The organism is Neoalteromonas arenosi, from assembly GCF_030362855.1.
Taxonomy (GTDB): domain Bacteria; phylum Pseudomonadota; class Gammaproteobacteria; order Enterobacterales; family Alteromonadaceae; genus Alteromonas_E; species Alteromonas_E arenosi.
Map to the genome: position 1 here is coordinate 127,284 of NZ_JAUCBP010000001.1, position 115,343 is coordinate 242,626.

Sequence of the window (115,343 nt, forward strand, 5' to 3'; positions counted from 1 at the left end):
CAATGGTTGAACAAAGGGAAAAGCATGTAGGGCTAAACCTATTAAAAATAATAGGCAGGCTCGTTTGGTAATTGCGAAATAGTTGAAATCTGGCGTGCCAATTTTCGGTCGCAGTGAACAAGCCATAGATGAACCAACGGCAAATAAGAAAAATGGAAAAACCCAATCTGTCGGTGTTATACCATGCCAGTCGGCATGCAGCAGTGGCCAATAGACATGCCCCCACGAGCCGGGATTGTTAACCAGTAGCATCAGTGCCAGCGCCAAACCACGAAATATATCAATGCTGTCTACGCGTCCTAAAGATGGGTTGCTCATGCGCTTTGCCGGTGTAGTTGGGTTAAAAATTCATGATGCCTGATGGCTTGCAGATTCAGGTTACTGGCACCATTTCGAATTGACTGCAATAGAGCTGCATTAGTGTCTTTGTCAATATGTAGATCAAGCTTGGGATAGTGCTGCATGCCATACAGTACATAGCGATAGTTCTCGTCAGTAAATGTGGTTGAATAACCACCCGCCAAATCCATAAATTCACAGACCTTGGCGCGCCATATCTCGAGCTTATCGGCCAATCCTGGCTGGGCCTCTACAGAACGCTGAGCAGCTTGCCAAAAAGCGGTATCGTCTCTGTCGGTTAAACAATAGTGCAGAACAATAAACTGCTTGAGATCTTCATAAATCCCGGCCATTTTTTCATTGTAACTGGCACGCATAACTGCAGGATTCGATTGCCCCGAATAGTGGGTGGCAAACAACCGAGCGCCGAGATTGATCAGGTGTAAACCGGTAGATTCCAAAGGTTCAATAAAGCCTGCTGAGAGCCCAATGGCTAAACAATTACCAATCCAACTGCGTTTTAGTCGCCCAACGCGCATGGCTAGATGTAATGCTTTTTTGTGCTCTTTGGGATGCCCTAAATGGGCCAAAAGTTCTTGCTCCGCTTGCTCCGGACTTATCTGGTCTGAGTCATAGACATAACCATTACCACGTCGATTGGCTAAATCAATCTGCCAAGCCCAGCCGTGATCGAGTGCAGTAGCGGTAGTGTATGTGCGCGGGGTTTCTCCACTCGCGTAATCACATTGAATAGCAACAGCACGATCACAAGGCAGCTCACGCTTGAAAGAAATCCAGTTATCGTCATCCAGCGCATTGATAAGTAAGCCCTTAAACCCGCTACAGTCAATGTAAAAGTCAGCGTTCTTGCGCCCCTTATCAGTAACAATGGCTGTGATTGTTTCCCCTTCAGCCTCAACATTTTGCACAGTCTCAACCGAGTGACTAACGCCGCGCTCAATCGCTTTTCGTTTTAAATATTCACCTAATAGCACAGCATCAATGTGATAGGCATAAGGTAAATACCCTTGATAGTCTCGATGCTGAGAGGTCTTCGCTGCAGCCCCACGCTCGGCCAATAGTGCACTGAGAGAAACGCCTTGATCATAGCGTTCTCTTTGATAATGCTTTCCTGCTAGCCACTCTGACGCAATATCGTATTGTCCAGCGGCTTGCTGTTGTTCAAAGGGGTGAAAATACTGATGTATTCCCTGAGCAGTGGGCATCATCCAGTTGTTGAACATGATCCCCAACTTTAATGTCGCGTTGGTTTCTCGCATTAGTTCGCGCTCATCTAAACCTAACGCTGCAAATAAGAAGCGTATACTATGCACCGTCGCTTCCCCCACACCAATTGGACCTTGATGAGGTGATTCAATTAAAGAAATCGCTATTTTTTGTCCCGATTTATTAAAATACTGCTGTAAGTACAGGGCAGTTATCCAACCGGCGCTACCGCCACCAACAATTAACAGGGATGAAGGAGGTTGACTCATATTAAATTCTCTGCAGTCCGTATTCGTGGACTTTTTCAATTAGTTCTCGATGGGGCATTAATACCTTGTTCAAGCTCGCCAAATGGGCTTGCATAATGCTGCGTTGTTGCCCGCTCAATTGCCCGTCGCTGTTATCAACATTTGTATTCAGTAATGGTCTAACATCCATGCCTAATAACACGTAAAGATGATTGGCTAGATTGAAAACACCCGGACGTAAATCGATTTGTGATGGCAACTGCGTATGCCATTTAGTCAGCATCTGGATTAGCTGCGGCGACCAAGTATTCATGTCACGGTGCGCGCGCCAAAAATCGCTATCATCGCGTTGTGACAGGCAGTAATGCAGCTTGATAAAATCAAACACACCTTCCCAAACACTGCATAATTGCTGGTTGAATCGCCTTTGTAATTGACCTGAACTAAGCGACAGGGTTAATGAGGTTGAGTCGGCTTCGCTTAACATTTGCGCTAATAGTTGTGCGGTTTTGTCGAACATTAACAAACCGGTTGCTTCCAGTGGCTCAACAAAGCCTTGTGACATTCCAATTGCGACACAATTGTTGCGCCAAAACTGCGCATAATGACCACTGCGCATGGGGATCTTACGCGGCTCAGTAAGCAGGTTATTCTGGTCTTCTAGACCTATATAATGGGCTAACGTTTCGCGAGCATCTGCTTCGGTCATGTGTTGCGAAGAATAAACGATTCCAACACCACGGCGTTCTACCAAGCCGATGTCCCAAATCCAACCAGCGCGATGGGCAGTAGCCAGTGTCGCGCACGCAATGGTTTTTTTAATACTGGAATACGCTACTTGGGTCGCTATCGCGGTATCGGTGAAAATTTCATCCGCTTTACTGATAAATTCGGTTTCCAGGCACTGTCCCAGCAGCAGTGAACGGCCCCCCGAGCAGTCGATAAATAACTCAGCCTCGATGCGTTGACCGTTTTCAGTCAGCAAATACGCAATACCACCCGCGTTATTTTTAACGCCTTTGGCTATTTCTAGTTGCTGATAGTCAACGCCGAGTCTTTGCGTGGCATTCTCTGCGAGTAGCTCGCTAAATTTTGCCGCGTCAAAGTGGTAGGCGTAGTTACAAACCCCATGGAATTCGGCTTGAATAAACTTTTTCGGCGCCAATCCAGCTTGAACGAGATGTGACTGCACGGAAAACGTGTCGGCAAAATTCGCTGCTTTAAAACCGTGATTAATCCAATCACAGAGTGCTTCCTCAGATTCTATTTGCGGGTAGTCGAAGATGTGCTGATAAACATGCTGGGCTCCATCGCTTTGCGGTGGCTGCCAGCCGATAAAATCAATACTTTGCTTGAATGTCGCGGAGCAGCGTTTGATCAATTCAGATTCAGAAATACCAAAATAGTGAAGGCTATCGCGGATCGATGGCACGGTTCCTTCACCAACGCCAACAGTCGGTATATTAGGTGATTCGATTAAGGTTATTGAATAAGGCTTGGCGGTCGATGCGGCGAACTTTTCATCCAATGCGCGTGCTAAGTGATTCGCAGTTAACCATCCGGCAGTGCCCCCTCCGACAATAACTATTCGTTGCTGAGATGACGCTGCGCTGCACATAGTGGGTCAGTTAGAGCTCTCGTCTATGGAGCGCTAACCGTGAGTCCTAACGATCAAGCGGTTAATCTGCTTGAGTGATTGCTGTATTGCATATATCAATGCCAGTGCGCCGTTGTCGCGTAATTTGACTAGCACATCTGGGGCCAGCGTATTGAGCTTTTGTTGGTTGATCACGTAAATACCGTCAAAACTGATTTCTTCGCTACCGGTTTTGATATTAATTGCCTGTGCGTGGAGCAGCTCATAGTGCTCAAGTAAATTCATCAGCTGCATTGTTTGGCCAGCCATCTCGGTGTGAGATTTGAGTAGCTTGATTTGCTGCTCTAGGAACTGACTTTTGTTGCCTTCGGCATCAAACAGCGCTTCACCTGATTCAACACCGACACGAGCAGGGTCGTCAATTATACAAATCTCGAGTTGTTGCGTTTGTGCGTTTTCGCGCAACGCAAAAGGATACAATCGCAGCGCACGCGGCACATAAATCGCATCATACTGTTCACGACCGCAATACAAGTTGGTTTCTGGCTTTAAACCTTGGATAGCACACAGTGTAAATGCGCCCGTTTCAGAGTTCTTCACTACCACCAACGGAAACTCTAGTGCTGCGTCGAATATTTCATCCGTCATAATTGGAATTAAGTGTTGCTCAGCGGCGTGATTAAACTGACGATCGAGAGAAACTTTGTAGTCTTTATGCTCGTTTTCGTTGAGCGTATGAAGGGCATGAGCCATGTGGATTATCCTTTGTCGGCGAGTTGCCGTGTTGAGCTTTTACAAAAATGACATCCTAACGTATTCTGCAGTAAAAAATGAACTGATTAGCTATGTTGGGCTAGGAAAGCACCCAACATAACTAACCAGTTAAACGGCAGGTTTAGAACCTGACTAACACACCCGCAGTAATTCGTCGTGCCATTTCATATTCATACAATGGGAAGCCTCGGGCAAAACCACTGTAGTTGGTCTGGAAGTTGTTGTTACCTTTCTGCACTGAAGATTCTTCCGTTAGATTATTAACCGCAAAGCGCACATCGATGTTATCGGTAACACTGTAAATTGCGGTTAAATCCAAGCTGCCAAAGTCGTCATGCAATCGGTTACCATAAGCACCACTCTCACGCAGCATGTACTCGCTTCGCCAGTTGTAAGAAACGCGAACTTGGAAGTCATCAGTTTCGTAGTAACCCGATACGTTATACGAGTGGCGTGAACTGTCGCTCAACACCGAGTTAGCGTCTGTAAAGGTATCTTCGTCAGCTTTGGTATCAGTGTAGGTATAGTTGAAAATAGTACCGAATCCATTTCCAAAGTCTTGTTGATACTGAAGTTCAACACCTTCTATTTCAGCGGCTTTACCATTGTCTTTCTCTTGCACTGTCCACTCAGTTTCGTCTGGGCGCAAAACGCCCTGGAACTGAATTTCGTCTTGGCTTGCGGTGTATTCATTGATTGTCACGAAATTCTTCACATCTTTCTTAAACAAAGTTGCTGACAACAGTGAATCATCGTTGAAGTACCACTCTAGCCCTAGGTCGAACTGGTTAGAAACGAATGGTGCAAGACCAACGTTACCAATGATCCAGAACTGGTTGTTGGGCGTGTCATCATTAGCGCCAACAGGGCTCGGGTTAACATACATATCATCATACTGTGGACGGGCCATCACACGTGCGGCGGAGAAGCGCAAGAGTAAGTCATCCTGAAGATCCATAGTCATGTTAAAACTGGGTAGTAGTTCAGCGTAGTCGGCTTCAGTACTGGTATAAACATCGTCAAGATAGTAATTAGATGTAGCGTCTGTGGTCACATAGCGCACACCAAAGTTACCGCGAATGCCGTCAGTCGAGTAGTTCGCCATCGCGTAAATCGCGAAGTTGTCTTCCTCGATACCACTGTACGTACCCAAGTCTTCCGTTTGACCTACGATACTTGCCTTCGCCCATGCTTTTAGTGCCTCGGCATCAAATTGTTGAATCTGATAATTACCCGCCCCCACATCATAGGTGCCTAGAGAGAGGCCGCTGGTAGAAATACGATTATCAAAGCCATCTGCTTGATCAAAGAAAAACTGACGACTCGTCGTCTCGTGCTTCGAGAACTTGACGCCGGTTTTGATGCTTTCAACTGGACCGTAGTCTACGTTAAATAGCACATCAAACTGTGCATAGGTTTCATCGTCGGTCTTCGGCGTTTTGTTAAACGCAGCACCTTGTCCCATTACCAAGGAACCTGGGTCGTAGCTTGCGATATCCAAGTTCGGTAAGCTCCAGGTTTGATTGCCATTGGTGAAATCATAAGTTCCATTTACAATCGGAGTACCACCAGTTCCATCGTCTACAACCATTTCAAAGTCTGTTCCACCCGTTGAGCTTGTATCACCCACCTGAATAGTTAAATCGTAATCGTCAGTTGAATAATTAAGGGTTAAATCGATCACATCAGACTTCATCGACGCTTCGCGTGGACGCGCTTGATAGAATGCAACGTTTAGTGGGCCCGCAGCTTGTGTACCGATCGTCGGCGCTGTGCCGTTACCACCAATCCAAGCCGTGGTCTCGCCAGCACCCCATGATGTGTCTGCTTGAGTCAGCCAAAGCGCATAGTTGGTGTTATTCGCATCCATTTCCATATCAATAACGTTAAGTACCAATTCGAGAGAATCCGTAGGCTGATATTGGAATGTTGCATTTAATGACTGGCGGTCACGGTCTTGAGTAAATCCAACGGGGCCTGCCCCCCACTCCCAGAACGCTTCGTTACCCTGACGCTGTAAAGAGCGCTGCTGCTTTACGGCTGATACTAGAAAGCCAAAGTTCTCGTCTTCATTTTTCCAGCTGTACAAGCCAGAAAGCTGTGGGTCAGTTTCACCGGAATCACTCTGATATTGACCTTCCACTGAACCATAAAAAGTCCCAGTATCCAGATCAAGCGGCTTGCGTGTTTTGACCACAACAGTACCACCAACACCGCCTTCCGCAAGGTCAGCCTGCGAGCTTTTGTAAACTTCTAACTTACCCACTAATTCTGACGGTAAAAGCTCATAGTTAAACGAACGCTTAGCGGGCTCTAAGACAAACCAACCAGTTGATGCTACGTTTTGACCGTTCAGTGTTGTCAATGTGAGGTCAAGTCCAGCCCCGCGAATAGATACGCCAGCGCCTTCACCAAACTGTCTTTGAATAGTAACGCCTGGAATACGTTGAAGTGATTCAGCAACATTTTGATCCGGAAACTTACCAATATCTTCGGCATTAATAGCATCTAGAATGCCATCCGCGTAGCGTTTGTTGTTTAAGTTTTCTTTGTTACTTGCGCGAATACCGGTTACGGCAATGCGTTCAATATTGTCTGCAGCGTCGCCTGATTGCGCGAGTGCATGGCCCGATGTAAACGCAGCACCGCCGAGTGCAGTGCTAAGCAGTGCAGTTTTAATGCACATCGCTAGCCGGTTGGTTTTTGCTGTTTTCATTTCAAAGTCCTATATCCAAGTCGATGAGCGACAACGTTGTCATTTAAGTTTCAAAAATAAGCGTTTTAGTCATTCATTGAAGAAAATCAAAATGACAACGCTGTCGTTGAAATAAACATACTATAGGATTTTTATGATCGCAATCAAAAAATTACAATTAGTTAACAAGTTTTTCGATAAATTGCCTAATGACTAGGCAGTCAGATAACTTTTAGCCAATGAAAACAGTAGGTTAATTGAAACTGATAAATTCTCAAAAATACTCTAAAACAAATTGATTGCGTAAAATTAGCGCACGGATTTTGAGATTTTTACACGCTGACAAAACCGCGACTTAGGAAATTGACAACGTTATCTTTACGCAAGGTAGGGAGTTTTAGGCTTTACGTGACGATAGAGCTTAATAGGTGGAATGAAAAAGTCGAGTAGACTCGCCCGACTTATTCTTCCATTTGACTATCAGGGGGTAACTGTTGTCTGGCTTTTTTGATTAAGTCTGCGTTTTTTGTTCGTTCCATGGGTTTAACACCATTGTGCATGGCTGCCTTCGCAAGTATGTGCGCAGTTACCGGTGCGGTAATGACCAAAAATAATGTGATTAATAATTCGTTAATACTTAAGAAATCGCGGACATACGCCATATAAATCATAGACGCCACTAAAATACTGCCGAGTCCCACAGTTGTTGCTTTGGTCGGCGCGTGTAAGCGCGTGTAGAGATCTTGTAGCCGACTTAGGCCAATAGAGCCGATCAGAACAAAAACTCCCCCTATGATCAGTAGCACGGAAATAATGACTTCAGTTGCAAAACTCATGTTAATTTTCTCTCCATTCGCTACTCAATGATATCGCCGCGCAGTAAGTACTTAGCAAAGGCCACACTGCTTACAAACCCCAACATCGCAATCAACAAAGCCGCCTCAAAATAAAGGCCCGTGCGATTGTACATGCCGTACAACAAAATTAGAGCAATGCTATTAATGTACATAGTATCCAGGGCTAGAATACGGTCAACGATATGCGGCCCAGTTAACAAACGCCACAAGTTCAGCATTAAGGCAGTACACAACATAATGCCAACAATAATAATTGAGATATCTAACATTCGAACATCTCCTTAACTCTGCGCTCGTAGCGTTGCTTAATAAGGTCAATTAACTCCTGTTCATTGTCAGGCATATTGAGCACGTGAACATAGAGCCATTTCTTATCACTCGAAACTTCAGAACTCACAGTTCCCGGTGTCATCGTTACCGTGCTCGCCAAGACCGTAATCGGAAAGGTGTCGCGTAAATCGAGCGGGACAGCAATAAAACCTGGTTTGATATTGCGCATAGGCCCCATCACCAATAATGCGACTTCGATATTAGCGACAAAAACGTCTTTCAAAACCAATAGTACGTATTTAGCAGCTTTTATCGGCCTGCGCACATGAGGCTGTGGTACACGCAGGGGCTGACATAAGAGCGGAATAACAATACCCAAAACAGTGCCAAGAATAATGTGACCCAAGCTCATGGTAGAATTAATCATCAGCCAAATGATCAGCAACATAAAGCTGTGTAATGGCATAGGTAAAATTCGTGTGAGCATAATTAATTCACCCCATCACTAAGCTTCATAAGATCTAACAATGCATCGATATCGTGCAGTTGGTTCGCGGCCTCAGTCGTATACTCAACCGCAAACGCGCCGAATATCACCATTGCGAAGGACGCTAGTAGTAGCAACACAACACCACTCACTTGCCACGCCGACACCATGCTGGATTCGTCAGGATCTGCGTTCGGTGGATACCGCCAGAACAATGTTGTACCTGCGCGTGAAAGTGCAACTATAGTTAGCAAGCTAGAAATCAATATTGCCGACCAAACCCAAGCTTTCTCAACCCCCAAAGTTACCGATTGCATGATCACCAGCTTGCCCAAGAAACCCGAGAATGGTGGTAAGCCTGCAACCGATAATGCCGTAATAAAGAACAACGCCCCCAATAAAGCCGGTTGGCTGACTTTACGCGCTATAACGAAACGATCCAAGGCCTTGCCACGCTGTTGTCCCAGCATATCAGCGATTAAAAATAGTGCGGCGGTAATCAAGGTACTGTGAACTAAATAAAGCAAACCCGCGGCTGTTGCTTCTGGCGTACGTAATGCAAAAGCGATTAGCAAGGTACCTACTGAAACAACGACTAAATTACCCGCTAGAGTCCGCAGACTGGGACTCGCTAGCACGCCAATCGTACCCACCACCACGCTTAACATAGCGAGTGGCCATATCCACGGTGCAATCATGTTGGCCAATTCCCCGGCCTGATCGCCAAAAATAACGGTATAAACGCGATAGATACAGTAAACACCGACCTTGGTCATTATCGCAAACAGTGCAGCTACTGGAGCAGTTGCCGCAGCGTACGTCCGAGGTAACCAAAAGTGTAAAGGCAACATGGCTGATTTAAGACCAAAAACGATCAGCAATAATGAGCCACCCGCTTGCGCAATTAGAGTTTGCCCCTCGGTTAACTCAGTAATGCGCTGAGACATATGCGCAATATTCAGCGTACCGGTTGTACCATAGATAGTTCCAAGCGCGATCAAGAATAGGCTTGAACCGATCAAATTCAGAATGACGTAATGAATATTAGCCGCAGTGCGCTGTTTGCCACCGCCGTGAATGACCAGGGCATAAGAAGAAATCAGCAGTACTTCGAAGAAAACAAACATATTGAAAAGATCATTGGTAAGAAACGCGCCATAGATCCCTAACAATTGAAATTGAATCAAAGGGTGGAAATACCGTCCTTCGCGATCGACACCGGAAAACGAATACAAGGTGATGCCTAAGGCTAGTAAGCTGGTTAAGCACAGCAACATTGCCGACAGCAAGTCCGCATACAGAATAATGCCGAATGGTGGTTGCCAGTCACCCACGGCATACATCATCGGGCCAGTAGTCATCACTGAGCATATCAACCATACACTGCAGGCAAACTGCAAAGTTATTAAACACAGTGATGCGGTTCGACGCGCAGCATAGCGCTCAGCCCCAACAAACGGCGGCAGTAACATAAACAAGCCGCCCAGAAGTGGAATTACCAGTGGCAAGATGGGTAAATGTATACTCATTTCTTGCCTCGCGTAATATCGATAAGTTTCTTAGTATCTGGAGGCTCACGCCCGTCTACCAAGTCATTGCCCAAATCCGCACGCCCACGCATAGCCAATATCACCACAAAGGCAATCATGGCAAAACCGATCACGATAGCAGTCAAAACCAGAGCCTGTGGTAGCGGATCGGCATAGTCTTCGGCTAAGCCCAATACCGCAGCACCTGTCATATTCAACCGCCCACTGGAGAACAAGAATAAGTTAACCGCGTACGACAACATAGTTAACCCAACAACAATAGAAAAGGTTCTACCTCTTAGGCACAGAAACACGCCACAAGCGGTAATTATGCCCACACAAACTACGTATAAACTTTCCATTATTCCTCCGCCGTCGGCCGGTGAATCGAGGTTAATTTACCAAGATTCGCAAGAATCAATAAGGTTGCGCCAACAACCGTCAGGTACACACCTAAATCAAAAATCAATGCACTGGCCAGCTCTATTTCACCAATGAACGGAATATCGAAATAATCAAACCATGTGGTCATAAAGGGCCTACCAAAGAACCAGCTACCCACTCCGGTAAAGGTTGCGATCAATACCCCCCAAGCAATGAGTGTTTGATAGTTGATCGTTAAGCGAGGCTTGATCCAATCAACACCATGAGCAATATATTGCTGTATAAGTGCAATACTGGTTATTAAGCCGGCGATAAAACCGCCCCCCGGCATATTGTGTCCACGCAAGAAAATATAGAAAGAGACCAATAGTGCAAGCGGTAGTAGGCTCTGTGAGATCATAACTAGAATGGGTGGATGCTTATCCTCTGACCATGGGATACCTTTCTCATTAGCCGACGTCATAGAGAGGCGAATATCTGCGAGTAACTTAAAAATACCCAATGCAGCAACACCCAATACCAAAATCTCACCTAAAGTATCTAAGCCCCTGAAATCGACCAAAATAACGTTAACCGCATTGGTACCGCCACCGCCAGTTTTACTATTCGCCAGATAAAAGTCAGAAATTGTATCTAACGGCTGAGTCATAAACGCGTAATTAATCGTGGCAACGATACCGCCAATGGCCGCTGCAATGCCTATATCGCGAACCACCCTCGACGGTGAAGACTCTGTTAACGTACTTTTGGGTAAGAAATACAATGCGAGGATTAACAAGATTACCGCCGCCACTTCAACCGCTAACTGGGTGAGCGCGAGGTCAGGTGCAGAGAAGCGCGCAAAGGCAACAGAAACAATCAATCCAACAACTGACAGCGTAATTAGCGCGAGTGCACGTTTGCGATGGAAAATTACCGTAGCTAGAGCGCTAATACACAATATAATCGCGGCCACTGTGTCGACAAAAGAAACCGGTTGTTCCGGCAAATGCGCCTTGGACACACTGAGGTCGATCAGTGGTACCGCCATGATCACCATAGCAAAGGTCAGCAGCGCAGCAACATAACGCTGCAGGGAGCCATTACTGAGGCCTTCATCGATGCGCGTGGCAACGGCAACTATGCCCTGAACCCAGGCTTCAAAAATCAATTTTGCGTCAGCTTCCTCAAACTGCGCCTGGAATCGGAATAAGTGGCTGCGCGCCGCATAGACGACTACCCCACCAACAATGGCGATGATACTCATGATCAATGGCATATTTACGCCGTGCCATATAGCTAAACTGTAGTAAGGCAGTTCACTGCGCAATACTGCACTCGATGCGCTTGCCAAGAAATCACCCACCAGAAATGCCGGGAAAATCCCGACAGCGATACACAGCACAATCAGTATCTCCACCGGCACTTTCATGAAGCGCGGAGGTTCATGTGGTGTTTTGGGTAAGTCTGTGGCCTCGCCATTAAAGAACACGTCGTGAATAAATCGCAGAGAGTATGCCACCGCAAAAATGCCGGCCAAAGTTGCTAAAACAGGTACCATCCAAGATAAGAATCCGAGTGAATCTTGATTGAGTGATTCGGCGAAAAACATCTCTTTTGACAGGAAGCCATTAAACAACGGAACACCAGCCATCGCAGCGGCAGCCACCATCGCTAATGTCGCGGTATGCGGCATAAACTTCCACAAGCCGCTAAGTTGCCGCATATCACGTGTGCCCGTTTCGTGATCAATGATACCCGCAGCCATAAACAGCGAGGCTTTAAACACAGCGTGATTCATTATGTGGAACAATGCCGCCACAGTAGCCAGCTTAGTATCTAAGCCAAGCAGTAATACTATCAGGCCTAAGTGACTTACGGTTGAATATGCCAATAAACCCTTTAAGTCATGCTTAAACAGTGCGGTATAAGCACCCAATACAAGGGTTGCTAAGCCTGCGACCGTAACGATTAGGAACCACATGTCGGTACCATTTAATACCGGAAAAAAGCGCGCCAATAAGAAAATACCAGCTTTTACCATAGTTGCAGAATGCAAGTATGCACTGACTGGCGTAGGCGCGGCCATTGCGTGTGGTAACCAAAAATGGAACGGGAATTGAGCCGACTTAGTAAACGCACCCAGTAGTACCAAAATCAGAGCGATAGGGTACATCGCGTGCTCTCGAATTAAATCGCCACTGGTAAGAATCACTTCTAGATCATAAGAGCCTACGATATCGGCAATAATCAATAAACCGGCCAATAGCGCCAGACCGCCAGCACCGGTGACAGTAAGCGCCATCCGCGCGCCCTTGCGCGACCCACTTTTAGAGCCCCAAAAGCTGATAAGCAAAAATGAGCTAATACTGGTGACTTCCCAAGCCATCCAAAGTTGTAAAACATTGTTAGCTATAACAATCGATAGCATTGCTGTCATAAACAACAGTAAGTATGCAAAGAATCTACCGGCTGCTTCATCTTTTGATAGGTAATAGCGTGCGTAGAAGATGATAAGCAAGCCTATACCTAGAATCAGCAGCGCAAACATTAGGGCCAGTCCATCAAGGCGCATTGATAGCGTCAACCCGATTGCGGGTATCCACTCAAGTGTCTCAATAACGGTGTTGCCGGCTAAAACTGTTGGGACTAAAGAAATGACATAGGCAAAGGAAATTGCGGGAGCGATCATAGTGCAAAGCGTATTGACGTTCCGCCCGTATCGCTCTGTGACAACTGGCACTATGACGCCAATTAACATGATCACGGTAATCCAAAAAAGGCTCATGAATGGGTTTTGCTCCAGTCAAATTTAATCATGGTAGGTAGAGTATCAGTACTTGATCAGGTCTAAGTCAATATATATTGCCAATAAGTTAAGCGTTTATAAATAGATAGACCGCCAAGTGATGCTAAGTTTAAGACTAATTGCAGCGCATTTCTGTTCGTTTTTCTCTATTGGAATTCATCGATATGGGGTGGGTTTGTTGAGCGTAATGGTTGCAATACCGCGGTAGCCCGCAATAGACGCTCTTCCACACTTCCACTTAACAACGTATACGAGATATCCCGGTCGTGTAGCTGCTGCGTTATAAATTGCTGAAACTCTTTACGTTTAACGTCACCACTGCGCTCCCAGGTATCCTCAAAGGGAATATCATCAGCACATAAAAACACCACATCAAAACGGTCTTTGCTTTCGTCAGCGAGTTTATCCAATTCAGGTAACGCGCAACCATAGTAATCAATCGCAAAGTGCCAGGTGGTCAGCGCGTTAGTATCTACGATCAAAAAGTCATTAGCAGCGCCAATAGCCGCATCCTCTTGGCGAATTTGTTCTTCGGCGATATACAGTAACTGCTCTTGAGTGAGCAGACGGTCAACTTGGTTTTCCATCCAATAAGTACGCCCAAACTCAGCGATATATTGCGTGTTGTAGTGTTCAGCAACACGTTCAGCAATGGTGGTTTTACCTGTGCTTGGCGCACCTAAAAATACCACTCGCTTTACTCTGTTCTCTGCCATATAGAGAGTTTTCCCTAGTATTAATTAGCTGCCGTGGTTTGCGTTTTATACTGAAGCAACCAACTTTTGTATCCGAATATACACATAATTAGAAAAGTACAATATAACATCGCGGTCGGATACAATCCTTTCTGTAGATATATGTATATGGCAACAATGTCGACCACAATCCAAAACAACCAATTAAAAATATAGCGCCGTGTGAGCAACCACTGTGCAACTAAGCTCGTGCTAGTAGTGAATGCATCCGGGTAGGCGAAGCTCGCATCCGTATATGTATCCATCATGGCGCCTAGAACGCCAGCAGCAACAATTGCAATTAACGCCCAGCGCACGATCAAAATTGCGGGACCACTTTCGACAATTAACTGTTCCTGTGTACTTTGATGATGGCGCCAATTCCACCAACCGTAGATTTGCAAAAACATATAAACCACGTGCAAACCTGCGTCTGAATATAACTTGGCATGGAAGAATATATAGGTATACAACGTGACTTGGATAAAACCGAAAAACCAACACCATATATTGCGCTTAATCAGCATATATAGGCATAAAAAGCCGCTAAACGAGGCTATGATCTCTAGGGTGCTGGCACCTAAAAAACCGCTGATAAACTCTTGAATCGACATCGCAATATTTAAAGAAGATTTCTAAACACAAGGCTATCTGATTGGACGGGTAGTGCAAGAGGAAGCGTTAAATAAGCGGTTACCGGCGTCGATACGCTGTGCGTGTCGGTACCGGACATAAAAAACCCCGCTCGTTGAGCAGGACTTGGGATGTTTTAGTTAATAAGTACCAAACCCTCCATGGTGCTTGGCACCAGTCTCGACATCCTTGTCGAGCCGTTCAGCGAGGCGGAGCTGTGCTCCTAAAAAAAACTCGCTTCACCCCAGCGGCGGTAACCCGCCACTGGCCAATAGATACAAACAAAAAAGCCTCGGCTTTACCGAGGCTCTTTTGTTTGGAATTAATGGTGCCCAGAGGCGGGATCGAACCACCGACACGCGGATTTTCAATCCGCTGCTCTACCAACTGAGCTATCTGGGCATCAGCATTTCGCTGTGGACGCGTATTAAACGGATTTCGGAGTTACAAGTCAACTGCTTTTTTAGTTGTTTTAAACAATTGCACAAACAATCGCCAGTTTTTCCGTATAACTAGTCTTTTTTCGGCGCTACGTATCCTTCAATCGTCGGTTCAACACCTTCAAACAAAAATGCTTCCATCTTTTCTTCTAAAAATTTGCGCGATTCTGGCTGCATCATGTTGAGTTTATTTTCATTGATCAGCATCGTTTGTTTAGACTGCCACTCAGCCCATGCCTGCTTGGAAATATTATCGAAAATACGCTTACCTAACTCGCCCGGGTACAATTGAAAATCCAACCCTTCAGCTTCTTTTTTTAAGTATGCACAGTTTACTGTTCTGCTCATGATGCCCTCTACAATTTGGCTATATAGTCTGATTATAAATCAGTCTTTAAACTATCTAAAATTCGTTTCGTTGGTGCCGCTAAACCCACATTTACCGGCTGCTGCAAATCGAACCACTGAGTTCCTTCCTCTGCTACGCTATGTTGTGGTAATTCAGGCAATTGCAATAGCACCGGCGTAATATCCAGATGAAAGTGACTGAATGTATGTCGAAATGACATGAGCTCTTGGATTGATTCTGCAGCGTTGGCTTTGTAAGTCGAAGTAATATGCTCATGCAAAGCCTCTGCGTCAGGGAATTCATAAAAACCCCAAAGGCCGCCCCATATGCCGGTCGCAGGGCGCTGTTTTAACAATATGCTGCCACGTACAAAAGGCACCAACATAAAGGTAGCTTTTACTGGCAGTTCTTTTTTCGGTTTCTTGCCCGGTAGCTCAGCTTGTCTACCTTGTGCAAAGGCCAAACAACCGGTTTGAATGGGGCAATGCTCACATGCTGGCTTGCTACGTGTACATAAGGTTGCACCTAAATCCATCATCGCCTGGGTATAATGATTATTGCGCTCTTGTGGCAACACAGAGTCAGCATATTCCCATAATTGGTTGGCGATTTTCTGATTGCCTGGCCAACCGTCTACGGCAAAATAACGCGCCAGTACTCGCTTAACATTGCCATCGAGAATTGCATGCGCCTGCTTCTCTGCAATCGATAGAACTGCTCCTGCAGTTGAGCGGCCGATGCCCGGCAAGGCTATAACTTGCTCAATATCAGTTGGAAACACGCCATCGTGGTCACGGGCAATTACTTGCGCGGCTTTGTGAAGATTGCGCGCCCGCGCGTAGTAACCCAAACCGGTCCACAAGTGTAAAACATCGTCAATCGGGGCTTCAGCTAATTCAATAACCGTCGGAAAGCGCTCCATAAAACGCTCGAAGTAAGGGATTACTGTTGTCACTTGAGTTTGCTGCAACATGATTTCAGAAATCCAAACCCGATAGGCGTTTACATCTTGCTGCCAAGGTAGATCTTTTCTGCCGTGCTGATCAAACCACGCGAGCACTTGTTGGGAAAATGACATTGATGAAATTCAAAAAAACAACATTGTGGAGTATTGCTTTATACTACCAACAAAACAGCGATTAGGTTTAGCGAATGTGGCAAATTGAACAGCCAACCATATTTTTACCCGGAACTTTATGTGATGAAAGAGTCTGGTTGCCATTGTGGCAGAACTGCAATTTCGCGGCCGGATGCCGTCAATACGCACCGCTGCAGTGGGCCAATGATTTAGAGCAGATGCTTTCTTTAACCTTTGATCGCTTAAACAGTGCACCAGAACCGGTGCATTTAGTGGGTTTCTCAATGGGTGGATACGTTGCCGCCCTCGCTGCATTGCAGCATCGAAATATCGCCAAACTCACCTTGGTTGGTTATAACCCCAGGGGGCTCGATGCGACTGAGGAAAAGCAACGCCTAGCAATAATAAAAAGCATCAATAGCGGCGGTTTTAAAAATTTCTCTGATGAGCGGTTGTTACAATTCATTACTCCACAAGAGCTAGAAGACACTAGCGCTGGAGACACAATAAGAGAAATGGCTGCAGACCTTGGCGGCGCGACACTCAAAGCGCATTTTACCGCAACCACACCGCGGCAAGATTTAACTCAGAAGCTCGCAAAGGCTCACTTTCCGATTCACTTTATAGCCGCTGAGCACGATAAGGTTGCACCTTTGCTAGCCATAAAGGAATGTGCAAAACATATCTCAAATGCAAAGGTTACTGCCATCCACAACACTGCTCATATGATGTTGCTCACCACCCCTAACGACTGTGGGAATGCAATTTTCAGCTAGGTGTGGTTATTTTTGCTTCGCTAGATTTGCATTCATCCGCTAACCTAGGATAATGCCGCGCATCTAGATTTAGAGAGCAGATCAATGGGTCAATTTAAAAACCAAGCAGAGGCTGAAGCTGCAGGGGTTTACGTTAGTAAAGTTAAGAGTTACGTAAAGCGTGAAGGACGTTTAACCAAAGGGCAAGCGCGCGCGTTAGAAAAGTGTTGGCCAACGATGGGGTTAACCGTTGATCAAGGTCTGCTCAACTTTAGCGAAGTATTTGGTAACGATAACCCTGTAGTCCTTGAGATTGGTTTTGGCATGGGCAAATCGCTGGTTGAAATGGCAGCCGCGGCTCCAGAGCTTAATTTTATTGGTATTGAAGTACACCGTCCTGGTGTTGGCGCATGCTTAAGCGATGCGGATGCTGCAGAGATCACTAACTTACGCGTATTTGAACACGATGCGGTTGAAGTCTTAGCCGAATGCATTGCTGATAATAGTTTGCACCGGGTACAACTCTATTTCCCTGACCCATGGCATAAAAAACGTCATCACAAGCGTCGCTTAGTACAACCGGAATTTGTTGAAAAACTGCGCTTAAAACTCTCAATTGGTGGCACTTTTCACATGGCTACTGATTGGGAGCCGTATGCTGAACACATGCTTGAAGTTATGCAGGCGAGTAAAAACTTCACCAACACTTCAGCAAGCAATGATTACGTGCCCCGCCCTGACTATCGCCCGATCACCAAATTTGAAACACGTGGTCAAAAGCTCGGTCACGGTGTTTGGGATTTGATCTACAGCCGAGTTAGTTAATGTTAAGCGGTTCGAGCCAATTAGTTTGTCGCAATGAGCACTTGTTTTCCCAAGGTCGCTGGTTAGTTGTTAATCCAACTGAGGCTGAAATTTTTGCGCAGCTTCCCACCGCAAACATATTTGGTGCGCACCAATACTTCGATGTCTATCAACAGTCATTAAATGCCAAGCAGGCGCAAAGTTTCGGTGCGGAATTGACGCTGCCGGCTGACGGCCAAGCATTTGATGGCGTTTTGATCTATTTACCCAAAGCCAAAGCGCATACCGCGATGTTAGTCGCCAATGCGCAAGCAATAGTGCGCGAAGGCGGTACTATCGCCATTGTCGGCAGTAACGATGCTGGGGCAAAAAGCATCGGTAAACAGTTTAAAGCCACATTCCATTCACCACAAAAATACGACGCAGCTCGCCATTGCGCCTTGTGGCTCATGCAGTCTGAACAACAAAAGTCTTTCAATTTCGAAGACTATTTGAAAGTTAGTACTTACTCGCTTGATGATATCGATTGGCAAGTGGCGGGCTTGCCGGGGGTATTTAGCGCCGACGGAATCGATGTTGGTACAGAATTACTGCTGAGGTCGCTACCGCCAATTGGCAACCACAGCGTGCTTGATTTTGCATGCGGTGCAGGTGTGATCGGCAGCTACATATTACGTCGCTTTCCTGAAGCTAGAGTGTCTTTTTCGGATATTAACGCACTGGCCTTGTATGCCTGTGAGAAAACCTTAGCGCTCAACAATCAAGTCGGTACAGTGCGCCCCTCGAATGGCCTGGCCGAATGGCAACAGACCTTTGACAGGGTTGTAACCAATCCACCCTTTCACACCGGTAAATCTACCGACTACAGCATTACTGAAACCTTCATTAAACAAGTTGCTAAACATCTAAATGCCCTTGGTGCATTAGTATTAGTAGCGAATCGCTTTTTGCCTTATCCAGAACTTATCGATAAAAGCCTAAACCGACAACCTGATCTCGCTCGCTCCAATAAGTTCTGCGTTTACCATGCGCTGAAAAAGTAATTTTGTTTTCACTATAGTTGGCTTAACATCTAGGTTCGTATGCAATTGTTAGGCTCTTAGAATGCGCATTGGATTTGTTGTTTCAGAAGTAGAAGACTTGGTAAAAACCGGCGGCCTAGCCGACGTCGGTAAAGCATTACCAATTGCGTTGACTGAAATGGGTCACGATGTGCGAATCGTTATGCCGATGTATCAGGCTATCGCTGATCATCACAGGTTATCTGATGCCTGTGTTTCGCTGAATTTTGCGGTAGAAGAGCGTCAATACCAATTCGCTGTCAAGCAGCTTGAATTGCACGGTGTCACTGTGTACCTGATTGATCATGCTGAATTTTTTCAGCGAGCGGGCCTGTATTCAGATGGTTATGACGCCTATACTGACAACGGCGAACGCTTTGGTTTCCTCGCCAATGCTGCATTACATGCTTTCAGCCACGTTGGTTTTATTCCTGAGGTGATTCACTGTAATGATTGGCATACTGCCTTGCTACCCTTTTTTATCCGCTACAACCCTGACAACAATATTAATCAGGAGTTTGCGGCTACTCGCACAGTATTAACTATTCACAATGCCGCTTTCCAGGGGGTTTTTGAACGCAGTAGTGTCCATATGTTAGCCGGCAATACTGCAATCGAGCACTTTAATCACAGCGAATACGTTAATTTTCTGCAAACCGGCCTACAGTGTTGTGATGGTATTACCTCTGTCAGTCCCAACTACGCAAAAGAGTTACTCACAGACTTGGGCAGCCACGGCTTGTCTCACATATTGCGACGGCGCCAGGATCGCTTGTATGGCGTGCTCAATGGGTGTGATTACAGCCAATGGGATCCGCAAACGGATATCCACATAAAGCACCATTTTAACAGCCAAGATATGTCAGGTAAAAAAGCGTGTAAGATGGCACTACAGCGCTTCGCTAAACTCCCTAAGGCCGCCAAAATCCCCATCATCGGTATGGTATGCCGACTCACTGAACAGAAGGGGTTTGGCTATATCATGCCTATCCTCGAAAGGCTATTACAGCACAATGTTCAGCTGGTTATTGTCGGCACCGGTGATCCTGTTGTGGTAGAACAGCTACGCCACATTAGTGCTCAGTTTGCGAACAAGTTTAGCTTTATTGAAGGCTTTAGTAATGAATATGCACATTGGATTGAAGCCGGCAGCGACTTCTTCTTAATGCCATCGCAATTTGAACCTTGCGGTTTAAATCAGATGTATAGCCTTGCCTATGGAACCTTGCCGATTGTGCGAGGTGTTGGTGGATTAAAAGATACCGTCATCGACTTAGAGCAACAGCCCGAACAGGCGACCGGGTTTGTCTTTTTACCTCCTCAGCCCCAAGCCTTATTGGATTGTATTCGACGCGCCTTGCTAACTTATCACGAAAGTCCCGAAGAACTGGCTAAAATGCAGCAACGCGCAATGCAAACTAAGTTTACTTGGTCGCAAGCGGCCGCTAAATACGCCGAGGTTTACCAACAGATTTTATGAAAACCCACCACACCGTAACTATCCCGCTCTTATTGTCACTGCTTGCACAAACAGCGGCAGTGAGCGCGCAAGAGCCAATGCAGTGCATTGAAAATCCCGAGCGTGAGTTGGCTTGCGAGCACTTAATCATCAAGAAAACCGCCCCCAATATATTACGCGATACGCCGTTAGAAACGCCGACTGTGTGTATTTGCGTCGCTGATTTTATGCCTGATGAAAATGCTACTGAAATGCCCGAAGAAGCAGAGCAATGGTTGAGTAATTGGGGGCTAACTAAGCAAGACCTAATCGCTCTATTGCGTTATTAAACTGCACTGGATTGACAGTATTAGTTGGCGAACGAGATTCTGCTTGCTAAAGTGAGTAAATAACAAGCAAAACGGCACTTAAGGGTTCCACTGCGAATGGCAGATCACTCAAACCGTCTTTCAATAAAATTTTTGTTCATCGCCTTGGTCATGTTCATTGCTGCTATTGCTGTGGGAAGTGCTGTCGTAGTGAAGGCATATAGCGAACAACGCCATCACCGAGCCGAGCAAGTTCAGCAGATCCGCAATTTCGCCAGTATGTTAGCCAATCATGTTGTACTGATTGAACAGCGCTACCGAAACGACGTGAGGGGTTGGCCCGATGACGTATTAGCGTTCTTGGAAGAAGTACCCTCTGTGCTCAACGTTCACATATATATGAATCCAGCAGCCGTTGGTGAAGGGCCACTCGACAACGACAATATTAAAGCGACGTATGATCGCATAGGCCAACCACAAATCCCCAAGCGGACCCCCGGAGATTTAGCACGCCTGATTCAACCGCGCGAATATGCTGATGGCATGGAGTATATGCACCCCATTATTGGACCAACAGGTGAAATTGGCATTCTGTTTATTCGCGTCAGCGGCGAAACTTACGACAATTTTATTAGTGAGAGCTTTATGCGCTCCTTGGTACTCGGCGTTGTCATTTTACTCATCGCCGGAATTCTGGCTTGGCGATTTGAACGAATTATCACAGGGCCAATTGGGCAACTGATTCATTTCATGCGCCAAGTAGCCCGTACCGGGGAATACAGCTCGCAAATCAATGCCAATGGTACTGCTGATTCAGCTGAATTAAGTGATGCGCTCAATACTCTTCTCAAACGCATGGCTGGTTACGTAGAGCGCAACCATCTCATGGAACAGGAGTACCAGTCTCTGAATGCTGGGCTGGAAGAAATGGTGAGCCAACGTACAACCGCACTGAAAGAAGCAAACCAGGAACTCATTCAGACATTAGAAAAGCTGCATCAATTCCAGCGACAAATTGTTCAAAATGAAAAAATGGCCTCGCTTGGTGACATGGTTGCTGGTGTGGCACACGAAGTAAATACGCCTATTGGTCTGGGCGTGACTGCCTCCACTATGATGTTGGATCGCTTAAAAACACTGAAGACCGATTTTGAGACAAAAAACCTCAAGGCCAGTGCGATGCAGAAGTTCATCAATGAAGGTGAGGAAAACCTCAATATTATCTACCGCAACCTAAATCGAGCAGCTGAATTAATTTCGAGTTTCAAACAAGTTGCGGTTGACCAGTCGAGCGAGAATAGTCGTGTATTTGTGCTGGCTCAATTGATAGATGAAATATTGTTGTCTTTGCGTCCACGCTTGAAAAAGCTTAAACATCACGTAGTGGTCGAATGCGAACCTGACTTATGCATCGAAACCAAAGCAGGCCCTATCAACCAAATCTTAATCAACCTGATTATGAATTCAATATTACATGGCTTTGACGATATTGAAGAAGGTGAGATAGTCATCAATGCTACGATTTCCGGCAAGCGTAACTTGCACATCGTTTACACAGACAATGGTAAGGGGATCCCCGATGAGTTACGCAAGCGAATATTCGATCCATTCGTGACAACTAAGCGTGGACAAGGAGGGTCTGGGCTCGGGATGCATCTGGTTTATAATTTGGTTACTCAGGCACTTAATGGCTCAATTACTGTGGAAAGTGCAACCAACGAAGGGGTGAAGTTTGATATAATCTTCCCGGTCAAAGTTAAAGAGGCTGATAAGGTGCTCAACAGCCCCTATGAATAACTTGAAAAAAAACGATTAAGCCTTACTCTTTGGTGAGGATAAAAAAATTAAACCTGTCTGGTAAAGAAAAAATGCAAACGCCGAATATTTTAATAGTTGAAGATGAAGTGGTAACAAGAACCACACTTAAAAGCCTTTTTGAGGCCGAAGGTTATAATGTATTTGAAGCAGAGAACGGCGACCAAATGCATGATTTCTTTACCAACCACCCGATTAATCTTGTGATCATGGACATCAATCTGCCTGGTAAGAATGGTTTGATTTTGGCCCGTGAAGTGCGCAATCGCAAAAATGTTGGTCTGATATTCTTAACCGGAAGAGACAATGACGTAGATCGCATTTTAGGTCTGGAAATTGGCGCTGATGACTACTTAACCAAGCCTTTCAACCCTCGTGAATTAACGATCAGAGCACGTAACTTGTTGTCTCGGACTACAACTGCTTCTGACGATGACGATCTGCCAAGTCGCGTGAGTTTTAACGGTTGGACTTTAGACGGTGACAGCCGCTCCTTAGTTTCACCTAGTGGTAAAGAATTCCGCCTACCGCGCAGCGAATTCCGCGCGTTGCACCTATTTTTGAGTAATCCGGGTAAAATCTTAACGCGTGAACAATTGATCATGGAAATGACAGGCCGTGAACTTCGCCCTAATGACCGCACGGTAGACGTTACTATTCGTCGTATCCGCAAACACTTCGAGTCTGATCCAGGTGAAGTCGAGTTGATCGTAACGATCCACGGAGAAGGTTATCGCTTCTGCGGTAGTGTTGACGCCTAGCTAAACAATCCAAGCATGTGGCGGATTAGTTACCCGCCACATTCATCTGCTCAATTAACACTGAACCTGAAACAACGGCACCGCGTTGCTCCTGCTGCGAGCCAATCGCTACAATATTGGCAAACATATCCCGCAACGAACCCGCAATGGTGATTTCGTGAACTGGGTATTGAATTTCTCCATTCTCGACCCAAAAACCGGCGGCACCGCGCGAATAATCACCATTGACAATATTTACGCCTTGTCCCATTAACTCAGTTACCAACAGACCCGTACCCATCTCTTTGAGTAACGCTTGATCACTTTGTCCAGTATTACCTACCAACCAGTTGTGAATCCCGCCGGCGTGACCATTGCTCACCATACCCAACTTTCGTGCCGAATAACTGGTGAGCAAATAATCTTGCAGTACACCTTGGGTGACAATATCGGCATCAACTGTCGCTACGCCTTCATGATCAAATGGAGAGCTTGCTAGTCCAGCTGGTATGTGAGGCCGCTCTTGAATGCTTAGCCAATCTGGGAAGAGTTGTTTACCTTTACTATCTAATAAAAAGCTCGACTGGCGATATAAGCTACCTCCGCTGATTGCACTCACAAAGTGGCCAAACAAGCTACTAGCAATATCGCGATGAAAAATTACCGGTACTGAGGCTGTATCTATTTTACGGGCTCCAAGCCGAGCCACAGTTAGGCGTGCTGCCTCTTGACCGACCTTAACGGTAGAGTCTAGCCGCTCTGCCTTGCGGTCAACAGTATAGCTATAATCGCGCTGCATATCGTCGCCTTGCTCACCAATAACCACACAGCTCAAACTGTAACGGCTACTGGGGTAACCCGCTAACAAACCATGCGTATTACCATATACCCGCAGACCTAAGTTGGCGTTATATGATGCACCATCTGAATTAGTGATCCGAGGGTCAAAATCGCGAGCAGACTGCTCCGTTTCAAGCGCCATAGCCAGAGCTTTATCGGTATCTAATGTTTCGGGGTGATACAAGTCACAGTCAGGTATATCGTCAGCCATCAACGCTTTGTCTGCCAACCCTGTGCAAGGGTCTTCACTGGTATAGCGGGCAATGTCAACGGCCTTTTCTACCGCTAACTCAAGCGCAGAATGGCTCAAATCGGCTGTGGAGGCGCTCCCTTTGCACTGACCGACATAAACGGAGATCCCCAAACCACCATCGTTGGTGAACTCAACATTCTCTACTTCACCAAGACGTGCGGATACAGCAATACCTTCGACACGAGACATACTAGCTTCCGCATGACTCGCCCCTTTTTTAGTAGCCAATTGCAAGACTTCAGCAACCTTACCTTTGATTTCTTCGAGTTGTTGATTTATATCCATTTTAACTTTCACTACCCACTGGAGTTTCACCACGTTACAATCTTCATAAGTGTATCACTAAAGACAAGCAAATGACCGTCTCTAACTCAGATTCTGAAGATAACTGGTTTGAAGCTCAGCACGACTTCGAAGCGGAAGAAAAAAGCAAAACACAACTCAAACGCGAAGCTGAAGAAAAGCAAAAGTTGGCCACTCAGTTAGTTGAAATGAGTGAAGCCAACTTGACTAAAATGCCATTGGACGACGAATTGCTTGACGCAGTTTTGGTTGCGCGAAAAATCAACCGCAAGAAAGATGGCTACCGCCGTCAACTTCAATTTCTCGGCAAGCTGATGCGCAGCAGAGACACCACTCCCATTGAGCAAGCCATAATGTTGCTCACCAACCAACATCGTATGGCTAATGCGCACTTTCATTACTTAGAGACGCTTCGCGATAACATTATTACCGCCGGTGACTCGGCAATTGAAGAAGTGTTGAGTGAACACCCTCAGTTAGAGAGACAAAAGCTGCGTCAGCTGCAACGCAAAATAAACAAAGAACAACAACAGAACAAACCACCTGCAGGTGCTCGTGAATTGTTTAAGTATTTGAAAGCGTCTATAGAAGAGTAATTATTATGCTAAAAAAGCTCGCACTCATCGCTGTACTCGGTACCTTACTTTCGGCCTGTAATGGTAGTTCTGGTGAAAATGGCGAATCGCCATTTGATGGTGGCTCTGCGCCTGTTGCACCGGTCACAGCTTTACAGTTAAGCGTTCTTGATGCCAATTGCGATGAGGTTTCCAGCAATAGTTTTACTACTGAACAAACAGCTTGTCTTGAAGCCCTTTTGACACGTAATGGTGCAGCCGTAAGTAATGAAATAATAACCTTCAGTAGCGGCATAGGTAGCTTAGATGTCGCATCAAAATTAACGGGCAGTGATGGCATTGCTCGGGTTTTTCTTAGCTCAGACGGTCAATCTGTCGGTGCAGCGACAATTAACGCCAGTTTCGATAGTGTCCAAGCTCAAGCGGCAATTGAGTTTCTATCAGTAGATGGTCAAAACGGCACTTCAACCACCATAGCGCTCCAGATGCTTAACCAAAATGGTGAGCCTACCCAGCGCTTTCGCGCCAATCAGCAAGTCAGGCTTCGAGCAGTACTTACGGATGCCACAAATACCCCCATTGCGAATGAAATATTGAGCTTTAGTGCATCACGCGGTTTGTTACCCATTACCGACGCACTGACCAACAGCTCCGGCATTGCAGAAGTTGTACTCAATGGTGATGAAAGCAATATTGGCGCTGCCATTGCCACTGTAACATTACTGGGTGATGACACCGGAACTTTGGTAGATACCATCAACTACGAAATTCAATCGGTTGACGCAGTTGAAGAAGACGTGGTCCGTATCGGATATTTTGATAGCACCAACTTTCTAGAAGGGGTCATCGGCGTAAATGGAATTGCCAGTGATGCTGACGTTACCATCAGTGCTGGGGCCACTTTAGGTCTACAAGTTGGTTTGGCAGACAGCAATGATCAGCCAATTGTAGGAAGCACACCAATCAGCTTTACCTCTTCTTGCGTGCTTGAACAACGAGCGACTATAGACGCGAGTGTATCAACGGTGAACGGTCGCGCGTCATCCACGTATGAAGATATAAACTGCGCAGGCGGCAGTGGCAATGACGACATAATTAGCGCGACGGTGATTGTAAATAACTCACCCATCACAATTTCACGCACCATTGAATTATTGCCAGAAAGCATCGGCTCAATCCAATTCCTATCGGCAAGCCCGAACTCAATTGTGCTACAAGGAACTGGAGGGCAAGGCAGCGCTTCGGTCTCAACAGTTACTTTCCAAGTCAACGGTGAATTAGGTAACCCACTGGCTCAGCAAGCGGTTAATTTTGTCATGAGTACCAATGTTGGAGGCCTAACCTTATCGCCTTTAGAGGGTTTAACTAACTCAGAAGGACAAGTAAGTACACGTGTAACTGCTGGCAATGTACCTACGGCTGTGCGCGTATTGGCTTCAGTTGTAGGTAATGATAACCAAGTAATTAGTACGCAATCGGATCTTCTCACCGTCAACACAGGTTTACCCGACCAAAACAGTTTCTCGTTGTCGACTAGTAACCCAAATCCTGAAGCTGCGGGCATCAATGGTCAACAGGTCAATGTTACCGCGTATTTAGCCGACTCGTTTAACAATCCAGTTCCTGACGGCACTGCTGTCGCATTTACGACTGAAGGCGGGCAAATTGAGCCCAGTTGTACTACAACCAATGGCAATTGCACGGTGCAATGGACTAGTGCCGATCCACGTGTTGAAGACCACCGAATTACGATTCTCGCCACCGCCATAGGGCATGAAACTCTATTCGACAGCAATGGTAACAACGTCTTTGACGACAGTGATGGTGACGCATTGGATCTAGGTGAAGACAGTGGTTTCAACATTGTCTCATCGACGACAACCGGGTTCTCGGATATCTCCGAAGCTTGGCGCGATGACAACGAGAACGACGTTTTCGATGTTGCTGAGACGTTCTTAGATTTTGACGGCTCAGGTGACTTTACAAGCGCCAACGGTTTATTTGATGGGCCGCAATGCCAAGCTGGCAACTGTGGAGCATCGGGGCTGCACGTACGCAGAGCTATTGTAATGGTAATGGCCTCATCAAATGCGATTATGCGATTTTTTAACGGCGTTGATGAACTCACCAATAACCAGGGTGGAGCCGCAACTGGCCCTGTCCTATCGATACCTCGAGGTGAAAGCGTATCGCTGCAGTTACTGATATCAGATACGGCGGATCAAACCCTGCCAAGTGACACGAATGTGCAAATCACAGCCTCAGCTGGCACTCTTACGGGTGAAACCGCATTCAGTGTTAGTAAGAATAATCGCGCAGGCGGAGCCACGTTGAATGTAGTGCTGACCAACAGCTTAACCAACGATCAAGATCCTATTGATGCGACTGTCACGGCAACAGTGACAACGCCAAGTGGTGTCGTCACTACGTTGACGATGATAGTGAGTTTAGACTAACTTACGTTGGTATCTTGCCCGAACGCCAATTCTTTTAGGTATCGGGCTTGCACAGCACCACCGAATCAAGTTGGCTATAATTTGGTCATTTTTGTAGCGTCTGCGCGCACTAATCAATATACTCATACTTTGGGATTCATTTGAAAAGGACTTTACCGTGAAGCCACTGCTCATGATTTTCTGCGTATTTGTTTGTTCGCCGCTATTAGCTATCAACGAGCACTCAGATAGCTTTGAAATAACGGACAACGCTACTGTATTGATATCCGATGCTAAACAGTATTTAGACGAGAACTGTGACGTCAGCTTTGTCAACAGAATGTCGGTATTGCACGCAGATTTCACATATTCATCACACACGTACCTGATCGCCGGTGACCATATTTTTTGGGGAGAGTCTAAACGTGATTTAGGCATGGAATATTGGTCATGGGGCTGTGAATCAGTGGCAGAGAAGCTGTTTGAGCAAGCGAGATATCACGCGGTTATTTCGGCACATGAAGAACTGTTGAATTCGGTTGCCAACCTGCCAGCAGACTTATTACCGCCGGGACAAATTAACAGTGAATTGTGCCGCCGTACCACTCGCACTGATTGCCCTTTGTAGGAGTAAGGTGATGCGCAAAATTGTTGCTCTTTTCGTCGGACTGGTGATAAGTGGAACATTATCTGCCAATAACTTAGTCCCGAAACAAGTCAACTCGCTTGAAATACTTGACGCGATGGCTGAACTCAGAGCCAGACCAAATAACAGCGCGCTAGCAATGGCACCCAATGGCGCTTTTGGCACAAGTTGGAATTATGCAACTCCTGAGCAGGCGATTGAAGCAGCTTCAAGTAATTGCCAGAAGCATGCTAACAATGCGAAATGCGAAGTTGTTTTTGTCAATAATACGGTTGTTAATTCAGATTCTATTTATGAAAGTGCATTACGTGCAGATTTAAACTCGCAATTAATTCAGGTTCATCCAGTAATACCTGCCAATCATTTTCCTGCAGGCATTGCAGGTAAGGCTTACTTGCGTACAGCCTTCCTTGAATACACGCGCTTTCACGGACAAAAAGCTTTCGCGGTAAGTCCAGACGGTAGTTGGGCCTATCAGGCGGAAAAAGCATCGTTAGACGTTGCGAAAGCTCAAGCACTCCAGCAGTGTGTTAGAAATAGTACCGATAAAGCTTGCCGGTTAGTCGATTTAAACCATGTGTCTCAGACTCAGCTCATAGAGATCGATGAGTACAATGGCAAAGTTGCGGCGAAAGTAACAGAAATTCCAAGCATCATCGCTACTTACAATGGGATTCATCAATATCGCCACTTTCTATCCTTACTTGGTTATAAAGCATTAGCCATCGCGCCAGGCCGAGTGAGTGGTTCGCGAGGTGAGCTACACTTTGTTTTTGGGCTCGAAAATGAGCAAGAAGCTAAGAGACAAGCCTTGCAAAAATGTCAAAAATTTACCGCGTCAGAGTGTCAGCTAGTAATGCTCAATGACAGGGTTTTTGGCACCATGATAGCATTGCCGGAAGTCCCGCCTAATGTTAGCCCTTTAGTATCCAGTGAAGTAACACTGGGCGCTGCCCTACAGCGTTTTCAACATCCTGATTTCAAAGCAAAGGGCAATTGGGCAGTCGCAGGTAATGGTTTAAGAAGTATTGGCTATGTTGAAGACTACATTGAAATCGAGCAGGCTACAGCGCGCGCGATTGCAATCTGCGAATCATTTAGTGCAATCCGAGATGAACCCTCAGGGCAGTGCCAATTAGTCATTCTTAACGGTCAAATTGTTCGTTAAATCTGCCAACCTATTACGCTGTTCCACCTACGGTTAATTGATCAATTTTCAAGGTCGGCTGGCCAACACCTACCGGAACACTTTGCCCGTCTTTACCACAGACTCCAACACCATCATCAAGGCTTAAATCATTACCGATCATCGAGATCTTTTGCATTACCTCGGGGCCATTGCCGATTAGTGTGGCGCCTTTGATTGGCGTAGTAATTTTGCCGTTTTCAACGAGATAAGCTTCTGATGTAGAAAACACGAATTTGCCTGAAGTAATATCCACCTGACCACCACCAAAATTCGGCGCATAAATACCTTTGTCGATACTGGCAATAATTTCTTCTGGAGAGTACTCGCCTCCTAGCATATAAGTGTTTGTCATACGCGGCATGGGTAAATGGGCATATGACTCGCGTCGACCATTACCCGTTGCGGCTACCCCCATCAAACGAGCGTTCATCTTATCTTGCATGTAGCCTTTTAAGATACCATCTTCAATCAGCACGTTTTCTTGAGTTGGCGTGCCTTCATCGTCCACACTTAGCGAGCCTCGACGATCTTTTAGCGTACCATTATCAATCACAGTAACGCCCTTAGCGGCAACTTGCTCACCTATACGACCGCTAAAAGTTGAAGCTCCTTTGCGATTAAAGTCACCCTCTAAGCCATGCCCGACAGCTTCATGTAACAAAACACCCGGCCAACCACTGCCTAGAACAACTGGCATTGTGCCCGCTGGCGCTGGTATCGCTTGCAAATTCACTTTTGCCATATGCAAAGCATCGTCAGCTAGCTTCTGATATCGCGGCTGACCATCGTGCATAGCACTAAACATCTGATACGCATATCTGCCACCCATACCAGCCGCTCCGCGCTCGCGCCGGCCATTGTGTTCAAGTAAAACTGAACAATTTAAGCGAATAAGGGGGCGTCGGTCGGTAGAAAAAGTGCCGTCAGTGGCGGTGACCAGCACTTCTTCATAAACCCCCGTTAAACTGACAATGACTTGCTGAACATCCGGTTGTTGCGCACGCACATATTCATCAACGGCACGTAATAACGCGATTTTTTCTTGCTCTTGCATTGAAGTAATCGGATTATCGGCGCTGTAGAGCGGTTCAGTGACTGATTTTTCTGGGTGTTTAATCACTGATGTACCACCATCGGCAGCAATACTGCGCGCGGCTTTACTCGCCTTTAACAGTGCCTCTTGATTAAGTGCATCTGAATATGCGAATCCGGTCTTTTCGCCGCTCACGGCACGCACACCAACACCGCGCTCAATGTTATAGCTACCTTCTTTAATAATCCCATCTTCAAGTACCCAACTCTCATGCTGGCTAGACTGAAAATATAAATCCGCATAGTCATTTTGATGAGCAAGCATCAATCCCATGGCATTTTCGAGATCGTTAATAGTTAATCCTGACTGTTGCAGTAAATTCTGTTCAACTGGATTGCTCAAAGTAGCTCCTGAATTTTTTGTGTTCGCCAACCGGCATTGCACGCCGAATACGAGATAACTTTTGGGTATTGATAGTGCCGGAAATAAATCCCACACCTTGTTCTAAACTGGATATTTTTTCACCCCATGGCGAATAGATGCTCGAATGGCCAAAGGTTTCGCGACCATTTGCATGCACACCACCTTGGTTTGCGCCGACAACGTAACATTGTAATTCGATACTCCGTGCCTGCAACAGAGCATGCCAGTGGGCTTGACCCGTTTTCGCAGTAAATGCACTAGGTAAAACCAGCACATCAATTTGTTCCATGGCCTGAAATAAACCCGGAAAGCGAATATCATAACAGACAGCCATGCCGATGCGACCGAAGGGTGACTCAACAACTGTTACCGTGTCTCCCGGCTCAGTATAGCGAGACTCAAGATAACTTCCGGTTGAATCATCCACACTGACATCAAATAAGTGGATTTTGTCATAACGACCACGTACGTCGCCGTTGCTGTCTAAACAGAAACTTGCCGCTCGAAACCGTTGCCGTGAGTCACTTAAGACCGGAAGCGTGCCTGTAACTAGCCAACACTGATAGGATTTTGCGATGTCTTGAAGGCGCTCTAAAATTCGATTATCAGGCTGCTGGGCAAGCTCCAATTGTGCTTTATCTGAACCGCCAAAAAATGCAAAACACTCGGGTAATACGACCAATTGTCCCGGTTTGGATTGTTCCATCAATGCTTTAACTTGTGCGAAATTGGCATCTACATCAGGCATCGAAACCAATTGAATTGCAGCGACATCAACCATCGAGTTCTCGCGTTTCGACTGACACAGGTTCAGGTACTTTAAACGTTTCTTCTTGTTCCTCGCCTTCACCGGTGTCTTCATCACTAGGAGCAACCCTAGCGGGTAACTCTATTTCAGTACTATCACGGCCAATTTCCTGTACTATTGGTTCATCGAGAGTGCCAGTAACCGCATAGTTAACGTTGGAGATAACCTTCGCTGATGTCAGCATCTGATCCAAAGCCAATGCGGCCAATGCCGTTGGTGGGTTAGCCATAAAATAGACTAATATTGGCAAGTTCCCCGTCACATTTGGCGTAAACGATACGTGGTAATTAAGTTCGTTATTAACTAGATCTGTGTAACCATCAATTGTTATTTCACCAGCACCACCATCAACGACCGTATCACCGGTATAAGCTTTGCCTTGCGCGATTTGAATCGAACCCTTGATATCGTCATAGAAAAAACCTTGAGCGAAAACGTCACGGAAATCTAGACTTAACTTGCGCACCAACGAATTGAGGCTGAACAGTGTAAATATTCGCGAGCCCTTGTCACTTAACTCTGTGATGTAGCCGTCAGTCAACTCCCAATCAACCTCACCCTCAAGTTTATCTAACGAAGCTGTCCATGGCTGGCCTTGCCAAGCCAACTCGAACTCAAAGTTAGCCTCAGAGTCCTTAATCCCGCTTTCGATTTGTGCAGATTGCAGTAGACGCCCAAAGTCATCACTTGTCACTGTCCCCGTAAATCGGGTGGTATTGGTATCCGATGCGCCCGTAGCTCTTAGCTCTCCTTCTGCACTTGAAAAAAGCACTTGGGCAAACTCATAACCATTGTCTGTAGGCATTCCATCGATGCTGACTTCACCGAGATTCAAACGCCCGAACTGACAATCGCCACACCGCAAACGCAGTGGTGGTAGTTGTTCAATCTGCCATTGTTCAGTTGAACTTTGTGCAATATCAAACTCTTCAAACCGGATAAATTGTGCGTTAAGGTCGATACCACGAGTCTGCCACTCGTCATCTATGTAAACTTCTAACTGAGCCTGCTTAGCGGTTAAGTCGATCTTCCAGTCGTTATCGCGTTGTTTAGCTTGAACTCTTGCATTAGTTAATTCGCGCTCGCCCAGATTGAGCTTATCCGCCGCAATAAATACTCTATCGGGCACACCGATAATAGCTACGGAGTTGTCATCAATATTATTGACAATGGCATCAACGAAACTTGCCCAACCATCAACATCGAACTGCTCAACCTCGGCGGCAATACTAAAGCCAAGGCCCATGCTACCTAAAGACTCTTCGCCCAATGCTAAATGCGCGCGCGAGAAAACCAACTCCTTGTGCGGCAATACACCATCAAAGAAAATACCGCTTGTTGAGCTCACATGAAACACTGACGCCGTGCGATCGCCTTGCGCAGAAATTTTTATCGGTCCGATAGTTTGTTCAGCAAATGGTTGGGGGAGGTACGTCTTCACCTCATCTAGGTTGGCATTTCCCATAAGCTCGTAGGTAAAGTCACCATTACCCTCGACTAGCTCGAGGCTAACAGCGATATCCGTAGCTCCGCTAGCGTAGGGCGCTAGGACAGGATAATAAGATTCGACAATTTCGTTCACATCCCAACGTCCCGTAATACCAATGTCAGAACGATACACTTCACCAGAAAGACTAGTTTCATCGTTACCCGATGGTCGTTCTAATTGCCCTCGCATTGAAATTTGCACCGGCTGACCGAACAATTGTGCCCCTAAATCTGTCACTTGAACTTCGTCGTTCACAAAAGTGATACCGCCAGTAGCTTTGTGCAGAGTCATTGCTACTGATGGAAACTCAATAATATTGTCTTGCAATGAAACCGTACCACTGGCTTTTACGCGCTCGTTATCCAAAGGAATCAGCAGCGCCAGGTCAGTTTTCAATAAACCATCAATGACCAATTCACGGCTTAACAATGCCCCCAATGTATCAGCCATCTGACTATCGAGCATCAGTTCGGCCAGCTGCCGACCAGTCCCCTGTGCTAACGCACCAATTTGCAATGACTGCGCATCGGACAAACTCGGGATCTCAGCTTCAAGGCGAGTCAACTCGATATCTTTTAACTTGGAGCTCGGACTGCGCATCAAAAGACGATCGTTCTCAAACAAGAGATTAATGTCGAGATCAGTGAGTGTCGGCCATTCTGACGAGAACATAAAATCAGCCGCGGTGATATCCACACTCGCCTGGAACACGCCTTGATTATCGTCAAATGGGAAATCACCTAATTGGCCACGCCACAACACGCTTGCATTATTCACGAAGGCATTCTTGGCTGAATCTTGATTCTCCAGTGCACGCGTAAGGTAAGCTTTTGTATTTGCTCCCATGTAGTATTCCGGAAATAGTTCTGGAACTCTTGCCACTGGAAGCGACGATATGCGGGTCAGTAAGGATAACTCCTGTTGATCAAACTGATATCGAAATTGCTGGGTAAACTCAACTTTATTACTCTTGAACGCAATGTCGTCTGAAAACAGATACCAAGTTGACTCAGGGCTATCTTGATAGACGTATAGACTCGCATTGAATGCCTCTACTGCAAGACTGTCGTCGAGTAGGTTACTCGAATCCATGTTTGCATTTTCAGTGTGTAAGTAAATGCGTCCTTGATTTTTATACCATACAAATTCCGCTTCAAGGTTATCCAAACCGGGTAAAACGCCTGTGGGCTGCCAGGATAATTGTTCGACTTTGGCACGCATTGAGATGCCTTGTTCGCGCCCTTGTAACTGCAGTTGTGTCAATAACCCTGTAACGGCCAATTCATGTAGTGAATCAGCTTGTTCTTGGGTCATCATCAAAGGCATCAATTCAACCAGCGGGGTTAAATTGATATCGCCAATAGAAGACAATTGCACTGAGCCACTCTGGTCTAAATGTCCGGCGAAACTCGTTTGCATTGATTGATCGTTAGCCGATAACACCAAATCGTTAATGTTAAATTGCCAACCTCTCTCATCCGGCTCGGCGATAATAGCGCCGCTTTCAACATTAGTGGTTAATACCGTTTTATCTTGTGATTGCCACTTAAATTGGCTCGGTGACAATTGAACTTGTAAGTCACTGAGCTGGCCATCATTAATTGCTGCCCACAAAGAGAAGTTACCGCGACTCTCCAACAACGTCTGTTGTTCGCTGGTTAGCTCGTTAAACCAAGGAGCCAGATCCAAATCGTCTCCCCGCGCATAAAACGTCCCCTCTAACGCATTGGATTCACCGTATAGATCAAGAACAAAACTCGCGGAGTTATTCGCTAATTCAGCCACCCGTAGTTGGCCCACGGCTTGGTGACGCTGACCTCGATTGATCCAACTAACTTTACGCAGATCGTAGCTTTGACTATTGAGTTCGGTATTGATCGTTAGTTTTGAATCACTGATAGAAAAGCGCTGGAGTCGTTCTAAGAACAGTTTGTTAACTACGGTTATAGCATTTTGTTCGCCAGCTTCACGCCCCTCCATGAAGTGAGTGTTCACTATCATTGAAACGCCATTTAATTCAAACTGATTGGATTGTATGCTGAACGAACGTATTGACTCCCAAAAATTTAATTCTACAAATACCCGCGCGATATTGAGCTCTAATGCTGCACTTGTAGAGTCTTGTAATGTTACGCCATTCAGCACAAGACTTGGCCCGTGAGCGCCCCATTCTGCAGAAATCGACACGATGCGTAAATCGGCGTTGTAATTATCGCTAATGTAATTTTCTACAAGGTGCTTATTCTGATCGAGGTATGGTAAGGAAAAGCGCAACAGCGAAATCGCCACTGCTGAAAGAACTAACAACAGAGCGATTAACGTCCATATTTTTTTTATTCCGTAGGCTAAATAGGCTTTGTAGCCTGTCACATCATTACCACGTCAAATTTATCCTGGTTATAAAGCGGCTCTTCTTGAACGCTTATCTGTCGAGATACAAAAACCTCTAGTTCGGCAAGCATATGCGACTCTTCACCCAGCAAGGCCGCTGCTACTGCTGGTGAGGCATAAACGACGAATTTATCAGCATCATAAGCGCGATTGACCCGCACTATCTCACGCATAATCTCAAAACACGTTGTTTCGACCGTTTTTACTGAGCCCCGGCCTTTACATGCTGGACATTCGCCGCACAACACGTGTTCAAGGCTCTCACGGGTGCGCTTGCGGGTCATTTCAATCAGACCCAAAGCCGTAAAGCCGTGAATGTTGCTTTTCGCACGGTCTTTACTTGTTGCAACCTCTAGACTATGTAAGACCCGACGTTTGTGGTCAGGTTCAACCATATCGATAAAATCAATTAAGATCATACCACCTAAATTGCGCAGTCTTAGCTGACGAGCGATAGCCTGGGTCGCTTCGATGTTGGTATTAAAAATAGTCTCTTCGAGGTTGCGATGGCCGACAAAAGCACCTGTATTAATGTCGATTGTGGTCATCGCTTCGGTTTGATCAATGATTAAGTATCCACCACTTTTTAAATCTACACGGCGTTCAAGCGCTCGCTGTGTCTCATTCTCGACGTCGTAAAGATCAAAAATCGGACGCTCGCCTTTATAATATTCAAGCTTCTTGCTCAGCTCTGGTACGTACTCTTCAGTAAAGCTCTGGAGCTCTTGAAAGCTCAGTTTCGAGTCTATCCGCACGCGGTCAATTTCAGTGCCAACAAAGTCGCGAAGTACCCGACGTGCAAGCGGTAAATCTTCATATAACACATGCGACTTCTTGCGTTTCATGCGCTGCTGAATTTTCGACCACAAACGACGAAGGAACTCTGCGTCCTGTGAAAGCTCCACTTCACTTACGCCCTCGGCCGCAGTTCGTAAAATAAAACCGCCATTTTCGTCGCAAAAACCTTCAACTAAATTTTTTAGCCGCTCGCGTTCTTGCTCGTCTTCAATCCGCTGTGACACCCCAACATGAGTAACGCTTGGCATAAACACTAGGTAACGTGAGGGAATCGTGATATCAGTGGTTAAGCGCGCACCTTTAGTGCCTATTGGGTCTTTGACTACCTGCACTACAATATCTTGACCATCGCGTACAAGCTCACGAATGTCTTTCTTGGTAATGTCACTGGTAGAAACTTCACCCACAATCTCATCGTGGATTACAATATCTGAGGCATGCAGAAAGGCAGCTTTCTCAAAACCTATATCAACAAATGCTGCTTGCATACCAGGTAAAACACGGCTGACTTTGCCGCGATATATATTGCCGACTATGCCGCGCTTGGTATGCCGCTCTACGTGAATTTCTTGCAAAATACCATTTTCGATCAAAGCAACTCGAGACTCGGACGGTGTTACGTTGATCAACAACTCTGCACTCATGCATATACCCCAAATTTTTGTAGCATTAACTTAGTCTCAACCATGGGTAGCCCCACAATTGCACTATAGCTGCCGTGAACCTGCTGCACAAATTGCCCACCTCTAGCTTGAATGCCATAACCGCCAGCTTTGTCCTTTGGCTCCCCCGTGTCCCAGTAGCGAGCGATGTCACGCTCTGTGAGCGTACAAAACTGAACATCGGCGGTAACAACCTGCGCTTCGCTCATCGCGCTATTTCTGCAGGCTATAGCGGTCATCACTGTATGAGTAGACCCGCTTAACAGCCGCATCATTCGCGTAAAGTCGGCAAAATGTTTAGGCTTGCCAAGAATAGTCTGATTCGCGACAACAATCGTGTCTGCCGCCAATACTGCGGTATCAGTCGTAATACTCGGCAGTGAAGTTTGCCATACAGCGTCAGCCTTACTGCTGGCAAGACGCAAAACTAAATGCTCCGGAAGCTCATCAGGTAAAGGTGACTCGTCAATATCGGCAGTAATAACCGTAAAGCGATAGCCCATGGTAGACAATAATTCGGCACGTCGCGGAGATTGCGACGCTAAAATTAATTCGCTCATTGTTTAACTAACCTTGAATCTGCGACGTGTGCGGCGCAGCAACCAAAAAGCCCATGGCCAAATTAACATCGAGGTTAACACTGGCCACAAATAGTCAAACTGAAAATAAATACTGGTGAGCAAATGCTGTAGCCAGAAGAGGACCAAATGATATAGAGCGCCTAATAGCGCGATAACAATCGCTTGTTGCCATACTGAATAATTGCGCAATCGCTGATAATTAGCGGCTAAAACGTAAATTGCGATACTTAAAGCAAAGCTGTGTACCCCTAAAGCGGTACCCAATAAAATATCCATGGCTAGGCCACAAATGAATGCCACACCGACATTGACTCGGTTGGGTAAGGCCATAGTCCAATAAGCCAGAACCAAGAGGACCCAATCGGGCCGATACACATCAGCCTGAATCGGCATTGGCATTATCTGCAAAACCAATGCGATGACCAGGCTAACGGAGATAATGCCTATATGCCGATTAATCATTATCACGCCTTACTGTAATTGCCGTACTATCATCGCTGCCTTCGGTGGTTTCAGCCTCTGCCTCAGGCCAGAGCAACATCAAGTGTTTTAATCGATCGAGTTTTGCTAAGGGCTGCGCACTAATGCTAGCGAAGGGACGTGATTCATCACGAACGACACTGGTGACTTGAGCGACGGGGTATCCCTCGGGGAACACATTGCCTAAACCAGACGTGACCAGAATGTCGCCGACCTTAATATCGACGCTATGGGCCACATGCTCTAAGTAGACTTCGTCGAGAGTACCACTGCCTGTTACGATAAAGCGGATACTGTTGCGCTGTGAACGCACAGGGATAGCATGGGTGACATCAGTGATCAGTAACACACGACTCGTAGTCGAACCCACCTCAATGACCTGACCTACCACGCCTTTGTCATCCAGTACCGATTGCGACACATAAACGTCGTCACTGTTCCCTTTGTTAATCACAATCTGGTGACTGAAAGGATTGTTATCCACCGCCATCAGCTCTGCAACGGTCTTACGCATTTCTTGACGTAAAGGTGCTGCAAGTAGCGCACGCAATTGGTCGTTTTCGTTCTTCAACAGTTGAAAGCGTTGCAATTGCTCATTGGCGAGTAATAGTTGATTGTTGAGGTATTCGTTTTCAGCGATTAGTTGTTGTTGGGAGGTGACCCGCTCGGCACTCCAATTAAGCATTTCACCGGGAAGATTTGCCACGTATTGGAGCGGACTCATCAATGAATTCAAATAGCCCCTGGTTGTGCTAAAACCATCGAACTTGTGATCAACAATAATCAACGCAATCGACATTACCAACGCTAGCGATAAGCGATTGTTGAGTGATGGGCCGCGCGTAAAAATGGTCTGCATGTATAACTCAACGGCGGCGAGGAAAACCTAGCCGCCATAGCCATGAATTACTCGTAGCTAAATAAGTCGCCGCCATGCATGTCAATCATGTCGAACGCTTTGCCACCACCACGTGCGACGCAGGTTAATGGATCATCAGCAATGACTACTGGAATACCGGTTTCCTCCATCAATAGGCGATCTAAGTCTTTTAATAATGCACCACCACCTGTGAGAACCATCCCACGTTCAGAGATATCAGACGCAAGCTCTGGTGGTGATTGCTCAAGCGCGACCATAACCGCAGATACAATGCCGGTTAACGGCTCTTGTAACGCTTCTAGGATTTCATTGCTGTTCAGGGTAAATCCACGCGGCACACCCTCAGCTAAATTGCGACCACGTACTTCAATCTCGCGAACTTCTTCACCCGGATAGGCCGCACCAATCTCGTGTTTTATCCGCTCGGCTGTCGCTTCACCAATTAAGCTTCCAAAATTACGGCGAATATAGTTGATAATTGCTTCATCAAACTTATCACCGCCAATGCGCACTGACGATGAATAAACCACACCGTTTAATGAAATGATGGCAACTTCGGTGGTCCCTCCACCAATATCGACAACCATTGAACCGGTTGCTTCACTAACGGGTAAGCCGGACCCAATTGCCGCGGCCATGGGCTCATCGATCAAAAACACTTCACGAGCACCTGCCCCCATTGCCGACTCGCGGATTGCACGGCGTTCCACCTGTGTTGAACCACAAGGTACACACACCAGCACGCGTGGGCTCGGGCGCAGGAAATTATTGTCATGAACTTGCTTGATAAAGTGTTGCAGCATTTTCTCAGTTACATAGAAGTCTGCGATAACACCGTCTTTCATTGGACGAATCGCGCGGATGTTACCGGGTGTACGCCCCAACATTTGTTTCGCTTCAGCACCAACTGCCGCGACGCTTTTGGGTCCTCCAGCGCGTTCTTGACGAATCGCGACGACTGAGGGTTCATTAAGAACAATCCCTTGATCTTTAACATAAATTAGCGTGTTTGCTGTCCCGAGGTCGATAGACAAGTCGTTAGAGAACATGCCCCGCAGCTTTTTAAACATGAAGTGCCTTTATCCTGTGAAATTTGACAGTGGTGAGTGCCGCGATACGCAGCTACCCAAAATATCCCGACACTTTACCAATCAAGCCCTTTAACAGCAAGCGCTGGGTACGGATTGTCAAACAAAAATCTCACGCCAAAACGCGCGCGTTAAAAGACTTCACGCCAATGAATTGTTCGATCGTTACCTCGGTATACACCAAAAGATACAATCCCAGTCGGGGCGTCGTTGTTATCGATTACGCCATCTTGATTCCAGTCAACGTTTAAATAATCAGACCACACCGCGCCTGAAGTTGGATCGAGAGTGATCGAAATAGTTCCCCTGACGCCCTCACCATTATTGTCAAGGGGCGGTCCGACTTGCATGTCGGTGCGGTCAGATAAGCCATCGACTAAGGTGCCTGACGCGGACATTGAATTCAAAAGAGATGTGATATCACTTTCAAAGTCGCCCACCGATGCATTACTCACCTGTATGTCGCCAGTGCTTTGGCTAAGTGCTATCGAGGTGCAACTATCTTGCGTGTTGGTGCGCCAGCCATCAGCTGTAAAGTATTCAGCGATGAGCGGCACCGGCAATGTTTCCGTTTCTGGACCATAAGTGTTACCCACAACTAGTCTACCATACCGCTGTTCTGTACCTCGTATATTGGCCACCGAAAAAGCTTCACAACCATCGGGGTAATTACTTTGATAACAAACACCATCAGCATCAGTAAAGAAGTCAGCACTAAAAGTGAGGTTCAAAGAACTCTCAAATGGCGCTGTTGGTTGTGAATCTTTGATATACTCAAACTCACTATTTAACAAATCGAGTTCAGTGACTCCGTCATAATTTTCACTGCCTCGGATTGCCAAATTACCTATTTGATTTACCGCTGCACTGCCGCTGTAGCCTGAACTATCGGCAAAACTAATATCGGCTGTGTTTGGGGCCAGTTCCCAAAGGTCTCCAGCATAATTTGAGGTTACATTACCCAAGGCGTTGTAGGCCGTGATTGATATGCTTGGCTCTTGACCCAGGATAAAATCAAATGCTTGGCCGATGTAGGTAAAACTAGCACTACATGCATCAGCGAGTGTACCTTGATTGCGCGTTTGCACTGCAAAGTATGCCGGAATAAATCGACCCAGCGTGATATTTTGCGAGGTGATTGTTTGACCTAAGTACGCCTGGTCTCGAACGGCGACACTAAGCGTGCCGACTTCCTCAAAATAAGCCTGTGCATAGTTGTATTGGCCATTACTAAAGCTTAACCCGCTAATGTCTCGATAGCTTGATACAGAGCTACTGTTTAACTCTAGATCAGCAGCAAGCGATAATGCGCCATCGACATTTGATAGCGCTGGCGATAAGCGCTGTAAGGACATTTGTAATTGTCCGGGAGAGTAACTGGGCAGTGCGGTGCCATTTGCACCCAATGCACTAATATTGAGATTAAAACTCTCACCAGCAGTGTGAGGATCTGCAACATCGCTAGTAACACTGAGCGCTGCCGGAACGCTGTCAACTACGGTTGCACCAGAGCTGATATTAATTCCTTGCACTACTGCGCTAATGGCGACGGCCAAGCGTCCGGCATCCGCATATTGATAGCCAGTAAGGGTCGTCTCACCATTGCTATCGAATTGCAGTTGTAAATTTCCTGCGTTACTGCCAGAGCCATCGCCATTAACGGCAACACCAGCAAAAGGCACTGCACATTGATTGGTAGAGTAAGGAGCATCAGCGGTTGATACACACTCATATTCTAACGATACCGTTTGAGAACCTTGCAACAGTGGTCCACATACACCATTTTGATTCTGTACAGCTCGGATGCCAATGCCGCCTAGGTCTGACTCGGCGATAACTGGGTCCAATACGCTGCTAGCTGGCTGGTTTACATTAAAAAACTCAAATCCAGCGTCAACGAACTCAATCGAGCAGTCAGGATTACACTGAACATCTGCGCCGGGCACCGCCGCTGTTATTCCAATGGTTGTTGTACCGGCTGTTGACTGCGACAAACTCAACGCGGTACTACCAGTAAAGGTTACGATGTCGCCACCTGCCCAACCGCTTGGAGATAATGTCACCGTACTCGGTACATCAGCTAATTTACTGCACTCTTCATTGGCACATGCGCGTATAGTCACATCTGCTGCATCACAGGTTAGGGCCTGCTCAGAGTGCACAATTTGATAGTGATCGATCGTCGCACATTCTGTAACTGCCGCCATATCGGCTAAAATTTGTGCGCGGGATTGGGTGAAATTGTACACCCGCACATCATCGTACTGACCATATGCCGAATTATCAGTTCCCCCAGCAATAACATAGGTGTTGCCGATGTCGCCGAAGTATAAATCTCCAACCCCAGCTATTTGACTGGTTCGTAAAGATGAACTGATACGTACAGATTGTGCTTGCCCATTAACATAGATTTGCGCGGTATCATTGACAAGATCCCAGGCCACTGCAATATGAACCCACTGATTGGCAGGAATATTTATTCGACCGGTATCAGCTCTAAAATCTCGGTCTAAATTATCTTCCATAGCAAAACGCAAACTACCGTTATTGCGCAGGACTAAAAAGAAATATTTGTCTTGAGAATTGTTGCGATTCGGGGGATCCGCTAATTGTGAGGCATCAAATAATTGTCTCGCTCCGCCACGGAACCAAGGATTCGTTGAACGATACCAAAACGAAATTGTACCGCGCCCACCAATTTCATTGATATCCAGCTTAGTGTTGATTGCATCAATAGCATCTACGGTTAAGTTTCGCGGTACATCTAATGCGCGGCACGATATTGGTACATCGGGCAGTATGGGAGCAACATTACCGATGGGATCAGCGTCAAAAGCATTGGCTGAGGAATCGAGTACATCACCAGGCGCTGCATATTCCTCCTGCTCAAACTGATAAAACGCAACGGGCAGATCGCCAGTGCAGTTAGTGCACACATAGCTTGATGCTTCATACAGTTCAACAACATCCGCTTGCGATAACTCATTGCGGTACAATCTTACATCGTCTAAATCACCCTTAAAGAAATCACGCAACTGACTGGGTGTTGATTCTCCGTCGCCACTGCGAACCGCGGTTGCGCCCAGAATAAGAGGCTCAGAGTTTCCATTGATTCCACCACCATAGCTCGCATTCGTTGCAACTTGCACACCATCGACAAACAGTCGCATGCGCTGATTGCCGAAGCTGTATACGATGTGATGCCACGTATTTTCAGCAATTAGGCCCGCATTAGAATCGAGATTATAACTCGCACTCGTGCTTTGATGACGCGCATTAACACTTCCGTCGCTTTCCAACCAGATAGTCAGGTGCCCACCATTATCGAAGTTTGTAGAATCACGGGAGAGAATTCCCATCCCCCCCACATCACTACTGTTGGAATAATCGAGGTCTGACACTTTAATCCAAAGTGAGAGACTTCCAGCACTTAATTCCATCGCAGAGGTATGCGGAATATTGATATGGGCTCCAGTTCCGTCGAGTCGACCCGCTTGGCAAAATTTTCCATCGTTTAAGGTTCCAGCATTACCCACAGTATTCCCTGGACTATTCCCGACGATATCAACAATTTCACCACTGCTACCATTCACAGAACACAGGTCGAGCGGCCAATGCGCTGTTAATTCAGCATCACTTTGACAGGTTTGACAGGTGCCGGCTATTTCATTGAAAAGGTTGGTTATTTGAGCACTCGATAACTGCTGATCAAAAAGTTTTAGATCATCGATACTGCCTTTGAACAAGTCTTTTAACTCATTAGCCGGACTTGCATTATCACTAGTCTGCCACGCGTTACCGCCGAGAATTATAGGCTCGCGATTATTGCCTAAACCGCTGGTAAAGCCATTATTCGAACCTTGTAATACACCGTCGATATAGAGTTGTATGCCACTTGTACCAAAGGTAAAAGCGACATGATGCCATTGATCTTCATTGATTAAATTTGTAGTTTGCAACGTCGCGCTTGCTGCGGTGCTTTGCATTCGGACGCGAATTGCTCCGCTACTGGTTACCCACATTGTTAGGTGGCCGCCATCGTCGAAGGAGGTTGAATCCTTTGAGAAAATGCCCATGCCGCCGGCGCTAGAACGATTACTAAAAGATAGATCAGGCACCTTAAACCAAAATGATACTGTACCGCTGGCAATGTGATAGTCGTCCGTGTGTGGGATCGAAATGACATCCCCACTGCCACTAAAGCTACCGGCCTGGCAATACTGACCATCATAATCGACCCCCGCACCATTTAGTGCCTGCCCATGATTACCGCCTTCAATGTCAAGGATCTCGTCAATAGTTCCAGATAGCGAACAAACATCTATTGGCCAATGGCTAATAGGGTCGGGGGCTGGCGCAGAACTAATACAAGCGGTGCCAAAGTCGGCTGTAGTCAAGTCGTCTGGCGCGTAGGTAATACTTGAGCCCTGCGCCAATTTGAGTTCAGTAGTATTAACTGCGCCGGTAATTTGTGCATTGAGTTGCAATTCAACTTCTGATGCCGCATACACGAAGCCATTTAACAAGACTCCTTGGTTGAGTTTGACCTCGTCATAGCTGATCAGCGAAAGTTTAGATGGCTCGTTATTAAAATTGATTTGTGAATTGAGCTGAAAAATAGCTTCCTGTACATAAATCGTCGCCGCCTCGCTGCCCGTTACGATCAACCGAACACCTTGCGCGAGTTTCAGCTCTTTAATCCAATAATCTCCTCCATTGAGATACAGAACTGTGTTTTGCTTGGCACTAAGGTCATCAATAATATAGGTTCCATTAGTGCTGTTTAATGTGAGCTGAGCACCAGCTTCAATGGTGACATCATCATAACTTCCCGCTGCAAGAGAAGCCGTTGTGTTGCGGCGCACTTTAACATCTTGATTGGAGCGACTAAATCGAAACGGTGATAGTTGCAAATTTGCACTATTCGTAGGACCTGCGACACACGGCTGTGTATCGCAACTGTTGTTACCGCCAGTTTGGTCGTTTATTTCGTTGAAAGACAGAATGCCATCACTACCATAAATACGCGCATTCAGTTTCATTTCTAATTCACCATTGGCGGCAAATGAGGACGCGGGATCCGGAAATACATCCACACATTCAACTGCGATGACGCAGGATGACCACATCGCAAGTAATACTGCACCTAAACGCTTCATACTAGGGTTGCTCCTGCATCGCATCTAACGACACTTGTCGACTCACTACTACTTCTCCGACTATACATTGCCCTATACTTGAGAATCGATAGTAATTATTAGCAACACCATTCTTGTCGACTGACTCGGTCGTACAGGTTGCAATATAACTGCAACCCGCTAACCCCTCGATATTGCTAAAAGATGCCGGGCTGGTAATTGTTGTACTACACACCTGTATCGGAGAATTGAGCGGAAATGTCTGTTGTAACAGAACTTGGGCACCGGTTTGTGCCGCAGTTAATGCGCGCAATCCTGAAACTTCAATCACTGTCGCTTGTGACGTCGCAGCTAGCATACGAGTCATCGCGATACCGAGCAAAGCCAGTACTAGAATGACGAACAAAGAAATGATGAGCATACTCCCGCTTTGTCGGCTTGGTCGATAGTTAAGGTACATTGGTGACATGGACCTCATGATTATAGTTGAGTACTTCATCATTGCGCTCAAAGCGCAGGCGTATTTGCACCGAGGCGTTACTCAGCAAACTCGCATCGAAAATCCGAAAGGGATCATCACTCCCGGCCGATTGGGAGCGTGGATTACTGGATAGTTGATTGTCTACAAACTCGGCCATTATCTCGCCACCAGCAGTGAAAACCGGTTGTGTAGGCGACGTTTCAGTACGATAAAAATACACCCCACCATTACGCACGCAATAGCTGTGTGCGAAGCTGGCAAAATATACGCGATCAGCTGGGGAAGTGGTTGCAAAGGCCTCATCAACGGTAATTTGTGCTTTATTATCTGGGTCATCTAGAGTACCGCAACTAGCGTCTACTCCACCGTCACTGCACGCGAGTACGTCTTGACGTCTACCTTGGCTAGGGTCATACACGTCTTGTGTGCGCGTCGGAAAAATAACTGCAAAGGTACCAAAGCCAGCGGGCACATAGGCATTGCCTTCAATATCCCCCATCTCTACGACTTCAAGTGTTGTATCAGTACTGGGTAAAATCGGCGCGGAGAGATAAAAGGTGCTGTAGTCAATGGGTACAAGCTGTAAACAGTGGACGTTTGAGTTTCCTGCCACGCGAACGCTACTTGGCACCGCATTGCGAATATCACGCGTAAGACGCTCAATTACGAAGCGGCTATCGCTCAGTAATTGCTCGCGTTCTGTCACATCGGCGAAAATTCCCATGCTTGAGCGAATAAAACCACTGATGCCAATTGATACGATAGTCAGGATAACTAAAGTAGTAATCAATTCAATTAGGGTAAACCCCGAGACCTTACGCATCAGAAGTTTGTCCTAAAACTTGAGAACGAAATATCATCGCCTCCTGGCGTGGTGATAACGATTCGAATCAGCTTTTGATTGCCGACTAGAACCCCTGTGTCGAGTGTACCGTCCTGATTGAGATCGTCGTCATTAATACCATCGGCGTTATCATCGTAAAATACCGACACACGAGCGCGGAAACCTTGGTAGAAGTTCCCATCTGGACCTGCAATCGTTTCCCCAAGTGAATTTTTAATTGCGTCGCCTGTTGCGTCTAGTCCATGGAAGTCGTCAACATCGTCAAAACTTTCTCGTACTTCGCCGCTATCAACCCCTAGATTGGCGCTTACCGAGCAGGTTACGAGTTCATTACAGCGGTCATTCCCCCCAGCTCTATCAGAGTTTTCATCAAACGCTTTAGCATTTATTTCATTGAGTAAGCTCTGCCCTAGCTCAATGCCTTTTACCTGCCAAATCGGGTCGATACTTTGTCGGGATTGACTAGCGACAAGTCCAGTGACAATGGTCAATGAGACAGCAAACACAACGATGCCAGCAATCAACTCGATAAGCGTAAAACCGTTCTGAGCAAGTCGACGTAAATTAACACGCATGCACATACCCTTGCGATTCGATGCAAACTGAGGCTCGCGTTTCACCAACAAAGTTGACCCTGCAGCCAGCAAAACAATTGCTAATGTTAGACTGTGGTCTTCCCAACCCATCAAACCCAATAAAGGTGACGTTGTTATTACCATTGTCAGTTATTGAAATCGTTAGCCCTTGTTCAGCTATCTCAGTGCTAGTAGTCGCCAAAAAATCTGTGTTTGCATCAATATTCGACGCACAAGTATTGGCCTGATTACCCGCTGTGTAATTGGTACTGGGTGGACCAAAGGCGGGTGAAACCGCGCCGCTGACAATATTAATTTGATAGCAAAAGCCACTGCGACTGTCCTGCATCGCGCGTTGCTGCATGTTGCGCAAGGCGCTAATAAGTCGATTTTGATAGGTGAACTCGGCGAAGCCCGTTGAATCACTAAAACGCGCAATTGCAACCACGCTCAATATGCCAATCAGCAATATAACGGTTATTAGCTCAACCAGGCTGAATCCAGATTGACTAGATAACGACGGCCGGGAGACCGGCCGCTTCGGAAAGTTTATCATCCACTGCGACCGGCCTGCTAAAAAGGCAACTATACGCACAATGAAGACCCCCAGACTATGGGGAACTGACTGCTCAGCAGCCAGTATCTTGGACGGTAATTACCGGTGCAGAGTTAGCGTCAGCAGCTTCCGCATACACAACCTGACATTGATCAGCCGTTGTCGAAGTCGCTGCAGTGCCCTCAGGCGTAATTACGAAAGTGCCCGCTATAACTTCAGAGTCAGTGCTGTTGGTTAAGGTCCAATCAGCATCTTCAAGCGTTGCCCAAGGTGCAATATCCGTAATCGCTAAGCTCGCGGTAGCTGCTGGATAACCAAAATCCGTTTCAACAGCCACGCCGTTTACGACCGCTTGCGTATCTTCAGCGGCAGCCCCTGCACCATTGGCAGTAGCCTGCTCACCAGCAATAGCTGATTTTGCATAAACCAATTGTGAGCCACCCTGCAACGCTGCTTTTACGCCTTGCAAGGTAGATGCGCGCGCATCACCTTGTAAATCGATGAAACGTGGCGCCGCAGTCACCGCCAGAATACCCAAAATAACGATAACTATGATCAATTCAATCAAAGTAAAACCACGTTGTTGCATGTTTATTTCCTCAAAGTTAACTAACTAAATTTAAAATTATTATTATCCATAAAGTTATGTATCAGCATCCAAGCTAATACACTAATTGTTGCCATTGTTGGTGTTATTGCTAAACACAATTACTTGCCCGATACGCGGGTCATAAATAAAGCCATTACCCGCGGTGTTATCCAGAGGCTCTGCAGTGCGATTTTTAATCGTAGCGGTCAAGTAGTAATAACATACGTCGTTGTTACCCGAGCCGGTCCCCTCGCTCAAATTGGTAAAATAACGCGCCTCTTCAAAAGGTCTTTCGTTCCAATCCGATGAGATAGTTGGCGCACTGGCCATAATTAAATTAAAAATACTCTCACAATCCAGCGTCGAAAGAGCATCATCTTCTGAACTACTGTCGTTGTTCAATTGCCCGGTTGGATAACCCGTATCTTTATCGATACCTACGCGAATACCATCAATGGTGACAAATGTTTGGTTAGTACCATCATTGTCCTGTGGGCGCGCCTCCAGCTCCCATTGCGCACGAACCAACCCAACGGCAGTGGCGAATCCCCCAGCGACCCCCTCGACAGTAGCATCCTCTGCATCTTCGGTGACATCTAAAAACCGAGGTATAGCAACTGCAGCTAATAAGCCCAGCAGCACAACCACGATTACGAGCTCGATTAAGGTAAAGCCCCTGCCGCGCTGTGGTTTATGCAACCTGTGCTTATTTGCTCGTTCTGCCACTAATTGCTGCCAGGTCATAGCATCTCCATGAAAAATCAATTGTTTAGTCATTTCGTTCCACTCTACCGCTATTCACATAATAGTCAAAATAAGGGCCTGTTGATAGCCTGAAGCGGCATCGCTGCTGCGTCTGGCCATTTTCGTCAACACCGTCATCGTAATACTCGGCAATCACTCGAAAATCATCAACGCGGGACTGCATATTTAGCACCCCTTGCCAGACCCGTTCGCAGCCTTGGCTGTCATTGCCAACAAAGGGCCAACCCGACGGGGACATGCGCAAAGGCCTGCGGCCGGTTTCTCGGCCTTGAAAGTCATATTGCACCATCATGATCATCTGCGGTCGCCCTTCAGCCTGCCACTGCCAATGCGCGTTGATTGTATTACTGGTAAATTGTTGGGCGAGATTGTCCATCATCTCAGCATGAACATCTGGTTCGGACTCATTAAAGTACAGGATTGCAACTACCATCAGGGCAACGAACAAAACCACAATAATAATATTACTAAAGATATTGCTGTGGGCTCTTTCTGAGACGTCGTTTGGCTTCATTAGTTGCCCCCTCGAATTGCGCCCATCATATCCCACATTGGTGTAAATATGCCCAATGCCAGTACTAAAACCATACCCGCAACGATACCAATCAGAATTGGCTCAATTTTCGACGTCAGACTCTTTAAGTCGTAATCGACCTCTCGTTCATAGTAGCTTGCGGTTTCCGCCAACAATTCATCAACTCGTCCGGTCTCCTCGCCAACACTGATCATTTGCATAACTAAAGGAGTAAACAAACCGCTGGCATTTGCCACGCGAGTTAGGTTCTCGCCACGCTCAATTGAACGCCGCATATCCAATACTTTTTCCGCCATAAACGCATTACTGACCGCGTCAGCAACTAAATTAAGCGCCGTGGTTAAAGGTACTCCTGCCTTTAGCATCATGGCAAAACTACGCGAGAAACGGCCCAGTAACGAACGTTCTATAATGTTGCCAACGATCGGTAGACGCAATTTTGTACGATCCCAATTCCAGCGCCCTTTTTCGGTTTGCAAATAACGGTAAACGGCAAATCCAGCCAGCGCTAAACAGCCAACCATATAAGGCCATTTGGTTAGGAAGAAATCAGACATTCCCATTAAAATTCGCGTCATCAATGGCAACTCTGCATCAAACCGACTGAACATACTCGCGAAAATAGGTATGACCCATATATTCATTACGATTAACGCAATGATAAGCGCAAAAATAACAAACATCGGGTAACGCGTTGCCGCTTTAATTTGCTTGCGCGTCTCTTGCTCGCGTTCCAAGTATTCTGCCAACTGTAAAAAAGCTAAGTCTAATTGCCCCGTGTTTTCACCCACGTGAACAACCGAAACGAACAGTTGGGTAAACACCTTTGGATGTTGATTCATAGCCGAAGACAAGTTCCGCCCACGCTCTAATTGCTCGATGACATCTTGCAATGCAATACGCATTCGCAATGACGTTGTTGTGTCGGCCAATCCAGCTACTGAGCGCAAAATCGGAATACCGGCACGCGTTAGAGAATACATTTGCCTGGCAAAGATCACTAAGTCGTCAAGCTTAACCCCCGGTGTTAGGAAGTTAACATTTTGAGATGATTCCTGACCTTTGCTACTGCGTGTACCGGCTAATATTTCAATCGGCACAATGCTGCGCGACGCTAACATTTTTGCCGCTGTGGATTCATCAGCCGCATCAATCACGCCGCGGGTTAACTCCCCATCTACCTGACGTCCGGTATAACTAAATTTAGCCATCTGGAATATCCTCCAGACTCAACCCACCACCCAGCCCCTGAGTCGGCTCTGCAGTGTTGCCTAATGACTGACTTTTTACTTCCTGCGGCGCCTGTATTTGCTCAAGATGTGAGGTTTCATCCAACTGATAATCGATATCGCGTTCTGCCACGATCTCGACCAACTTTAATACTTCCTCAACCGTTGTCACACCCATTTTAGCGTAAGTTAAAGCAGTGTGAGCTAACGGTCGGTACCCCTTGCTCTCTCTTGCTGCTTGCGAAAACGATTCTGTGTCATTCGTCTTCAGCGCAGTCATCATCTGTTCATTCATCTCAAGCAATTCAAACACACCAACACGACCGCGGTAGCCAGTCTGGTTGCATTTTTGACAGCCTAACCCACGTTTAAACGTGATCTCACCTGCGGACTCTTCGATATGATTCAACCAGAATAATTCGTCTTCGTCAGGCTGATAATCGACACTACAATTGTCACAGACGCGTCTGACAAGACGCTGTGCAACAATAGCGCGTAGTGATGTCGCTACCAGGTAACCCGGCGCCCCCATATCGAGCAGTCGAATTGCGCTGCTGATAGCGTCATTGGTATGCAGGGTTGAAAGTACCAAGTGACCGGTCAAAGCACCACGCAAACCGATCTCGACGGTTTCATGGTCACGCATCTCGCCCACCATGATGATATCTGGATCTTGCCGCAGTGTGGTACGTAAGATGCTACTAAACGACAAATCGATTTTGTTGTTAACCTGTACTTGATTAATTCGAGGCAAACGGTACTCAACCGGATCTTCAACGGTGATTATTTTCTTCGCCGCTTGATTTAATTCACTCAATGCGCCGTAAAGGGTTGTAGTTTTACCCGACCCAGTTGGACCTGTAACCAAGATCATGCCATGCGGCCGTTTCAATAACGTCCTAAAGCGCGCCAGTATCGTATTTGGCATGCCGGTTTGATCAAGTGTTAGCACACCCGCTGATTGATCAAGTAAACGCATCACGACCGACTCGCCCGCTTGGATCGGCATTGTTGATAAACGCACATCAATTCGGTGACCTTTGATCCTAACTTGTGTCCGGCCGTCTTGCGGTAGCCGCTTCTCAGAGATATCCAGCCCCGCCATCAGTTTTAGCCGTAAGACCAATGCGGCAGCTATGTTCTTTTCTTTGATGACCGTTTCTTGCAATACACCATCAACCCGCTGGCGAATGCGCAATTGGTTCTCATCGGGCTCGATATGTATATCTGACGCTTTGGCTTGAACCGCATCCTCGAAAATAGACTGGAGTAACTTCGCGACAGCAGTGTCATTGCCCTCCTCGAGATCGCCGGTTAGATCAAACTCATCATCAGTGTCGTACTCTTCGGCAAGCTCTTGAGCAAACGAAGCAATTTCTTCTGTTTTGCGATAGAAATTATCGTAAGCCCCGAACAGCTGCCCTTCACTGACCACGGCAACCTTGACCGGCTTGGCTAACAGTTCATTAAGACTGTCAATTGCGGCTAAGTCTGCAGGGTCACTCATCGCAACCAGTAAATGATCCCCTTTGTCTTCAAGTACAAGAGCGCGGTATCGGCGTGCCTGAATCTCTGGCAGTAATCGCACCGCATTAGGATCGACTCGATACTGATCAATATCTATCAGCGGCACTTTTAAATGCTCTGACAGCAACTGTAATAACTGAGCTTCGCTGACCAATTGCATTTCAATCAGCGTGGCACCCAGTTTACGGCCACTTTTGCGCTGCTCCGCAAGTGCTTCCATTAATTGATCATTAGTAATCAATTCATGTTGTACAAGTAAGTCGCCTAATCTGATTCGTTTTTGCTGATTCATTGGGCACCTACTAGAAGACTGATTCGCTGTTGCACAAAGCGCTGCACGTCGCGGCTTAACTGATTCATACTTGCAGCTTGCTGATAGGCAGCCAACGCTTGCGCAGATGCACCGACTCGTTCACTTGATATTGCTAGTCCAAGCCACCAACGCGCCTGTTCCGGTTGCAGCTGGGTCAAGCGCATGTAGTCTTCAAACGCAATGGCGTATTCCCCCAATTGGTCAGCCATCGCCGCTCGGACACCTAAATATTCAGCATTTATGCTGGTTAATGTGCCCTCTGGATTCAATATCGCAAACGCGGCCTGTGTCTGTTGTTGTTGCTCCAATAAACGCGCCAACATCAAGCGCATGCTGGCATCTTGAGGATATAATTGCACCCCTGCATCTAACACAACACGAGCGCGAACAACCTGACCTTGAGCAAACAACAGCGCCGCTAATTTTTTGCGCGCCGCCGTGTTCGTCGGCTCTTGCACAATCAACTGTTCTAACAATTGGATAGCGAGTTCATCTTGCCCGGAACGGACAGCCGCTTGAGCTCTGTCGCGCAATGATGAAGCGTCACTGTTGCCCGTTGCAGACTGCTTGGAGAAAGCGCTAGGAGTTTCAACAACAACCTCATCATCAGACCTAATATTGACCGGCATTTCCGATACTTGAACGGCAACCGGCTCCGGTGCAATCTGCGCATTCTCAGCCGGCTCTAACATTGCGTCACTGACGGTTGTAGTTACCGATTCGAGAACGGTGCCGTCGATCGGTTCAACGGTTGCTAATTGTTCTTGTTGTTCTGCCTCAGGGTCGGTTTTAACCGCCATCGGTTTAGCGTTTGCAACTTCAGTGACTAGCGTTTGTTGCTCAGATTGACTAGCGTGCTCTTTTACACTTGGATGGGTTTGATTGCTATGTAAGTACCAACCCACCATGCCAGCCATTAATAGTAACAGTACAATAACAATAACCCAGCTCAGCGGTACTTGTTTTGATTTGCTCGACGGCTGATAAACCGCAGAAACGCCATGTTCATCCGCTTGACGCTGTTCTAAGTCTTTGAGCATTTGATTTACCACGCTCATTGTCGACTCCATGGCGCAAAATACACCAGTAGCGTGAACGCAACGCAGGTTAATAGTACTAGGGTCCAGATTATCCAGTAGGTTGGCTTGAGTGCGTGGGCGGCTTCTGTATCAGCTATTGCCGCGCGAATATCGGCTGTTTCGATTTTGTTTCGCCCCTGACCGTAAGCCAGCATCAGGGCTTTGTGGCACAACACGTTGACGACGCGTGGTGTCCCTTGGCTAGCTCTAAACAACGCCTCTGCACAACGCCGGTCAAATAACTCTACACCCGAGTAACCGGCGATTCGCATTCGGTGCTGAACATATTGATGGACCTGATCGGCATCCATAAGGCGAAGTGAATAGCTAAACGTAATTCGTTGCTTTAACTGCCTTAACTCAGGCAAACCCAATTTTTCATCGAGTTCAGGCTGGCCAAACAATACAACCTGCAATAATTTACGTGATTCTGTTTCTAAGTTTGTCATTAAGCGCAATGACTCAATCGACTCTACCGGCAGTGCTTGTGCCTCATCTATTATTAATACTACGCTCTGACGCTGTTGGTGAATATCGATTAATCGTTGCTGGATGCGCTGAGTAAACTCTTGTTGATCACTGTTTTCAGTTAACTCAACACCTAGCTCGGTCGCAACCGCCCGACGCAATTCCGATGGCGATAACATTGGGTTGGGGATGTACGCAGACACAAAGTGATCGGGTAGTTCATTAAGTAACTTACGGCAAATAAGGGTTTTCCCAGTCCCTACTTCACCTGTCACCTTGATAAATCCCTCACCGGTTTTCAAAGCAGTGGTCAACACCTGCAACGCCTCTTGATGACTAGGCAAGCCAAAGAAGTATTGCGTGTTTGGGGTGAGTGTAAACGGGAGCTCCTTGATCCCGAAGTGATACAGGTACATGGCTAATCCACGTATAACCAGTCAGCCATTTGCTCTTGGCTCATCTGTAGTTGTTCAGACCACGTACCAACACCAACGACAGTTGGCTTTAACAAAATAATCAACTCACTTTTTACTTCTTTGTCGCGGCGATTCTTGAATAGCTCGCCAAAAAATGGAATATCGCCCAGCAATGGTGTTTTAGAATTAACTTCTGTGATACTGGACTGCATCAAACCACCAATCACGACAATTTCGCCGGAGTTTGCGCGAATAACGGTATCCGATTCACGAATTGTGCTTTGTGCCAATGGCAATACAATTTGCTCTTGGTTCAACGTCACAACTTTCTCTTGTTCTTGCGTCTCTATGACCGATGGGTGAATGTGTAACAGCACACTCCCTCGTTCATCAATCTGCGGGGTTACATCAAGCGCAATGCCAGAGAAAAATGGCGTTAACTCAATGTCCGGCACAACAGATGTCGTTGTTGAAGTGATCGTATTTTGGCTCGATACATCAGTCACAAAGTATTCATCATCACCTACTTTGATAACTGCCTTTTGGTTGTTGGTGGCTGTGACCCTTGGACTGGAAAGGACTTGTACATTGCCCTGAGTGGATAGCAAGTTAAGTACGCCCGAGAAATCCTGGTTTAAGAAAGAAAGGCTAGTTACACCGCCTAATGCGGCAGAAACCTCATTGCCCAAAGTCCCGGCTGAGGTCGAGAATTCAAAGTCTGTACTGCCGGCATGGGCTAATACTTGGTTCCAGTTGATCCCTTGCTGATATTCATCATTTAGCGACACCTCTAAAATTCGCGCCTCTAAGACTACTTGACGTTGCAGATTTGTCTCAGACACTTGCAAATAGTCCCGCACTGATTTCAATTCCTCAGGCAAGGCTCGCACTGTCACTAGACCGGCTTGGGGTGTTACAAACACTACACGGCCATCTTCAGTGCCAATCATTGATTGCAACGCGCCTTGCAAGTCTTCCCAAAAATTGGTTTCCGTTCGGGTGCTAATCACCGTGCCGTTGACATTGTTATTCAATCCACCGCCGAGATTATTGCTGTTCTGACTGTTGCCGCTGAAATTGTTGAGGGCACCGTTGCCACCGCTTTGATTGTTGCCTTGAGATTGAGAAACGCCGCCTGAAATGATACTGGTTTGCGTAGCCCCATCGCGTTGCATAAGCAAGTAATTGATATTGAATGTCTCGGTGCGCATACCCGACGGTCGAACGCGATAAATAGTTCCTTGACGATCGATGTCAAACCCGTACAGTTCCCCAACCAAATCAAACACTTGATCTAAAGACACTTGTTTTAAGTTCATCGATATAGTGCCGCTAACTTCTGGGTGCATCGCCACACTGTAAGGCGTGTCGGTCACCAAGCCGGCAAAAAATGCTGAAGCGTCCACACCTTGAGCGTTAATATCGTATTTCTCACTGCCAAACAGGCCTGAATCTTGGGCACTAGGTGGCGCTTGTAGAGCTGCAGTGACTGCTGCCGGCAACTCTTGCAATTCATCAACTTGCTGCTGTTGTGTTTGCTGCTCATTGGCGACCTGTTCTTGTAGTTGCTGTTGGAGTGATGTTTCCACATGGCTAGGCGGAGTTGTCGAACAGCCCGCCAGCATGACTGTGGCAGCAAGCACAGAAGTTCCCCAACGCGACAAGACTGAAGAGGAGTTGTGTGTGTTATTAGAATGTTTCTGTTGCATTGCTCTTTATTTCACCCGTTGAATTCACATGGAGCACACGCTCCTCAATTGTGCCGTTTAAAGACAGCTCAACTACCACACTGTCGGCTTCAATCTGTTTTATTTTAGTCCCTAAGTACTCATCACCAACGCGCATCGGGACACCGTTGATTACTGCTACACGGTGGCGTTGAGTGAATAACACTGCATCGAGATTTAGGCTGCCATTTTGCGTAGTGCTGCCTGCAGATGTATTCGCTATTGCTGGCATGTTAGTTGGCCGCGTTGGATCCTTAATCCCCTGAGCTTGCGCCGTAGCAGCGCAAATAAGCAATAATCCAAATCCAAGTCTCGTCATGTTACTGCACCCCCATAAAAGCTCGGCTAGTACTGAGTGTAAACAACTCTAAAGTAATAGTCGCATTGGGATATTCACTTACCTGATAGTCGAGTGAGCGCCAGTAAATTTGATAAGGATAGGCCTCAACCGTTTCAAGGTAGTGCAGTACATTGGCGTAGCCACCTTCAAAAACAAACTTTACCCCATGTTGGTAAAGCGGCAGGTCAGCATTTTCAGCATCATCAGCAAACACACTAACAGGCGCGATCGAGGCAAACTCTACAAGCGTTAAGTTATCAGCCGCCGCCAGCATTTGCTCGATGACCAAAGGCATTTGCTTAGCAGGCACAAGTTCGCGCATTTGCGTCGCGAACTCTAAATCCAGTGAATCTATGCGCTGATTCAGGTCGGCTATGCGCTGCTCTAATTTGCGATTTGGATCGTCAGCAATCGCCTCTTGCAGCAAGGTCAAATTTTGTTCAGCTTGCAGCAACTCTAGCTCCTTAGTATCCAAGTCGGCTGTCACCCGATTATTATCCTTCATTTGTGGCTCTACTATGAATGTAAATCCAGCAAATAAAATCAGAATAACCCCCGTAAGGACAATAAGATTGCGTTCGCGCTTGCTCAGAGCAAGGAACTGTTCATTCCACTTATCGAACACTACTGCTGACCTCCCGCCTCGTTGCCGCGCGAAGTACTCAACGTGAACAGTAACGCTCGTTCTTGTCGGAACACCCTAGCTTGATCAAATTGCTTACCCGAAAAATACTGTGTCCCACCTAAACGACTCACCCATTGCGGAACTGACTCAGGCTGCAACGCCTGACCATCAAAAATCATACTGTCTTCGGTGATGCTTATGCGCGTCAACCACAAATCATCTTGATGCTGTTGTGCAAGTTCTTGAAGCATCAACGAAAAGCTTGTGGATTTCAGGTTTTCTCGATCTTCAAGAGCCTCTTTAAGGCGCTGCTTATCCTGTAATGTGTCTTGTAGGCCCGCAAACACCGCAAGTAATTGCGGATCTTCGTTTCGGTCTTTCAGTGCTTGCGTAAGTTCGTTGGCTAAACTTTGTTTCTGGTTAATGTTGTCTTGCAGGCTCACAAGTCGTTTTTGATCAACACTGCCCTGCAGTGTCAAGCCTATACGAACACCAATGACTATCAACAGCAGTACGACAAACAGCGTTACAACCGTCCCTAAGCTCATCAATTCCAATTGCGGTCTATATTCAGGCAGGTAGAGATTCACACGTTGCTTCATGCTGCACTCCCCGTAGCATTGCGCTGTTCATTAAACGCCATTAGCGCGGCGCCGATACATTGGAAATTCATGCCTGATATTGCACCGACTTCAGAGGTAACATCTAACTCGAAGGGCTCTACGTCAAGACGCATAATGTCTGCGATTTGTTGACCTATTGCTGTACTATTGGAAGCTTCTATATTGAACAAAATCTTGCGTACTGGCGCCTGGCGCAATTGACCTTCAAAATAGTCCATGGAACGCTGTAATTGCACAGTAAGTGAATCCATGACCCCCATTTTGAGCTCTTCAATTGAAAAACTGCCTAAGTTTTCGAAACCCTTTAGGCTGCGAGAAAAGTACAAGGCACCGCTTTTAATGATTGCTAACTGAATTTCTTCACCGGCGCGCTGTAACAGAGTCATGACAGGCTCCTCCGTTACCGGCAATATCTCGCAATTGGTTAGCTCTTCTACTGAAATAGTTGTGAGCTGCAATCCCGCATCCATGGTTGCAGTGATAATGGCGTCAATGTCCTCTTTGGCAACAAGCGAAACATTTACATTGTTGCGACCCGCAACCTGAGCCGGCGAGTCAAAATAATCAAAAGTCATCTCGCGATTGTCACCGCTGCTCATCTCCTTTACAGGCCAGGAGAGTGCTTGACGTAACTCGTTATCAGGCACTTGCGGCTTTTCAACTTGGTAAACGTTGTATGCATGTGTGCCGATAGACACGCCACAAAGCGCATTTCCAATCTTGTTTTTATTAACCCAATTAACAAGTTCTTTCTGCCATTGGATTGTAGGGACTTCGTGATATAAGGCGATATTAGGCTGGGATTGGTGATGTGTAATCGCACAGAAACTCGCGGTATCTTCAGACAAACTCACGCCTATAGCCGCGTAGGAGGACTTACGCTGAAACTTAGATTTTATGTATTGCCGCCATCCGATTCGCATTATTTTATTGTTGTCGCGTTATCTGACTCAATTACATCAAAGATAACAGTAAACTTCTACTGTTAAAACCACCGAGCAAAGATGAAATCAGAGATCCATACAAATTGTGTTAACTCTCTGATGAAAATAAAAAAGCCGACGCCACGGAAATGGCTGCCGGTTTTTCAAATCTAGCGCTTGTTGTGTCGCAAACCAATCTCTTTTTTAATTAACAGACAACTTCCATCGGGCAAGTTTGATGCAAATAATTTTAGACCACCGTCAGTTTCAAACGCCGACACATTGCGGTTTACGCTATCTACGTATTTGTAATCTTGCTGTTGATTTGCCCAAGCAATACAGGACTTGCGCTCAGACCACGTTCGCGTATATTCAAACGTACAATATCCATCGGCTGTTGGCGTAATTGTCATATTGTATTGAACATCTCCGTCAGAGAAGTTTTGCTCAATAAAATAGCTTATTGGCTGGCTATTAGGGTTTTCGGTTGCTGATAGAACGCGCGCACCGTAATTGTTACCAATGAAATCGTGTAGCATTTCGATTGTTGACAGACATGCGGTATGCCCCTGTTGTTTGGCCAAATCGACCAGAATCTTAGCGTCAGCAGTTGCTACAGATAATGAAATTAACAATGCTAGGCCAGCACTCAATAAACCTTTTAGTTTCATTTTTTCCTCCTGAAAAACTAACCCGTCGATAATGGCATAGGGCGATAAAAAGATGACATATGTCGGGAATCAGCGCAACCAAAAAAGCCCCTTAAAATAAGAGGCTTAGTAAATTTATAGTACTGGAACTTAGAACGGAATATCGTCGTCAAAATCAAAGTCTGGCTCTGCCATTGGTGGTGGCTGATTACCTTGATTCTGAGGTGGGCGTTGACCACCACCTGGCTGCGGTTGATAACCGCCTTGGTTTTGACCGCCCTGGCCTTGATTGCCACTGTGCTGACCGCTTTGTTGGCCACCGGCATTTTGATTCTGTGGGCGCTGCTGATAACCACCGCCTTGACCCGCGCCTTCGCCGCGGCCACCTAACATTTGCATTTGGTCGGCAATGATTTCAGTCGTATAACGATCTTGGCCTTGTTGATCCTGCCATTTACGCGTTTGCAGCTTTCCTTCGAGGTAGACCTGTGAGCCTTTTTTCAGATACTCACCCGCAACTTCAGCGAGGCGTCGGTACATTGTTACGCGGTGCCATTCGGTCCGTTCCTGCATATTACCTTGTTGGTCTTTCCAACTTTCACTGGTTGCGATGCTAAGGTTGGCTACTGCATTGCCATTCGGCATGTAACGGATTTCTGGATCGTTACCTAAATTCCCGACCAAAATTACTTTATTGACGCCTCGACTGGCCATGAATTGTTTCTCCTAATTATTGTTTTTTGCTAGTGCATCTTGTGCGCGCTGATGATCAAATCGATGATCGACTCTTAAGTACACAAGGTGTTGCTCTAATGCGGGGTTTATTTCCACAATACCAGGGATCTGGGTCAGCGTTTGACGAACTTGATCTGCACTAGTTGCCGCATTCTCAATGCGTAGTGTAACGCGTTTTATGGAAGGATGGGTATTGAATCTGAAAAATAAACCCATCCACAAAATCGTTACAGTGATAATAACAGCATACACTGCTTCGGTACCATGCCAACTGGTAATCAGGCCAGACCATAAGCCACCGAGAAATGCACCGAAAAACTGACAACTAGCATACACACCCATGGCTGTGCCGCGCGCACCGGCAGGCGCAAAAATACTGACCAAAGCAGGCATGCGTGCTTCCAGATAATTAAATCCAGCAAAAAAAGCGACCAACAAGGTCAGCAGTGATGAGACGGTCAGCGGAAGCCATGCTAATCCCACAATAGCTATCGCCATAAGAAAAATGCAAAACTGAATACTGACACCCGTTTTCACCTTGGCTGCTGCACGCATGATGATGCCAAGAAAAACAATCGAAAGCAGTAATACCGGTAGGTATATTTGCCAATGCTCACCGAGTGCAAATCCCGCCTCTATCAATTGTGGTGGGATCAATATAAAAAGTGTGGTGATCAGCATATGCAGCAACGCAACGCTCACATTTAATTTCAATAACGGCTGATGGTTTAGTACGAAGCGCAAATGATGTTGCTGCGGCAATGTCTCAGGATTAGCGTGTTGCGCGGTAGGCGTGGGCACTACAAAAATGACTAAAAGTATCGACACGATAGCTAGACCTGCGGTCACCCAAAACAGTCCAGATAAACCCCATTGACCGGCCAGCAAAGGCCCAATTAAAACCGCTACGTAAAATGACATACCGATTGAGATGCCGATAATTGCCATCACTTTGGTCCGCTGCTCCGCGCGCGTCGTATCTGCGGCAAGCGCCATAACAGAACCAGCGATGGCACCCATACCTTGCAGCACCCGCCCAATGACTAAACCTGTCATATTCTCTGCCAGTGCAGCAACTACACTACCGATGGCAAATACCGTCAGACCAACATATATAACTGGCTTACGGCCGAACCTATCAGACAGCATTCCCACCGGTATCTGCAGTACCGCCTGAGTCAACCCGTACCCGCCGATCGCTAACCCCAACCAAACCGGCGAAAAACCGTCCAGTTCCACAGCGGCAACAGCCAGCACTGGCATTACCATAAATAGGCCGAGCATACGAGACATGTAAACTGCAGCCAGAGAGAAGGCTGCGCGAAATTCAGCTGCGTTCAATTATCTTTTCTTTACTACATTATTGCGGCGCGCAAGTGTATCACAAATGGTTGATCCGGATAACCTTGAAACTCATAGTTATACACACGGTTTTTTCTAGCATTCGCGCGAAAAGATTTACACATCAATTCGCAACTAACCAGTTTTTTTAATCGCCAGTGTGGCATACTGGCGGTTTTCGTTTTCTCTAGGTCATCATGGACAAAATTGAAGTACGCGGGGCACGCACTCACAATCTCAAGAACATTAATCTGACCCTCCCTCGAGACCAGTTGATAGTTATTACCGGCCTCTCTGGATCAGGTAAATCATCATTGGCATTTGATACGCTATACGCAGAAGGTCAGCGCCGGTATGTGGAATCGTTGTCAGCCTATGCGCGCCAGTTTTTATCGATGATGGAAAAGCCAGACGTAGACCACATCGAAGGCTTGTCACCAGCGATTTCAATTGAGCAAAAATCAACTTCTCACAACCCGCGGTCTACAGTCGGTACGATCACTGAAATCTATGATTACTTGCGTTTACTTTACGCACGAGTAGGCGAGCCGCGTTGTCCTGATCACCATGTACCACTTAACGCCCAAACGGTGAGTCAAATGGTTGATCGCGTTTTGGCTATGCCAGAGGGTGCCAAACTAATGTTGTTAGCCCCAGTTGTGCAAGATCGCAAAGGGGAGCATGTAAAAACCTTAGAGAACTTATCTGCACAAGGGTTTATTCGCGCTCGAATCGATGGTGAAGTCTGTGACTTATCAGATCCTCCCGAACTGGACTTACACAAAAAGCATACTATTGAAGTGGTGGTAGACCGCTTTAAGGTCCGCGACGACCTGCAATTGCGCTTGGCAGAATCATTCGAAACTGCCCTACAATTATCTGCGGGCAATGCCAAAGTCGCCTACATGGACGATCCTGAACAGGAAGAAGTTGTCTTCTCTGCAAACTTTGCATGCCCACATTGTGGATACAGCATTGCAGAGCTGGAGCCACGTATATTTTCATTTAACAACCCCGCTGGAGCTTGCCCTTCGTGCGACGGACTAGGCACTCGGCAGTTTTTTGATCCTGCGCGTGTTGTTACCAACCCTGAACTCAGTCTGTCAGGTGGCGCTATCCGCGGTTGGGATAAACGCAGCTATTATTACTTCCAGATGTTGCAAGCGGTTGCTGATCACTACGATTTCGACCTAACGGTGCCTTTTGAATCCTTAGATGAAAAAGCGCAAGAGGTGGTGCTGCAAGGCAGCAAAGGCAAATCGCTGAAGTTTAAGTACATCAATGACCGTGGCGATGTGATGGAACGCAACCATCCGTTTGAGGGCATTATTCCGAATATGGAGCGGCGCTATCGCGAGACCGAATCAAATGCGGTGCGCGAGGAACTTGCCAAGTATTTAAGTCATCAACCTTGTTCTAGTTGCGGCGGCTCGCGATTGCGGCTAGAGGCTCGTAATGTGTTTATCAATGAGGTAAACCTGCCAACGGTGACTGAGAAATCAATTGCCGAGGCTTTTGACTTCTTTGCCAACCTCGAACTGACCGGTCAACGGGCGCAAATTGCCGAGAAAATCCTTAAAGAGATCCAAGATCGCTTGGGCTTTTTGGTCAATGTTGGTCTCAATTACCTAACCCTGTCTCGCAGTGCTGATACGCTCTCCGGTGGGGAAGCACAGCGTATCCGACTCGCCAGCCAAATCGGTGCGGGGCTAGTTGGGGTTATGTACGTATTAGATGAGCCTTCGATTGGCCTGCATCAACGCGACAATGCACGCTTACTTAAAACCCTGACGCATTTGCGTGACTTGGGCAACACCGTAATTGTGGTTGAGCACGACGAAGACGCTGTGCGCGAGGCTGACTATATTGTTGATATCGGTCCAGGCGCGGGTGTACATGGCGGCGAAATTATTGCTCAAGGCAAACTCGAAGATATTCTCGCCAGCGAGAAATCGCTGACCGGCGCTTATTTGAGTGGTCGTGAATTAATAGCAGTGCCGTCCAAGCGCGGCAAACCCAAAGACAACCAATTTGTGGTGTTAGAAGGCGCTACGGGCAACAACTTAAAAGACGTCACGTTGCGCGTACCGATTGGCTTAATGACCTGTGTCACAGGTGTCTCGGGATCTGGTAAGTCAACCCTAGTAAACGATACGTTCTACCGTATTGCGCATCGCGAACTCAACAAAGCGACTACCGGCGAGCCCGCCCCCTACAAGTCGATTGATGGCATGCAGCACCTCGATAAAGTGGTCGATATTGACCAAAGTCCTATCGGCCGTACCCCGCGCTCAAATCCAGCGACTTACGCCGGTATTTTCACGCCCATACGCGAGTTATTTGCAGGCACGCAAGAGTCACGTTCGCGTGGCTATAAAGCGGGTCGCTTTAGTTTTAACGTCAAGGGTGGTCGTTGTGAGGCATGCCAAGGTGATGGTGTAATTAAGGTTGAGATGCACTTCTTACCGGATGTATATGTACCGTGCGATGTGTGTAAAGGTAAGCGCTATAATCGCGAAACATTGGAAATCCGCTTTAAAAATAAGAATATCCACGAAGTATTAGAGATGACCGTTGAAGAGGCACGGGAATTTTTCGACGCGATACCTTCGATCAGCCGTAAACTGCAAACATTGATGGATGTGGGATTGTCGTATATTCGGTTGGGCCAAGCAGCTACTACGCTCTCTGGTGGTGAAGCGCAACGGGTTAAGCTGGCAAAAGAATTATCCAAGCGCGATACCGGCCAGACCCTGTATATTCTCGATGAGCCGACCACAGGTTTACACTTCCACGATATCCGACAATTGTTAACGGTATTGCATCGCCTACGCGATCACGGCAATACTGTAGTGGTGATCGAGCACAACCTCGACGTTATAAAAACGGCCGATTGGATAGTCGATCTCGGTCCAGAAGGAGGTTCTGGTGGTGGCACAATAGTCGCTGAGGGGACGCCCGAGGATATTTGTAAAGTCAGTGAATCGCACACGGGTCACTTCTTAAAACCCATGTTAAAACAACAATAAAAAACGCGATCAGTAGGAACGAATAAATTTATGCTAAGCGAACAATTTAACGTCCGGTTTTACGAAACCGACGCCCTTAAACATGTCAGTAATACGGTTGTTGTTGGTTGGTTTGAAACCGCTCGCGAACCGATATTTCGAATGTTTACACAGGAATTAGACCTAGATAACTGGCCACTGATTTTAGCCAGTTATAAAGTCGATTTTCTCAAACAACTCTATTACGGCCACCCGGTAACTATAAAAACTTGGATCAGCCGCATTGGTAAGAGCTCATTCGATGTCTATCAAGAAGTTTGGCAACGCGACGCGTGCTGTGCATCAGGCACTACTACCATGGTGCACTTTGACTATGTGTCACAAGGCTCAAAAGCAATCGAAGGCGAATTAAAACAACAACTAGAAGCCCATCTCAAGGAAGCGGATAAATGACAGATCAAAACCCAGCTATCGGCCAAGATTTTATTGAAGTAATTGATGATGCTCTGCCACTCGAGCTATGCAATCAAATCATTGAGGCGTTTGATAAAAGCCCTAATAAGACACCTGGAAGAACGGGTGGTGGTGTCGATCCTGAGCGCAAAAAAAGTACTGACGTTTCGTTTAGCCAACAGCCTGAATTTGCCCCCTTATTTCAACAAGTCCTGCAAATTACCGGTGAAAATCTGCTCAAGTATATCGACAAATATCACTTTGCCCTGATCGGTCCTATTGGTTTAACCGTGGCACACCCAGAAACCAAGCAACCCATCCGTCTAACGGATGACAATTATGCCGAAGTCGGCCGACCAAACTTACGCAATCTGTTGAACTACTTGTTCCGAATTGGCGAAGTTAACGCGCAGCATTATAAAGCGGGTGATGGTGGTTATCCTTACTGGCACTCCGAAGTGTATCCGCAAATCGACCACAACGAGGCTCTGCACCGCACATTATTGTTTATGTATTACTTAAATGATGTGGAAGAAGGTGGCACGACTGACTTTGTCTATCAAAATAAGTCTATCGCTCCTAAAGCGGGCCGGATGGTGATTGCGCCGACCTCATTTACCCATACTCACAGAGGATGTATGCCAATTTCCAACGACAAATATATTTTAACGTCTTGGATGCTGTTTAATCGCGCGGAAAACATCTATACCAGCGGTCAATAACTGCGCGAAAAAGAGCATAAAAAAAGCCTGCATAATGCAGGCTTTTTTATGCGCTTGAACACTAGTATTTAAACTGTCCCATGATGCGGATGAATTCTTTTGACAAGCGTTCTAGATCTTCACTTACCTCACCTAACTGACTCGAGCTTCTAGCTGTATCATGAGTGCGGTTGTTGATTTCATCAACATTTGAACTGATGCTATCTGCCACGGCTTGCTGCTCACCCGTTGAGTTTGCAATCAGGTCATTCATCTGTGTGATCTTAGCAATAGTTTCATTGATCACGGCCAAGCTCTGACCGGCTTTATTGGCTTCTTCAACACTTACCGATGCTTGCTCGGTGCCTTTGCCCATTACCGTGACCGCAGAACGGGCTGCAGTTTGCAGTTGCTCGATAGTGGCTTGAATCTCTTCAGTCGATTTCTGCGTCCGTGACGCAAGCGTTCTTACTTCATCAGCAACAACCGCGAACCCACGACCTTGTTCGCCTGCTCGTGCTGCCTCAATTGCAGCGTTCAAGGCCAGCAAGTTAGTTTGCTCAGCAATACCTTTGATGACATCCAAAATCACGCCCACTTGATTTGAGTCATCTTCAAGTTTACGAATAACTTCGGCTGTCTCTTCTACACTGTTCGCCAAGGTTTGAATGCTGTTCACAGTAGAATCAACGACGCGCTGGCCATCGCTAGCAGCGTTAGAGGCATCACTTGCAGCACCTGCAGCTTCTGCGGCACTGCTTGCTACAGAGTTTACGCTCACTGTCATATTGTCTACCGCAGTTTTAGCATCTGCAGCTGATCGTTGTTGTGCTGAAATGGTGGTTTGGGTTTGGTCCGATACTTGGTTGAGGTTTCTCGCCAGCTCCGCTAATGGCATTGACGATTCACAAATTTCACGCACAACGTTTTGCAACTTAGCCACAAATTGGTTAAACCAATGCACCAAATCGCCAATTTCATCTTTGTTTTTGGTTTCGATGCGGACCGTTAAGTCGCCGTCTTCTTGGGCGATATCTTTGAGTGATTTAACCACGTCAATAATGCTACTGCGCAAGGATGTTACGATAGGCAACGAAATAGCGAATAACAGCACTACAGTAATGACGCCCATAAACACACCGATGTAAATCAGTGAGTTAGCTTCTTCATTACTACTTTTAATTGCACTTTGAAACGCCGCTAGACGGTCATCACTAAAACGTTCTAATCGCGCTTTAGCATCATCAAAGGCACCGTTCATGCGAGCAGATTGCTCAGCTAACTTTGAAAAATCTGCGGTACCGTTGACCATCGATTCGCTAACCGCGAATGCTGTCGCGTAGTAATTATTAAAGCCGTCTAAAATAGCAGAGGCTTCGGTGCGCAGGGCTGGATCAACATCACCAATCTCGGTTAAATTTTGCTGGGTTAGAGCCGCTAGTTCCTCAGCCCGCCCCAGAGTGTCTTCATCACCTGTAGTCACTGCGGCGCTGAGCGTTTCCTTAACCTTTTCCATATTCACTAGTGCGGCATCAGAAGCACGCAAGGCAGGAAACTGCACTTCTTTGGCATCTTCAAGCGCCACTACGTTGCCACTGGCAACGCTGTAAGTGAGCGCTAAGTAGATAATAAACAGAATTGAACCAATGGCTGGTATCAAATACAGCTTCTGTGCAATAGACATACGAGATAAAAAATTCATAGACACCCTATTATTCTTATGCCGATTCAGTAACGGCAATTCCAGTATAGGCTAAATTTTCTGCGTTTGTTAACCGTCAAATGGCGTTACTGATGCGCCAGATAAAGTGTAGCCTACTGAAGCGATATCGCCGCTCCAACCTTCGGTCGACAATACGCCAGACACCCAAACGGCGTCGTATAGGTTATCTATCGGCACTCCTTCAGTAAATTTTACATAAACAATTTGATTTGAAGGCGGCGGAGGTACATGCACACAGGCGCCGAAGTAGGGTACCAGTAAGAACTCTGTGGTCATTTCCGCAGTACCTTCAAGCGGTACTACAAAGCCTGGGATTTTTACCGACTGGCCGTTTAACTCTCCAACTACCGGAGCATTAGGTAATGCTTGGCTCATATTGCCAAGGTGATTAACCGGTGGTGCGGTTGGGATCTCAAAGCCTTCGGGCATCAAATCTTCCCACCAGACTTCTTTGTACTCTTCGGCGCTTATTGCAGTTGTAAAAAACAGTAGGCCCAAAATGAAAAATGGAATTTTAAATCGCAACGTATTTACCTCTCATAGTTAGCCTTAGTGTGCCACTTAAGAACCTCGCACTACAAACAAAAAGAGCCCAACAGTGTGGGCTCTTCGATAGATGGACTTAAGTCCTACTCAGTGGCTTCATAACGCGCAACGCTAGACGTGATTTCTTCTTTCGCTGCTTCTGGACCATACCAACCATCAATTTTAACCCACTTGTTTGGCTCTAGATCTTTGTAGTGCGCAAAGAAGTGTTCAATTTGCTTTAACAACAATGGCTGAACATCCTCAATCTTGTGAACGTCACGGTAAATCGTCGATAGCTTATCTACCGGAACGGCAAGCACCTTAGCGTCTTCGCCCGACTCATCAGTCATTTTGAGTACGCCAATTGGACGCACTGGGATTACCGAACCCGAAAGTAATGGAAACGGAGTAATGACCAAGACATCGACCGGATCACCATCGTCAGACAGTGTGTTCGGTACATAGCCGTAGTTGGTTGGGTAGTGCATGCACGTTGCCATGAAGCGATCGACAAAAAGCGCACCTGTATCTTTGTCTACTTCGTACTTAACGGGATCTGCGTGAGCAGGGATCTCAATAATTACGTTAACTTCATCAGGGACTTTCTTGCCTGCTGGAATAGCGTTCAAGCTCATCGGTTTATCCTTTCTTAATAAAATATGCGCCGATTATACGGAATTGCATACAAAATTGAATCCACATACGACTATCGTCGTGCGCTTTTTCGCTTCATTTACTCGTAATAGCTTAAACAAGCCTCGATTTCATTCTTCGAGCCCAATAATGTGGGCACGCGCTGATGAATCTCGCTGGGCATCACTTCCATGATGCGACCTGCACCTGTATCAGCCAAACCACCGGCTTGTTCCATCAAAAACGCCATTGGGTTTGCTTCATACAGCAAACGCAATTTTCCGGGCTTGGCAGGATTGCGCTTGTCGAACGGGTAAGCAAAGATGCCTCCGCGACACAAGACACGGTGAATATCGCCCACCATTGCCGCTACCCAACGCATGTTGTAATCCTTCTTCCGCGGTCCTTCTGAACCTGCAATTAAGTCAGCAACATAGCGCTGAATCGGCTCTTCCCAGTGACGTTGGTTAGACGTGTTAATAGCAAATTCTGATGTATCTTCCGGCACTTTGACATTGGCTTGAGTCACCAAAAAACCACCATGAGTTTTGTCCAAGGTATACAAATGCGTGCCACGCCCCGTTGTCATCGCTAACATGGTTGAAGGGCCATATAGTACGTAACCCGCAGCAACCATTTGCGTACCGGGTTGTAAGAATGCCGAAGGATCATCTGGCTCCATCCATTGCGGTGCGTGAGTGATAGAAAAAATAGTCCCAATCAAACTATTAATTTCTGTATTCGATGAGCCATCGAGTGGATCGAAACTGACTAAGTACTTGCCTTCTGGATTGCAAGGTACTACCTCGTCCTCTTCTTCAGATGAAATGGCCTTCACATAACCCGATTCGCGTAATGTATCTTTCAGGATCTGGTTAGAAATAACATCGAGTTTCTTTTGCGTTTCACCTTGTACATTCTCACTCAAGGTAGAGCCCAAAACGCCAGCCAGGGCGCCTTGGCTAACACGGAAAGAAATTTCTTTACAGCCTGCGAGTAGCGTTCGGATTAGTAATATCAGTTCAAGGGGAGCACCATCTTTTTGCAATTGCGAGTTAAGTCGTTTCATTCTGACAACATGCCTTGTTAAATTGTGTAGGGTTTATATTAGTCGTTGTCACCGAGCATCCATTAGCCCGCGACAACTTTTGCTTATTAATGCTTTATTATTGTTCGATTAAGCCTGCTGATTGTAACCTTTGATCGCACAAGAGTGAAATCGGTTATTCGCCAGAAGCAACGCATCTGGTACAGTTCTCATTAACTAAAATAACAACAACACAAATATGCACGTACACATTCTCGGTATTTGCGGCAGTTTTATGGGTGGTATAGCCGCAATTGCCAAATCACTTGGCCATACAGTCACAGGCTCGGATAAGAATGTTTATCCGCCAATGTCAACGCAACTTACCGACCTCGGCATAAGCCTCACTGAAGGCTACGACACGAAGCAATTTGAACCGCTACCCGACATTGTGATTGTCGGCAATGCAATGTCGCGTGGAAATCCTGCGGTCGAATACGTGCTCAATCGCAATATTCCTTACACCAGTGGACCGCAATGGTTATTAGAAAACTTATTGAAAGATCGTTGGGTATTGGCGATTGCCGGCACTCACGGCAAGACCACCACCAGCAGTATGGTTGCATGGATCTTAGAGGCTACCGGTTTAGAGCCCGGTTTTCTGATCGGCGGTGTACCAGAAAATTTTGGCGTTTCGGCTCGCGTTGGTGCCAGCCCATTTTTTGTCATTGAAGCAGATGAATACGACTCAGCATTCTTTGACAAGCGTTCGAAGTTTGTTCATTATCGACCAAGAACGCTTGTTCTTAATAACCTAGAGTTTGATCACGCTGATATTTTTCCCGACCTTGCAGCCATTCAACGGCAATTCCATCACTTGATGCGCATGGTACCGGGCAATGGTATGGCGGTTTATCCAGCTGCGGATGAAAATTTAATGGCAATGCTTGAGCAAGGTTGCTGGTGTGAACAGCAAAGTCTGGGCAACGATTGGCAATATAAATTAATCAATAATGACGGCAGCGCCTTTGATGTTATTCATCAGCAGCAGACAGTTGGCACCGTAAAATGGACGTTGATTGGCCTGCATAATGTCAACAATGCCATGATGGCTATTGCCGCCGCTCATCATGCGGGTGTCCAAATCGATGATGCAATTTCCGCACTCGCCAGCTTCAAAAACGTCAAACGTCGCATGGAACTAAAAGGGAAGGTTGCTAACACCGCCGTATACGATGACTTTGCCCACCATCCCACTGCCATTCAAACCACCCTGGATGGTTTGCGCAATAACGTTGGGAAAGAACGCATTCTAGCGGTCCTAGAACCGCGTTCTAACACGATGAAAATGGGCGTCCACAAAGATTTGCTTGCCCACTCGTGGGCCGCAGCCGATGAAGTATTCGTTTACATGCCCGATACTGTCGACTGGTCTATGGATGAAGTTGTCCAGCACAGCAATAATCCCGTACACGTGTTTAATTGCACCGATGAACTGCTTAAGAGTCTAATGCGTACTCAGAGACAAGTTTCTGAGCCACAGCATATACTTGTGATGAGTAATGGTGGCTTTGCCGGCATCCACGGCAAAATTCTAACTCAATTAGGACATTCTAATGACGGATAAGCATATGCTTGATCAGCCTTGGCCAAAACAAATTTCACTTGCCATAACCGGCGCTTCGGGAGCGCCCTATGCACTGCGGCTATTGGCCCAATTAGTCGCGGCTGATTATCAAGTGTTTTTGATGATCTCATCGGCCGCCAAGGTAGTCTTCGCGACTGAAGAAGGTGTGCAAATCCCTAGCGGTAAAGAACCTGCAGCAAATTGGTTTATTGAGCGCTTTAATGCCAAACAAGAACAGATAGTCTTATGTGGTAAAGAAGATTGGTTTTCGCCGGTCGCTAGTGGCTCATCGGCGCCCAAACAAATGGTGATTTGCCCGTGCTCTACCGGCACATTGTCTGCAGTTGCTAGAGGTGGATGCGATAATTTAATTGAACGTGCGGCCGACGTCACCATCAAAGAGCGTGGGCAACTAATTTTAGTACCCCGCGAAATGCCGTTATCAACCATTCATTTAGAGAATATGCTGACCTTAAGCAAACTCGGCGTGACTATAATGCCCGCAGCGCCAGGGTTTTATCATCAGCCTAAGACTATCGACGATTTGGTTGATTTTGTAGTGGCCCGAATCCTTGATCACCTAGGTATCGAGCAAGGTCTGGTTAATCGCTGGGGCTATAGGCAAAAGTAGCATCTCAATTAAGAACAACTGTTCTTAACCTCCCAAAGCCCTGCGAACCAGGACTAGTCCACATCTAACGGTTCAGGTGACAGGATGATTCCAGTGCTATCAGCGTAGATATGATCTTCAGGCAAGAACGTGACGCCAGCGAAATTAACCGCAATATCAACATCACCAATTTGTTCATCGTCGGCAAGCACCGGAATGCTACCAACAGCGACGATACCAATATCTAAGTCTTCCAGAACATCTACTTCACGCACGCTGCCAAAGCAAATAATCCCCTCCCACTGGTTGTCTGTAGCGATTTGCGCAATATTGGCGTCAATCAGTGCGCGGCGCAGAGAACCACCACCATCGATCAATAGCACCTTACCCTCACCACTTTCAGCAACTACCCGCTCGATTAAGCCGCGATCTTCGTAGCACTTTACCGTGGTGACTTCGCCACCAAACGAAGGCCTGCCGCCATAGCTGATAAAAATAGGTTCAAGTACATCCACGCTATCTGCGAATAAATCGCAAAGTTCTGAAGTGTTGTAGTCCATGTTAAATCCGGTTAGAGGATAGCTGTTCAAGTTCCAGTCTAGCACTGGCGTAATGAAAAGTACCAGTCCGCAGCCGGTAGTTGTCATAAACACTTCTTCAAAGTGTAACAAATGTGTCACTGGTGTTGATTATTCTGCGCAGCATAGAGGTGGCAAAGGATCAGCACTATGCGCTTAGCTACATTGCAGTACATCGATAAAGTAGTGTTTCAGTATTTGTTCAACAAATCGAAACACCGTGATTGTCGACCAATTTTGTGGATTTCACGCACCGGTGACGGCGCTTGTTATCTTCTTATTGCAGCGCTGTTGTGGTGGCTAGACCCCGTGCATGGCCAGTTATTCAGTTACGTTGGCCTGCTAGCATATGCACTTGAGCTACCGTTGTTTATTGTTTTAAAACGCCTTTTTAAGCGACCAAGACCTGCGGATTTGTTCAGCAACTTTAATGCGCATATTCAACCGGCAGATAAATTTAGTTTGCCTTCTGGGCACACTGCTGCGGCCTTTTTAATGGCTGTGATAGTGGCGTATTTTTACCCGTCGATGGCAATTTTAGCCTATACCTGGGCTGGCTTGATTGGTTTATCGCGCATTTTGCTGGGCGTACATTATCCTGGCGATATCCTCGCTGGTGCGGCGCTGGGCACAACCATTGGGTTGTTAAGTTTATATATCATGGTTTAACTATGCTCAAAATTGCCTACGGTGTACAAGGCACCGGCAACGGACACATCACGCGCGCACGGGCAATGGCCCACGCATTTAATCAACGCGACGACGTGCAAGTCGATTATTTTTTCTCCGGCCGAGCCGCAAAGAAATATTTCGATATGGAATGCTTTGGCGCCTATCAAACCTATAGCGGTTTGAGTTTTGTCTGTAAACGCGGCCAAGTGGCCAAATGGCAAACCGTAAAGTCCCAGCAATATCGACAGTTTTATCGCGACTTAAACGCGTTAGACCTACGTCAGTACGATCTGGTTATCAATGACTTCGAGCCACTAACTGCATGGGCAGCCAAACGACAAGGTATACCATCGCTATCGATTAGCCATCAAGCTGCATTCAGTCTCGGAGCGCCCAAGGCCGGTGCAAGTTTTATCGACAACATCATTATGCGCTTTTTTGCCCCAACGGATATTCAGCTGGGTGTACATTGGTTTCACTTTGGCAAAGCCATTTTACCGCCATTCATTGTTGAGCAACCCATTGACAATCCGACTGCTGATAAAGTACTGGTTTATTTGCCATTTGAGTCCATTGAAGACGTACAAGCCATGCTTGAGCCAATCAGCGAGCAACCGTTTGTGTGTTTTCATCCAGACGTACAGCGAACCCACAAACGACAGCATGTTGAATGGCATCCAACTTCACAGAAAGCCTTCAAGCAAGCGCTGGTCAATACCTCTGGGGTGATAGCAAACGCCGGTTTTGAATTGTCCAGTGAAGCCTTGCGATTGGGCAAAAAGTTGTTACTCAAGCCTTTAAATGGGCAATTCGAACAGCTTTCAAATGCCCAAACACTGCGCGATCTTAATCTCTGCGACACTATGTACATCCTCGACACGGACAGTGTCGAAGAGTGGCTTAACGCAGAAAATCTAGAGCCTATCACTTTTCCAAATAATCCGGATATCTTGATTGATTGGCTGATACAAAAAAATTGGGATCAAACTGAGCAGGTATGTCAACAACTATGGCGCCAGGTTAAGTTCCCGGATCGCACTCGCCAGCAGCTCATGAAGCTTGCAATTTAAACCGTCAATGCGATGATAGCGGGATTCTCCGTTAGTACCTTTGGACGTCATCTGCCTTGAAAAAATCTCGTTATTTGGCTCTTGCCGCAGCAACTTGTGTGTTTCTTTCTGCCTGCGGCTATCGAGGCCCACTATATTTACCGCAAGATCCACCGCAAAACACCGAGCAAGAAACTCCTGATTCAGAGCAAACCGATGCTCAGCAAGAGGAGAAATAATGGATTATTTCAATTATGAAGACGGTATTTTGTATGCGGAAGATGTTGCTGTTCAAGAGATTGCTGCTGAGTACGGTACGCCACTTTATATCTATTCGCGAAAAACGTTAGAGCGGCACTGGCGCGCCTTTGATAGCGCTGTTGGCAATCACCCTCACCTTATTTGTTACGCAGTGAAAGCTAACTCTAACTTGGGAGTCTTGAGCGTACTAGCCAAACTTGGCTCGGGTTTCGACATAGTCTCAGCGGGCGAGTTGGCGCGTGTTATCGAAGCTGGCGGTGACCCCAAAAAGGTTGTATTTAGTGGCGTGGGTAAAACGGCCGAAGAAATTGAATATGCGCTAGCATGTAATATTTTGTGCTTCAATGTGGAGTCTGAGTCAGAGTTACAGCGTATCAGTGACGTTGCTGTACGTTGTGGCAAGGTCGCCAATATTTCGCTGCGCATAAACCCAGATGTTGATGCCAAGACTCACCCGTACATTTCTACCGGCCTAAAGGCCAACAAGTTTGGTATTGCTAGCGATAGGGCTCTGGCGACATACGAATTGGCGGCTTCGTTACCCAATCTGCACGTTGTGGGAATGGATTGTCACATTGGCTCACAACTAACTGAGCTATCGCCATTTGTAGATGCACTGAAACGACTCCTAACATTAATTGACCAGTTAGCCGATAAGAATATACACATCAAGCACCTCGATGTGGGTGGTGGCTTAGGCGTGCGCTATAAAGATGAGCAACCACCTCTACCCGACGCATATGCCCAAGCGATGGCCGAACAAATGCAAGGCCGCGAAGACTTAATGTTGATTTTGGAACCCGGCCGCGCGATTAGCGGTAACGCAGGCATATTAGTGACCAAAGTCGAATTCATAAAGGCGGGTGAAGAAAAGAATTTCGCTATTGTTGATGCGGCGATGAATGATTTATTGCGCCCCGCTTTGTACTCTGCTTGGCAAGAAATTATCCCTCTGAAACAAAAATCTAACGCTACGCCAACGGTATACGATATCGTCGGCCCAGTTTGTGAAACCGGTGACTTCTTGGGTAAAGATCGCAAACTAGCGATCAGCGAAGGCGATTTATTAGCCGTTCGCAGTGCCGGAGCATACGGTTTTGTTATGGCGTCAAACTACAACAGTCGCTGCCGTCCAGCCGAGATTTTAGTCGATGAAAATCAAGCCCATGTAGTACGTGAACGAGAAAAACAAAAAGATCTCTGGAAAGGTGAGCACAAGATTTCGTAAACTATAGCTATAAATACAAAAATAATGCGCTAATAATGCTAGTAGACTTCTCAAAAATGCACGGTTTAGGGAACGATTTTGTCGTCATCGACAACGTCTCACAGAACGTGTTTTTGTCGAAAGAAAAGATTCAAAAGCTAGCAGATCGCAACTTTGGTATTGGCTTCGACCAATTGTTAATGGTCGAGCCTCCTTACGATCCCGACCAAGATTTTCACTACCGAATTTTTAACGCCGACGGCTCCGAAGTCTCTCAATGTGGTAATGGTGCGCGCTGTTTTGCGCGGTTTGTAAAACTCAAAGGTTTAACCAATCGTAACAAAATAGTGGTCAGCACCAAGGCTGGCAAAATGGTGTTGTATCTAGAGCGCGACGGAAACGTAACAGTGAATATGGGACGGCCAAACTTCACCCCAAGTGAAATTCCATTAACCGCGCAGAAAGAAGAGAAAACGTACATTATTCGGGCCCAAGAGCACACACTGTTTTGTGGTGCCGTTTCCATGGGCAATCCTCACTGCGTGATGGAAGTAGACGATATCGAAGCGGCTGATGTGGAAACTATCGGCCCTTTGCTGGAGCGGCACGAGCGCTTTCCCGCGGGTGTTAATGTCGGCTTTATGCAAGTGCTCAATCCCACGCATATTAAGCTACGCGTATTTGAACGTGGTGCCGGCGAAACACTCGCATGTGGCAGCGGTGCATGCGCAGCAGTTGCAATAGGACAAATTCAAGGTAAATTAGGCAAAGAAGTGAAAGTTGAACTGCCCGGTGGCAGCTTAAAAATTCGCTGGCAAGGTAAGGATAACGTGATAAAAATGACAGGGCCTGCTGAACACATTTTTGATGGGCAGTTGCAACTATGAAAGATGCAACGCAAACCGCTGACAACGCAATCGCTACCATCGCTCCTGACGATGCTGCGGTGCGCGCCGAAGACGTGCGCGCCTATTTGCTAAACAACCCAGAATTCTTTGCGCACTACCCGGAACTGCTGGAAAAACTGGTCATTCCTCACGAGCAACACGGCAGTGTGTCACTGGTTGAGAAACAGAGCGAGATACTCCGTAACAAAGTCCGTCAGCTAAGCCGAAAAATCCACCAACTTATTGCTATTGCCAAACAAAATGAGCGTATCTACCGCGTTTATGTGGATCTCAACATTCGCCTTTGGCAGTGCAAAGATTTCGCCGACATTCAAAATACGCTTGAGCAAGTTATGCTACAACAACTGAAGCTTTCTGCAGTGTCGATTAAGCCATTTTCAGGCCCCTTTGCGATGTCGGAAATCCACCAGCGCTTGTTTGTTGAAAAGCATTTCAAAAACAAAATGTTTTATTTCGGACGCTTAAGCGCCCATGAAAAACAGTTATTATTCGACGAGCAACCTGCTGAATCCGCTGTTTTAGTGCGGTTAGGCGAAGAAAATGATTTAGGAATACTCGCTGTTGGCAGCAATGATCCTGGGCATTTCAATCCTGATATGGATACTTTGCTACTTACCCAACTTCAGCAATTCCTCAACATTCTACTGCCTGATTTAGTCAGTTATTAATGTGTGAATGGCATGTCAATCACGACATGGATTGAGCGATTTATTCAATTCCTGCGTGCAGAGCGCGGACTTTCACCGCATACTTGCAGTAATTACACCCGACAGTTAACCCAACTCTTTGCGGATTGCGGCGTCGAAGAGCCTCAGCAACTCACTCAGCAACATGTTAAACGCGCACTAATGATCGCGCGACAACAAGGTTTGAGTGCGCGAAGCAGTGCGACACGTCTTTCAGCGCTGCGGACATTCTGCAAATATCTGCGCGACAGGGGAGAAATTGAACACGACCCTTGCGTTGGTGTTAGCGCACCGAAACAAGGCAAGCCTTTACCGAAGCACTTAAGTGTCGATGAAGCCCAGCAGTTGCTTGATTCTCAGAGCGCTCCCGAGCAAGACCCCGCTATCACTTGCCGCGACGAAGCCATGTTTGAGTTGCTGTATGGCTGTGGCTTACGGTTAGCCGAGCTAACCAACATCCAGCTCGAAGACATTCAGCCTGATGCCACGCTTCGAGTAACGGGTAAAGGCAATAAACAACGTCTGTTACCGATCGGCGAGAAGGCCCTTGAAGCATTGCACGCGTGGTTAAAAATCCGTAGTACTTTCGCTACAAGTACAGATAACGCCCTGTTCATCAGTAAACAAAATCGGCGTATATCCAACCGTCAAGTTGCCAATCGCCTTAAGCAAATGGCTATTGCTCGAGGTTTAGATAGCTCAGTCAGCCCACATAAACTGCGCCATTCCTTTGCTACGCACGTATTAGAATCCAGTGGAGATTTACGCGCAGTGCAAGAGCTATTGGGGCACGCTAATTTGTCGACGACTCAAGTGTATACACACTTAGATTTTCAGCATTTAGCATCGGTTTATGATAAGGCTCACCCGCGCGCTAAGAAAAAGTAAGGTTAAATATGCTCGTTTTCCGTCAGCTGCAAAGGCCACAAGCGATTACGTTCGACTTAGATGACACCCTGTATGACAACGGTCCGATCATTCGTCGCGCAACCGCCAAATTACAAGACTATATCACTACTGAGCACCCAGCGATTGCAGCGTTAGTTCCGTCCCAATGGAACCCATGTAGAAAAGCCGCGATTCGACAAGACCCCCGCTTGAGTTCAGATATGACACGTTTACGCAAAGCTGTGTTGAGACGTTTAGGCGAACTGGCGGGCTATAGCGCAGAGCAATGCGAACAGCTTGCAGAGTCTGGCTATCAAGTGTTCTATCAGGCAAGAAGTGACTTTAGCATTAATGAGAATGTATATTCTTTATTATCAGAACTGGTTAAACACATGCCAATTGTAGCTATAACTAATGGCAATGTGGATTTGCAGCAAGTCGGTATTGGACATTTATTTAGTGCGTGTTATCAAGCCAATATTCACGCCCCCATGAAGCCTTCTCCCGTGATGTTTGATCGTGCATTAGTAGAGTTGGGGTTACCTGCTGAGCGGGTACTTCACGTTGGCGATCACCTCGTCAAGGACGTATGGGCCGCACACCAAGTCGGTATGCAAAGCGCTTGGTTTGCGTGTAATCGCGAGATGAACTTGCGCAACGAGCCTTGTCGTATACTACCTACTGTGCAGTTATGTGCACTCAATGACTTACTTAAGTTAGTCGGTTAGCAGATAAAGAATAGCTATTCTTTATCTGCTAGGACGTTCTGCTGCATAGAGTCGCAAGGCATACAACAGTCGGGCTTACCAACGACTTTAGCTGGTACACCAACCACCGTTACCCCAGCAGGCACGTTGTCGAGTACAACACTGCCAGCGCCAACCTTAGAGCCGTGCCCTACTTCAATATTGCCTAATATCTTTGCGCCGGAGCCAACCATCACACCCTCGCGGATTTTCGGGTGGCGGTCGCCCGATTGATTCCCAGTTCCACCCAGCGTAACGTTTTGCAGGATCGAAACGTTGTCTTCAACCACGGCAGTTTCGCCAATAACAATACCGGTCGCGTGGTCAAACATTACGCCTTTACCAATGGTTGCAGCTGGATGGATGTCAACGCCAAATACCTCCGAATTGCGACTTTGTAAAAACAACGCGAGATCAGTCCGCCCCTGTAGCCACAGGTAATGAGCGAGTCGATGTACCTGTATAGATTGAAAGCCTTTGAAGTACATGAGCACCGGTAAAAAGGTGCTGACCGCTGGGTCGCGATTAACAATTGCGAGGATATCAGTGGTCGCAGCTTCGGCAATATGCGGCTGCAGTAAATAGGCCTGCTCAAATACTTCGCGAATGGCTAAGGCTGGCATCACGTTGTCGGCGAGCTTATTGGATAAAATAAAACTCAATGAACTTTCAAAGTTATGGTGAGCAAGAATACAAGCGTGCACATAGCTCGCCAGTAACGGTTCTTGTTGAGCCGTTTTATGTGCTTGCTGTTTTAGGTCTAGCCAAAACGACTGTGTTTTACTTTCGAATGCATGCATAGTGAGTATTCCTTGCGCCGCAATACTTCGTTTAGTTGGGATGAAGATTAATAATTCAATAAACCGAACTAAGAATAGTAAACTTTCATTGAGTGTCAGCATCGTTGTTATCAATCGGCCGTTTATTGCGATGTATAGCGGGTTGCAAGACTCAGTGCTGTATAAATTCACAGATAAACTGCTATACTCGCGCTTCCAGAAGTAACAAGTACGGTAAGTATGGACGTCTCTCGATTACTCGATGATCTCAATGATAAACAACGCGATGCAGTAGCCGCTAAACCCTCTGATATGCTGGTGTTGGCAGGAGCGGGCAGTGGTAAAACACGCGTGTTGGTGCACCGCATTGCTTGGTTAATGGAAGTCGAGAGGATCGCTTCGCACAGCATTTTGGCCGTAACCTTTACCAACAAAGCGGCACGTGAGATGCGCGGTCGCATCGAAAGCTTAATGCAACAATCCTTACATACTATGTGGATTGGTACATTCCATGGTTTGGCGCACCGACTGTTACGCAGTCACTACGACGAAGCGCGTTTGCCACAAAGCTTTCAAATTCTCGACTCGGACGACCAGTATCGGCTTATTCGGCGTGTGCTTAAAAGTATGAATTTAGATGAAAAGCACTACCCGCCAAAACAGATCCAGTGGTTTATCAACGGCAATAAAGACGAGGGATTGCGGCCACAGCATATCGAAACTCACAACGACCCAACACAGATAAAGATGCGCGAAATTTATGAGGTATATCAGCAAACTTGTGATCGTGCCGGCCTTGTGGACTTTGCTGAATTATTACTGCGCGCTCACGAACTGTGGCTCAATCACCCGACGTTGTTAGCTCACTATCAAAAGCGTTTTCGCGCAATTCTGGTCGATGAGTTTCAAGATACCAACAATATTCAGTATGCCTGGCTGCGGTTATTAGCCGGTGGTGACAACAATATGATGATCGTCGGCGATGACGATCAATCCATCTATGGCTGGCGCGGAGCGAACGTCAATAATATCCAGTATTTCTTACGCGATTTCCCCGCTGCCGAAACGATTCGCCTTGAGCAAAACTATCGCTCAACCGGCAATATCCTTAAAGCCGCCAACGCCGTTATTGATCACAACCACGGTCGCTTGGGCAAAGAGCTTTGGACTGAAGGCGAAGAGGGCGAAAAGATATCTATATACGCCGGCTTTAACGAACTCGACGAAGCCCGCTTTATTGTCTCGCAGATTAAGCGTTGGAGTGATTATGGCAATGCGTTAAGCGACTGCGCGATTTTATATCGCAATAATGCTCAGTCTCGGGTATTAGAAGAGGCCTTGCTGCATCAGTCGCTGGCGTATCGCATATATGGTGGTCTGCGCTTTTTCGAGCGGCAGGAGATCAAAGACGCTTTGGGCTATCTACGCATGATCAATCAACCCTTAGATGATGCAGCCTTTGAGCGTGTAGTTAATACACCTACTCGCGGTATTGGTGAACGTACGTTAGCACAAGTGCGCGAGCACGCCCGCACAATTGAACAGTCGCTGTGGCAAACTGCATTAATTATGCTAGCTGACAAGCGCTTATCTGGACGTGCAGCGACAGCCCTACAAGGCTTTATCGATCTTATCTTGTCACTCAAGCAAGCCATCACCGACCTGCCATTAGATCAACAAGCAGATACGGTGATCAAGCGCTCAGGCCTATTGGCAATGTACCAGGCTGAAAAGGGAGAAAAAGCACAGTCACGGATCGAAAACTTAGAGGAACTAGTATCCGCCTGTAAAGAATTTGAAATGCCAGATGATGTTGAAAATATGACGATGCTGGACGCATTTCTCGCTCACGCATCGTTGGAGGCGGGCGAGGCACAAGCGGATGCTCACCAGGACGCGGTGCAGATGATGACTATCCATACCGCCAAGGGTTTAGAGTACCCGATGGTTTTTCTTGCCGGCGTTGAAGAGGGCATGTTTCCGAGTCAGCAAAGCCATGAAGAGCCCGGCCGCTTGGAGGAAGAACGTCGCCTCTGCTACGTAGGTATGACCCGCGCTATGCAAAAACTGTATGTTACCTATGCTGAATCTCGCCGAGTTTATGGACAAGACAAATTTCATACGCAATCGCGCTTTATCAAAGAAATGCCCAAAGACTGTGTTGAAGAAGTGCGCTTGCGCACCACCATTTCCAGACCAGTACACAACCGCTTCAGTCAGCAAACTACGGTTGAAACGTTCGAAGAGAGTGGCTTTGGACTGGGAGACCGCGTTATGCATGGCAAATTCGGTGACGGTACCGTATTGAACTGCGAAGGCTCAGGTGCTCAGGCCCGCATCCAAGTGAACTTTGACGACGTTGGCACTAAGTGGCTGATGCTTAATTACGCAAAATTATCCAAACTCTAATTTGCTTGTTATAGTTTCAGGACTCGAGGTATAAAAGGCTGCGCGCACATGCAAAAAAAAGTACTGGTGATTGAAGACAGTTCTACTAGCATGAAGCTGATCACCAAGTTGGTGCAGCAAGCGTTGTTAATTCCAGTATGTGCTTCCTCTTTGACGGCTGCCCGTCACATGTTCGGTCATTCAAATCCGGAAGAATATCTATGTGCAGTAGTCGATTACAACTTGCCCGATGCGCCTAACGGTGAGGCCATTGATTTCACAATCGAAAGCTTTATCCCGACCATTGTCGTTACCGGTCGCCTGGATGATGACACTCGAGAGCACATACTGAGTAAAGACGTTGTCGACTACATCCCCAAAGAAAATGCCCAGGTTTATGATTATTTGAGCCGACTGCTGGCAAGACTCGATAAAAATAAAGATATTGGTGTATTGGTCGTTGACGACTCGCGGGTTGGCCGCGCTTCAATGGCATCGTTATTACGGCTACACAACTTTCAAACTTTTGAAGCGGATTCGGCCCAGCAAGGTTTAGCCATTTTACACGAGCGTCCGAATATTCAGTTAGTTGTAACTGATTACCATATGCCTGATATGAACGGTACCGAGTTTGTTGCCGAGCTACGTAAATCTATGACCAAAGAACGGCTGGCGATCATTGGCGTATCTGCAGGCAATAGTTCACTGTTATCAGCGCGCTTTTTGAAAAGTGGGGCTAATGACTTCTTACACAAACCTTTTTGCCAAGAAGAGTTTTTGGTGCGGATCAATCAAAATGTCGAATATATTGAGAACGTTGAAGCTATTCGCCGCGCTGCCAATTCTGATTATCTCACCGGTTTACCCAATCGCCGCCACTTTTTCTATTCGGTAAATCACGTCACGCGCAATCAACCGAACCATCAAGTCATTGCGCTTATCGATCTCGACCACTTTAAAAAAATCAATGATACCTATGGCCATGATGCTGGTGACAAGGTGCTTAAAGACGTCGCTAAGATCCTAGCTAGTCAATTTTCAGACGTTTACGTGTCGCGATTTGGCGGCGAGGAATTCTGTATCTATCTGCCCGATATTAACCCCATCGAAGCGATTGAACGGCTGGAACAATTGCGGGAATCCATTCAGAGCCGCAACATCAAATTTCAACAACAAGTGTTGAAAGTGACCACCAGTATTGGTGTAACGACTATTGGTAGGAAAAATTTAGAGGCCATGCTGGCAACTGCTGATTCGTTGCTCTATCAAGCCAAATCAGATGGTCGCAACCGCATCGTTCACGACCACAACGTGAGCTAACCGACCTTAGCGGCTCGTTGTTGCTGCCGATAATTACGCAGTGAATCTAGGCAAAAAATCACCAGTCCCGTCCACACAAAACCGAAGGTGATCAAGCGGGCAACATCCAACGGCTCTTGATAGTAAAATACCGCCAACAAAAACATAATACTCGGACCGATATACTGGAAAAACCCAAGGGTCGAATACTGGATCCGGCGCGCTGCCGCAGTAAAACACAACAGTGGTGCAGTGGTAATTACCCCCGCTAGCAGGAGTAAAGTGTTGGAATATGTGTCGTTAGTTAACATATTGCTCCCCTCTCCGCCAAACACCAGCCAATAGACCACAGCAGCAGGCAACATCATCGATGTTTCAATAAATAAACCGGGCATAGAATCGACAGCGACTTTTTTACGCAGCAGGCCATACAACGAAAAGCTTATGGCCAAAACTAAGGCAATCCAAGGCAGATATCCGAGTCCCGCAATGGCAATCGCGACACCGGTAATGGCTAACACTACGGCAGCCTTTTGCATTGGTCGTAAACGTTCTGCCAAGAACAAACGGCCAAAAAGAATATTAAACAGTGGGTTAATATAGTAACCCAAACTGGCTTCCAGTAACTGATCATTATTAACCGCCCAAATGAACAATAACCAATTTGCGGCTAACAATAGGCCTGCGGCGAGTAGAATAAGCATTACGTTGCGAGAGGTAATTGCCGCTTTTATTTTCGGCCATTGATTGCGCAAAACCACGAGAATTAAAAGGAGTATCGCTGACCAAACAACGCGATGCACCAAAATTTCCGTTGCTGGCATAAAGTCCAACAACTTAAAATACATGGGCGCAAAGCCCCACATGCTATAGGCTGCAATAGCGAATAACACTCCGGCACGTGTTTGTTGATCTAATGAAGCGGTCACGGCTTTTTCACATCGAAAATTGAGGCCGCGTATTGTAACGGCAACTCATGCCAAGGTCACAGTAAAAAAAGTGTACCCAAGCCTAAAAACGCGACAAATCCCACAATATCAGTGACGGTAGTCAAGATGACTGAACCCGATAACGCTGGGTCTATTTTTAATTTGTCCAATAAAACCGGAATGAATACACCAGCACATGCCGCACAAACGATATTAGCCAATATTGCCAGTGCGATAACTAGGCCTAAGACCGGGTTCGCAAACCAAAAGTAAGCCACTATACCTATCACAATTGCCCAGATAATGCCGTTCACACCGCCCACTTGGAACTCTTTGGTCAAAAGTGCCTTCATGTTTGCTGCCGTAACCTGTCTTAGGGCTAGACCGCGCACGATCAGGGTTAATGTCTGACTGCCAGCAATCCCTCCCATACTCGCGACTACCGGCATTAAAACAGCGAGCGCGACAACTTGTTGCAATGTGGCTTCAAACAAGCCAATGAACCAAGAGGCTAAAAACGCCGTGATCAAGTTAATACCCAACCAAAGTGCGCGATTTTTGGCACTCTTGGCCACCGGCGAGAATAAATCCTCATCTTCATCCATACCGGCGGTTGCCATCACTTGACGCTCATAATTTTCGTTGATTAATTCTGAGGCAGCGCCAATATCCAAGCGTCCTACAAGCTTATTATTGTCATCCACTGCCGGTAACGACGTGTAACCCGAGCGTTGCACTAGCAAAGACGCTGAGACATTCTCGTCGGTGGCCTTGAGCACGGTAAGTCCTTCCTCAGCAAGTTCAACCAAAGGAATGTGCTCAGCAGCGTTAAATACACGCGCGAGTTTCACCGCTTCGGCAAATTGGCCTGATCGATTCAATAAATAAATGGTATCGCAGTAGCTTGGCACCCCCCTACGGATCAACCGCAATCCTTCTCGCACCTTTGCATTGAGAGGTAAAACCAGCATGTCGTGATTGAGCCAGTGACCAATTTGCTCAACCGGGAATTGGCGTGCATCATCAAAGTAGGCTTGTTGCTGTGAATCGAGAGCCTCATACGCGCGGTCGATGAGTCGATTGGGTAGTGAGTCCATCAACTCCAATAAATCTTCAGCATCAATGTCACTAAAGATGCTTGCCCACTGATCCTGCGGCGTTGCGTCGATCAAAATTTCGCGCGGATCAGAGCGCATCTCCACCAACACATCGAGCATTCTGTGGCGAGGTAAGGCACTAAAGGTGCTTATCCGCTGCTCTACCGGCAGCGATTCGAGAATAAGCGCTATATCTGCATCTTCCTGCTCCAGCATATTTGCAGAGCGGGCAATTTGCGAAGCGTCTTCAGGGGTGCTTACTAACTCGTCAATTAACTCAGGTAATTGTTCGTTCATTGCTGATCCTTACAACAGAATGTTGAAAACTTGTGCCAGTTAGCCAGTGAAGCCAACGCATAAAACGCGTATCATTAGCCGTTGAGAGAATAACCCTAACTGAGCCAAGTTTATCACTAGCATGCAAACTCCTGTAGTCAAACCTGCCACTTATGCAACGCCCTTAGCGGCTCTTGAAGAAGTATTTGGCTACCCACAGTTTCGCGCAGGTCAATTAGCCGCTATTGAGAATACCTTAGCGGGAAAAGACAGTTTAATCTTGATGCCTACCGGTGGTGGCAAGTCCTTGTGTTATCAAGTTCCAGCGCTGCTAACGAGCGGTGTAACCATCGTTGTATCGCCGTTGATTGCGCTGATGCAAGACCAAGTTGAACAGCTATTGCAAAACGGTATTAAGGCCGCCTTTATCAATAGCAGCCTAGATGACATAGCGATTCAAACTACCTTGGCCAAAGTCACCAGTAGTGAACTAGACATTCTCTATGTGGCGCCCGAGCGACTTTTACAGGGCCGATTTTTAAGGCTGCTGCAATCGGTAACCATTGCCTCTTTTGCCGTGGATGAAGCGCATTGCGTGTCACATTGGGGTCACGATTTTCGCCCTGAGTACAGACGACTTGGGGAGCTGAAGTCGTTGTTTCCTGGCGTCCCGGTAATAGCACTTACCGCCACGGCAGATAATACGACACAGGCCGATATTCAGTTCCAATTAGGCTTACAAGAACCGTTAGTCTTGAAAAATAGCTTTGACCGACCCAACATTCGCTACAACGTTTTGCCAAAGTATAAACCTTTCGATCAAATCTTAGCCTATTTAAAGCAACAAGACGGCAGTGGCATTATCTATTGCAACAGTCGACGTAAAGTCGATGAGTTAAGTGAGAAACTCCATCGCAATGGTTTAAAAGCAGCAGGCTATCACGCCGGCATGGAAACAGAAGAGCGCCAACGGGTTCAGCGCCAATTTCAAACCGATGCGATTGATATTGTGGTCGCCACCGTTGCTTTTGGTATGGGTATCAATAAGAGTAACGTGCGTTTTGTTATTCACCACGATGTACCGCGAAGTATCGAAGCGTATTATCAAGAGACTGGGCGAGCGGGACGCGATGGTATGCCGTCAGAAGCGCTACTGCTATTTGATGAAAAAGACGGTGCACGTATTCGCCAGTGGATTGCTATGGGCAATAGTGAGCGTGAATCAATAGAACTGCAAAAGTTCAGTGCAATGGAGGCATTTGCGGAGGCTCAAACCTGCCGTAGACAAGTACTGCTGAATTATTTTTCTGAGTATGCAGGTACCGAATGCGGTAATTGCGATGTCTGTCTCGACCCACCACGACATTTCGATGGCTTAGTAACTGCGCAGAAGTTGTTATCCTGTATTCTGCGCATAGCCCAACCAGTGGGTGCGCAATATTTAATTGATGTACTCCGCGGAAAGTCGCATAAACGGATTGTTGAAAACAATCACCAAGCCTTATCAACCTATGGGATTGGCAAAGAGCAAACTGACACTTATTGGCATAGCATTATCAATCAACTCGTCCATAAAGGACTGATTCGCATTGACATCACTGATAACGCGAGCTTAAAGCTCACGGAGGCAGCGCGCGGCGTATTACGCGGTGAAGCCCCCTGCAAATTGGCTATACCACGCTTGAGCGTTAAACCGACGAAAGTCGATAAGTTCCAGGCTAAAGATTACGATAAGCAATTATTTGCACGTTTGAAGCACTTGCGTAAATCCATTGCTGACGAAGATGGTGTACCGCCATTTGTAGTCTTCAGTGACGCGTCATTAGCCGACATGGCGGCGCAGTTACCGACAACTAAAAATGAATTTCTCAGGGTGAGCGGCGTTGGCGCTACTAAATTAGAGCGGTATGGCGATGCGTTCTTAGCTGCCATCAGTAATTATCTCGATCGGACCACGCTGTCAGATTAACATTTAAATTCGCTATCTAAACCACATCTGAACTCATATAAACGCTATGCGTAGTCGTATTTACCGCCTTTCTCTAGCCCCCTTTGATAGGCTTCACGTGCGTGCACTCGCTCAACAAATGCGCGAATAGCTGGAGGCGCTTGCTTGCCTTGTTTCGCCACAATCGCCTCAAGCGGAAAACTCATCTGAAAGTCCGCAGCACTCAATGACTCGCCAACGAACCATTGTCTATCGGCTAAATGGCGTTCAACAAACTCTATATTAGCTTTGATATTGGGGCCGAAGTAAGCATCCATTACAGCGTTGACGAACTTATCGATGATGTACTTGATGAAGAAAGGGGCCGCTTTCTCTTTACCTTTCTCCAGCACCATACGCGTTACGAGCGGAGGCATAAAACTCCCCTCAGCAAAGTGCAACCAGAATGACTGTTCTTGTTTCTCAGTTTCGCTGAGCTCGCCAAGAACTCGTCCATTTCCGTACTGTGTAATAATGTACTCAATTATCGCGCCGGATTCCGCAATGGTCGCATCACCGTCAGTAATTACAGGGCTTCTACCAAGAGGATGGACGAGCTTCAGTTGTGCGGGAGCTAGATTAGTTTTGGCGTCGCGCTGATAGGTCTTAAGCGTGTAATCTACCTGTAACTCCTCGAGTAACCACAGAATCCGTTGCGACCTTGAGTTGTTTAGATGATGTAATACCAGCATGTGCGTTCCAAAATTAAATTACATATGCCTTCTATACACGAATAATTCGCATTTGGTTTACGCTCATAAATAATTCTTACTCAGGCTTCGGGTCAAGACTGGAGTAATAAGCAGCTAAATTGGCGATGTCTTCGTCGCTCAATCCTTTCGCCTGGGGTGACATCACCATATGATTGCGTAAACCATCTCGGTAGGCTTTCAAGGATTCAGCTAAGTATTGCTCTTTCTGCCCCGCTAAATTTGGATAGTTGGGAATAAATGAAATACCATTCTGACCGTGACAGGAAGCGCAGACGGTAGCGCGAGCTTTACCGGCTTCAGCATTACCTGCAGCCAGTGTGGGGGATGTGGTCAGTGCGCTAACTAACGCCAAAGTCAACCCAAGGTGAATGCCAGTGAAGGTTTTTTTCCGCATCATCGAAAATGCTCCTTGTTAAGATAGTTTCAGCTATTGGTTGAATAACCTACACCGAAATCCACCAATTGAAAATACTTGCCGCTAAACCACACACGTTGATCAGACGTCGAGACTGATTGGAATACTGTTCGCTTAATGACGCTAAATAGCTGGCCATCGCAACCATTCGTATTAAAGTTCAAATCTCTTATCGCCCTAGATTTTATTGATAATTTTCAGATGGTTGCAGGGGTTTAAACTGATCCGAAAGTATTCTACATTAAGGTTCAATATTTCTCGCAACGCAACGCGCATTGAAGCCGGATTTGCGCTAAGCTTTAGCAGTAAATCAGGCGTTAAGGATCCAACGATTTGAGTAAGCGTGTCGCATTGTCTAGCACTGACGCGAATGATTATCAGCCATTATTCGAATGGCTTTGCCGATGGAGCATCATCTGTTGTGTCATGATGAGCGCCAACGTATTTGCACAAGTTGTCAATATTGACGCGAGTAACCAGCACACTGTATTTGATCTAATCTCCCACTCCGAGTCATTGCGCGATGCCAATAACCGCCAATTGAGTGAAATTCAAACCTTAGTCGGTTGGCAGCCTCGGTGGGAGACGACTCCCCTTGGTAACGACGAGGCATTGTGGATCCGAACTGATGTACACAATAATCTGGGAACGAATCAAAGCTTTTATTTATCTGTAGCGGACTCAAATCTCGATACTGTTGATGTGTATATCATCGACGAATTAGGGCGAATTGTGCATTCCTATTTGTCCGGTGTGAGCCGTTCATTTCAGGCAAGACAGGTTGACCATAGGCACTTTGTTAGTCCGTTCAACGTCGCACCTAATCAGCAAGTAAGCATATACATTAGGATTCGCGACCCTGGACTATTGTTGATGCCGATCTCACTGAGTAGTGCTGAAGCCTGGATCAGTAGCGAGCAAAACAAGCATATTTTGTTCGGGATCTTTGTGGGTTCATCAATGGTTTTCACCCTTTATTTTTTGGTGACTTACTTGTTAATGCGCAGTCCTGTGCGATTTTGGTTTTCTCTTGCGTGTTTTACCCTGATGTTGACCGTATTAAACATGCAGGGTTTCGTCAGCCATTTCACCCGAATCACCCAATTCGCATCATTAATCACCGCCATCTTAATGACTTTGTTGATGTTTACTATGGCTCGGGTCAGTTGCTCCATTTTTACAAAGAGTCCGCGTCTGATTCAGATAATCAGCCATGTTTTACCGCTGGGCTACATTCCAGTATGGGGGCTCCTTGAGCCCAGTTTGCAGGCACAAGCAATTGTCTTAATTACCATCGCTTGTGTGCTTACTCAATGTCTTAAGGCGGTGCATTACCGACATCGTTTCAGCAGCAAACCCAGCCAAATATTCATCCTTGGCTGGCTGTGTTTAGCGCTAGCCGCCGGGACTAACCTTTACTTCTATGCCAGTGCAGAAAGTATCGACCAATTTGCAACATTGGTGATCATATTTTTGTCTGTGCTTGGCATCTTAAACCTAGCAGTAGCGATTGAGTCAAATGAGAAAGCTTTGATCCGCGTGCAGCAAAGTCAACAAGAGCAACGGATCGACGACTTGAAACAGTTTTATCAGTTATTTCGCAATTCCGCGGAAGGCTTATATACCTCGACCCCAGCAGGCACGTTAGTTTCGGTAAACCCGGCTATGTGGCAGCTGTTCGGCTATGAAAATGAGGACGACATGCTCAGTAGTGTAAGGTCTACTGACGATTTTTACGTAAACCCCAGCGATCGCGATGTATTAATTGGCGAATTACGAGCAAATAAAGTTGTGCTCGGAAGAGAGTTTAGAGGATTGCGTAAAGACGGATCAGAGTTTTGGTTCTCATTGTCCTGTCAGTTCCATCAGGAAGGAGATCAATCATTCTTGTATGGCTCAGTGTTCGATGTCACCGAGCGCAAGCAATCAAATATCAGTCTAGAGTATCTAGCCACCCACGACTCGCTAACTGGTGTTAATAATCGACGGGAGTTTGAGCGTCGTTTGCAACTTCAGCTAGGAGGGAAATATGATACCTCGCGTCCAATGGCTCTTTTGTATATGGATCTTGATCAATTTAAAGTTGTAAACGATACCTGCGGGCACAAAGCCGGCGATGCGTTACTTCAGCAATTGGCGCGCCTACTTGACGAAGTAGTGGGTAAAAAAGGCTTATTATCTCGGCTCGGCGGTGATGAATTTGGTGTTTTAATGACGAATTCGAGCTCTGATGAAGCCTATATATTGGCCACTAAACTCCTTAATGCAGTGTCAGATTTTCGGTTTATGTGGGAAAATAAAGTATTCTCACTGGGCTTGAGTATTGGTTTGGTGGAACGTACCGACAAAATCGATTCACCCGAGCAAATGATGAGTATGGCCGACGCAGCGTGTTACATCGCCAAGGAACAAGGACGTAATCAGATTCATCGATACTCTGCGGATGACGTAAGCACACGGCGTTACGAAAATGAACTAAATTGGTTGGCGTATATAAACGAAGCACTTGATAACAACAACTTTAAACTCTATTACCAGCATTATCAGCCACTGCGTGAAATGGCAGATGGTCATCGCTATGAAATATTGGTGCGGATGCAAACCGAGGACAAAGGGCTGGTACCGCCGGGGGCCTTTTTGCCTGCTGCTGAACGCTACTCGCTAGGTGCTAAGGTTGATCGCTGGGTTATTCACAACTATTTTGAGTGGCTTAGCAACAATACTGAGCACGCGGAGATACTGCACAAGTGCAACATTAATCTTTGTGGTCAATCGCTCGCTGACCGCGACTTTAAACTATTCGTTCTCAATGCCTTCGAGAAATTCTCTGTGCCATATAAGAAAATCTGTTTTGAGATCACAGAGGGCATGGCTATTATTAAACTCGACGAAACCCTAGAATTTATTAAGACATTCAGACAGTTAGGCTGTACATTCGCATTAGACGACTTTGGTAGCGGATTTTCATCCTATGGGTATTTAAAGCGCTTACCAGTGCAGTATGTTAAAATTGACGGTGCGTTTGTTAGAGATTTAATCACCGACCCGATTGACTCGGCCATGGTGCGATCAATCAACGACGTGGCCAAAGCCATGGGTATGGAGACGGTCGCTGAATTTGTTGAAAACGCCGAAATCCGCGTACAGTTAGGGAAAATGGGGGTAGATTATGCCCAAGGTTACGGCATTGCCATGCCCGCGCCTCTCGTTGACTTCAAAGCTTTTAACGCTTAACCCTTGTAAAGATCGCAATAAGCCCTAAATAGGGTGATTAGCAGTAACACCGCGACAGCGAATGAGTGAAACATGACCGACAATACACCCCAATTTGAATACGTAAGCGCCGCAAAGCTACCTACACGCTTTGGTGAGTTTCGTATTCATGGCTTTGTTGAAGCAAGCGGTCAAGAACATGTGGCATTAACCTACGGCGATTGGCAAGCAGATGAAGCGGTTCCCATTCGGATTCACTCTGAATGTTTAACCGGCGATTCATTGTTCAGTACTCGTTGTGATTGCGGGTTTCAACTCGAGCGAGCCTTGCAGAACATTGTTGAGCACGGCAAAGGTGTATTGCTATACCTTCGCCAAGAAGGTCGTGGTATCGGCTTGCTGAACAAAATTAAAGCCTACCAATTACAAGATACAGGAATGGACACTGTTGAAGCTAATTTACATTTAGGCTTTGACGCAGACCTTCGCGAGTATTCTATTTGCGGCTTTATGTTAGATACATTAAACGTTAAAAACGTCATTCTGATGACCAACAACCCACGTAAAGCCAAAGCCTTGGAAGACTTAGGGGTAAACATTATTGAGCGCAAACCCATAGATCACGGCCTAACCGAGCAAAACAAGGGATATTTGAAAACCAAAACTGAAAAACTTGGTCATTTATTCGACCCGCATTTGCTCAAATAGTTTTTGCATTAACATGCATTAGTCGCGTAGCCGCTCCTTCCTCATAATCTGCCAAACAAACCCTCGACATCAATCACTTACAACGAAAAGCGAACACAAAATGTCGAAACAGTCGTGAGCTTTGATTAAATAAACGGGCGTTATTCCATCAGCATTCAGCTTTGGTTAAGCCAGGCAGTCTTATAAACCTAGGTAAGCTCTTGCAGAAGTACGTTTGTATTTCTCAAACTGGAAGGAGAAGACCATGAAGTCTGCACATAAAATAGCGTTCATTTACGCACTGGCACTAATCGTTAGCATTAGCTTAGCGATTCAATTTGCTAGTGCCTCTGAACGCGATGATCAAGCATACACAGGCACAGTTTTGACTGAAGAAGATCTCGATACCGTATTAGCCCCTATCGCCTTGTATCCGGATACCCTATTAACGCACGTTTTAATTGCTTCTACCTACCCGATGGATGTTATTCGCGCTGCGCGCTGGCGTGAAAATAATGCCTCATTGTCGCCCGATGAAATTCGTGATCGGGTAGAAGTATTCGATTGGGATATGAGTGTCAAAGCACTTGCCCCCTTTGATCGCGTGTTAATGCAAATGTCAGAAGACATCGATTGGTTAAATTATCTCGGTGATGCCGTACTAGCAGATGAAGAATGGGTCTTGGAACGGATTCAGGTGTTGCGTGATTACGCTTATGAGAATGGTTCGTTATCTGATAGTGAATATGTCAGCGTTGAGCGCGAAGACGATGTGGTGGTTATTGAAACTGTTAAAGACCGCGTAGTTTACGTTCCATACTACGACACCCGAGTTGTGTACGGTAATTGGTGGCATGTGCGCTCACCTTACTACTGGGAATATCCGCGTCATTATCACTACAGCGCAGGATTTTATTGGAGCCCAAGTGTTCACATTGCCTCACACTTTTTCTTCGGTGGTTTCCATTGGCATCATCGCTATGTAGTGATTAATCACAATTACTACCATCGCCCTTATCACCGTGACTATCGTCGTGTGTATACCCGTGAATACCAACGCTGGAATCACAATGTACAACACCGTCGAGCGCGCTATCACGACCGAGTTGTTCGCCATCGCGAATATCGCCGCAATGAATCAGTGCATGCTGTTCGTACGCGTCAGGTGAATGTAGAACGCTATGGCGCATATCAGCCAGCCGCAAAAGTGCGTTATAGTACTCAACCACGTCAAGTGCAGCGGACTGTCAGTACCGATAGGACTGTTACCCGCACGCGTCAGACTCAGCCGGTTAGACAACCGCGAGCAGTTGAACAGCGCGCAGTCGAGCCGCGCACTGTGCAGCGCGAGCGAGAGGTGACAAGGTCCAGAACTGTTCGTACTCCAGAGCCCGTGACTCGTGAAAGAGCCCAAACGCGTCCACGCGATGTGCAGTCGCCAACCGTGCAACGTGAACGAGCAGTCACTCAGTCAAGAACCGTACGCACACCACAGCCGGTTGTACGTGAAACACGCCAGCGCACACAACCTGTACAAAGAACAACACGCCAACCTCAACCAGTGCAGCGTCAGCAGACGCGCACTGCACCGCGTGAAGTTCAGCGCCAGACTCAACCTGCAGTACAGCCGCGCACTGTTCAACGTCAACAGGTTCAGGTTCAACGCCCACAAGTACAGCGTCAACAAGTGCAGCGGCAAACCGTTCAACCTGCTCCCAGAGCTACAGTTCAGCGCAGCCGCACACAGCAGAGCAGACCGCAACAAAGTCGCTCTACCCGACAAACCAGTCGCGGCCACAAAAACTAAGTTTAAAGCCGACAATATTGTCGGCTTTTGTTTTTCTGCTTCGGGTCAATTCAACAAGCTGGTAGGCTAACGTGCAACGAACTCGTCAAAGTGAATGCGTATGCAGTTAAACCTTTTCCAAGTCGATGCTTTTACCCATAGATTGTTTGGCGGTAACCCTGCGGCGGTTTGCCCATTGTCTGAATGGTTATCTGACGATTTGCTCCAAGCCATCGCCGAAGAAAATAACTTGTCAGAGACGGCTTTTTTTGTCGCTAAAGCACAATCCTTTGATTTGCGTTGGTTTACCCCAGAAGCCGAAGTAGATCTGTGTGGACACGCCACGCTCGCTGCTGCTCATGTAATATTTAAACATCTGAATTATCAGCAGCCGTCTGTGGAGTTCGATACCAAAAGCGGGCGGCTAACGGTTAGTCGTGAAGACGACGGCTACAGTCTTGATTTCCCGGCCTGCGGTTCACAGTTGATAACTGAGCCAAGTGAGATTAGTGCGGTCTGCAAAGCGCTTGGATTAGCTAAGCGCCCCATCTACACCGGCGCAGATTATCTGATACCACTTGAAAGTGAATCTGCAGTGCGAGCACTGCGTCCTGATTTTCAAGCCATGCAATCTCTAGGCAATCGCGGCGTGATCGTCACGGCCCCCGGCGAAAATGTGGATTTTGTCAGCCGTTGCTTTTATCCGAAACTTCGGGTTAATGAAGATCCCGTTACCGGTTCAGCCCACTGTCAACTGACCCCCTATTGGGCAGATAGACTGGGTAAAACTGAACTAATGGCTCGCCAACTTTCGGCGCGTGGTGGCGAGGTACAATGTGGCTATGATTCACCTCGCGTTATACTGGTCGGTTCAGCAGTAGATTATTTAAGCGGAACGATAACGCTACCGCGTTAATAGTTATTTAATGTGCGCGTATTTCTGCACAAAAACATCGGTAAAGCGTTGTGCCGAATTATCATCCATATTGAAATAGAGTGAGGGTTCAATAAGCTCTACTTCCATCACTGCCAATCCTTGGTCTGTTTCGATGAGATCGACGCGCGCATACAAGGCTCGTTGCGGTAATGCTGCAAGGGTTTGTTTAGCCACCGCATACATTTGTGCCGTTGGCTCCACACTAGCCAAACGGCCACCGTGCTCTTCTTGAACTCTAAAATCGTCTGTTTTAGGTGTTTTCAAAATTGCGTGACTGTACTGGTGATCAAAGTAGAACAAGCTGAATTCACCGGGTGACAACACACTGGGTAAAAACGGCTGGATCATTAACGCTCGCTCTGCAAACACATCTTGTAACGCACCTTTATAGTCGTCAATTTGTGCACTGGGGATCCGATAAGTGTGATCTGCATTGGCACTAACCACCGGTTTTACAATCAGCGTATCAACCTTGAATTTTGCCAATCCTCGCTCGAGCATATCGTGCTCATAATGCTCAAACCATAGGGTTGGTACTATGGGAACGCCTTGCTTATTCAGATCGCGCAAATAAGTCTTGGCAACGTTCCACTCCATTAAAGAATAAGGATTCTCTAATATTGCTTCGGATTGCTCAATATTGCTTAGACACGTGAGAAATGCGTCTGCATCATCCTGGTAGTCCCAAGGGCTGCGTACAATAACGACGTCAAAACGATCCCAATCGACTGTCGTATCGCGCCAAGAAATGTGCTCGGTTTGCCAGCCAGCCTGGCGCATAGGCGCATCTAACATGTGGTCGTAGGCAAAGAAGTCTTCCAGACTATCCATCGTTAATATCGCGACCTTCGGCATACTAGTTCCTCATACTCAAAAGGGATTAACGGTATAGCCCTGTTGCTGCAACAGGGCATGTGCTGTCATTGCCGACAAATGCATTTGCACGCCATCGATCAATTGAGAACGATTAATCTCATATGCGGTAGCGCTTTGACCGCACAGAATAACTTGCACCTGATTGGCCATCAAGGCTTCTAGTAAGGGACGATTGGGATTGTCCATTTCAAACGCTTTTTGAAAGGTTGGATGATCGAGTAAATCTAAACTTGCCTTGCCGTGCACGACCAGAGCTAACTCTATATTTTCTGGCTTCACGCCATTAGCGACATGCATATTAATAAACCGCGCCAAGCTATCAAATTGGCGGTTAACTTCGCCGGGCTCGGCTGCTTTAACTACATCAAAAGCCACTTTAAAAGATGCGCCCTCTGGCAACATCACTTTTTCAACCGGGCCGTGTTTACCAAACCCTGTGATTAGCGGACCATCGGCAAAAACCGACAACTGAGCATGCAGCGATGATGTAAGCATCACAGCGCCAAGTGAAAAGAAGAGTTTAGTCAGCGAAAGTTGCATATCGTGCTTCCTTAAAGAATTTTGTCAAAATTAACACGCTACTCATCTTTCTGCTGGAGTTTTACTCAACTGAGTGGGTTGAGTTTGATCATTGCGACCATCGCGCCTAGGCTATAGGCGAATGAATTTTAAGGAACAAAGAATGGCTTATACACAACCGGTTGGTACACCCGGAAAACCCTGGGGCGATAGTGAAAAAGCTCAATGGTTAGCGCAACAGAGTGTGCAGCGTTCGTATGCTGATGAGGTGGTAGCCAAGTTACGCAATATTGACGCTAGATTTACGCTAGAACAATATGGTGCACTACCTTACGACACGGCGCGCTACCCTCTATACGCGGCTAAATCAAGCAACTGGCAGTCTGATAAGCCCACCATTTTGGTTACTGGCGGTGTACACGGTTATGAGACCAGTGGTGTACAAGGCGCAATTGGCTTTCTACAATTCGGTGCGAATGCTTATCTCGCCGATTTTAACTTTATAGTGTTGCCCTGTATCAGCCCATGGGGTTATGAAACCATAAATCGTTGGAACCCCTATGCTTTGGATCCCAATCGCTCTTTCTACCCCAATAGTCCCGCGCCTGAATCAGAGCAAGCAATGACTTATGTTGCTAAGCAAGCAGCGAAATTGTTAGCGCATTTTGACCTGCACGAAACAACCGATACGGATAACACTGAATTTAGGCCTGCGCTGGCCGATCGAGATGGCACAACGCATGACAATTGGAATATTCCAGATGGCTTTTACACCGTTGACGACAGCAATCGCCCACAAGACAAATTTCAAGCGGCTGTAATTGCATCGGTGGCGAATGTTACTCATATAGCGCCTGCCGATGAGCATGGGAAAATCATCGGTGCTGATGTTCAGCAAAAAGGTGTTATTCATTACGACAAGCGCAAACTATTCTTGTGCGGTGGATTCACTGATGCGCCTTATGTCACTACCACTGAAGTTTATCCCGATAGCCCTAAGGCCACACCCCAGCAGTGTATCGATGCCCAAATCGCAGCGATACAAGGAGGTTTAGGCCACTTACTTAGTCAGCGTTAAGCGCGATATTATCGCGTAACTTTGCCGCTGCGTATTCAATGAACTGCTTGGTACGGGCGTTCGCTTTGCGGCCCGCCAAGTGGATCAGGTTGACGGGCAGTGGTTCATTTTCAAAGTCTTTAAGCAATCTAACAAGAGAACCTGCGCGGATCCCATCGCTGACTTGGTAGGACATACGCTGAGTCAGTCCCTGACCGCGAATTGCCGCTTGTACTGCGGCATTGTTGTCACTGACTTTAAAGCGACATTTGAGCTTTACATTTTGCTCTTTGCCATTGCTGTAATAGCGCCAAGTCGACATTTCACTTTGCGTATTGGTTGTAATAGTCGTGAAATTAGAAACCTCTTCTGGTGTATTGGGTACACCATGAGCATCTGCAAAAGCTGGCGAACAACAGGTTATTTGCCTAACTTGACCTACTTTTATTGCATATAAGCCTGAATCTTTTAAATGCCCAATTCGTAGCGCTACATCAATATGCTCATCAAGTAAGTTAATCACGTGATCTTGTAACTTTAATTGCACATTGACTTTGGGAAAATCATCCAAGAACGCACAGATAATTGGCATTAAATGCAATTGTCCAAACATCACCGGCGCAGAAATCCGCAATTGTCCTTGCGGCTCCACATAACTACCCGAGACTAAATCTTCGGCACTTTGTAGCTCATCCAAAATCCGCTGTGATTCTTGCTGATAAATACGCCCTGCCTCGGTAAGTACTATGCTACGAGTAGTACGGTTAAACAACAGCACCTGCAAGTAGTCCTCTAACTGTGCAATAGATCGAGTTACAACTGGCGCAGAAATGTTGAGCGCGCGGCTAGCACCAACAAAACTGCCTTGCTCACAAACGGCGAGAAATATCTTCATTACTTCTAGCTTGTTCACGCTCTTATTATTCCATTTTTAGCAATAATCAATTTCTAATTTTACCAATTATTTATCATAAATACAGCTATACACTGAATGACATCAACATTGCAGTACCCGTTGTACTTACCCAAAACTTTATGAGGATTACATTGTGAACGTACATTTCCCTGCGCATGGCGCACCCATTAAGCTATATCGCAACCCACTCTCTGGTCATAGCCATAAAGTTGAACTTATGCTGCGCTTGCTTGAATTACCATTTCAGACTATTGACGTAAAAATGGCAGAAGGTGAACACAAGTCGGAATCGTTTACTAAGATGAACCCTTTCGGTCAGGTGCCGGTTATTGATGACAACGGTACTTTTGTCAGCGACTCTAATGCCATTTTGGTTTATCTAACCACTCGCTATCAGCACGCTTATCAGTGGTGGCCAGAAACACCCGTCAAGCAAGCCGCAGTACAACGCTGGTTTTCCGTATCAGCTGGTGAAATTGCGTTTGGCCCTGCAGCAGCACGCTTGGTCACCGTATTCGGCGCAAGCCTTGATCACGAACTCGCCAAACAACGCGCGCACCAGTTGTTTGCCATTATGGAGCGCACACTCAACGCGCAGCCGTATCTAACGGGTCAGCAAATCAATGTTGCTGACATCGCCTGCTATAGCTATACGGCCCACGCTCCCGAAGGCGGTGTATCACTTCATGACTACCCTAATATTCGCGCCTGGCTACTTCGAATTGAAAGCCTAGATCAATTCCAAGGTATGCATAAAACGCCATTGGCTGCACTAAAACAAGCGAGCTAAGACTATGTATGACACACCATTTCACGAAGCGGAGCGCCGTATTCAACGCAAATTAGGCATTGAAGAACGCGTGTATAAACAAGTACGCAAATTTATTCGCCCACATATGCCCGAGCAGCATCAGACGTTTTATGCCTCGCTACCCTTCGTGTTATTGAGTGTTTTAGACAACCAGGGGCACCCCTGGTTGACACCAGCATTTGGTAAGCCGGGCTTTGTTACAGTGCCTGATGAAGCATCACTGCAGATCAATGGTAAACCGCTACTTGCTGATGCTATTGACCTCGAGTTAAGCGCTGGTCATAAAGTTGGAATGCTCGGCATCGAGCTTCCTTCGCGTCGTCGCAATCGCGTCAATGGCACGATTCACGAGCAGGGCGATAAACAAATACACATCACCGTCGATCAGAGCTTTGGTAACTGCCCTAAATACATTCAACAACGCACAGTAAAGCTATCAACGTCACCTAAGCAGGCGCGCGTTGAGCAACGCCCCTCGCTAAGTGAAAACATTGAGGGCTTTATTGCCAATGCTGATACGTTTTTTATCGCTTCGCGAGTCAAGGAATTGAGTAGCGATCCTCGTGCAGGATTAGATGCTTCCCATCGCGGAGGCAACCCCGGTTTTGTTAAGGTAGAGACTGACAAAAATGTCACGCGTTTGCGCTTCCCCGATTTTTCCGGGAATAAATTCTTTAATACCATTGGCAACATTATTAGCGACCCACGTGTAGGTTTGTTCTTCCCTGATTTCGATAATGGCCACGGCTACTTTATCCAAGGTCGAGCCAACGTCGTATGGGATGAAGAGGTATTAGCCGAATACCCCGGGGCTGAACGATTTGTAGAAGTGGAGGTGGAGCGAGTTGTGGCTATGTATGATGCAATGCCAATTGAAACCAAGCTAGAACAGACTTCACCGTTTTTGGTAGGGACCGGTGATTGGCAAGACTTGGCAGCCAAACTCCTGCCAGAGAATACGTTCCATGCGCTGTTTTTGGCGGGGTATGATTATGCTAAGTCAACGATCGATTAGTCCATCTGGCCGCAACAAACGAGACTTATCATGCGGTTATGCTACCTTTTTTTGGTTAAAGCAAAAAAGTGCGTACTCGTTATGGCCCAACAATTCATCAAAACAGGCTTAGGTTTGTCGTTGGCGGTGTTAACTGCAGCAGGCTGTGCGCAAACCGAGCAAGCAAGCGATGACCTAATCGCCTACCCGGGTTACACCGGCAATTACGACGGTTTTACTTTAGTGTTAGATGACCGTTTTGATACCTTTAACACCGATGTGTGGAAGAAGGGCGATGGCGCCGTTGGCGGTGAATCGGTATGCCGCTTTCAAGACCAAGGTGTACAAATCAATAACGGTATTTTAGCGCTGACCATTCGCGAAGAATACGTCGCACCAAGCTATTCGGAAGACCACCAGCAGCAAAAGGGCGATTACCAGTATTCATGTGGCGAAATGCGTACCAGACCTGATATGCGGATCCGCTACGGCCGCATTGAAACGCGCATGAAAGCACCTAATCGGGAAACCGCTTCTGGCTATATCTCGTCAATGTTCACATACGTCAAAGAGCACGATGATCAAGGTCGCCGTGAGTGGGAAGAAATTGATGTTGAGCTCGAAGGCGGTCGCCCAGATAAATTTCAAGCCAATCTGATTTACGGTATCGATACCTGGGAGTGGTGGCGTACTCGTGAATACGGTGCTTGGGAGGATAAAATTGTTGTTGGCCCAGTCGATGAATGGCGTGTGTTTGCCATTGAGTGGTTACCCGATCGTATCTCTTGGTATGTGGACGGCGTATTAACTAAAACCTTATTGCAGACTGATATTGATTGTCAGCCCGAGTGTGTTGAGCCGCAGAAGAAACCAACGCCAATCCCGGATAACTTCGCCGATCTAATGATGAACTTTTGGATCCCGAATGATTCGATTCAGGATGTATTTGGCGGTAATAAGCGCCTCAACGAGTACCCAATGAAAACCGAATATGACTGGATTCGATACTACCAATTAGATGCAGAGCCGATTGAGCATTGGAGTGGCAGGTAACAGAGCTTTTAGTCATCCGGACGCAGGCCGAGATGACTAAACGGTGAAGATGTTCATCGCTACTTCTGGGCTAACAACCTCAGCTCCAACATACGCAATTCGCGCGATAGAATGTTTCGATTGGTTTGCATAAAGATCCAGAGTTTAGTTGCCACTTGCGCAATAAGGCTCATGATCAGTAGCACGCCCCAAAAGACCTGCTCTTCTGGCCCAACGGTGAAGAACTTATACCCCAACCAAAACATAACTATCGACAGCACAATAGCAATTGCATAGCCCAACTTCATCACGCCAGCAAAACTGTTGTCAAAGCCGTGTTTTAGGTACTCAAACAAGCCGCCATCGACTAGAGCATCGAGTTCTTTGGCTTGACCTTGCAGGGTTTGGGAAATTTTATCATCGAGTTCATTTTTCATTTCAGTCTCCACTATCCAGTCTGTTCGATATGCCGTTTCAATTGCTCTCGAGCTCTGTGTAAACGCGATTTAACCGTGCCCATTGGCACATCAACAATCAGTGAAATTTCACGTACCGACATATCGTTTAAATAGTACAGCTCTACCATTTCCCGCTCTTCATCCGCGAGCTTGGTCAAGAGCGGTAACACATAAGAGGCATCATTGATGTCGGTACTTACGGTTGTTTCCGGCGCACTCGACGATGGCAGTTCTTTACTCGCCTTTCTCTGCCAATCAATAATTTCCCAGCGCAGTGCTTTGAATAACCAACTTCTAAACAGTGAAACATCCCTCAGTCGCATCACCCGTTTAGTAACCTGTAACCAAACATTCTGCACCAAATCTTCGGCTACCATGGCATCACTTACACGCAACACCGCGTACTTGCGCATACTTACATGAAAGTGTTGATACAACTCACCTAAGGCCGCTCGGCGCCCAGCTTGTAGCTCCAATACTAAGATTTCTATTTCGGCTTCGATCATGAGTTTAAAATTATCAACAATAGGGCCAATAAAAAGCGCACTAGTAGTTCCAGTATATCCGTGGGCATTAAGATTAATTTCATCGCCAAGACAGTGTAAAGACGAACCAATTATTAAAGTGGTTCGCACTTATTGCGGTTTTTTAATGATAGAGACCCACATTAAGTCCGGAATAATGAGTGCTGGTGTTGATGTATGCTAATCAAACATACTGCCCAGCGACCCAGCCGCTGGACCATGCCCATTGGAAATTATAGCCACCGAGCCAGCCGGTTACATCGACAACTTCACCAATAAAGTAAAGGCCAGGGACTTGCTTGGCTTCCATGGTTTTGGACGATAGGTAATCGGTATCCACACCGCCCAAAGTGACCTCAGCGGTGCGGTATCCCTCGGTACCATTGGGCTTCACTTGCCAATCATTGAAGCGATTACAAATCGCAATTAACTGCTTCTCGTTGTATTGCTTTAACGGTTTATTGTCGATTCCAAATACCGCCAAAATAGTTTGCACAAAGCGCTTGGGGAACCATTCATTGAGGACATTCGATAGTAGTGAGTTAGTGTTGCTATTACGCAGTGCCAATAGCTTTTCGGTAAAGTCTGCGGCGGGGGTAATATCAAAACTGACGGTGTCGCCCGGCTCCCAAAAACTTGAGATCTGCAAAACAGCGGGGCCACTTAAACCGCGGTGAGTAAACAACATGCTTTCGTTAAACTGGGTATTGTTGCAACTCGCTGCCGCATCAATGGAAACACCGCTAAGCTCGCTGAGTACCTCTTTGTCTTCGTCGTGCAAGGTAAAGGGTACTAACGCTGCGCGCACCGGTGTCACGGGAATACCAAACTGTTCAGCAATTTTATAACCGAAGGGCGTAGCACCCAGTTTTGGCATGCTTAAACCGCCGGTTGCGACCACCAGAGACTCGCACTGGTACTGACCATTCCCCGTATTAACCACAAAGTCATTTGCGGTTTTTTCGATACCTTCAACCGGGCAGCGATTAACCACGCGGACATTGGCCTTTTGGCACTCACTGAGCAGCATATCGACAATTTGCTTGGCTGAATCATCGCAAAATAACTGGCCGAGTGTTTTTTCGTGATGGGCAATGTCGTACTGATTAACCAGTGCAATAAAATCCCACTGGGTATAGCGACTCAGTGCCGATTTGCAAAAGTGCGGGTTATTGGATAAGAAGTTTTCAGGGCTGGCGTACATATTGGTGAAGTTACAACGACCACCGCCGGACATCAGGATTTTACCACCGAGACGTTTAGCGTGATCCAGTACTACTACATTGCGACCGCGAAATCCTGCTTGCGCAGCACAAAAAAGCCCGGCCGCTCCGGCCCCAATAACAATTACGTCTGTTTTCATTCGTTAGCTATTGCCCAAAAAGTAGCGGGCAAAAAAACGCCCCAAGACTGGGGCGTAGTATAACAAAAATTTGGGGTACCGATTACAGAGCTTTAAGCAATGTTTCTGCGTCGCTAACTTCAAATTTGCCCGGCGCTTCAACATTCAGTGCGGTTACTACACCATCATCAACCAGCATGCTGTAACGGACTGAACGCACGCCACCGAATGCATCGGTATCCATGTCCATACCCGCTGCGGTGGTAAATCCTGCATTGCCGTCAGCTAGCATAACGAGGTGTTCGGCATTTTGTGCCTTACCCCACGCATCCATAACAAAAGCATCATTCACGGATAAACAGATGATGCTATCAACGCCTTTAGCTTGGAACTGATCAGCCAAGGCTACATAGCCTGGCAAATGAGCCGCTGAACAGGTAGGTGTAAACGCACCCGGTACCGCAAAAAACGCCACTTTCTTACCCGCGAATAAGTCGGTTGTCGTTGGGTTTTTCATTTCGCCATCTTGTAACAAACTAAAGGTCTTCTCAGGTAACTGAGATCCAACTTTTAACATGTCGTGCTCCTTAATTAAGTAAAATAAATATCGAATCGATGTTTTTTACTGCTCATCGACACATTCGGTTTGCGCTCGGCTAAAAAAGGTGCTGATGCCGGACGTTTTACCACCACGCGCTTTGTTGCTAATGCCAGCGCCGGTTCGAGCAACCTGTCAGCATCTGGATCTACGCCAAGCAGCTGCTGCAAGGCCTGCATTTCTTTTTTCACTAGCGCCGATTTCTTGCGGTGCGGAAACATCGGGTCTAGATATATCGCATCCGGGCGCTGGTGTTCAGACTCAGGTATTTTTGCCCATTGGCTTAACTGCGTAACACTGTCACCACGACTTAAGTGCAGACGTTGGCATAATTCATGGTCAGGTGCATTGCTATGCATACGCGTAAGTGCGTCAGCTAATAGAGCGGCCACCAATGGTGAACGTTCCAGCATTGTCACGTTACAGCCATTACTAGCCAACACAAAGCTATCCGTACCCAAACCGGCGGTTGCGTCGATAACCCGATAGTCTTGGCTGCCTTTGATACCAATGGCTTTTACCAACAATTCGCTTTTACCGCCGCCTTTGGCGCGACGATATGCAAGTGCAGAAGAGAGAAAATCGACGCGCACATCACCATTTTTTGGTGTATCGGCGTTGCGCAGTGACAGACCATTGTCGCTCAGCACTAATCCTACACCCGCATCGAGTGAGTCTACTTGCTGCCAGCTTTGATCAGGCAGCAAGCCACTCATTTTAGCTACCAATGCTTCACGGCTATCAACGCCCGATCGTTCATCGATAACCGAGATGTTTGTCACTAGAGGGTAATTAGGCGTTGCCATAGTGCTCTCGATAACCTAACCAGCGATTAATAATTGCCTGTGCATGGCTTGGATAGCGTTGCCAAAGCTCAGTAGCCAAGGTTTGTACCTTGGGTATAAGATGCGCATCACGCACCAAATCCGCGATTTTCAAATCGGCAATACCGGTTTGCTTGGTGCCCAGTAATTCACCTGGTCCGCGGATCTCCAAATCTTGTTGGGCTATGTAAAAGCCATCATTAGACTCGCGTAATACACCCAATCGCTTAGTCGCTGTCTTTGATAACGGACTTTGATACATCAACACACAGTGACTTTCGACCGCGCCACGACCTACCCGGCCGCGCAATTGGTGTAACTGCGCCAAGCCAAGACGCTCTGGATTTTCGATGATCATTAAACTAGCGTTGGGCACATCAACGCCCACTTCAATCACCGTGGTAGCCACTAATAAATCGATTTCACCGACTTTAAATTGCGCCATAATGGCTTGCTTTTCCGGTCCTTTCAAACGTCCGTGTACTAAGCCAACCGTTAAATCTGGCAATGCAGTGGTCAGCGCAATAGCGGTATCTTCAGCGGCTTGGCATTGCAATACTTCTGATTCATCAATCAAAGTACACACCCAATACGCTTGACGGTTTTGCTCAGTGCAAGCTGTACGCACCCGATCAACCACTTCAGTGCGACGCGAGTCAGGAATAACCACTGTTGTTACTGGTGTGCGACCCGGTGGCAGCTCATCAATTATGGATGTTTCCAAATCGGCATAAGCAGTCATCGCCAGCGTGCGCGGGATTGGCGTTGCAGTCATGATCAATTGATGTGGATAACGTCCTTGCGCTTCGCCTTTTTCGCGTAAAGCCAAGCGCTGATGCACGCCAAAGCGATGTTGCTCATCCACTATTACTAAAGCCAAATTGGCGTACTCGACACTTTCTTGGAATATCGCGTGAGTACCTACCAGTAAATCTATTTCACCGCTAGCCAACGCGGTGAGCGTCTGTTCGCGCGCTTTACCTTTAAGCTTGCCGGCCAGCCAGCCGACGCGCACACCCAGTGGTACAAACCACGCATTTAGATTGCTTGCGTGTTGCTCTGCGAGTAATTCAGTTGGCGCCATCAAGGCCGCTTGATAACCAGCTTCGACCGCGCTCAGTGCAGCTAATGCCGCGACCAAGGTTTTACCAGATCCTACATCGCCTTGTACCAATCGCATCATCGGTATTGGCTTTGCAATATCGTCGCGAATTTCGGCTAACACGCGCTGCTGCGCATTGGTGGGCGAAAACGGTAAGCCTTTCAGTAAGCGTTCGGCTAATTGAGTGTTTTGCGGCAAGGCAAATCCCGATAGCTTCTGGGTTTGTGCACGGACTTTGAGCATACTCAAGTGGTGCGCCAATAACTCTTCTAGTACTAGCCGCTGCTGCGCAGGATGTTGGCCATTTTCTAATTGCTCAATAGCGATATCTGGCGGTGGGCGATGCACGATTCGCAATGCCTCATGCAAGCCAATTTGTTGTTGATACATACCACCGGGTAATAAATCGCTGAGACTACCAGAGTCCAAGCTTGCCAATGCCTGTTCGGTGATGTTGCGCAGCGTAATTTGTTTAACCCCTTCGGTAGTGGGATACACCGGCGTTAGGCTCTCTTCAACCGTTAGCTCACCTTCTTGCTCGCTAATCAGTTTGAACTCTGGGTGCATCATTTCCAAGCCGTGCTTACCCGTGCGCACCTCGCCAAAGCAGCGTATCCGCTGGCCCTTATCTAGCATGTTCTTTTGCGCTGCGGTGAAATGAAAAAAGCGCAAAGTCAGCGAGCCCGTACCGTCATTGATGCGTGTGACTAACATGCGTTTGCGACCAAACTGCACGGCACTTGAGGTCACTTCGCCTTGCACACTTACGTGCAGCAAGGGTTGTAAGTCAGCAATAGGATAAATGCGCGTGCGGTCTTCATAGCGTGCAGGCAGATGAAAGAGCGCGTCGGGAACCGTGCGTATCCCGATTTTCTCAAGACGTTCAGCCATTTTTGCGCCAACGCCTTTAAGGGTAGTTATTTTGGCTCCTTGCGAAACCAACGTTAAACTAGTGATTGGTTTGTCCTTGTTGCTATATTAACGAGATAAACGTGCGGCTTGATAAAGCAAGTTAGGGTTTATTCGTTGCTGAAAATTGGGATTAACGTAGGCAAATTTTACCAAGCCTGTAGTATCGATGATATAGGCAGCGGGTACAGGAAGCACCACTTTACTCTCATCTTCTAAGGTCACTACCTCCGCACCCAGTTGACCACGGATGGTTTCGACCATTTCATCATCAACGTAATAAGCCAAACCAAATCCGACGGTTGCAGCCAACGACATATCTGATAAGTGGATTATTTCAAAATCCTGTGACGAGCGCTGGGCTGTCAGTCGTGCAGGGGAATCGGGTGAAATAGCCAGAATTTGATAGCCCAAATCGAGAATGCGCTGTTCGACTTCAACCAAACCCGCCATTTGCCTTGAGCAATAGGGGCACCAGCCACCGCGATAAAAGATAATGACCGTGGGGCGCTTTTCAATTAAGGCCATCAGCTCGATATCACCGCCAAACTCGGTTTTAACTGTGACTTGAGGGACAAACTGACCAATTAATAAAGGACTGATTTCATCGGCACTTTCGGCAACCTTGGTCTCTGCGCAGGCGCACACGCTCAGTAGTGCAGCAAAGATCGAGAGGATTGAGTATTTAAGCATTCGCATCGATTGTTCTAGCTCCGATGAATTTTGACCAAACAAGGCCATCACTGAAACTAGATTAATCTGTGCTGCTTGCCTTTGCAATTGGCCCCTGAAAAGCGCCGCGAAGCGACGCTTCCCGAGGCGTTCAAACACTCGATTAATTCAACGCTTTCGCCACATTGAGTAATAGCTCTGCTGACGGTCGTACAGCATAATTGGGGTTAACATAATTGAACTGAATCAAACCGTCTTTATCAACAATAAAGATTGCTGGCGCAGGCAGAACAGAGCGCGCACTGTCATCTCTAGTCAGAACCACATCCATTTTTTCTTTGTACAATTGGCTGGTTTCATTTGCCACATAAAAACCAATACCGAATTGACGGATGGTTTCCAGTGACTCATCAGATAACAGCGTAACTGCAAATTCAGTTTCTAATTTTTGCTCTTGCAAACGACTGGGTGACTCTGGAGAAATCGCCAATACTTGATAGCCCATATCCACTAAATCTTGCTCAATATCTTTAAGCTCTGCCAATTGACGATTGCAGTATGGGCACCAACCACCGCGATAAAATAACACGATACTCGGCTTTTGCATGGTCAGTGCTTTAAAGCTAACCGGCGAACCGTCAGCGGTTTTAAGGGTAGTTGAGGGTGCCGCTTGACCATTGAGGAGCGGTGTAACGTTTTCTGCAGAGTCTGCAATTACAGTGCGATCAAGAGCAAATACTGATTGGCTAAAAGCAACGGCTAACAGGATAGCAACGAAAATTTTGCGCATTGGGTTTCTCAGTTAAGTTATTAGACAGAGCAAAAGACCCGCACGCCGACACAATTATTTCAAAACGTATAAAGATTTTGTCAGCCGCATACAAAACGCTAGTTCTCGTTTTCAGCTGCAAATGCCGCTTCAGACAGCTGAACTTGTCGCCACCACTCACTATCAGCTTCAATTTCACCGTCAGCATTAACATAGGGGTAGGGAATATTTTTACGTAAACAAATGTCGTGTAACTGCGGGAACCCTCCTTCGAATAACACGCGCTGTTGTTCCTCTTCAGGCAGATTAGACGTTTTATACATGCCGGCTAATTCACGCTGGCGCTGGGCTTCATACAACACGACAGCTGCCGCGACAGATACATTGAGCGACTGCACCATACCCACCATTGGAATAAGGATGTCGGTGTCAGCAAGGGCAATAGCCTCAGCGGTTGCACCCGTCTTTTCCTGCCCCATGATAATTGCAGTTGGTTTAGTATAATCCACCGCGCGAAAATCCACTGCCTTAGGGCTAAGATTGGTGACCAACACTTGCATATTCCGCGATTTAAAATGCTTTACCGCGTGCTCAATGGAGTCATGTGCGCGCGTTTTCACCCACACATTACTGCCCATAGATGTGCCATTACGCGCTATCTTCTGGCCATCCCACACGCCGTTGACTTCGTGTATACCAACGGCATCACAAGTGCGCACCATGGCCGCAATATTGTGCGGCTTACTGACCTCTTCCATACACACCGTCAAGTCAGCCTGACGGGTTTTTAGCAAAGCTCGGATCCGTGCATTGCGCTCAGCAGTCATCTGCATGGGTTTACTCCGGAAGCTCCATCACGCCATCAATTTCAATTTGCGCACCTTTGGGCAATTCAGCTACACCAATCGCTGCACGAGCAGGGTAAGGTTCAACAAAGTATTGACTCATGATCTCATTTACCGTGGCAAAATTGCTCAAGTCAGTAAGAAAGATATTCACTTTAACGAGATCTTGAGTAGAACCACCCGCGGCTTCGCACACGGCACTGACATTTTTAAACACTTGTTGCGCTTGGGCAGCAAAATCATCTGAAACCATTTCCATGGTGTCTGGTACCAGCGGGATTTGACCCGATAAGTAAACCGTATGGCCTGCTTTAACTGCTTGGCTGTATGTACCAATAGCTTGTGGCGCGCGATCGGTATTGATTATCGCTTTAGGCATAATGTTTCCTATGTTGATTCTGAGGCGCAGTTAACCGCGCGTTTTGGTTTTACTGTGCCGAGAGACCCGTTGGACCTCTGGCATGGTGCGGATTTTCTTCATGATCCGTGCTAAGTGCACCCGATTGGTGGTGGTTAGCTGTAAATCAATGTAGTAAATGTTGCTTTCTTTTTCTTCGGTCTGCAGGCCAATAATGGTTGAGTCACAGGCCGCGATCGTATTGGTTAAAGTTGCCAAAGTGCCCTGATGATTGAATAACTCAATCCGCAGGGATGCTTTGAACTCACCTTTAGCGTCTGATTCCCATTGCATGGGTAGTACGCGCTGAGGCTCTTCTTTAGCTAGTTTGCGAATGTTAGTACAACCAATTTGGTGGATGACCATACCGCGACCAGGGCTAAGTACCGCAACAACCTCGTCATCTGGGATGGGGTAACAGCACTGCGAATAATGCACTAATAAGCCCTCGGTGCCGCGGATCGCAACATCACCTTTTTTCTCGGGAATTTCGCTGCCTTCACCAATTAATCGGCGGGCTACAATGGCCGATAATTCATTACCCAGACCAATATCAACTAACAAATCGTCAAAGCTTTCGTGCTTTGTCTCTGCAACAACCCGATCTTTGTCGGCTTGCGATATGTCATCTAACTTGATCGCACCCAAAGCATGACGCAATAAACGATTGCCCATATTAACCGCTTCTTGCGACTGCTGCTTGCGCAAATACTGACGAATGCGCGTTCGAGCACGGGCACTAACGACAAAGTTCAACCAATTCGCATTGGGTTTGGCGCGCGGCGAGGTAATAATTTCCACTGTTTGGCCATTCTCTAGAGGCTTGCTCAACGAGTAATTTCGCCGTTCAACTCGCACACCGACACAGGTATTGCCAATATCCGAGTGAACCGCATAAGCGAAGTCTACTGCGGTAGAGCCCGTAGGCAATTCAATGATGCGGCCGTCTGGGGTGAATACGTAAATTTCATCCGGGAATAAATCGGTTTTAACACTCTCGATAAATTCAAACGACGAACTGGCACTTTGTTGTAACTCAAGTAACGACTGCATCCATTTGCGCGCACGTAGTTGCGCCGTGGTATCAGAATCGCCAGCACCTTTATACAGCCAATGCGCCGCAACCCCTTTATCCGCCATTTGATCCATCTCTTTGGTTCGGATTTGGATTTCAACCGGTATGCCATGCGGTCCAATTAAGGATGTATGAAGCGACTGATAACCATTGGTGCGAGGAATGGCGATGTAGTCTTTAAAGCGGTTCTCGATGGGCTTATACAACGAGTGCATCGCCCCGAGGGAGCGATAGCAATTGTCGACAGTATCAACCAAAATGCGAAACGCGTAGATGTCCATAACTTCGTTAAACATCAGCTCTTTGTTTTTCATCTTGCGATAAATTGAGTACAAATGTTTTTCGCGGCCGATAACCTCGGCTTCAATGGAGTATTCTTCGAGACGGGTATTGAGCTCTTGGCGAGTGTTCTCGATGATAGTCTTGCGATTGCCTCGCGCTTGCACGACCGCAGACTTCAGCGCGCGATGACGCATGGGATACATCGCTTGGAAACCGAGATCCTCAAGTTCATTTTTAATATCGTGAATACCCAAGCGGTGTGCAATCGGCGCATAAATTTCGAGGGTTTCCAGTGCAATACGACGGCGCTTATCGGGGCGCAGTGAACCGAGCGTGCGCATATTGTGGGTACGGTCCGCTAGTTTGATGAGGATAACGCGGATGTCTTGCACCATCGCCATCATCATCTTCCGAAAGTTTTCCGCTTGCGCTTCTTGTTTGCTATTGAACTCAATTTTGTCGAGTTTACTTACGCCTTCAACAAGATCGGCAACGACCTCTCCAAACTGAGACTCTAAGTCTTCGCGCTCTACTGACGTGTCTTCGATAACATCATGCATCAAGGCCGCCATGATCGTCTCATGGTCCATATGCATATCTGCTAAAATCCCTGCCACTGCTACAGGGTGAGTAATATATGGGTCGCCACTAGAACGCATCTGTCCATCATGAGCATTCCGCGCAACTACAAACGACTCACGCACCACCTCGATCTGCTCATCGGGCAGGTATTGCGACAGCTTGGCTTGTAGTCCTTCAAATAAATACACGTGACGTTTTGACTTTACATAATCTGATAGGTTTAGAATAAAGCTAATTAACTAAATAACCAAATGAAAACGCCAGCAAAAATGCTGGCGCTCGTACCGAAAAGGGTAGGTGGCGGATTACTCTGCCAGAATGTTCGCTACAGACGCGAATTCAACCTCATCTTGATGTTGCTGATCACGGATTTCTTCCGCTTCGATACTTTCAGCTGTAACCAAGCCTTGCTCGATTTCACGTAATGCCGTCACAGTAGGCTTATCGTTGCCCATGTCGACTTGTGGCGTTTTGCCTTCTGTCGCAAGTTGACGTGCACGTCGCGCAGCAACCAAAACTAAATCAAAACGATTGCCAATCTGATCTACAGCGTCTTCTACAGTTACGCGAGCCATGTGATTCTCCGGTTATGCGATTGTTCAAAAATGGCCGCGTAGTATAGCCTAAGCTTTGTACAGACGGTAGTCATTTATGCTAATAACTCAGCAATTAATGTGTTATTTCGTTGCTTTTGGTTGTCTAATCGCTCGCGCTGGGCAAAAACAACACTTTCCAGCGCCGCTAGTGTGGTACTAAAGTCGTCATTGACCAGTACGTAGTCAAACTCATCGTAGTGACTCATTTCATCTTTGGCCTTTTGCATGCGACTAGCAATAACCTCAGCACTGTCTTGACCTCGAGAGTCGAGACGGCTCTTTAATACCTCTAGTGAAGGCGGCAAAATAAAAATGCCAATAGCATCCGGTAATTGCTGTTTAACTTGTCGCGCGCCCTGCCAATCGATATCTAAAAACACATCAATACCTTTCGATAAGGTGTTTTCGATTGTGACCCGTGAAGTGCCGTAGTAATTGCCAAATACTTCCGCCCATTCAAAAAAAGCACCTTGCTCAATCAAACGCTCAAACTCAGCGCGATCAACAAAGTGATAGTGCTCGCCATCCACTTCACCGGGGCGCGGATCACGCGTGGTATGTGAAACACTGACTTGTAAATCACCATTGCGTCGCTGCACTGAATCGGCATGCTTGGTGAGAAGCGCTTTAATCAAACTGGACTTACCCGCGCCCGATGGCGCAGATAAAATAAATAAATTACCAAGGAGTTGAACCATAAAACGATTTGAAAGCTATGTTTTATCGAGCATTAAGCTCTAGTGGAAAGTACTATGCCAATGGTAGCATAAGCTTAAGCAATTAGTGAGTTAGCAAATAAATATGAATGATACAGAATACGACATGCGGGTTGATGCCATCTTCATGCGACTCGAAGAAGCGCTCGACGAATGTGAAGTCGACATTGATTACGAAGGCGCAGGCGGTATTTTAACCCTGATTTTCCCCAACCAAACGAAGATAATCCTAAATAAACAACCCCCTCTACATCAGATTTGGGTAGCGACCAAGTTCAACGGTCACCATTTCAACTTGGAAGGTGAGCAATGGATTGACGAGCGCACTGGGGCTGAGTTTTGGTCGTTTATGGACGAAGCGGCCTCAAAGCAAGCGGGCCAGCCAGTTACATTGTCAGGTGAATAAGGAGTATTCATGTCTGAGAGATTACAATATGTTGATGTTCCAGCCAGTGGCCAACATCGCGCTACCGTAATTTGGCTACACGGATTAGGTGATTCGGGTAACGGCTTTGCCCCCATAGTGCCGGAGTTACACTTACCTGAAAATCACGGTATTCGTTTTATTTTTCCGCATGCGCCGGTGCAGCCTATTACGATTAACAACGGCATGTCGATGCGCGCCTGGTATGATATCAAATCCTTGGACTTTAACTCACGGGCTGATGTAGCCGGGGTTGAACAGTCGGCAGCGCAAGTACAACAACTTATCGATGATGAGATAGCTGCTGGGATCCCGAGCAACAAAATAGTTATTGCAGGTTTCTCACAAGGTGGTGTTATTGCCTACCATTTGGCAACGCGCGGCCAGACTACCTTCGCCGGTGTAATGACACTGTCTACCTACATGTGTGAAGCCGACAAACTAGCCGCGGAGAAAACATCGGCAAATAGTGCAACACCATTTATGGTGTGCCATGGTCAACAGGATGACGTGGTGCCTATGTTCCTAGGACACTCAGCCTATAAATCAATTACCGCCAATGGTTACCAAGCCGAATGGCACGAATATGTCATGCAGCACAATGTGTGTATGCAGGAAATTCGCGATATTTCGAGTTGGTTGCAAAAAGTATTAGCCCAATAGATAAAAGAGCGGAGGGTTGAAACCTCAAATCCTCCGCGGGTTGTAAGCATCAATCTCCACGTCCACAGTACTCTTAAGTAAATACGGTGTGAAAGTTTTTCTGTCCATTACCGGTTTTATTCTGCATCTAATCAAGAAAACACAACCACGGATTTACCATGAAACAACTATCACTTTTATTGCGCGGCTTTGTACTATTTTTAATATTTGCGGCTGCCAATGCACATGCCGATGACCCAATCGAAACAGGAACCTTTAACAACAAGGCCATTTACGGTTATGACACAGTCGCATACTTTACGATGGGTGAGCCAGTTAAGGGCTCTGATAAATATATGACAACTTGGCGTGGCGCAGAATGGTATTTTTCGTCACAAGAACACCTGGATATGTTTACCCATGAACCAGAGAAATTTGCGCCTCAGTACGGCGGTTATTGCGCATACGCCATGTCTGATGGTCGGTTAGTCGGCATTGATGAAGAGGCCTTTACTATTCTCGATGGCAAACTGTACTTGAACTACAGTAAAAGTGTTATGCGTGAATGGCGCGCGAATACAGGACAGTTTATTGAAGAAGCCAACGCTTGGTATCCAAAACTTGTCGATTTGCCTGCTGGCGAGTAACGTCCGGCAATATCCAGGTACACGAGTACAGGCAGCTTTGGCTGCCTTTTTTATTCTCTTCAATGGCTTAGATAAGTTACACTTAAGGAATGAAGTGAATGTTTTAGAGTCAATGTGAAAGATCCCAATACCATTAGAATTGCAACGCGGAAAAGTGCGTTAGCCATGTGGCAAGCCGAATATGTGCAAGCTGAGTTAC

109 protein-coding genes and 1 tRNA gene (2 of these 110 cut by a window edge) are annotated in these 115,343 nt (G+C 46.7%); 39 read left to right on the plus strand and 71 right to left on the minus strand.

Translation table 11 applies throughout. The features are described from left to right. From QTP81_RS00590 to mutY, 16 genes are all read right to left on the minus strand, one after another. Positions 1-318 carry the start of an acyltransferase family protein gene (locus QTP81_RS00590; protein ID WP_289362998.1) on the minus strand. The gene continues 783 nt to the left of window position 1, outside the view, so 318 of the gene's 1,101 nt are visible here — the first part of the coding sequence; the start codon lies at positions 316-318; its stop codon lies beyond the left edge, outside the window. After that, positions 315-1,835, minus strand: coding sequence for a tryptophan halogenase family protein (locus QTP81_RS00595; RefSeq protein ID WP_289362999.1), 1,521 nt, complete (start codon positions 1,833-1,835; stop codon positions 315-317). The genes QTP81_RS00590 and QTP81_RS00595 overlap by 4 nt, the downstream gene beginning before the upstream one ends. A gap of 1 nt (position 1,836) precedes the next feature. Continuing rightward, on the minus strand, positions 1,837-3,432 hold the full coding sequence (locus QTP81_RS00600; protein WP_289363001.1) for a tryptophan halogenase family protein: 1,596 nt from the start codon (positions 3,430-3,432) through the stop codon (positions 1,837-1,839). Positions 3,433-3,465: 33 nt separating this feature from the next. Beyond that, a complete protein-coding gene (locus QTP81_RS00605) occupies positions 3,466-4,164 on the minus strand; it encodes a SapC family protein (protein WP_289363002.1) in 699 nt (232 codons plus the stop codon). A 142-nt stretch (positions 4,165-4,306) separates the two neighbouring features. Next, positions 4,307-6,901 carry a TonB-dependent receptor gene (locus QTP81_RS00610; RefSeq protein WP_289363003.1) on the minus strand — a complete coding sequence of 865 codons (2,595 nt, stop codon included), beginning with the start codon at positions 6,899-6,901 and terminating at the stop codon, positions 4,307-4,309. 440 nt (positions 6,902-7,341) lie between these two features. Continuing rightward, a complete protein-coding gene (locus QTP81_RS00615) occupies positions 7,342-7,716 on the minus strand; it encodes a Na+/H+ antiporter subunit G (RefSeq protein WP_289363010.1) in 375 nt (124 codons plus the stop codon). A gap of 20 nt (positions 7,717-7,736) precedes the next feature. Continuing rightward, positions 7,737-8,006, minus strand: coding sequence for a K+/H+ antiporter subunit F (locus QTP81_RS00620; protein ID WP_289363011.1), 270 nt, complete (start codon positions 8,004-8,006; stop codon positions 7,737-7,739). Beyond that, positions 8,000-8,494 (minus strand): Na+/H+ antiporter subunit E, encoded by a 495-nt coding sequence (locus tag QTP81_RS00625; protein WP_289363012.1) that lies wholly within the window; start codon positions 8,492-8,494, stop codon positions 8,000-8,002. Before QTP81_RS00625 ends, QTP81_RS00620 begins: the two co-directional genes overlap by 7 nt. A 2-nt stretch (positions 8,495-8,496) precedes the next feature. Then, positions 8,497-10,023, minus strand: coding sequence for a monovalent cation/H+ antiporter subunit D (locus QTP81_RS00630; RefSeq protein ID WP_289363013.1), 1,527 nt, complete (start codon positions 10,021-10,023; stop codon positions 8,497-8,499). Then, positions 10,020-10,385: a Na+/H+ antiporter subunit C gene (locus QTP81_RS00635; RefSeq protein WP_289363014.1), complete on the minus strand. Its 366-nt coding sequence runs from the start codon at positions 10,383-10,385 to the stop codon at positions 10,020-10,022. Before QTP81_RS00635 ends, QTP81_RS00630 begins: the two co-directional genes overlap by 4 nt. After that, positions 10,385-13,174 carry a monovalent cation/H+ antiporter subunit A gene (locus tag QTP81_RS00640; protein WP_289363015.1) on the minus strand — a complete coding sequence of 930 codons (2,790 nt, stop codon included), beginning with the start codon at positions 13,172-13,174 and terminating at the stop codon, positions 10,385-10,387. The genes QTP81_RS00635 and QTP81_RS00640 overlap by 1 nt, the downstream gene beginning before the upstream one ends. Positions 13,175-13,341: 167 nt before the next feature. Then, positions 13,342-13,911, minus strand: a complete 570-nt coding sequence (locus QTP81_RS00645) for an ATP-binding protein (RefSeq protein ID WP_289363016.1) — start codon at positions 13,909-13,911, stop codon at positions 13,342-13,344. Between the two features lie 20 nt (positions 13,912-13,931). Then, positions 13,932-14,543, minus strand: coding sequence for a nicotinamide riboside transporter PnuC (pnuC, locus tag QTP81_RS00650; protein ID WP_289363017.1), 612 nt, complete (start codon positions 14,541-14,543; stop codon positions 13,932-13,934). A gap of 345 nt (positions 14,544-14,888) precedes the next feature. After that, a tRNA-Phe gene (locus QTP81_RS00655) sits at positions 14,889-14,964 on the minus strand. 110 nt (positions 14,965-15,074) lie between these two features. Continuing rightward, the gene (locus tag QTP81_RS00660) at positions 15,075-15,350 is read right to left on the minus strand and encodes an oxidative damage protection protein (protein WP_289363018.1); all 276 of its coding nucleotides are present in this window, start codon (positions 15,348-15,350) and stop codon (positions 15,075-15,077) included. Between the two features lie 32 nt (positions 15,351-15,382). Then, entirely contained in the window at positions 15,383-16,429 is a 1,047-nt protein-coding gene (gene mutY / locus QTP81_RS00665) for an A/G-specific adenine glycosylase (protein ID WP_289363020.1), read from the minus strand. Positions 16,430-16,503: 74 nt separating this feature from the next. Between mutY and QTP81_RS00670 the strand changes: the two genes are divergently transcribed. The 7 genes from QTP81_RS00670 (at position 16,504) to arcA (ending at position 23,392) form a co-directional block, all read left to right on the plus strand. After that, positions 16,504-17,205, plus strand: a complete 702-nt coding sequence (locus QTP81_RS00670) for an alpha/beta fold hydrolase (RefSeq protein WP_289363021.1) — start codon at positions 16,504-16,506, stop codon at positions 17,203-17,205. An 84-nt stretch (positions 17,206-17,289) separates the two neighbouring features. Next, positions 17,290-18,009: a tRNA (guanosine(46)-N7)-methyltransferase TrmB gene (gene trmB / locus QTP81_RS00675; protein WP_289363023.1), complete on the plus strand. Its 720-nt coding sequence runs from the start codon at positions 17,290-17,292 to the stop codon at positions 18,007-18,009. Continuing rightward, positions 18,009-19,031, plus strand: coding sequence for a methyltransferase (locus QTP81_RS00680; RefSeq protein WP_289363024.1), 1,023 nt, complete (start codon positions 18,009-18,011; stop codon positions 19,029-19,031). Before trmB ends, QTP81_RS00680 begins: the two co-directional genes overlap by 1 nt. A gap of 61 nt (positions 19,032-19,092) precedes the next feature. After that, positions 19,093-20,529 carry a glycogen synthase GlgA gene (gene glgA, locus QTP81_RS00685; protein ID WP_289363025.1) on the plus strand — a complete coding sequence of 479 codons (1,437 nt, stop codon included), beginning with the start codon at positions 19,093-19,095 and terminating at the stop codon, positions 20,527-20,529. Further along, entirely contained in the window at positions 20,526-20,837 is a 312-nt protein-coding gene (locus tag QTP81_RS00690; RefSeq protein ID WP_289363026.1) for a hypothetical protein, read from the plus strand. The genes glgA and QTP81_RS00690 overlap by 4 nt, the downstream gene beginning before the upstream one ends. A gap of 96 nt (positions 20,838-20,933) precedes the next feature. Further along, on the plus strand, positions 20,934-22,613 hold the full coding sequence (locus tag QTP81_RS00695) for a sensor histidine kinase (protein WP_289363027.1): 1,680 nt from the start codon (positions 20,934-20,936) through the stop codon (positions 22,611-22,613). A 71-nt stretch (positions 22,614-22,684) separates the two neighbouring features. Continuing rightward, a complete protein-coding gene (gene arcA, locus QTP81_RS00700; protein ID WP_289363028.1) occupies positions 22,685-23,392 on the plus strand; it encodes a two-component system response regulator ArcA in 708 nt (235 codons plus the stop codon). A 25-nt stretch (positions 23,393-23,417) separates the two neighbouring features. Here the strand turns inward: arcA and pmbA are convergent, their stop codons facing one another. Next, complete coding sequence (gene pmbA / locus QTP81_RS00705; RefSeq protein ID WP_289363368.1) at positions 23,418-24,749, minus strand: metalloprotease PmbA; 1,332 nt, start codon at positions 24,747-24,749, stop codon at positions 23,418-23,420. 71 nt (positions 24,750-24,820) lie between these two features. Here pmbA and yjgA point away from each other — a divergent pair, with 71 nt between their 5' ends. The 4 genes from yjgA (at position 24,821) to QTP81_RS00725 (ending at position 29,591) form a co-directional block, all read left to right on the plus strand. After that, a complete protein-coding gene (gene yjgA / locus QTP81_RS00710; RefSeq protein ID WP_289363029.1) occupies positions 24,821-25,363 on the plus strand; it encodes a ribosome biogenesis factor YjgA in 543 nt (180 codons plus the stop codon). Between the two features lie 5 nt (positions 25,364-25,368). Continuing rightward, positions 25,369-27,798: an Ig-like domain-containing protein gene (locus tag QTP81_RS00715; RefSeq protein ID WP_289363030.1), complete on the plus strand. Its 2,430-nt coding sequence runs from the start codon at positions 25,369-25,371 to the stop codon at positions 27,796-27,798. A gap of 157 nt (positions 27,799-27,955) precedes the next feature. Continuing rightward, complete coding sequence (locus tag QTP81_RS00720) at positions 27,956-28,405, plus strand: hypothetical protein (protein WP_289363031.1); 450 nt, start codon at positions 27,956-27,958, stop codon at positions 28,403-28,405. A 10-nt stretch (positions 28,406-28,415) separates the two neighbouring features. Beyond that, positions 28,416-29,591, plus strand: a complete 1,176-nt coding sequence (locus tag QTP81_RS00725; RefSeq protein ID WP_289363032.1) for a DUF4189 domain-containing protein — start codon at positions 28,416-28,418, stop codon at positions 29,589-29,591. A gap of 13 nt (positions 29,592-29,604) precedes the next feature. On the opposite strand, the gene tldD is transcribed toward QTP81_RS00725, so the two are convergent. The 28 genes from tldD to QTP81_RS00865 form a co-directional block, all read right to left on the minus strand. After that, entirely contained in the window at positions 29,605-31,047 is a 1,443-nt protein-coding gene (tldD, locus tag QTP81_RS00730; RefSeq protein WP_289363033.1) for a metalloprotease TldD, read from the minus strand. Next, on the minus strand, positions 31,031-31,849 hold the full coding sequence (locus QTP81_RS00735) for a carbon-nitrogen hydrolase family protein (RefSeq protein WP_289363034.1): 819 nt from the start codon (positions 31,847-31,849) through the stop codon (positions 31,031-31,033). The genes tldD and QTP81_RS00735 overlap by 17 nt, the downstream gene beginning before the upstream one ends. Continuing rightward, the gene (locus QTP81_RS00740) at positions 31,842-35,735 is read right to left on the minus strand and encodes a YhdP family protein (RefSeq protein ID WP_289363035.1); all 3,894 of its coding nucleotides are present in this window, start codon (positions 35,733-35,735) and stop codon (positions 31,842-31,844) included. Before QTP81_RS00740 ends, QTP81_RS00735 begins: the two co-directional genes overlap by 8 nt. Continuing rightward, positions 35,732-37,198 (minus strand): ribonuclease G, encoded by a 1,467-nt coding sequence (rng, locus tag QTP81_RS00745; RefSeq protein WP_289363036.1) that lies wholly within the window; start codon positions 37,196-37,198, stop codon positions 35,732-35,734. The genes QTP81_RS00740 and rng overlap by 4 nt, the downstream gene beginning before the upstream one ends. After that, entirely contained in the window at positions 37,195-37,776 is a 582-nt protein-coding gene (locus QTP81_RS00750; protein WP_289363038.1) for a Maf family protein, read from the minus strand. The genes rng and QTP81_RS00750 overlap by 4 nt, the downstream gene beginning before the upstream one ends. Before the next feature lie 3 nt (positions 37,777-37,779). Continuing rightward, positions 37,780-38,259, minus strand: a complete 480-nt coding sequence (gene mreD / locus QTP81_RS00755) for a rod shape-determining protein MreD (RefSeq protein ID WP_289363039.1) — start codon at positions 38,257-38,259, stop codon at positions 37,780-37,782. Beyond that, on the minus strand, positions 38,252-39,136 hold the full coding sequence (gene mreC, locus QTP81_RS00760; RefSeq protein WP_289363040.1) for a rod shape-determining protein MreC: 885 nt from the start codon (positions 39,134-39,136) through the stop codon (positions 38,252-38,254). Before mreC ends, mreD begins: the two co-directional genes overlap by 8 nt. Positions 39,137-39,183: 47 nt before the next feature. After that, entirely contained in the window at positions 39,184-40,227 is a 1,044-nt protein-coding gene (locus QTP81_RS00765) for a rod shape-determining protein (RefSeq protein WP_289363041.1), read from the minus strand. Positions 40,228-40,376: 149 nt separating this feature from the next. After that, positions 40,377-45,404 (minus strand): LamG domain-containing protein, encoded by a 5,028-nt coding sequence (locus QTP81_RS00770; protein ID WP_289363042.1) that lies wholly within the window; start codon positions 45,402-45,404, stop codon positions 40,377-40,379. Position 45,405: 1 nt separating this feature from the next. Then, entirely contained in the window at positions 45,406-45,804 is a 399-nt protein-coding gene (locus tag QTP81_RS00775) for a type II secretory pathway protein (RefSeq protein ID WP_289363043.1), read from the minus strand. Between the two features lie 28 nt (positions 45,805-45,832). Beyond that, the gene (locus tag QTP81_RS00780) at positions 45,833-46,687 is read right to left on the minus strand and encodes a PilW family protein (protein ID WP_289363044.1); all 855 of its coding nucleotides are present in this window, start codon (positions 46,685-46,687) and stop codon (positions 45,833-45,835) included. Next, on the minus strand, positions 46,687-47,283 hold the full coding sequence (locus tag QTP81_RS00785) for a type IV pilus modification PilV family protein (RefSeq protein WP_289363046.1): 597 nt from the start codon (positions 47,281-47,283) through the stop codon (positions 46,687-46,689). The genes QTP81_RS00780 and QTP81_RS00785 overlap by 1 nt, the downstream gene beginning before the upstream one ends. Then, positions 47,273-47,839: a type II secretion system protein gene (locus QTP81_RS00790; protein WP_289363047.1), complete on the minus strand. Its 567-nt coding sequence runs from the start codon at positions 47,837-47,839 to the stop codon at positions 47,273-47,275. Before QTP81_RS00790 ends, QTP81_RS00785 begins: the two co-directional genes overlap by 11 nt. Positions 47,840-47,912: 73 nt before the next feature. Beyond that, complete coding sequence (locus QTP81_RS00795; RefSeq protein WP_289363048.1) at positions 47,913-48,428, minus strand: prepilin-type N-terminal cleavage/methylation domain-containing protein; 516 nt, start codon at positions 48,426-48,428, stop codon at positions 47,913-47,915. Between the two features lie 81 nt (positions 48,429-48,509). Continuing rightward, positions 48,510-49,172: a prepilin-type N-terminal cleavage/methylation domain-containing protein gene (locus QTP81_RS00800; RefSeq protein ID WP_289363369.1), complete on the minus strand. Its 663-nt coding sequence runs from the start codon at positions 49,170-49,172 to the stop codon at positions 48,510-48,512. 25 nt (positions 49,173-49,197) lie between these two features. Beyond that, complete coding sequence (locus QTP81_RS00805) at positions 49,198-49,707, minus strand: hypothetical protein (protein ID WP_289363049.1); 510 nt, start codon at positions 49,705-49,707, stop codon at positions 49,198-49,200. Then, positions 49,707-50,939, minus strand: a complete 1,233-nt coding sequence (locus tag QTP81_RS00810) for a type II secretion system F family protein (protein ID WP_289363050.1) — start codon at positions 50,937-50,939, stop codon at positions 49,707-49,709. The genes QTP81_RS00805 and QTP81_RS00810 overlap by 1 nt, the downstream gene beginning before the upstream one ends. Continuing rightward, positions 50,932-52,776: a GspE/PulE family protein gene (locus tag QTP81_RS00815; protein ID WP_289363051.1), complete on the minus strand. Its 1,845-nt coding sequence runs from the start codon at positions 52,774-52,776 to the stop codon at positions 50,932-50,934. The genes QTP81_RS00810 and QTP81_RS00815 overlap by 8 nt, the downstream gene beginning before the upstream one ends. Next, positions 52,773-53,855, minus strand: coding sequence for a tetratricopeptide repeat protein (locus QTP81_RS00820; protein WP_289363052.1), 1,083 nt, complete (start codon positions 53,853-53,855; stop codon positions 52,773-52,775). The genes QTP81_RS00815 and QTP81_RS00820 overlap by 4 nt, the downstream gene beginning before the upstream one ends. Next, complete coding sequence (locus QTP81_RS00825) at positions 53,852-54,760, minus strand: ExeA family protein (protein ID WP_289363053.1); 909 nt, start codon at positions 54,758-54,760, stop codon at positions 53,852-53,854. The genes QTP81_RS00820 and QTP81_RS00825 overlap by 4 nt, the downstream gene beginning before the upstream one ends. A gap of 2 nt (positions 54,761-54,762) precedes the next feature. Further along, complete coding sequence (gene mshL, locus QTP81_RS00830) at positions 54,763-56,385, minus strand: pilus (MSHA type) biogenesis protein MshL (RefSeq protein ID WP_289363370.1); 1,623 nt, start codon at positions 56,383-56,385, stop codon at positions 54,763-54,765. A gap of 64 nt (positions 56,386-56,449) precedes the next feature. Beyond that, positions 56,450-56,806, minus strand: a complete 357-nt coding sequence (locus QTP81_RS00835) for a hypothetical protein (protein WP_289363054.1) — start codon at positions 56,804-56,806, stop codon at positions 56,450-56,452. Position 56,807: 1 nt separating this feature from the next. Then, a complete protein-coding gene (locus QTP81_RS00840; RefSeq protein WP_289363055.1) occupies positions 56,808-57,452 on the minus strand; it encodes a hypothetical protein in 645 nt (214 codons plus the stop codon). Then, positions 57,452-58,054, minus strand: a complete 603-nt coding sequence (locus QTP81_RS00845; protein WP_289363057.1) for a PilN domain-containing protein — start codon at positions 58,052-58,054, stop codon at positions 57,452-57,454. Before QTP81_RS00845 ends, QTP81_RS00840 begins: the two co-directional genes overlap by 1 nt. Then, positions 58,051-58,929 (minus strand): MSHA biogenesis protein MshI, encoded by an 879-nt coding sequence (locus QTP81_RS00850; protein WP_289363058.1) that lies wholly within the window; start codon positions 58,927-58,929, stop codon positions 58,051-58,053. The genes QTP81_RS00845 and QTP81_RS00850 overlap by 4 nt, the downstream gene beginning before the upstream one ends. A gap of 239 nt (positions 58,930-59,168) precedes the next feature. Further along, the gene (locus tag QTP81_RS00855) at positions 59,169-59,669 is read right to left on the minus strand and encodes a hypothetical protein (RefSeq protein ID WP_289363059.1); all 501 of its coding nucleotides are present in this window, start codon (positions 59,667-59,669) and stop codon (positions 59,169-59,171) included. Between the two features lie 129 nt (positions 59,670-59,798). Further along, positions 59,799-60,362 carry a single-stranded DNA-binding protein gene (gene ssb / locus QTP81_RS00860; RefSeq protein WP_289363060.1) on the minus strand — a complete coding sequence of 188 codons (564 nt, stop codon included), beginning with the start codon at positions 60,360-60,362 and terminating at the stop codon, positions 59,799-59,801. Positions 60,363-60,374: 12 nt separating this feature from the next. Continuing rightward, the gene (locus tag QTP81_RS00865; RefSeq protein ID WP_289363061.1) at positions 60,375-61,724 is read right to left on the minus strand and encodes an MFS transporter; all 1,350 of its coding nucleotides are present in this window, start codon (positions 61,722-61,724) and stop codon (positions 60,375-60,377) included. Positions 61,725-61,921: 197 nt separating this feature from the next. On the opposite strand from QTP81_RS00865, the gene uvrA reads away from it, so the two are divergent. Genes uvrA through QTP81_RS00880 form a run of 3 tightly spaced genes read left to right on the plus strand, consistent with a single transcriptional unit; the run spans position 61,922 to position 65,907 of the window. Further along, a complete protein-coding gene (gene uvrA, locus QTP81_RS00870) occupies positions 61,922-64,753 on the plus strand; it encodes an excinuclease ABC subunit UvrA (protein ID WP_289363063.1) in 2,832 nt (943 codons plus the stop codon). Between the two features lie 30 nt (positions 64,754-64,783). Continuing rightward, entirely contained in the window at positions 64,784-65,185 is a 402-nt protein-coding gene (locus tag QTP81_RS00875) for an acyl-CoA thioesterase (protein ID WP_289363064.1), read from the plus strand. Then, positions 65,182-65,907 (plus strand): 2OG-Fe(II) oxygenase, encoded by a 726-nt coding sequence (locus QTP81_RS00880; RefSeq protein ID WP_289363065.1) that lies wholly within the window; start codon positions 65,182-65,184, stop codon positions 65,905-65,907. Before QTP81_RS00875 ends, QTP81_RS00880 begins: the two co-directional genes overlap by 4 nt. A gap of 61 nt (positions 65,908-65,968) precedes the next feature. On the opposite strand, the gene QTP81_RS00885 is transcribed toward QTP81_RS00880, so the two are convergent. The 4 genes from QTP81_RS00885 to QTP81_RS00900 form a co-directional block, all read right to left on the minus strand. Next, entirely contained in the window at positions 65,969-67,588 is a 1,620-nt protein-coding gene (locus QTP81_RS00885) for a methyl-accepting chemotaxis protein (protein WP_289363066.1), read from the minus strand. 69 nt (positions 67,589-67,657) lie between these two features. Next, positions 67,658-68,110: a DUF3299 domain-containing protein gene (locus QTP81_RS00890; protein ID WP_289363371.1), complete on the minus strand. Its 453-nt coding sequence runs from the start codon at positions 68,108-68,110 to the stop codon at positions 67,658-67,660. Between the two features lie 128 nt (positions 68,111-68,238). Continuing rightward, a complete protein-coding gene (ppa, locus tag QTP81_RS00895) occupies positions 68,239-68,772 on the minus strand; it encodes an inorganic diphosphatase (protein WP_289363067.1) in 534 nt (177 codons plus the stop codon). A gap of 98 nt (positions 68,773-68,870) precedes the next feature. After that, positions 68,871-69,839: a class 1 fructose-bisphosphatase gene (locus tag QTP81_RS00900; RefSeq protein WP_289363068.1), complete on the minus strand. Its 969-nt coding sequence runs from the start codon at positions 69,837-69,839 to the stop codon at positions 68,871-68,873. A gap of 217 nt (positions 69,840-70,056) precedes the next feature. Here QTP81_RS00900 and mpl point away from each other — a divergent pair, with 217 nt between their 5' ends. Together mpl and QTP81_RS00910 are read left to right on the plus strand one after the other, a co-directional pair. Continuing rightward, positions 70,057-71,424: a UDP-N-acetylmuramate:L-alanyl-gamma-D-glutamyl-meso-diaminopimelate ligase gene (gene mpl, locus QTP81_RS00905; RefSeq protein ID WP_289363069.1), complete on the plus strand. Its 1,368-nt coding sequence runs from the start codon at positions 70,057-70,059 to the stop codon at positions 71,422-71,424. After that, a complete protein-coding gene (locus QTP81_RS00910; protein ID WP_289363071.1) occupies positions 71,414-72,055 on the plus strand; it encodes a flavin prenyltransferase UbiX in 642 nt (213 codons plus the stop codon). The genes mpl and QTP81_RS00910 overlap by 11 nt, the downstream gene beginning before the upstream one ends. A 53-nt stretch (positions 72,056-72,108) precedes the next feature. On the opposite strand, the gene rraA is transcribed toward QTP81_RS00910, so the two are convergent. Further along, entirely contained in the window at positions 72,109-72,594 is a 486-nt protein-coding gene (rraA, locus tag QTP81_RS00915) for a ribonuclease E activity regulator RraA (protein ID WP_289363372.1), read from the minus strand. Between the two features lie 168 nt (positions 72,595-72,762). Between rraA and QTP81_RS00920 the strand changes: the two genes are divergently transcribed. From QTP81_RS00920 to QTP81_RS00955, 8 genes are read left to right on the plus strand one after another with little or no spacing between them, the layout of a single operon-like run. Next, the gene (locus QTP81_RS00920; RefSeq protein ID WP_289363072.1) at positions 72,763-73,281 is read left to right on the plus strand and encodes a phosphatase PAP2 family protein; all 519 of its coding nucleotides are present in this window, start codon (positions 72,763-72,765) and stop codon (positions 73,279-73,281) included. Positions 73,282-73,283: 2 nt separating this feature from the next. Then, a complete protein-coding gene (locus tag QTP81_RS00925) occupies positions 73,284-74,354 on the plus strand; it encodes an MJ1255/VC2487 family glycosyltransferase (RefSeq protein WP_289363074.1) in 1,071 nt (356 codons plus the stop codon). A 56-nt stretch (positions 74,355-74,410) separates the two neighbouring features. Continuing rightward, complete coding sequence (lptM, locus tag QTP81_RS00930) at positions 74,411-74,572, plus strand: LPS translocon maturation chaperone LptM (RefSeq protein ID WP_289363075.1); 162 nt, start codon at positions 74,411-74,413, stop codon at positions 74,570-74,572. Next, positions 74,572-75,822, plus strand: a complete 1,251-nt coding sequence (lysA, locus tag QTP81_RS00935; RefSeq protein WP_289363077.1) for a diaminopimelate decarboxylase — start codon at positions 74,572-74,574, stop codon at positions 75,820-75,822. The genes lptM and lysA overlap by 1 nt, the downstream gene beginning before the upstream one ends. A 35-nt stretch (positions 75,823-75,857) precedes the next feature. Further along, positions 75,858-76,688, plus strand: coding sequence for a diaminopimelate epimerase (dapF, locus tag QTP81_RS00940; protein ID WP_289363078.1), 831 nt, complete (start codon positions 75,858-75,860; stop codon positions 76,686-76,688). Continuing rightward, positions 76,685-77,377 carry a DUF484 family protein gene (locus tag QTP81_RS00945; protein WP_289363079.1) on the plus strand — a complete coding sequence of 231 codons (693 nt, stop codon included), beginning with the start codon at positions 76,685-76,687 and terminating at the stop codon, positions 77,375-77,377. The genes dapF and QTP81_RS00945 overlap by 4 nt, the downstream gene beginning before the upstream one ends. Positions 77,378-77,389: 12 nt before the next feature. Next, positions 77,390-78,283: a tyrosine recombinase XerC gene (gene xerC / locus QTP81_RS00950; protein ID WP_289363080.1), complete on the plus strand. Its 894-nt coding sequence runs from the start codon at positions 77,390-77,392 to the stop codon at positions 78,281-78,283. Positions 78,284-78,291: 8 nt separating this feature from the next. After that, positions 78,292-79,011, plus strand: coding sequence for an HAD-IA family hydrolase (locus tag QTP81_RS00955; protein ID WP_289363081.1), 720 nt, complete (start codon positions 78,292-78,294; stop codon positions 79,009-79,011). Between the two features lie 14 nt (positions 79,012-79,025). Here the strand turns inward: QTP81_RS00955 and cysE are convergent, their stop codons facing one another. Further along, complete coding sequence (cysE, locus tag QTP81_RS00960; RefSeq protein WP_289363082.1) at positions 79,026-79,829, minus strand: serine O-acetyltransferase; 804 nt, start codon at positions 79,827-79,829, stop codon at positions 79,026-79,028. A gap of 219 nt (positions 79,830-80,048) precedes the next feature. Between cysE and uvrD the strand changes: the two genes are divergently transcribed. Next, positions 80,049-82,217 (plus strand): DNA helicase II, encoded by a 2,169-nt coding sequence (uvrD, locus tag QTP81_RS00965; protein WP_289363083.1) that lies wholly within the window; start codon positions 80,049-80,051, stop codon positions 82,215-82,217. Positions 82,218-82,265: 48 nt separating this feature from the next. Further along, positions 82,266-83,516 carry a GGDEF domain-containing response regulator gene (locus QTP81_RS00970; RefSeq protein ID WP_289363084.1) on the plus strand — a complete coding sequence of 417 codons (1,251 nt, stop codon included), beginning with the start codon at positions 82,266-82,268 and terminating at the stop codon, positions 83,514-83,516. Here the strand turns inward: QTP81_RS00970 and rarD are convergent. Together rarD and QTP81_RS00980 are read right to left on the minus strand one after the other, a co-directional pair. Then, on the minus strand, positions 83,513-84,424 hold the full coding sequence (rarD, locus tag QTP81_RS00975; protein WP_289363085.1) for an EamA family transporter RarD: 912 nt from the start codon (positions 84,422-84,424) through the stop codon (positions 83,513-83,515). The two genes, QTP81_RS00970 and rarD, sit on opposite strands and share 4 nt — an antisense overlap. Before the next feature lie 56 nt (positions 84,425-84,480). Further along, positions 84,481-85,818 (minus strand): magnesium transporter, encoded by a 1,338-nt coding sequence (locus QTP81_RS00980; protein WP_289363087.1) that lies wholly within the window; start codon positions 85,816-85,818, stop codon positions 84,481-84,483. Positions 85,819-85,939: 121 nt separating this feature from the next. Between QTP81_RS00980 and recQ the strand changes: the two genes are divergently transcribed. Next, positions 85,940-87,766, plus strand: coding sequence for a DNA helicase RecQ (gene recQ, locus QTP81_RS00985; protein ID WP_289363088.1), 1,827 nt, complete (start codon positions 85,940-85,942; stop codon positions 87,764-87,766). A gap of 44 nt (positions 87,767-87,810) precedes the next feature. Here recQ and QTP81_RS00990 read toward each other — a convergent pair whose 3' ends face one another. Then, complete coding sequence (locus QTP81_RS00990; protein ID WP_289363090.1) at positions 87,811-88,476, minus strand: glutathione S-transferase family protein; 666 nt, start codon at positions 88,474-88,476, stop codon at positions 87,811-87,813. 76 nt (positions 88,477-88,552) lie between these two features. Further along, positions 88,553-88,891 (minus strand): c-type cytochrome, encoded by a 339-nt coding sequence (locus tag QTP81_RS00995; protein ID WP_289363373.1) that lies wholly within the window; start codon positions 88,889-88,891, stop codon positions 88,553-88,555. A gap of 354 nt (positions 88,892-89,245) precedes the next feature. Between QTP81_RS00995 and QTP81_RS01000 the strand changes: the two genes are divergently transcribed. From QTP81_RS01000 to QTP81_RS01015, 4 genes are all read left to right on the plus strand, one after another. Further along, positions 89,246-92,146, plus strand: a complete 2,901-nt coding sequence (locus QTP81_RS01000; protein ID WP_289363091.1) for an EAL domain-containing protein — start codon at positions 89,246-89,248, stop codon at positions 92,144-92,146. A 72-nt stretch (positions 92,147-92,218) separates the two neighbouring features. After that, complete coding sequence (ribA, locus tag QTP81_RS01005; protein ID WP_289363092.1) at positions 92,219-92,833, plus strand: GTP cyclohydrolase II; 615 nt, start codon at positions 92,219-92,221, stop codon at positions 92,831-92,833. Between the two features lie 244 nt (positions 92,834-93,077). Beyond that, complete coding sequence (locus tag QTP81_RS01010; RefSeq protein ID WP_289363094.1) at positions 93,078-94,619, plus strand: DUF3300 domain-containing protein; 1,542 nt, start codon at positions 93,078-93,080, stop codon at positions 94,617-94,619. A gap of 100 nt (positions 94,620-94,719) precedes the next feature. Further along, positions 94,720-95,514 carry a PhzF family phenazine biosynthesis protein gene (locus tag QTP81_RS01015; protein ID WP_289363096.1) on the plus strand — a complete coding sequence of 265 codons (795 nt, stop codon included), beginning with the start codon at positions 94,720-94,722 and terminating at the stop codon, positions 95,512-95,514. 3 nt (positions 95,515-95,517) lie between these two features. Here QTP81_RS01015 and QTP81_RS01020 read toward each other — a convergent pair whose 3' ends face one another. After that, positions 95,518-96,390: an ATP-grasp domain-containing protein gene (locus QTP81_RS01020; protein WP_289363097.1), complete on the minus strand. Its 873-nt coding sequence runs from the start codon at positions 96,388-96,390 to the stop codon at positions 95,518-95,520. A gap of 15 nt (positions 96,391-96,405) precedes the next feature. Then, positions 96,406-96,951, minus strand: a complete 546-nt coding sequence (locus tag QTP81_RS01025; RefSeq protein ID WP_289363098.1) for a DsrE family protein — start codon at positions 96,949-96,951, stop codon at positions 96,406-96,408. Positions 96,952-97,093: 142 nt separating this feature from the next. Here QTP81_RS01025 and QTP81_RS01030 point away from each other — a divergent pair, with 142 nt between their 5' ends. After that, the gene (locus QTP81_RS01030; protein ID WP_289363099.1) at positions 97,094-98,008 is read left to right on the plus strand and encodes a M14 family metallopeptidase; all 915 of its coding nucleotides are present in this window, start codon (positions 97,094-97,096) and stop codon (positions 98,006-98,008) included. Here the strand turns inward: QTP81_RS01030 and QTP81_RS01035 are convergent. Continuing rightward, a complete protein-coding gene (locus QTP81_RS01035) occupies positions 97,995-98,900 on the minus strand; it encodes a LysR family transcriptional regulator (protein ID WP_289363100.1) in 906 nt (301 codons plus the stop codon). The two genes, QTP81_RS01030 and QTP81_RS01035, sit on opposite strands and share 14 nt — an antisense overlap. Before the next feature lie 136 nt (positions 98,901-99,036). Here QTP81_RS01035 and QTP81_RS01040 point away from each other — a divergent pair, with 136 nt between their 5' ends. The 3 genes from QTP81_RS01040 to QTP81_RS01050 all read left to right on the plus strand — a co-directional run bounded on the left by QTP81_RS01040 (position 99,037) and on the right by QTP81_RS01050 (position 101,761). Next, positions 99,037-99,693, plus strand: a complete 657-nt coding sequence (locus QTP81_RS01040) for a glutathione S-transferase family protein (protein ID WP_289363101.1) — start codon at positions 99,037-99,039, stop codon at positions 99,691-99,693. Between the two features lie 4 nt (positions 99,694-99,697). Further along, positions 99,698-100,729 (plus strand): pyridoxamine 5'-phosphate oxidase family protein, encoded by a 1,032-nt coding sequence (locus tag QTP81_RS01045; protein ID WP_289363102.1) that lies wholly within the window; start codon positions 99,698-99,700, stop codon positions 100,727-100,729. 81 nt (positions 100,730-100,810) lie between these two features. Beyond that, positions 100,811-101,761, plus strand: a complete 951-nt coding sequence (locus tag QTP81_RS01050; RefSeq protein WP_289363103.1) for a glycoside hydrolase family 16 protein — start codon at positions 100,811-100,813, stop codon at positions 101,759-101,761. A 59-nt stretch (positions 101,762-101,820) separates the two neighbouring features. On the opposite strand, the gene QTP81_RS01055 is transcribed toward QTP81_RS01050, so the two are convergent. The 13 genes from QTP81_RS01055 to gmk form a co-directional block, all read right to left on the minus strand. Next, positions 101,821-102,177: a DUF6768 family protein gene (locus QTP81_RS01055; RefSeq protein WP_289363104.1), complete on the minus strand. Its 357-nt coding sequence runs from the start codon at positions 102,175-102,177 to the stop codon at positions 101,821-101,823. Between the two features lie 11 nt (positions 102,178-102,188). Continuing rightward, positions 102,189-102,833 carry an RNA polymerase sigma factor gene (locus QTP81_RS01060; RefSeq protein ID WP_289363105.1) on the minus strand — a complete coding sequence of 215 codons (645 nt, stop codon included), beginning with the start codon at positions 102,831-102,833 and terminating at the stop codon, positions 102,189-102,191. A gap of 73 nt (positions 102,834-102,906) precedes the next feature. After that, on the minus strand, positions 102,907-104,085 hold the full coding sequence (locus QTP81_RS01065) for a BaiN/RdsA family NAD(P)/FAD-dependent oxidoreductase (RefSeq protein ID WP_289363106.1): 1,179 nt from the start codon (positions 104,083-104,085) through the stop codon (positions 102,907-102,909). 82 nt (positions 104,086-104,167) lie between these two features. Beyond that, entirely contained in the window at positions 104,168-104,641 is a 474-nt protein-coding gene (locus QTP81_RS01070) for a peroxiredoxin (RefSeq protein ID WP_289363107.1), read from the minus strand. A 14-nt stretch (positions 104,642-104,655) separates the two neighbouring features. Continuing rightward, positions 104,656-105,468, minus strand: a complete 813-nt coding sequence (locus QTP81_RS01075; RefSeq protein ID WP_289363108.1) for a class I SAM-dependent methyltransferase — start codon at positions 105,466-105,468, stop codon at positions 104,656-104,658. Further along, positions 105,455-107,530, minus strand: a complete 2,076-nt coding sequence (gene recG, locus QTP81_RS01080; RefSeq protein WP_289363109.1) for an ATP-dependent DNA helicase RecG — start codon at positions 107,528-107,530, stop codon at positions 105,455-105,457. Before recG ends, QTP81_RS01075 begins: the two co-directional genes overlap by 14 nt. Before the next feature lie 36 nt (positions 107,531-107,566). Continuing rightward, a complete protein-coding gene (locus tag QTP81_RS01085) occupies positions 107,567-108,328 on the minus strand; it encodes a peroxiredoxin-like family protein (RefSeq protein WP_289363110.1) in 762 nt (253 codons plus the stop codon). 4 nt (positions 108,329-108,332) lie between these two features. Then, positions 108,333-108,959 carry a peroxiredoxin-like family protein gene (locus QTP81_RS01090; protein ID WP_289363111.1) on the minus strand — a complete coding sequence of 209 codons (627 nt, stop codon included), beginning with the start codon at positions 108,957-108,959 and terminating at the stop codon, positions 108,333-108,335. A gap of 98 nt (positions 108,960-109,057) precedes the next feature. Continuing rightward, on the minus strand, positions 109,058-109,765 hold the full coding sequence (trmH, locus tag QTP81_RS01095) for a tRNA (guanosine(18)-2'-O)-methyltransferase TrmH (RefSeq protein WP_289363374.1): 708 nt from the start codon (positions 109,763-109,765) through the stop codon (positions 109,058-109,060). 10 nt (positions 109,766-109,775) lie between these two features. Beyond that, entirely contained in the window at positions 109,776-110,162 is a 387-nt protein-coding gene (locus tag QTP81_RS01100; protein WP_289363112.1) for a RidA family protein, read from the minus strand. Positions 110,163-110,192: 30 nt separating this feature from the next. Then, positions 110,193-112,307 carry a bifunctional GTP diphosphokinase/guanosine-3',5'-bis pyrophosphate 3'-pyrophosphohydrolase gene (gene spoT, locus QTP81_RS01105; protein ID WP_289363113.1) on the minus strand — a complete coding sequence of 705 codons (2,115 nt, stop codon included), beginning with the start codon at positions 112,305-112,307 and terminating at the stop codon, positions 110,193-110,195. Positions 112,308-112,424: 117 nt separating this feature from the next. Next, positions 112,425-112,694, minus strand: coding sequence for a DNA-directed RNA polymerase subunit omega (gene rpoZ / locus QTP81_RS01110; RefSeq protein WP_289363114.1), 270 nt, complete (start codon positions 112,692-112,694; stop codon positions 112,425-112,427). Positions 112,695-112,768: 74 nt separating this feature from the next. After that, positions 112,769-113,413, minus strand: a complete 645-nt coding sequence (gene gmk, locus QTP81_RS01115) for a guanylate kinase (RefSeq protein ID WP_289363115.1) — start codon at positions 113,411-113,413, stop codon at positions 112,769-112,771. A gap of 103 nt (positions 113,414-113,516) precedes the next feature. On the opposite strand from gmk, the gene cyaY reads away from it, so the two are divergent. The 4 genes from cyaY to hemC form a co-directional block, all read left to right on the plus strand. Next, the gene (gene cyaY / locus QTP81_RS01120) at positions 113,517-113,837 is read left to right on the plus strand and encodes an iron donor protein CyaY (RefSeq protein WP_289363116.1); all 321 of its coding nucleotides are present in this window, start codon (positions 113,517-113,519) and stop codon (positions 113,835-113,837) included. A 9-nt stretch (positions 113,838-113,846) separates the two neighbouring features. Further along, positions 113,847-114,518, plus strand: coding sequence for an alpha/beta hydrolase (locus QTP81_RS01125; RefSeq protein WP_289363117.1), 672 nt, complete (start codon positions 113,847-113,849; stop codon positions 114,516-114,518). Positions 114,519-114,676: 158 nt separating this feature from the next. Continuing rightward, positions 114,677-115,144: a YHS domain-containing (seleno)protein gene (locus tag QTP81_RS01130; protein ID WP_289363118.1), complete on the plus strand. Its 468-nt coding sequence runs from the start codon at positions 114,677-114,679 to the stop codon at positions 115,142-115,144. A 114-nt stretch (positions 115,145-115,258) separates the two neighbouring features. After that, positions 115,259-115,343, plus strand: partial view of a hydroxymethylbilane synthase gene (gene hemC / locus QTP81_RS01135; RefSeq protein ID WP_289363119.1) — the 5' portion only. The gene runs 845 nt beyond the window's last position; the window shows 85 of its 930 coding nt (coding positions 1-85); it begins with the start codon at positions 115,259-115,261; its stop codon lies off the right edge, out of view.

Bases quoted from the DNA above. Each gene is read 5' to 3' on its own strand.
- QTP81_RS00595 (WP_289362999.1), bottom strand. From the start codon at position 1,835: ATGAGTCAACCTCCTTCATCCCTGTTAATTGTTGGTGGCGGTAGCGCC.
- QTP81_RS00600 (WP_289363001.1), bottom strand. From the start codon at position 3,432: ATGTGCAGCGCAGCGTCATCTCAGCAACGAATAGTTATTGTCGGAGGG.
- QTP81_RS00605 (WP_289363002.1), bottom strand. From the start codon at position 4,164: ATGGCTCATGCCCTTCATACGCTCAACGAAAACGAGCATAAAGACTAC.
- QTP81_RS00610 (WP_289363003.1), bottom strand. From the start codon at position 6,901: ATGAAAACAGCAAAAACCAACCGGCTAGCGATGTGCATTAAAACTGCA.
- QTP81_RS00615 (WP_289363010.1), bottom strand. From the start codon at position 7,716: ATGAGTTTTGCAACTGAAGTCATTATTTCCGTGCTACTGATCATAGGG.
- QTP81_RS00620 (WP_289363011.1), bottom strand. From the start codon at position 8,006: ATGTTAGATATCTCAATTATTATTGTTGGCATTATGTTGTGTACTGCC.
- QTP81_RS00625 (WP_289363012.1), bottom strand. From the start codon at position 8,494: ATGCTCACACGAATTTTACCTATGCCATTACACAGCTTTATGTTGCTG.
- QTP81_RS00630 (WP_289363013.1), bottom strand. From the start codon at position 10,023: ATGAGTATACATTTACCCATCTTGCCACTGGTAATTCCACTTCTGGGC.
- QTP81_RS00635 (WP_289363014.1), bottom strand. From the start codon at position 10,385: ATGGAAAGTTTATACGTAGTTTGTGTGGGCATAATTACCGCTTGTGGC.
- QTP81_RS00640 (WP_289363015.1), bottom strand. From the start codon at position 13,174: ATGAGCCTTTTTTGGATTACCGTGATCATGTTAATTGGCGTCATAGTG.
- QTP81_RS00645 (WP_289363016.1), bottom strand. From the start codon at position 13,911: ATGGCAGAGAACAGAGTAAAGCGAGTGGTATTTTTAGGTGCGCCAAGC.
- pnuC (WP_289363017.1), bottom strand. From the start codon at position 14,543: ATGTCGATTCAAGAGTTTATCAGCGGTTTTTTAGGTGCCAGCACCCTA.
- QTP81_RS00660 (WP_289363018.1), bottom strand. From the start codon at position 15,350: ATGAGCAGAACAGTAAACTGTGCATACTTAAAAAAAGAAGCTGAAGGG.
- mutY (WP_289363020.1), bottom strand. From the start codon at position 16,429: ATGTCATTTTCCCAACAAGTGCTCGCGTGGTTTGATCAGCACGGCAGA.
- QTP81_RS00670 (WP_289363021.1), top strand. From the start codon at position 16,504: ATGTGGCAAATTGAACAGCCAACCATATTTTTACCCGGAACTTTATGT.
- trmB (WP_289363023.1), top strand. From the start codon at position 17,290: ATGGGTCAATTTAAAAACCAAGCAGAGGCTGAAGCTGCAGGGGTTTAC.
- QTP81_RS00680 (WP_289363024.1), top strand. From the start codon at position 18,009: ATGTTAAGCGGTTCGAGCCAATTAGTTTGTCGCAATGAGCACTTGTTT.
- glgA (WP_289363025.1), top strand. From the start codon at position 19,093: ATGCGCATTGGATTTGTTGTTTCAGAAGTAGAAGACTTGGTAAAAACC.
- QTP81_RS00690 (WP_289363026.1), top strand. From the start codon at position 20,526: ATGAAAACCCACCACACCGTAACTATCCCGCTCTTATTGTCACTGCTT.
- QTP81_RS00695 (WP_289363027.1), top strand. From the start codon at position 20,934: ATGGCAGATCACTCAAACCGTCTTTCAATAAAATTTTTGTTCATCGCC.
- arcA (WP_289363028.1), top strand. From the start codon at position 22,685: ATGCAAACGCCGAATATTTTAATAGTTGAAGATGAAGTGGTAACAAGA.
- pmbA (WP_289363368.1), bottom strand. From the start codon at position 24,749: ATGGATATAAATCAACAACTCGAAGAAATCAAAGGTAAGGTTGCTGAA.
- yjgA (WP_289363029.1), top strand. From the start codon at position 24,821: ATGACCGTCTCTAACTCAGATTCTGAAGATAACTGGTTTGAAGCTCAG.
- QTP81_RS00715 (WP_289363030.1), top strand. From the start codon at position 25,369: ATGCTAAAAAAGCTCGCACTCATCGCTGTACTCGGTACCTTACTTTCG.
- QTP81_RS00725 (WP_289363032.1), top strand. From the start codon at position 28,416: ATGCGCAAAATTGTTGCTCTTTTCGTCGGACTGGTGATAAGTGGAACA.
- QTP81_RS00735 (WP_289363034.1), bottom strand. From the start codon at position 31,849: ATGGTTGATGTCGCTGCAATTCAATTGGTTTCGATGCCTGATGTAGAT.
- rng (WP_289363036.1), bottom strand. From the start codon at position 37,198: ATGAGTGCAGAGTTGTTGATCAACGTAACACCGTCCGAGTCTCGAGTT.
- QTP81_RS00750 (WP_289363038.1), bottom strand. From the start codon at position 37,776: ATGAGCGAATTAATTTTAGCGTCGCAATCTCCGCGACGTGCCGAATTA.
- mreD (WP_289363039.1), bottom strand. From the start codon at position 38,259: ATGATTAATCGGCATATAGGCATTATCTCCGTTAGCCTGGTCATCGCA.
- mreC (WP_289363040.1), bottom strand. From the start codon at position 39,136: ATGCAGACCATTTTTACGCGCGGCCCATCACTCAACAATCGCTTATCG.
- QTP81_RS00765 (WP_289363041.1), bottom strand. From the start codon at position 40,227: ATGTTTAAAAAGCTGCGGGGCATGTTCTCTAACGACTTGTCTATCGAC.
- QTP81_RS00770 (WP_289363042.1), bottom strand. From the start codon at position 45,404: ATGAAGCGTTTAGGTGCAGTATTACTTGCGATGTGGTCATCCTGCGTC.
- QTP81_RS00775 (WP_289363043.1), bottom strand. From the start codon at position 45,804: ATGCTCATCATTTCTTTGTTCGTCATTCTAGTACTGGCTTTGCTCGGT.
- QTP81_RS00780 (WP_289363044.1), bottom strand. From the start codon at position 46,687: ATGCGTAAGGTCTCGGGGTTTACCCTAATTGAATTGATTACTACTTTA.
- QTP81_RS00785 (WP_289363046.1), bottom strand. From the start codon at position 47,283: ATGCGTGTTAATTTACGTCGACTTGCTCAGAACGGTTTTACGCTTATC.
- QTP81_RS00790 (WP_289363047.1), bottom strand. From the start codon at position 47,839: ATGATAAACTTTCCGAAGCGGCCGGTCTCCCGGCCGTCGTTATCTAGT.
- QTP81_RS00795 (WP_289363048.1), bottom strand. From the start codon at position 48,428: ATGCAACAACGTGGTTTTACTTTGATTGAATTGATCATAGTTATCGTT.
- QTP81_RS00800 (WP_289363369.1), bottom strand. From the start codon at position 49,172: ATGACCTGGCAGCAATTAGTGGCAGAACGAGCAAATAAGCACAGGTTG.
- QTP81_RS00805 (WP_289363049.1), bottom strand. From the start codon at position 49,707: ATGAAGCCAAACGACGTCTCAGAAAGAGCCCACAGCAATATCTTTAGT.
- QTP81_RS00810 (WP_289363050.1), bottom strand. From the start codon at position 50,939: ATGGCTAAATTTAGTTATACCGGACGTCAGGTAGATGGGGAGTTAACC.
- QTP81_RS00815 (WP_289363051.1), bottom strand. From the start codon at position 52,776: ATGAATCAGCAAAAACGAATCAGATTAGGCGACTTACTTGTACAACAT.
- QTP81_RS00820 (WP_289363052.1), bottom strand. From the start codon at position 53,855: ATGAGCGTGGTAAATCAAATGCTCAAAGACTTAGAACAGCGTCAAGCG.
- QTP81_RS00825 (WP_289363053.1), bottom strand. From the start codon at position 54,760: ATGTACCTGTATCACTTCGGGATCAAGGAGCTCCCGTTTACACTCACC.
- mshL (WP_289363370.1), bottom strand. From the start codon at position 56,385: ATGCTGGCGGGCTGTTCGACAACTCCGCCTAGCCATGTGGAAACATCA.
- QTP81_RS00835 (WP_289363054.1), bottom strand. From the start codon at position 56,806: ATGACGAGACTTGGATTTGGATTATTGCTTATTTGCGCTGCTACGGCG.
- QTP81_RS00845 (WP_289363057.1), bottom strand. From the start codon at position 58,054: ATGAAGCAACGTGTGAATCTCTACCTGCCTGAATATAGACCGCAATTG.
- QTP81_RS00855 (WP_289363059.1), bottom strand. From the start codon at position 59,669: ATGAAACTAAAAGGTTTATTGAGTGCTGGCCTAGCATTGTTAATTTCA.
- ssb (WP_289363060.1), bottom strand. From the start codon at position 60,362: ATGGCCAGTCGAGGCGTCAATAAAGTAATTTTGGTCGGGAATTTAGGT.
- uvrA (WP_289363063.1), top strand. From the start codon at position 61,922: ATGGACAAAATTGAAGTACGCGGGGCACGCACTCACAATCTCAAGAAC.
- QTP81_RS00875 (WP_289363064.1), top strand. From the start codon at position 64,784: ATGCTAAGCGAACAATTTAACGTCCGGTTTTACGAAACCGACGCCCTT.
- QTP81_RS00880 (WP_289363065.1), top strand. From the start codon at position 65,182: ATGACAGATCAAAACCCAGCTATCGGCCAAGATTTTATTGAAGTAATT.
- QTP81_RS00885 (WP_289363066.1), bottom strand. From the start codon at position 67,588: ATGAATTTTTTATCTCGTATGTCTATTGCACAGAAGCTGTATTTGATA.
- ppa (WP_289363067.1), bottom strand. From the start codon at position 68,772: ATGAGCTTGAACGCTATTCCAGCAGGCAAGAAAGTCCCTGATGAAGTT.
- QTP81_RS00900 (WP_289363068.1), bottom strand. From the start codon at position 69,839: ATGAAACGACTTAACTCGCAATTGCAAAAAGATGGTGCTCCCCTTGAA.
- mpl (WP_289363069.1), top strand. From the start codon at position 70,057: ATGCACGTACACATTCTCGGTATTTGCGGCAGTTTTATGGGTGGTATA.
- QTP81_RS00910 (WP_289363071.1), top strand. From the start codon at position 71,414: ATGACGGATAAGCATATGCTTGATCAGCCTTGGCCAAAACAAATTTCA.
- rraA (WP_289363372.1), bottom strand. From the start codon at position 72,594: ATGGACTACAACACTTCAGAACTTTGCGATTTATTCGCAGATAGCGTG.
- QTP81_RS00920 (WP_289363072.1), top strand. From the start codon at position 72,763: ATGCGCTTAGCTACATTGCAGTACATCGATAAAGTAGTGTTTCAGTAT.
- QTP81_RS00925 (WP_289363074.1), top strand. From the start codon at position 73,284: ATGCTCAAAATTGCCTACGGTGTACAAGGCACCGGCAACGGACACATC.
- lysA (WP_289363077.1), top strand. From the start codon at position 74,572: ATGGATTATTTCAATTATGAAGACGGTATTTTGTATGCGGAAGATGTT.
- dapF (WP_289363078.1), top strand. From the start codon at position 75,858: ATGCTAGTAGACTTCTCAAAAATGCACGGTTTAGGGAACGATTTTGTC.
- QTP81_RS00945 (WP_289363079.1), top strand. From the start codon at position 76,685: ATGAAAGATGCAACGCAAACCGCTGACAACGCAATCGCTACCATCGCT.
- xerC (WP_289363080.1), top strand. From the start codon at position 77,390: ATGTCAATCACGACATGGATTGAGCGATTTATTCAATTCCTGCGTGCA.
- QTP81_RS00955 (WP_289363081.1), top strand. From the start codon at position 78,292: ATGCTCGTTTTCCGTCAGCTGCAAAGGCCACAAGCGATTACGTTCGAC.
- cysE (WP_289363082.1), bottom strand. From the start codon at position 79,829: ATGCATGCATTCGAAAGTAAAACACAGTCGTTTTGGCTAGACCTAAAA.
- uvrD (WP_289363083.1), top strand. From the start codon at position 80,049: ATGGACGTCTCTCGATTACTCGATGATCTCAATGATAAACAACGCGAT.
- QTP81_RS00970 (WP_289363084.1), top strand. From the start codon at position 82,266: ATGCAAAAAAAAGTACTGGTGATTGAAGACAGTTCTACTAGCATGAAG.
- QTP81_RS00980 (WP_289363087.1), bottom strand. From the start codon at position 85,818: ATGAACGAACAATTACCTGAGTTAATTGACGAGTTAGTAAGCACCCCT.
- recQ (WP_289363088.1), top strand. From the start codon at position 85,940: ATGCAAACTCCTGTAGTCAAACCTGCCACTTATGCAACGCCCTTAGCG.
- QTP81_RS00990 (WP_289363090.1), bottom strand. From the start codon at position 88,476: ATGCTGGTATTACATCATCTAAACAACTCAAGGTCGCAACGGATTCTG.
- QTP81_RS00995 (WP_289363373.1), bottom strand. From the start codon at position 88,891: ATGCGGAAAAAAACCTTCACTGGCATTCACCTTGGGTTGACTTTGGCG.
- ribA (WP_289363092.1), top strand. From the start codon at position 92,219: ATGACCGACAATACACCCCAATTTGAATACGTAAGCGCCGCAAAGCTA.
- QTP81_RS01010 (WP_289363094.1), top strand. From the start codon at position 93,078: ATGAAGTCTGCACATAAAATAGCGTTCATTTACGCACTGGCACTAATC.
- QTP81_RS01015 (WP_289363096.1), top strand. From the start codon at position 94,720: ATGCAGTTAAACCTTTTCCAAGTCGATGCTTTTACCCATAGATTGTTT.
- QTP81_RS01020 (WP_289363097.1), bottom strand. From the start codon at position 96,390: ATGCCGAAGGTCGCGATATTAACGATGGATAGTCTGGAAGACTTCTTT.
- QTP81_RS01025 (WP_289363098.1), bottom strand. From the start codon at position 96,951: ATGCAACTTTCGCTGACTAAACTCTTCTTTTCACTTGGCGCTGTGATG.
- QTP81_RS01030 (WP_289363099.1), top strand. From the start codon at position 97,094: ATGGCTTATACACAACCGGTTGGTACACCCGGAAAACCCTGGGGCGAT.
- QTP81_RS01045 (WP_289363102.1), top strand. From the start codon at position 99,698: ATGTATGACACACCATTTCACGAAGCGGAGCGCCGTATTCAACGCAAA.
- QTP81_RS01050 (WP_289363103.1), top strand. From the start codon at position 100,811: ATGGCCCAACAATTCATCAAAACAGGCTTAGGTTTGTCGTTGGCGGTG.
- QTP81_RS01055 (WP_289363104.1), bottom strand. From the start codon at position 102,177: ATGAAAAATGAACTCGATGATAAAATTTCCCAAACCCTGCAAGGTCAA.
- QTP81_RS01065 (WP_289363106.1), bottom strand. From the start codon at position 104,085: ATGAAAACAGACGTAATTGTTATTGGGGCCGGAGCGGCCGGGCTTTTT.
- QTP81_RS01070 (WP_289363107.1), bottom strand. From the start codon at position 104,641: ATGTTAAAAGTTGGATCTCAGTTACCTGAGAAGACCTTTAGTTTGTTA.
- QTP81_RS01075 (WP_289363108.1), bottom strand. From the start codon at position 105,468: ATGGCAACGCCTAATTACCCTCTAGTGACAAACATCTCGGTTATCGAT.
- QTP81_RS01090 (WP_289363111.1), bottom strand. From the start codon at position 108,959: ATGCGCAAAATTTTCGTTGCTATCCTGTTAGCCGTTGCTTTTAGCCAA.
- trmH (WP_289363374.1), bottom strand. From the start codon at position 109,765: ATGACTGCTGAGCGCAATGCACGGATCCGAGCTTTGCTAAAAACCCGT.
- QTP81_RS01100 (WP_289363112.1), bottom strand. From the start codon at position 110,162: ATGCCTAAAGCGATAATCAATACCGATCGCGCGCCACAAGCTATTGGT.
- rpoZ (WP_289363114.1), bottom strand. From the start codon at position 112,694: ATGGCTCGCGTAACTGTAGAAGACGCTGTAGATCAGATTGGCAATCGT.
- gmk (WP_289363115.1), bottom strand. From the start codon at position 113,413: ATGGTTCAACTCCTTGGTAATTTATTTATTTTATCTGCGCCATCGGGC.
- cyaY (WP_289363116.1), top strand. From the start codon at position 113,517: ATGAATGATACAGAATACGACATGCGGGTTGATGCCATCTTCATGCGA.
- QTP81_RS01125 (WP_289363117.1), top strand. From the start codon at position 113,847: ATGTCTGAGAGATTACAATATGTTGATGTTCCAGCCAGTGGCCAACAT.
- QTP81_RS01130 (WP_289363118.1), top strand. From the start codon at position 114,677: ATGAAACAACTATCACTTTTATTGCGCGGCTTTGTACTATTTTTAATA.